Here is a 115,343-nt window from a genome sequence, read left to right on the forward strand (position 1 = left end):
AGCGGGGTGTCTACCGAGGTAATGCGCTCGTTAAGACGAAGCATACGGCTGACGTCATCAACTGGCTTATCCAGTTGCTCTGCGATTTCTTCCGCGCTCGGTTCGTGATCCAGCTTATGGGACAACTCACGTGCGGTTCGCAGGTAAACGTTCAGCTCCTTTACGATGTGGATCGGCAAACGAATCGTACGGGTTTGGTTCATAATCGCCCGTTCGATCGTCTGGCGAATCCACCATGTTGCGTATGTTGAGAAGCGGAAACCACGTTCCGGGTCAAACTTCTCAACCGCGCGGATCAGCCCCAGGTTACCCTCTTCGATAAGATCCAGCAACGCCAGACCACGATTGCCATAACGGCGGGCAATTTTTACCACCAGACGCAAGTTACTCTCGATCATCCGGCGGCGGGAGGCGACATCTCCACGCAGTGCGCGACGCGCAAAATAAACTTCTTCTTCGGCCGTTAACAGTGGCGAATAACCAATCTCACCAAGGTAAAGCTGAGTCGCGTCCAGCACACGCTGTGTGGCACCCTGCGATAACAGCTCCTCTTCGGCCAAATCGTTATCACTGGGTTCCTCTTCAACTAAGGCCTTTTCGTCAAAAACCTCAACTCCGTTCTCATCAAATTCCGCATCTTCATTTAAATCATGAACTTTCAGCGTATTCTGACTCATAAGGTGGCTCCTACCCGTGATCCCTTGACGGAACGCTCAAGCAAAAGCCTGGTTCCGCCGAATTATCGCTGCGGTAAATAACGCAGCGGGTTTACGGATTTCCCCTTGTAACGAATTTCAAAATGCAATCGTGTTGAACTGGTTCCGGTGCTACCCATGGTTGCTATTTTTTGCCCCGCCTTCACTTCTTGTTGTTCCCGGACCAGCATTGTGTCGTTATGGGCGTAGGCACTCAGGTAATCATCATTATGTTTGATGATAATCAGATTACCGTAGCCGCGCAGCGCATTACCGGCATAAACAACGCGGCCATCTGCGGTCGCGATAATTGCCTGTCCTTTGCTACCTGCGATATCAATCCCCTTGTTGCCTCCCTCAGAAGCGCCAAAGGTTTCAATCACTTTGCCCTCAGTTGGCCAGCGCCAGGTGGAAATCGGCGTACTGGTTGATGTACTGCTGACAGTCGGCTCGGTTGTGCTTGCTGTTGGTACAGTTACAGGCGCTGTGACCGTGGTCGCAGTTGGCTTGTTGTTCGGCAACATTTTGTTAGCACTCTGTTCACCCGAAGATTCAGAATACGTAATTGTCGGTTGCGACGCAACAGCAACGGTGGAATTTTGTGCAGGCTTGATCACAACTCCTTGCTCTGCTGCATCCGCCTGGGTAATGGCATTTCCGCCAGTGATTGGCGTGCCAGAAGCATTGCCAACCTGTAAAGTCTGACCTACGTTCAACGCGTATGGTGCCTCAATATTATTACGTTGGGCGAGATCGCGGAAATCGTTACCGGTGATCCAGGCAATATAGAAAAGTGTGTCGCCTTTTTTCACGGTATAAGTACTACCGCTATAACTGCCTTTCGGAATATTCCCGTACTGACGGTTGTAGACGATACGCCCATTTTCCATTTGCACCGGTTGCTGAGTGACAGGCTGCACCGGCTGGATTTGTGGTTGTTGCGTAGATTGAATTTGTGGCTGCTGTACCGGCTGAATTTGCGGTTGCTGCGTTTTAGACGTCGTCCCCATTTTCGGCGGTGGCGTAATCAACATACCTGAATTGGTATTTGCAGGTGCATTGCCGTTAACGGAACTAACTGGTGCCGGTGGATTCGATGTGTCAGAACAGCCAGCCAACCATAGCGAAACCAGTGACAAAGCCGCAATACGGCGAACGGTGAATTTTGGGCTTCCCGCGCTCATTTATCCCCCAGGAAAAATTGATTAATAACCAGTGACATAATTACCGTGCAAGGCACCCTACTGAACACTGGAAAAGATGTTCACGATACGCTGACCTGCTGCAAAATAACCAGGAAAATTCCAGGTATTTCCTCGCACTTTAAGCCAGCTCCCCCTTCACTAAGGGAACAAAGCGCACGGCCTCTACGGTATCGATAATAAATTCGCCCCCGCGACGACGCACCCGCTTCAAATACTGGTGCTCTTCCCCTACCGGCAAGACGAGAATCCCGCCTTCATCCAGTTGCGTCATTAGTGCAGTAGGAATTTCGGGCGGTGCTGCCGTTACAATGATAGCGTCAAACGGCGCACGTGCTTGCCAACCTTGCCATCCATCGCCGTGACGGGTTGAAACATTATGTAAATCAAGATTTTTCAGGCGGCGACGCGCCTGCCACTGCAATCCTTTAATCCGTTCAACCGAACATACATGCTGGACAAGATGTGCCAGGATTGCCGTTTGATAGCCCGAACCGGTGCCGATTTCCAGCACCCGCGACTGCGGCGTCAGTTCGAGTAATTCGGTCATTCGCGCCACCATGTACGGCTGCGAAATTGTCTGCCCCTGACCTATCGGCAACGCGATATTGTCCCAGGCTTTTTGTTCAAACGCTTCATCAATGAATTTTTCACGCGGCACGGCGGCAAGTGCGTTCAACACCTGCTCATCCTGAATACCTTGCGCACGTAATTGATCCAGAAGTGCTTGTACGCGTCTGCTTACCATTGCGTGCCAACTCCCACGCTGTTTAACCAGTCTGAAACCACATCTTGCGCGTTGTGCGCGGTTAAATCTACATGCAGCGGCGTGATGGAGACATAGCCTTCATCTACCGCAGCAAAATCAGTCCCCGGACCGGCATCGCACTTACCGCCCGGCGGGCCAATCCAGTACAGCGTATTACCGCGCGGATCCTGTTGCGGGATAACTTGATCTGCCGGATGTCGTGTACCGCAGCGAGTGACGCGGATACCTTTAATCTGATCCAGCGGTAAATCCGGGACGTTAATATTGAGAATACGCCCGGTGCGCAGCGGCTCTTTGCACAGTGCGCGCAAAATAGAACAGGTTACCGCCGCAGCAGTGTCATAATGCTTATGCCCGTCAAGCGAGACGGCCAGCGCTGGAAAACCTAAATGACGGCCTTCCATCGCGGCTGCCACCGTACCGGAATAGATAACATCATCACCCAGATTCGGCCCGGCGTTAATGCCCGAAACCACAATATCCGGACGCGGACGCATCAGTGCATTCACACCAAGATATACACAATCGGTCGGGGTTCCCATTTGCACGGCGATATCACCATTTTCAAAGGTAAACGTGCGCAGGGAGGATTCCAGTGTCAGAGAATTTGAAGCGCCGCTGCGGTTACGATCGGGGGCAACCACCTGAACGTCAGCAAACTCACGCAAGGCTTTCGCCAGCGTTTGTATACCGGGTGCATGTACCCCGTCATCATTACTCAGCAATATGCGCATAATCACCTGTTGTGTTGATAAGTTCCCTGACAACGCTGGTTGCAAAACTTCCCGCCGGAAGCCAGAAACGGATTTCTACGGTGACGTCATCCCACCAGTTCCAGCTTAATTGTTGTGGATATAACAGCATCGCTCTGCGCGCGGCGTCTACTTTTTCGCGTACCAGTAATGCTTGCAATTCAGTTTCGTCGGCAACCGCCGCTTGTTCGAATGCCAGCGCCTCACGCTGGGTTCCCCACTCGCCGCTACCGGGCAAAGCAGCAGTAATCATCAGCTCTTTATCGTTGACGCGACGCTGTAATTCCGCCATTTCATCGTTAGTAGCAACAAACCAGCTACCACGCCCGGCTAATTGTAGCGCATCGCCGTCAACAACTTGATTAACGTCCGCTTTTTTGAGGCGCTCAGCAACAATCTGATTAAACAACGCACTACGGGCTGCCGACAACCAAAAACTGCGTTTATTGCGATCGCGCACCGGAGTATTCGTTTGCGCCCAGCGCAGCGCCCCCTGCAAGTTACTGCCGCCAATACCAAAACGTTGCGCACCAAAGTAGTTCGGTACACCTTTCACGCAAATATCGATCAGACGCTGTTCAACGTCATCGCGATTGCTCACTTCGCGTAGCACCAGGGTAAAGGCGTTACCTTTCAGCGCCCCTAAACGCAGCTTACGCTTGTGCCGCGCATACTCCAACACCTGGCAACCTTCCAGTTGAAACGCACTCAGATCAGGCATTTCTTTGCCCGGTACACGCGCGCATAACCACTGTTCCGTAACGGCATGTTTGTCTTTCTGCCCCGCGAAGCTGACTTCACGAGCATGAATTTTCAGGAATTTTGCCAGTGCGTCCGCCACAAACCGGGTATTGCAACCGTTTTTAAGCACCCGCACCAGAATATGCTCACCTTCACCATCAGGCTCAAAGCCTAAATCTTCCACCACCACAAAGTCTTCCGGGTTGGCTTTCAGCAGCCCGGTGCCTTGCGGTTTGCCGTGGAGGTAAGTGAGATTATCAAACTCAATCATTTTGTTGCCTTAATGAGTAGCGCCACCGCTTCACAGGCAATCCCTTCCCCACGTCCGGTAAATCCAAGTTTTTCCGTGGTGGTGGCTTTCACGTTAACATCATCCATATGGCAGCCGAGATCTTCGGCAATAAACACGCGCATTTGTGGAATGTGCGGCAACATCTTCGGTGCCTGAGCGATGATAGTGACATCAACGTTGCCGAGGGTATACCCCTTCGCCTGAATGCGTCGCCAGGCTTCGCGTAGCAGCTCGCGGCTATCGGCACCTTTAAATGCCGGATCGGTATCCGGAAACAGCTTGCCGATATCCCCCAGCGCCGCGGCACCAAGTAGTGCATCGGTCAGCGCATGCAGCGCCACGTCGCCATCAGAATGCGCCAACAGCCCTTTTTCGTAAGGAATGCGCACGCCACCAATGATAATTGGGCCTTCGCCACCAAAGGCGTGTACATCAAAACCGTGTCCAATTCGCATTATGTATTCTCCTGATGGATGGTTCGGGTGAGGTAAAATTCAGCAAGCGCCAAATCTTCCGGGCGCGTGACTTTAATGTTATCCGCACGGCCTTCGACAAGCTGCGGATGAAAACCGCAATATTCCAGCGCCGAGGCTTCATCGGTAATGGTTGCGCCTTCATTTAAAGCACGCGTCAGGCAGTCATATAACAGCTCTCGAGGGAAAAATTGCGGCGTCAGCGCGTGCCATAAACCGTTGCGATCAACGGTATGTGCAATGGCATTTTTATCAGGTTCGGCGCGTTTCATGGTATCGCGCACCGGAGCGGCAAGAATCCCCCCCGTGCGGCTGGTTTCGCTCAGAGTTAACAGCCGTGCAAGATCATCCTGATGCAGGCAAGGACGAGCGGCGTCATGCACCAACACCCACTGCGCGTCGCCAGCAGCTTTCAGTCCTGCCAGCACAGAATCGGCACGCTCTTCACCACCATCAACAACAGTGATTTGCGGATGATTCGCCAGAGAAAGTTGTGCAAAACGACTATCGCCCGGGCTTATTGCAATGACGACACGCGTCACCCGGGGATGCGCCAGGAGCGCATACACCGAGTGTTCAAGAATGGTTTGATTACCTATTGAGAGATATTGCTTAGGACATTCCGTTTGCATTCGGCGGCCAAATCCGGCCGCCGGAACCACGGCGCAAACATCCAAATGAGTGGTTGCCATGTTAATTCCTGAGCTGATTTATCGATTGTTTTGCCCCGCAGACTGCGCGCGCTTCGACGCGTCAGGCACCAGACGATAAAAAGTTTCGCCCGGCCTGGTCATGCTGAGTTCATTACGCGCACGCTCTTCGAGCGCCTCCTGGCCGCCATTGAGATCGTCAATTTCGGCAAAAAGCTGATCGTTTCGCGCTTTAAGTTTCGCGTTTGTAGCTTGCTGTGCCGCCACATCGTCATTGACGCGGGTATAGTCATGTATACCGTTCTTACCGAACCACAGCGAATACTGTAGCCAGACCAGAATAGCCAGCAACAGCAGCGTTAGTTTACCCATCCTGCCCCCTGAAAAACGGCATCATCATCCCATGCATCCGAAGACGACTCTACATCCTCTGTTGGGGATACCGCGACAACGCGGGCAAATGTACCACATTTGTCCATTGTTACGTATACCCAGGGCGTGCAGAACATAATCTCATTATTGGTTACGGTTTGAATTATGAACAGACCAGACGGGAAAGAACAAATTAGCCCAGCAACCACATAAACAGTGCGGCAAACATAATGCCGACTGTCACCAGGGTGAAAACAATGCTGTAGCGTAGCTTTCCGTCCATCAATGAATGCAGCGCAATACCCACCACCACCGCGACGGGCATCAGCGCCAGAAAGAAAGGCCAGGTATAGATAAAGAAGAACAGCGTGTTAGAGCCATAAATCAACATCGGTATCGCCAGCGCGCACAGCCAGGAGACAAAACCGACCACGGCCCCTGACAGCGACCATGTGGTTTCTTCATCTTCGGTAAGGCTTTCGCTATTTGTTAGTGTAATGTTATGGCTATTACGCATATCGGATCCTGTTACTTTGACGAACCGGGCATGTAAACCCGGCGGTGTCTCAGGATCTGATAATATCGTTCTGTCTCAGTAGATCTAATAATTGCTGAACCAAATTTGTTACCAATTGTTCACCATTGAGATGAATTTCTGCTGATTCAGGCGCTTCGTAAACGGCATCTATCCCCGTAAAGTTACGCAGTTCACCGGCACGCGCTTTTTTATATAAACCTTTTGGATCGCGAGCTTCACAAATCGCCAACGGCGTATCGACAAACACTTCGATAAACCGCCCTTCTCCTACACGTTCGCGAACCATCTGACGTTCAGCGCGATGTGGTGAGATAAACGCAGTCAGCACTACCAGACCGGCTTCAACCATTAAATTCGCCACTTCGCCAACCCGACGGATATTTTCTTTACGATCGGCATCGCTAAAACCGAGATCGCTGCATAAACCGTGGCGAACGTTGTCGCCATCCAGCAAATACGTGCTGACGCCAAGTTTATGCAGCGCCTCCTCCAGCGCCCCGGCAACTGTCGATTTCCCTGAACCAGAGAGGCCGGTAAACCACAACACAACACCACGATGCCCGTGGTGTTGCTCGCGCTGTTGTGGAGTCACCGGATGGCTATGCCAGACGACGTTTTCGTCATGCAGCGCCATTATTTACCTCCCAGCAAATCGCGCGCGCCCCAGTGTGGGAAGTGGCGACGTACCAACGCATTCAGTTCCAGCTCAAATGCGCTAAATTCTGATGGCGCAACGGCAGCCTCATTTTTCGGCTCATGCACCATACCGGCACCAACGGTCACGTTGCTCAGGCGATCGATAAAAATCAGCCCACCAGTTACCGGATTTTGTTGATAACGATCTAACACTAGCGGCTCATCAAAAGTGAGATCCACCAGACCAATGCCGTTCAGCGGCAGATTTTCAACTTCACGCTGGTTAAGGTTATTAATATCAATCTGATAATGAATGTCATCAACACGAGCACGCGTCTTCTTCCCGGCAATTTTGATGTCGTAACTCTGCCCTGGGGAAAGCGGTTGTTCCGCCATCCATACCACATCCACTGACGCGCTCTGCACCGTCGACAACGCTTCATCTGCTGCCAGCAGCAAATCGCCACGACTGATGTCGATCTCATCCGTCAGCACCAGGGTGATCGCTTCTCCGGCAAAGGCGTCTTCGCGATCGCCATCAAACGTGACGATCCGCGCAATATTTGACTCAACACCAGAGGGGAGCACTTTGACATGTTGCCCGACTTTCACGCTGCCAGAGGCCAGCGTTCCTGCGTAGCCTCGAAAATCAAGATTCGGGCGGTTAACGTACTGCACTGGGAAGCGCATTGGCTGGTCATCAACCACTCGCTGAATCTCAACGGTTTCCAGCACTTCCAGCAGTGTCGGGCCGCTGTACCACGGCATACTTTCACTTTGCGAAGCAACATTATCGCCTTCCAGCGCGGAGAGCGGCACAAAGCGGATATCCAGATTGCCCGGCAGTTGCCCGGCAAAGGTCAGATAATCTTCACGAATGCGGGTGAACGTTTCTTCGCTGTAATCCACCAGATCCATCTTGTTGATCGCCACTACCAGATGTTTGATCCCCAGAAGCGTGGAGATAAAACTGTGACGACGGGTTTGATCAAGCACACCTTTACGGGCATCGATCAATAAGATCGCCAGATCACACGTCGACGCGCCGGTCGCCATATTGCGGGTGTACTGCTCGTGCCCTGGGGTGTCGGCAATAATAAATTTGCGTTTTTCGGTGGAGAAATAACGGTAAGCCACGTCAATGGTGATGCCTTGTTCACGCTCAGCCTGCAGGCCATCCACCAGCAGCGCCAGATCCAGTTTTTCACCCTGGGTGCCGTGGCGTTTACTGTCGTTATGCAGCGATGAGAGCTGATCTTCGTAGATCTGGCGGGTATCGTGCAACAGGCGACCTATCAGGGTACTTTTGCCGTCATCAACGCTGCCACAGGTCAGAAAACGCAGCAGGCTTTTGTGTTGTTGCGCGATCATCCAGGCTTCGACTCCGCCTTCATTGGCGATTTGTTGTGCAAGTGCGGTGTTCATCTTAAAAATACCCCTGACGTTTTTTCAGCTCCATAGAACCGGACTGGTCGCGGTCAATCACACGGCCCTGACGTTCGCTGGTAGTGGAAACCAGCATCTCTTCGATGATCTCGGGCAGTGTTTGCGCGTTTGACTCTACTGCGCCGGTCAGCGGCCAGCAGCCCAGCGTACGGAAACGCACCATCCGTTTTTTAATCACTTCGCCGGGTTGCAGGTCGATACGGTTGTCATCAATCATCATCAACATACCGTCGCGTTCCAGAACCGGACGTTCAGCAGCAAGATACAGCGGAACAATGTCGATATTTTCCAGCCAGATGTATTGCCAGATATCCTGCTCGGTCCAGTTAGAGAGTGGGAAGACGCGGATACTTTCGCCTTTGTTAATCTGCCCGTTGTAGTTATGCCACAGCTCCGGACGCTGGTTTTTCGGATCCCAGCGATGGAAACGGTCACGGAAAGAGTAGATACGTTCTTTAGCGCGGGATTTCTCTTCATCGCGGCGCGCGCCGCCGAAGGCAGCATCAAAACCATATTTGTTCAGCGCCTGTTTCAGGCCTTCGGTTTTCATGATGTCAGTGTGTTTGGCGCTGCCGTGAACGAATGGATTAATCCCCATCGCCACACCTTCTGGATTTTTATGCACCAACAGCTCGCAGCCGTAGGCTTTTGCCGTACGATCGCGAAATTCATACATCTCACGGAATTTCCAGCCGGTATCAACATGCAGCAACGGGAAAGGCAGCGAACCTGGATAAAACGCCTTGCGCGCCAGATGTAGCATGACGCTGGAATCTTTGCCGATGGAGTAGAGCATCACCGGATTTGAGAATTCTGCCGCCACCTCGCGAATGATGTGGATGCTTTCCGCCTCCAGTTGCCGCAGGTGAGTCAGTCGTTTTTGGTTCATAACCGTTCCTTTGCAATACTGCTATTTGCTTGCCATCAGATATTCCGACTATAGGGAGCGTAAGAGTGCGAATGAAATTACCAATTAGAATGAGTAGTTCCTTAACGGAATAACGATTTGGCAAAGCTAATATCAAAAAGTGCTTAAGGCTCCGGATTTCGGGCATTTAGGAAGATTTGAAATTGTTTTAGCGCAGCGGCAGTTTCATACTATGGCGGTAAAAAAATTTGCATGGTATTTAAGGACTCACTATGTTTTCCGCATTGCGCCACCGTACCGCTGCCCTGGCGCTCGGCGTATGCTTTATTCTCCCCGTACACGCCTCGTCACCTAAACCTGGCGATTTTGCTAATACACAGGCGCGACACATTGCCACTTTCTTTCCGGGGCGAATGACCGGAACACCCGCAGAAATGTTATCTGCCGATTATATCCGGCAACAGTTTCAGCAAATGGGTTATCGCAGTGATATCCGGACATTTAATGGCCGATATATTTATACCGCCCGCGATAACCACAAAAACTGGCATAACGTGACAGGAAGTACGGTGATTGCCGCTCATGAAGGCAAAGCACCGCAGCAGATCATTATCATGGCGCATCTGGATACCTACGCCCCACAGAGCGACGCGGATGCCGATGCCAATCTCGGCGGGCTGACATTACAAGGTATGGATGATAACGCCGCAGGTTTGGGGGTCATGCTGGAGCTGGCAGAACGCCTGAAAAATACGCCAACCGAATATGGTATTCGTTTTGTGGCGACCAGTGGTGAAGAGGAAGGGAAATTAGGCGCTGAGAATTTACTCAAACGAATGAGTGACGCCGAAAAGAAAAATACTCTGCTGGTGATTAATCTCGATAACTTAATTGTCGGTGATAAATTGTATTTCAACAGTGGCGTAAAAACCCCCGAAGCAGTAAGGAAATTAACGCGCGATCGGGCGCTGGCAATTGCCCGCAGTCATGGAATTGCCGCGACGACCAATCCTGGTTTGAATAAAAATTATCCAAAAGGCACCGGGTGTTGTAATGACGCTGAAGTTTTTGACAAAGCCGGTATTGCTGTACTTTCGGTAGAAGCAACAAACTGGAATCTGGGAAATAAAGATGGTTATCAGCAACGCGCAAAAACAGCCGCATTCCCCGCAGGAAATAGCTGGCATGACGTAAGACTGGATAATCAACAGCATATTGATAAGGCACTTCCAGGAAGAATAGAACGCCGCTGCCGTGATGTTATGCGGATAATGCTGCCACTGGTGAAGGAACTGGCGAAGGCGTCTTGATGGGTTTGAGCTGATTCCCCATGACTGTGAGGAGTCAATTCTGCCTATAAAAAAATAGGGTGCAGGAGGCCAAACTATAACAATTCAATACGCGGGGTTTCACCCCCGCGTGGTGGCTACTTCTTCGGTTCGTAAGCGAGAACAGCCTTAAACTCCATACCACGTTCTCTGATATTCAACTCACACAACGAGTCGTCTACCATCAGCGTGAATCCCAGTACTGTACAACACAGCACTATGACTGCCACAAGGGCATATTTTGTTAGCATGTCTTGCCTCTCTGCAAAGAAGAGACTAGCATTCGAATTGTTGGGTTCGAACGTAGGCCTCAGGTGGATAGAAATATCGCCTGGGGCTTTTGTCCATCTGGAACCTCGCGAATGCTTAACGCCAGACAGCCTCAAGCACCCGACGCCATTCTATACCTGTTGATTCTCCCTGCGACGTTCTCGTTTAAAGGCCAGAATGCTGCTCGCAAAATAAAAACGCCCCCATCATTTCTGACAGAGGCGTTTAATTTATCCGGAAATATTTACCCTTCGTGTAATCCACATTCCCTTTTTAAGCCAAAGAAGCGCGTTTCTTCTTCGGCCATGCCGGGTTCCCATTTACGGGTTGTATGGGTGTCGCCAACCGATAAATATCCTTCGTCCCATAATGGGTGATATTTCAGGCCATGTTTTTGCAGGTACTGATAAATAGTTCGGTTATCCCAGTCGATAATCGGCAGCACTTTAAATACGCCACGCTGGATAGCCAGCACTGGTAAATTGGCACGGCTGCCAGATTGCTCACGGCGCAGACCAGCAAACCACGTTTGCGCGTTAAGTTCTTTCAGTGCACGGTTCATGGGTTCGACTTTTGTTGATCTCATTGTACTTTTCAATGCCTTCAACCCCCTGCTCCCACAGTTTGCCGTAGCGTGCTTCCTGCCATGCGGCGCTTTCAGTGGCACGGTACACTTTCAGGTTGAGTTTAAGTTTGTCCGTTAACTCGTCAATAAAGCGGTAGGTTTCCGGGAACAGATAACCAGTATCGGTAAGAATCACCGGGATATTCGGGCAGATCTGGTTCACCAGATGCAGGCTGACTGCCGCCTGAATGCCAAAGCTGGAAGAGAGCACGTATTCGCCGGGCAGATTCTCCAACACCCAGGCAACGCGGCCTTCAGCGTCCAGTTTTTCCAGTTGAGCGTTGGTTTGTGCCAGAGCCAGAATGCGCTCTACCTTCGGCAGTTCATTCAGGTCGTTTAGATCAAGTCTGGACATAGATTCCTCACTGTTTGCCTTGCCTGATGCGACGCTTATGCGTCTTATCAGGCCTACAAAACCGAGCAGACGCGGCGATTTATGTTAATCCCACAAATCGCGAGCCGGATCGAGCACCGGGCGAATGATGCCCGCACGCACCGTAAAGTCACCGAAGCCTTCACCCGCTTCGCGCTCTTTCGCCCAGCGCCCTATCAGTTCATCAAGCGACGCCAGGATTTCCGGCTCGGTGATGTTTTCTTTATACATCCGTGGGATACGTGTCCCCATACGGTTGCCGCCAAGATGCAGGTTGTAGCGCCCCGGCGCTTTACCCACCAGACCAACTTCTGCCAGCATCGCCCGGCCACAGCCGTTCGGGCATCCCGTCACACGCATTACGATATGCTCATCGCTGATGCCATGTTTCGCCATTAAGTTATCGATGTTGTCGATAAACGAGGGCAGGAAACGTTCGGCTTCCGCCATCGCCAGCGGACAGGTCGGGAATGACACACATGCCATTGAGTTTTCACGCTGTGGTGTGACGGCATTCATCAACCCGCTCTCTTTGGCGATCTGCTCGATCTTCGCTTTTTCACTTTCCGGTACACCCGCGATAATCAGGTTCTGGTTCGCCGTAATGCGGAAATCGCCTTTGTGGATCTTTGCGATCTCCAGCAGACCGGTTTTCAGCGGACGCCCCGGATAATCGAGAATACGACCATTTTCGATAAACAGCGTCAGGTGCCAGTTATCATCGATACCCTTAACCCAGCCGATGCGATCGCCGCGTCCGGTAAATTCATACGGGCGGATCGGTTCGAACTTGATCCCCGCGCGACGTTCAACTTCCGCCTTAAACGTCTCTACCCCCACGCGTTCCAGCGTGTATTTGGTTTTGGCATTTTTACGGTCAGTACGATTACCCCAGTCACGCTGAGTCGTAACCACAGCTTCCGCCACTGCCAGCGTATGCTCAAGTGGCAGATAACCAAACTCGCTCGCCGTGCGGGCATAGGTTTTTTTATTGCCGTGTTCCATAGAAAGGCCGCCACCCACCAGCAGGTTGAAGCCCACCAGCTTGCCGTTTTCCGCGATAGCCACAAAGTTCATGTCGTTGGCGTGCAGATCGATATCGTTCTGCGGCGGAATAACCACCGTCGTTTTGAACTTACGCGGCAGATAGGTCTGCCCGAGGATCGGTTCTTCATCAGTGGTAGCAACTTTCTCCTGATCGAGCCAGATCTCCGCATAGGCGCGGGTACGCGGCAACAGATGTTCAGAGATCTTCTTCGCCCACTCATAGGCTTCCGCGTGCAACTGTGACTCGTACGGATTCGAGGTGCACAGCACGTTACGGTTCATGTCGTTGGCGGTCGCCAGCGCATCAAGACCGACTGAGTGCAACATTTGGTGTGCAGGTTTGACGTTCTTTTTCAGAATACCGTGGAACTGGAAGGTCTGACGGTTGGTCAGGCGAATGCTACCGTAAATGGTGTTTTCCACTGCAAATTTGTCGATCGCCTGCCACTGTTTGGTGGTGATAACGCCCCCCGGCAGGCGGCAGCGGAGCATCATGGCGTGACGCGGCTCCAGCTTCTGTTCAGCTCGTTCGGCGCGAATGTCGCGGTCATCCTGCTGATACATGCCGTGGAAGCGGATCAGCAGGAAGTTATCGCCCTTAAACCCGCCAGTCAGGCCATCATTCAAATCTTCGGCAATCGTGCCGCGCAGAAAGTTGCTTTCAAGCTTCATGCGCTCGGCGTCTGCCAGTTTACCTTCGACCACTAAAGGCCCTGGATGTTTTTCGCTCATTAGTAGACATCTCGCTGATAACGGCGCTCTACGCGCAGCTCACTTAAAAATTCATCCGCCGCTTCAGTGTCCATGCCACCAAATTCGGCAATCACTTCCAGAAGTGCCTGTTCAACGTCTTTCGCCATGCGATTAGCGTCGCCGCAAACATAAATGTGGGCACCGTCATTGATCCAGCGCCACAGCTCTGCCCCCTGTTCACGCAGTTTGTCTTGTACGTAAATTTTTTCTTTTTGATCGCGTGACCAGGCCAGATCGATACGCGTCAGCACGCCCTCTTTGACATAACGCTGCCATTCCACCTGGTAGAGGAAATCTTCCGTAAAGTGCGGATTGCCGAAGAACAACCAGTTTTTGCCCGGCGCTTCGTCGGCGGCACGCTGCTGCATAAAGGCGCGGAATGGCGCGATACCGGTGCCAGGGCCAATCATAATCACCGGGGTTTCCGGGTTAGCTGGCAGGCGGAAGTTGTCGTTATGTTCGATAAAGACGCGAACTTCGCCCTCTTCTCCCACGCGATCCGCGAGGAAGCTGGAGGCACCACCGGCACGGGCACGGCCTTCCACGTCATAACGCACAACGCCGACAGTAACGTGCACTTCACTCTCGACTTCCGCCTGCGATGAGGCGATGGAATAAAGGCGCGGCGTCAGCGGACGCAAAATACTGATGAACGCATCAGCGTCCAGTTGTGCCGGAGAGAAACGCAACATATCGACAATCGGCGTCGTCGCAGCGTAATGCTGCAACTTCGTTTTATCGCCCACCAGCGGCAGCAGCGTTTCGCTGCGCGTTAAGGTGGCGTAATTTTCAACAATGTTCGCGGTGTTGACGGTCAGTTCAAAATGCCACTGTAAGGCTTCCGCCAGCGGCAGCGTTTTGCCCTCGACAGTGACGGGTTCATCGCCTTTCAGCCACAGCAGTTCGACAATCTCTTTTACCAGTGCCGGATCGTTCTGATACCAGACGCCCAGCGCATCGCCCGGCTGATAGCGCAGGCCTGAGTCACCTAAATCGATCTCAATATGGCGAACGTCTTTTTCAGAGTTACGTCCAGTGATTTTCTGGTTAACAGAGAGGCTCGCCACCAGCGGCGCTTCTTTGCTATACGGACTGGTGTGGATTTCATTCACCGCGCCAGTGGCGACGGATGTCGAAGGTGCTGCGACAGGCGCGCGCGATTTCAGTACATCAACTACATGGGCGCGCCATTCGCTGGCGGCTGCCTGATATTCAACATCGGCATCGACCCGGTCGAGCAGGCGTTCGCCGCCCAGTTCAGCCAGTTTGCTGTCGAAATCTTTACCGGACTGGCAGAAAAACTCATAAGAGGTGTCACCGAGGCTAAACACAGCAAAAGCGGTGTTTTCCAGTTTCGGCGCTTTTTTGGAGAACAGAAACTTGTGCAACGCGACGGCTTCTTCCGGCGGTTCCCCTTCACCTTGTGTTGAAGTCACCACGATAAGCAGTTTTTCGCTGGCGATTTGTTTGAATTTATAGTCGCCTGCATTCACCAGCTTAGCGTTCAGTTTTGCCGCTAATAAGTCGTCACGTAATGCTTCAGCGACCCGGCGAGCATTACCCGTTTGCGAGGCGGATATGATGGTGATACCCGGCATTTCTGCGGCTGGTGTAGCGGCAAGTGTACCTGGCTGCTGGTTAAGCATTCCCCAGAAATAACCAGATACCCACGCAAGCTGGGTCGGTGTCAAATCAGTAGTGGCTGCCTGAAGGCGAGCCAGTTGCTCCGGGTTCAGCGGAAGCAAAGCGGAAGGAGGGACCTGTGTCGTCATGCGTCGTTATGTTCCAGTAAGCAAAGCTGTTTATCGGCCCTGTCAGCGCCCATAAAACAGAAGAGAAGGTAAGGTTAACGGCGCGAAGGGGGTGGATTAAAGACGGGATAGCGATAACTAATAACCAAATCGACTAACCTGTTTTAGCAATAGTCTTTAACAACAAAATAGATTTATTAACTCAATGAAAAATAGATAAATATCGACCGCAATTAAGATAAATCGGTCATTTTGCGCAACAAACCCGTTTTTGGTAATGCGAAAAAACAGGCTTTCCGGTACTCTACGGCGGTTTTATCGTCCAGTAGAGAAATTATGATGTCCACCACGTTATTTAAAGATTTCACCTTCGAAGCCGCTCACCGCTTACCACACGTCCCAGAAGGGCATAAATGTGGTCGCCTGCACGGGCATTCTTTTATGGTGCGCCTGGAAATTACCGGGGAAGTCGATCCGCATACGGGCTGGATTATCGATTTCGCTGAACTGAAAGCGGCGTTTAAACCGACTTACGATCGTCTCGACCACTATTATCTCAATGATATACCCGGCCTGGAAAACCCGACCAGCGAAGTTTTAGCAAAATGGATTTGGGATCAAGTTAAACCCGTTGTACCACTATTAAGCGCTGTGATGGTGAAAGAAACCTGCACCGCAGGCTGCATCTATCGCGGTGAATAATCAGAGTGTGTCGGCGGTCAATTTCCCTTAAGTAACGCTATGTTAGGGTGTTGTGCTCTGGATATCTGGGGCATGACATGGAAGACGACTGCGACATTATTATTATTGGTGCCGGTATTGCGGGCACCGCTTGTGCGTTACGCTGCGCGCGAGCGGGATTATCTGTTCTGTTACTGGAACGCGCTGAAATCCCTGGCAGCAAAAACCTTTCCGGCGGGCGGTTATATACCCATGCGCTCGCGGAACTCCTCCCTCAATTTCACCTGACCGCGCCCCTTGAGCGACGTATCACTCACGAAAGCCTTTCTCTGTTAACGCCCGATGGCGCAACGACGTTTTCCAGCTTACAACCCGGTGGTGAATCCTGGAGCGTATTACGCGCACGATTCGATCCGTGGCTGGTTGCCGAAGCTGAAAAAGCAGGAGTTGAGTGTATTCCCGGCGCAACAGTAGACGCGTTATATGAAGAAAACAGCAGAGTGTGTGGCGTTATCTGTGGTGATGATATTCTCCGCGCCCGTTATGTTGTGCTGGCGGAAGGGGCCAATAGTGTGCTGGCAGAACATCACGGGTTAGTTACCCGTCCTGCTGGCGAATCGATGGCGTTAGGGATCAAAGAAGTGCTGTCGCTGGAAACGCCCATTATTGAAGCGCGTTTTCATCTGGAAAACAACGAAGGTGCAGCGATACTGTTCAGCGGGGAAATCTGTGATGACCTGCCAGGCGGTGCATTTCTTTATACCAATCAGCAAACGCTCTCTTTGGGGATTGTTTGCCCGCTCTCTTCCCTTGCACAAAACCGCGTTCCGGCAAGCGAGTTGCTGGCTCGTTTTAAGACACATCCGGCAGTAAGACCTCTCATTAAAAACAGTGAAACGCTGGAATACGGTGCACATCTGGTGCCGGAAGGCGGTTTACGCAATATGCCCGTGCAGTTCGCCGGTAACGGCTGGCTGCTGGTGGGCGATGCGTTGCGCAGTTGCGTCAATACTGGAATTTCAGTGCGAGGCATGGATATGGCGTTCATTGGCGCACAGGCAGCAGCACAAACACTGATTAGCGCCTGCCAGCAACGCGAGCCGCAAAATCTGTTCCCGATTTATCATCACAACATAGAACACAGTTTGCTGTGGGATGTTCTACAACGTTATCAGCATGTTCCGGCGCTTTTGCAACGCCCTGGCTGGTATCGGACGTGGCCTGCGTTAATGCAGGATATTTCCCGCGACTTATGGGATCAGGGAGATAAACCTGTTCCACCACTTCGCCAGTTGCTCTGGCGTCATTTACGTCGTCACGGCCTGTGGCATCTGGCGGGCGATGTTATCAGGAGTCTGCGATGTCTGTAGCCCGTAATCTCTGGCGTGCTGCTGATGCGCCACACATTGTTCCGGTTGACCCCGTTGAGCGCCAGACAGCAGAACGGTTGATTAATGCCTGCCCGGCAGGTCTTTTTTCGCTCACGCCGGAAGGCGACTTGCGTATTGATTATCGTAGTTGCCTGGAGTGCGGCACCTGCCGTTTGTTATGCGATGAAAAAACACTACAACAGTGGCGCTATCCGCCTTCTGGATTCGGCATCACCTACCGCTTTGGATAAATAATAAGGATAATTTATGCCCCTCTTACACCTGCTCCGTCAGAATCCGGTGATTGCTGCCGTTAAAGATAATGCCAGCCTGCAACTGGCCATTAATTCTGAATGCCAGTTTATTTCCGTGCTGTACGGCAATATCTGCACCATCAGCAATATCGTCAAAAAGATTAAAAACGCCGGGAAATATGCCTTTATTCATGTCGATTTGCTGGAAGGCGCGTCAAATAAAGAGGTGGTGATTCAGTTTTTGAAACTGGTGACCGAAGCAGACGGCATTATCAGCACTAAAGCGTCGATGCTGAAAGCCGCCAGAGCAGAAGGTTTTTTCTGTATTCATCGCCTGTTTATTGTCGATTCGATTTCGTTTCACAATATTGATAAGCAGGTTGCGCAATCGAACCCAGATTGCATTGAGATCCTGCCTGGCTGTATGCCCAAAGTGCTGGGCTGGGTGACGGAGAAAATCCGCCAACCGCTGATTGCTGGCGGGCTGGTGTGCGATGAAGAAGATGCGCGTAATGCAATTGACGCCGGTGTCGTGGCGCTTTCTACTACTAATACCCGCGTCTGGACGTTAGCGAAAAAATTGCTTTAACGGGATAAACGTAACGAATTGAATTTGTGTGATTTGTAGGCCACATCCGGCATTCAACGCCTGATGCGACGCTAACGCGTCTTATCAGGCCTACAAGTCCCTGACCCAGAACCGCATCCGCCAGTACGTTATTGGCAATCTGCGTGAATATTTGTCACCAGTGCCTCCAGCACCGCTTTCCAGTCATCCACCACGCCAACATCTGCCTGTGAAAAAACAGCCGCGCTGGCGTCATGATTCACAGCCACCACAAACTGGCTATTACGCACACCTGCCATTAACGCTGCCGCGCCGGACGCCCCGGCAACAATGCAAATCTCTGGCGCCAGCAAGTGCCCGGAAATTCCAATCACTTTTTCCGCATCAAAACCACCATTCATTACTCGCGCCCGACTGTAGCCCACTTCGGCGCCCAGCTTTTCAGCCAGCGTAGCGATGTCATGGCTATCAGCCTCGCCGCCCTGCCCTACCACCAGCACCCGTCTGGCTTCTACTAATGGGTCACGGGTAGTATTTTTCAGGTTTTCGATGCTAACAAACCAGTCTGGAAGTGCGCCAGGGACAATGTTTAGTTGCTGCATACCAGATGGCAACATTGCGTTTTTCGCAGCTCCAGCCTGGCGCGCCAGAGAAAGGCATAGCGGACGTTTTTCTGTTTGCAGCGTCGCCGTCAGCGCATTTCCCCAGTGGGATTTGCGCACGCTTGCTGTCGGTATATCCAACGAAATGATCTGGCAGATGCTGGTGCCATGTAAACGCCAGGCCAGTCGGGTCGCCAGTTCATCGCCAGACGCCCCCGGAGGGAAGAGCACAAATTCCGCAGGTGTTCGCTGCCACTGTTCCACGAGCGCATCCAGCACCTGTTCCGCCACTACGGGCTGAGGTTCAATCTGCCAGTGCGTCAGTGTACAACCGCTGAAATCCTGTTCTGCCAGCCAGCCTGCGATAGCTGCATTGTCCTGATTTATTGTCACTATTACGACATTCATGGCTGCATCCTCTGGCGCAAATAATCCCGCCACAGTATTTGTGCTTTTTCTTCTGCTGTTTGCCCATCAATCAACGTCGCGCCACGTCGTTGCTCCGGCCTTTCCAGTTGCAGGCACTGTATCGCTGACGATTCGGCGGCGAGAGTTTCGCGTAAAATTTCTGCTTTCCCTGCCACCATACGCTGGCGCATTCCCGGTACAGGCAAAGCGACTTCGCCACACTGGCGCACGGCAATGACCGCAGGCAAGCGTACCCGGCAACAGCGCAGCCCGTTTTCAGTACGCTGTTCGAGAGTGATAAATGGCGCGTCGAGTGTGAAACGCTCCACCAGGGTAAAACAGGGCCAGGCCAGTATTTCCGCCAGCAAAAACGGCGTTTGCCCGTTCTGCCCCTCGCTGCTTTGGCAGCCGGTAATAATCAGCTCCATCGGATTCTGGTGCTGCCATTCGGCAATATGGCGAGCAACAAATTCCGGCGCAAAACGCAGATCTGCCGCAGTCTCCAGCAATACTGCTTCCTCAAACCCAAGAGCCGTGAAATAGCGAAGCCAATGCAACGCCCGTTCATCCCCCATGCTCAACGCGGTTAAAGTCATCGGCGTGCCGCTTTTTCTCTGCGCCAATAGAATTGCGGCGGCGGCCTGTTCATCAGCACCGGGTAAACTTCGCAACAGTGAAACATCCGGCCCATAATTTGCCGTAGCAGCAGCCTGCCACTCTTTTTCCGCCAGCATTCCGGCATCCGGTTCGGCTTTAAACGCTAACAGAATGTTCATTCGCACCTCCGACATTTCCCGCCGCAACCAGCGGGAGAGCTTTAGTTTCTGGAGCCCATAGCCAGGTCACAACAAAACCAACCAATAGCACGATGGCCAGTAACAATAAGGTGGCCTGCATTCCCCACTGCGCCAGAACCCACGGCAACAAACCGGTGCTAATTGCCGCGCCAAGTCTACTCATGGCGGTCGCAAAACCGACGCCCAGAGAGCGGATATCAGTAGGAAAACTTTCGGCAGGTAGAATGCCAACCAGATTGCTGACCGCCGAAATGGTGGTGCTGAAGAGAATAAAAAGCAGCAGCGTTAACGAACTGCCGGAAGGCAAACAGGCCATCACCATCAGCGTGGCCGCCAGCAGCAAAAAGCTCCCCAGTAAAAATTTGCGATGGGCTAACAAGTGGGTCAACACTAACCCTAATAACGCGCCAACAATTAACAAGGCATTGAGCATCAGGCTGGCGGTCAGCGCATCTTCCAGACCAATAGTCTGGGCGATAGTCGGCAGCCAGGTATAAATCACAAACCACGGGATCACGAGGCAGACAAAGAACACGCTGTTAAATACCGTGCGCCGCCAGTAACGCGAAGAGAACAAGGTTTTGATGTGCTTAGTGGTGGCCGTTGCCACTTCATCGCCCAGTAATACATGAGAGCCAAAGTAACGATGCACAATGGCATGAGCTTCTGCAAAACGCCCCTGTCGCAGCAGCCAGCGCGGCGATTCCGGTGTCGCCCCAACGTAACAACGTAATCAACAGCGCGGGCAGAGCTGTTGATGCCAAAAGCCATCGCCAGGCCTCCGGACTTTCTGAAATAAAGTGATGTCCGGCAATACTTGCCAGCACATAACCCACCGTCCACACCACGCTGAACGCGCCCAGCAAAACACCGCAGTGGCGGCGCGGGGAAAATTCTGCCAGCAAGGTATGCCCCACAGAGTAATCACCACCCAGCCCAATGCCGATCAAAATGCGCAAACCAATCAGGTGCTCCGGCGTGGTGGCAAAATATTGTAAAAACGAAGCGAGCGTAATCAGCAAAAAGCTGAAAGTGAAGATTTTTTGCCGCCCGATATGGTCGGAGATCCAGCCCAAAACCAGGCTGCCGATAAACAGGCCAAGTAGCGCTGAGCCACCAATCATTCCCGCCATAAACGGTGTCAGTTGCATGGCTGGAGTAAGCTGAATAATGGCGTAACCAATGACGCCGAGGACATAACCGTCAGTCAGGTGCGCGCCGAAAGTAAGCGCAGCAATGCGACAGTGAAAACGGTTAAGTGGTAAATCATCCATTCGCACCGGTGAAGTGTTCATCTTTACCCCTTCATTGTCCGGTAATAAGAACGGCTTCTCGCTTGAGAAGCCGAAAAGGCAACGCCCCGACATCACAGGACGCTGCCTGACACATTATTTTTCAATCGGATAGATAGTACCCGTGTTCATAATGCCGTTAGGATCGAACTGCTTTTTCAGCCCTTCCAGCAACGCCCACGCGCTGCCGTGTTCCAGTTTGCTCCAGTGAACGCGATGTTTACCAATGCCGTGGTGATGCACCATCGAACCACCGAGGCGAATGGTTTCTTCACAGATGATTTTGTTGAGCGGGTTGTGGTACTTGTCGATTTCCTCTTCCGGTTTGCAGTCAACAACGTTGTAGTCGTAAACGAAGTACATGTTGGTACCGTTTTGGTAGCTGTGAGAAGAGTGACCGCCCAGCATAGTGATGTCGTCGGCGTGCGGGAACTCGGTACGAATACGGTTAATGACGTTTTCATAGATTTCGTGAATACAACTCCAGCAGCCGGACACTTCGGTGGTAAAGCCCATGTTGCCGGTTTTGAGGATCTGCACACGTTCGGCGGCCACTTTATCCGGCCCCCAGTTCAGGTTGTTGAACCAGGTTTCGATCAGTTTGCTGTCCACACGCTGGCACTGCGGGTAACGCGCCACGATTTCGGCAATTCCTTCGCCTGTCGCCTGCGCAATACGTGGGTTACCCTCGGCCATAAAGATCAGCACGCATTTACCATCAGCAAAATGAGTGAAGTGTTGCGTGCCATCTTCAGCATCATACAAACGAGCAATCGACGGGCGATACCCTTCCACCATGATTTCACGCAGGATGTTGAAACCGGTTTTCATGTCTTCCAGCACATAGCCGTAGAAGAGATTGTTTTCCGGGGTGAATTTGAAGATTTTCACTGTAACTTCAGTGATATAGCACAGTGCACCTTCGTTACCAATAATGATGTGACGAATGTCCGGACCAGCCGCGCGACGTGGAACGTTTTTAATGCGCGTCACGGTGCCATCTGCCAGTACCGCTTCCAGGCCAACGACCATATCTTCAATTGCGCCGTAAAGTGTGGAGAACTGCCCAATACTGCGGGTTGCCACCAGGCCACCCATCTGCGCCAGCGGTTTTGACTGCGGAGAATGCCCCGTGGTGTAGCCTTTTTCACGCAACGCGTTTTCCAGCACCTCCAGCGGAACGCCACATTGCGCCGTGGCCTGCATATTCTCAATATCAATATTAATGATTTGATTCATGGCGGAGCCGTCGAGCACCACCGAGTTTTCTACGACAGTTTCCAGCCCACCTTCGGTGGCGGAAGCGCCGGTACGCGGCACACCGTTAATTTTGTGCGCATTCATAAAATTCAGCACGCGGGACACTTGCTCTGTGGAACCGAGTTTTACGACCGCTGCCGGAATAGGCAAAGTATAAATACCATGAATATCCGGAAATTTACGAAAACGGTCAATACTGTTTTTCTTTAATACAGTTTCATCGGTAATTACGCGATCTGCACCAACAATTTCCTTTAGCTGGTCGACAATCGCTGCGCGAGATAAAGACATAATAAATCCTTTCTGATAATAAAAATGGAATAGTCATTAATAAAAGAAAACAGAAACCACCGTTATGGATTAGCGCACTAAATAACCACCATCAACCACCAGCAAATGACCATTCACATAATTCGATGCCGGGCTTGCGAGGAATACGGCTGCGCCCATTAAATCCTGTGTATCGCCCCAACGATTTGCCGGAATATGATCAAGAACGCGCTGATTTGTTTCTGGATTGCTGCGTGTCGCCAGCGTAATATCGGTTGCATAATAACCAGGGGCAATACCATTTACCTGAATATTATATTGACCTAATTCATCGCAATAGGCTTTAGTGAATCCAGCAAGTGCGTGTTTAGTTGCAGAATATGCTGGAGACCATTGCCCGCCCAGGTAAGAAAACAATGAACAGATATTAATGATTTTACCGCTTTTTTGCGGGATCATAATTTTTGCCGCTTCGTAACTCAGCTCAAAAGCGGCTGTCAGGTTCACATCAATCATCGGGTCCCAGTCGGCACGGCCGAAGTCCAGCACCTTATTCAGCTTACAAATACCTGCGTTATTGACCAGAATGTCGACAGTGCCAAAACGCTCACAACAGGCAGCGATTATCTTCTGCGGCGCGCCTTCTGCGGTGATATCCACCTGCATGAAGTCCACTTCAACGCCTTGTTTTTCAATCATTTCCTTCGTTTCGCCATTATCTTTGACGAAGCTTGGAATAAAGATATTTGCACCTGCTTTTGCCAGTGCCATCGCAAATGCCTGGCCTAAACCACTATTCCCGCCGGTAACAATTGCAGTTTTACCTTTCAGGGAGAAAAAATCCATTGAGAACGCATTGAGTGATTCGATTGACATAGTTAGCTCCAATTTCCGTAAGGCAAAAAAAAAGAAAGGTAACTTCCCCCGCGAGAGGGAAGTTACCTTTCTCATTATCTCTGGTAACTGGCGATAATTTTTAGCATAAGGGCATAGTCGCTAATGTGATCATACTCACAGAGTATTACTCGTATAATCAAATAATTTTAAAAAGCAGAAGCGTGATTACTCTCACACAACACCTCTGTTTTCCATGTTATTTCTTATCGCAATTACTAGAGACCTGAGAAAAGTAATCCTCCTGAAAAGGCGGCTTACTTTTCTCTTTTTTTTGTCTATTACAAATGGGAATACGATATGCAACACAGCTCATATCGACGTTGGATAACCCTCGCGATAATTAGTTTTAGCGGCGGAGTTAGTTTTGACCTAGCTTATTTACGTTATATTTATCAAATTCCCATGGCGAAATTTATGGGATTCAGCAATACCGAGATAGGTTTAATTATGAGCACCTTTGGTATTGCCGCCATTATTCTTTATGCGCCCAGCGGGGTTATTGCCGATAAATTTTCACATCGCAAAATGATTACTTCCGCGATGGTAATTACCGGATTATTAGGCCTGATAATGGCAACGTATCCACCATTATGGGTCATGCTCTGTATTCAGGTTGCCTTTGCGATAACGACTATTTTAATGCTGTGGTCGGTGTCGATTAAAGCCGCCTCGTTGCTTGGTGACCATAGCGAACAAGGGAAAATCATGGGCTGGATGGAAGGACTGCGCGGCGTCGGTGTAATGTCGCTGGCAGTGTTTACCATGTGGGTCTTTTCCCGCTTCGCCCCGGATGACAGCGCCAGCCTGAAAACGGTCATTATCATCTACAGCGTGGTTTACATCTTGTTGGGGATTCTGTGCTGGTTTTTTGTTAGCGATAACAACAGCCTGCGTAGTACCCATAACGAAGAAAAACAGTCATTCCAGCTTAGCGACATCCTGGCCGTTTTGCGTATCAGTACAACCTGGTATTGCAGCATGGTGATTTTTGGGGTCTTCACCATCTACGCCATTCTGAGTTACTCCACCAACTATCTGACCGAAATGTATGGCATGTCGCTGGTGGCGGCGAGCTACATGGGGATCGTGATCAACAAAATCTTCCGCGCACTGTGCGGCCCACTTGGCGGCATTATCACCACCTACAGCAAAGTGAAATCCCCTACCCGCGTGATCCAAATTCTTTCCGTGGTCGGCCTGCTGGCACTCACTGCCCTACTCATGACTAACTCTAACCCGCAATCGGTCGCGATGGGGATTGGCCTGATTTTACTACTGGGATTCACCTGCTACGCCTCACGCGGGCTGTACTGGGCCTGCCCCGGCGAAGCGAGAACACCATCTTACATTATGGGCACCACGGTAGGTATTTGTTCGGTGATTGGCTTCCTGCCTGATGTCTTTGTTTACCCGATTATCGGTTACTGGCAGGACACCCTGCCCGCAGCAGAAGCCTACCGCAACATGTGGCTGATGGGCATGGCGGCGCTCGGCATGGTGATCGTCTTTACCTTTTTGCTGTTCCAAAAAATTCGTACTGCTGATAGCGCCCCCGCAACGGCTAACAGCAAGTAAGCCCAGAACATTACAGGAGAAAAATCATGTCGAAGAAATACATCATAGGGATTGATGGCGGAAGTCAGAGTACAAAAGTGGTGATGTACGATCTGCAAGGCAACATAGTTTGCGAAGGCAAAGGTTTATTACAGCCGATGCACACGCCGGATGCCGATACCGCAGAACATCCTGACGACGATTTATGGGCATCATTATGTTTTGCCGGTCACGATTTAATGAGCCAGTTTGCCGGGAATAAAGAAGATATTGTTGGCATCGGCTTGGGATCAATCCGTTGCTGCCGTGCCTTACTGAAAGCTGACGGTACACCCGCCGCACCACTGATTAGCTGGCAGGATGCGCGAGTTACGCGCCCTTACGAACACACGAATCCTGACGTGGCGTATGTCACTTCTTTTTCGGGCTATCTGGCGCACCGCTTAACAGGCGAGTTTAAAGACAATATCGCCAACTATTTTGGCCAGTGGCCGGTGGATTATAAAACCTGGGCCTGGAGTGAAGATGCCGCGGTAATCGAGAAGTTTAATATCCCCCGCCATATGCTTTTTGGCGTACAAATGCCGGGGACCGTTCTCGGGCATATCACACCACAAGCAGCACTGGCGACACATTTCCCGGCAGGACTGCCGGTAGTTTGTACCACCAGTGATAAACCGGTAGAAGCATTAGGAGCCGGATTGCTGGACGATGAAACGGCGGTGATTTCCTTAGGCACCTATATCGCGCTGATGATGAATGGCAAAGCACTGCCGAAAGACCCGGTAGCGTACTGGCCGATTATGTCTTCTATTCCAGAAACATTGCTGTATGAAGGTTACGGTATTCGCAAAGGGATGTGGACGGTAAGTTGGTTGCGCGACATGTTGGGCGAGTCGTTAATTCAGGATGCCAGAGCACAGGATCTTTCGCCGGAAGATTTGCTCAACAAAAAAGCCTCTTGCGTGCCACCTGGCTGTAATGGGTTGATGACGGTGCTGGACTGGCTGACCAACCCGTGGGAACCGTACAAACGCGGAATTATGATCGGCTTTGATTCCAGTATGGATTACGCATGGATTTATCGTTCGATTCTGGAAAGCGTGGCGCTGACGCTGAAGAACAATTACGACAATATGTGTAATGAAATGAATCACTTTGCGAAGCATGTGATCATTACTGGCGGCGGTTCAAACAGCGATCTGTTTATGCAAATTTTTGCCGACGTGTTCAATCTTCCGGCAAGACGTAACGCCATTAACGGGTGCGCTAGTTTGGGAGCGGCTATCAACGCGTCTGTAGGGCTTGGCTTGTACCCGGATTACGCAACGGCTGTTGACAAAATGGTTCGCGTGAAAGACATCTTTATGCCTGTTGAGAGCAACGCCAGACGTTACGACGCGATGAATAAAGGCATTTTCAAAGACCTAACCAAACACACTGATGTGATCCTGAAAAAATCGTATGAAGTGATGCATGGAGAATTGGGCAATGTGGACGCTATTCAAAGCTGGTCTAATGCGTAAGTGAAGAAGACCGGGCGGGAAACCGCCCGCTCTGAGCATACCTGAATGGTTACCTCTAAACATAACCTGTTATTAATTAATGATTTTTCAAGCCAGTTCCAATCTACCAAAATTTGTAGCGATGATTTTTACTCCAGTGAAAAATTAACACTACGGACTTTGTTTTGGTTTGCAATGACGAGTCCGGAAAAACCAGAAGAGAACAATCAGAAGAGGCAAAAATATAAATGGGTGGAATTCTTTACAGGTTCCACCCATTTATAACGCTTATAAATATTTAATCAGGCAATATTCAAATATTTATGCGTTTGCATCGACAAACGCCAGTTCCGCGCAATACAGGTATCGATACATAAACGCGTGGCATCTTCTTTCTGACTAATTGGCTGAAGTGCAATTACTCGCGGTTTATCATCAGTCAGCGTTGCCAGCAATTCATCCAGTGCTTCAATATCCCGTACACGCCCAACCGGATGTTTGATTTCATTGGCGCGTTCCAGCGCCTGCGACAACACTTCATAGCCGCCGCGCATGTTCAGTTTTGGCGACACGGTAACCCAGGTGTTCGGTGTACAACGTACTTCGTGAGTACCGCTGGTTTCTATCTGGCAGCTAAAACCGTTCTTTTCAAGCAAGTCAGTCAATGGCAGCAAATCATGAATGCAAGGTTCACCACCCGTAATCACTACGTGACGCGCGGTATATCCCTGACGACTTATGACCGCTAACAAATCTTCGCTGCTTGCTGCGCCCCACTTATCACTCTCTTTGGTTTTCGCCAAAATACTGAAAAGAGAAACTTCCCGATCCTCAAGTTTTTCCCACGTGTGTTTGGTATCACACCAGGCACAGCCGACCGGGCATCCCTGTAAACGAATAAAAATGGCGGGGACGCCGGTAAAGTAACCCTCACCTTGCAGGGTCTGGAACATCTCGTTAATCGGGTACTGCATAGCATTCTCTGTAAAGTGGATAATTGTTAATTATTGCAGATCCTACCGCAATATTCATGCTTTATTAACATTCTGTTACACGCGGGTTTAAGATAAAAAGGCGAAACAGATCATTAATAAAAAAATGAAACAACGTATTATTCCCCGGGGAATTAAACAAAAGGGATTTAAACATGCTCAGAATATTCATCGTACTTATATTTATTTTCAATTTATCAGGTTGTGGATATAATGATATTCAAACTTATGACGAACAAGTCAATTCATCCTGGTCAGAAGTTCTGAATCAGTATCAACGTCGTGCCGACCTTATTCCTAATCTTGTCGCCAGTATTAAAGGTTATTCCAGCTATGAAAAAGAAGTGTTGGAAGCCGTAACATTAGCGCGTAGCCAGGCTATCAGGGCCAGTAGCGATTTACAGCAAGCGCCAGGCGATGAGCAAAAGCTACAAACCTGGCAACAAGCTCAGGCGCAACTGACTCGTACACTCGGCCAGTTAACGATTATCAGTGAACGTTATCCTGAATTAAAGGCCCAGGAACTCTATCAAAATTTGATAGTACAGCTCGAAGGAAGTGAAAACCGCATTGCCGTTGCGCGAGGAAGATACATTAAAGCTATTGAACAATATAATGTCACTATCCGCAAATTCCCCGCTGTATTAACCGCAAAAATAATGGATTACACCGCAAAGAAAAATTATTTGCCGGATGATGTCGCCGCAGTGAGTAAAGCACCAACAATAGATTTTAGCCAAAATCCTAATATTCATTAAGCGGGCAATCCTTATGCGAATTTTTATCTTTCTTCTGGCTTTCTTCTGTCCATCGGCGTTTGCTACGCAAATTCCAGTACCTGAATTACCTGTGTATGTGAATGACGTAACAGGTACATTGACGAACAGCGAAATAAATGCTCTTGCTGGTCAGATTAAAAACCTGACGCAAAGAAATCTGGCGCAAATGGTGGTGTTAGTAGTTGACACAACAGGCGATGAAACTATCGAGCAGTACGCTACGCGGGTATTCGATAGCTGGAAACCAGGTGATAAAGACCGCGATGATGGTGTTCTACTGTTAGTCGCCTGGCAGGATCATACCGTGCGTATTGAAATCGGTTACGGACTGGAAGGCCTTATTACAGATGCACAGTCCGGACAAATTATTCGCAACAGTATTATTCCAGCATTTAAAAATGGCGACCTTGCTGGCGGCTTACAAAAAGGAATAAACGATATTGAAAGTCGTCTGGCAGAGAATACTTTATCAACTATAACACCGACCGATCACTTCTTACCTTTTAGCGGCTGGTGGGCTTTGTTGGTCTGGGCAATAGTATTGACCTTTATTTCCGCCAGGGGATATATCAAAACGCTGGGAGTAATTTGCTTTGCTGCCATAGTGCTGGCCTTTGTGCTTCCCATTGCTGGATATAGCGGGAGCTGGGGAGCGCTTATCACATTATTATGCTTCTCCACACCGTTCCTTATTATTGTTATTTCTTTTACCCCTTTCGGAAAAAAGGTACGTAATTTAATGCGTAGTGCCAACCGACCATCACGCCATACCAGAAGTAATTATAACTCCAGAGATTCGTCATCATCATCGTCCTCTTCTTTCGACAATGACAATTTCAGCGGCGGTGGCGGTTCATCTGGTGGCGGTGGCGCTTCAGGGCGCTGGTGATCAATATGCGCTTAATCCTTTTTCTACTCATATTGTGGTGCGTTCCTGTGTTTGCCCAGCAAATGGCTGTACCGGAACTACACCAACAGGTGACAGATCTTACTGATACGTTAAGTTCATCTGAGCAACAATCTCTGACACTACAGTTGCAGAAGATTGCACAGAATACGCAGGCGCAGGTCGCTATATTAGTGGTGCCATCCACTGGTGAAGATACCATTGAACAATATGCAACACGCGTTTTTGATAGCTGGAAGTTGGGCGATGCACAGCGCAACGATGGTATTTTACTTCTGGTTGCCTGGGAAGATCATGCTGTCCGTATAGAAGTGGGCTACGGGCTGGAAGGGGTGGTTACCGACCTGCAAGCGGCAAAGATTATCCGTGTTATATTGATCCCCGCGTTCAAAAACGATGATCTTATTGGAGGGTTGACACTGGCCAGCGAAAATATCGGCGCGCTTCTGTTGAATGGTGAATTACCGGAAGGCAGCGGAAATCATTACAGTATCAAAATTCCAATTCCATTATCGGTCGCTGTAATTATTTTACTGGCAGTACTTTCGTATTTTATTATTTTTACCGATCCATCAAATCTACCGTGGATTGCACTCACCGGCGCAATTTACGGGATGGTATTCCTCTATGTTGCCGAGCCCGGAGCATGGACGAATTTAATCGTTGCTTGCAGTATGTTAACGCCTTTTGCGATCGTACCTCTGCTTATCTTCTGGCTTCTGGTGAATAAAAAGTTACGCGCCAAATATAAGAAGCTCAGTAAAGAAAGAGCTTCAAGAAAAGGTTCTTCTTCATCCTCTTCCGGTGGAGGCTCAAGTGGCGGCGGATTTAGCGGCGGGGGTGGTTCTTCTGGCGGCGGCGGCGCGTCCGGCCGCTGGTAACTCAACCATAAAAAATGCCAGCCCGAAGGCTGGCATTTTTAAATCAGATAAAGTCAGACTTATGCCTGGCCTTTGATCTCTTTACGACCGTTGTACGGTGCTTTTTCGCCCAGAGCTTCTTCAATACGAATCAGTTGGTTGTATTTAGCAACACGGTCAGAACGGCTCATAGAACCCGTTTTGATCTGGCCTGCAGCAGTACCAACAGCCAGGTCAGCGATGGTAGCGTCTTCAGTTTCACCAGAACGGTGAGAGATTACTGCAGTGTAGCCAGCGTCTTTCGCCATCTTGATTGCAGCCAGAGTTTCGGTCAGAGAACCGATCTGGTTGAATTTGATCAGGATGGAGTTAGCGATGCCTTTTTCGATACCTTCTTTCAGGATCTTGGTATTGGTTACGAACAGGTCGTCACCAACCAACTGGATTTTGTCGCCCAGAACTTTGGTCTGGTATGCGAAACCGTCCCAGTCAGACTCGTCCAGACCATCTTCGATGGAAACGATCGGGTACTGTTTGGTCAGTTCTTCCAGGAAGTGAGTGAATTCTTCAGAGGTGAAAGCTTTGTTGCCTTCGCCAGCCAGAACGTATTTACCGTCTTTGTAGAATTCAGAAGCTGCGCAGTCCATCGCCAGAGTGATGTCTTTGCCCAGTTCATAGCCAGCAGCTTTAACAGCTTCAGCGATAACAGCCAGAGCTTCAGCGTTGGAACCCAGGTTCGGCGCATAGCCACCTTCGTCACCAACAGCAGTGTTCATACCTTTCGCTTTCAGAACTTTTGCCAGGTGATGGAAAACTTCAGAACCCATGCGGATGGCTTCTTTCACAGTTTTCGCGCCAACCGGCTGAATCATGAATTCCTGAATATCAACGTTGTTGTCAGCGTGCTCACCACCGTTGATGATGTTCATCATCGGAACCGGCATGGAGTATTTGCCCGGAGTACCGTTCAGTTCAGCGATGTGCTCGTACAGCGGCATACCTTTAGCAGCCGCGGCAGCTTTGGCGTTAGCCAGAGATACAGCCAGGATTGCGTTTGCGCCGAATTTGGATTTATTTTCAGTGCCGTCCAGGTCGATCATGATCTTGTCAATGCCAGCCTGATCTTTGGCATCTTTGCCAATCAGCGCCTGAGCGATCGGGCCGTTAACCGCAGCAACAGCTTTGGTTACGCCTTTGCCCAGGAAACGGGATTTGTCACCATCGCGCAGTTCCAGTGCTTCACGGGAACCAGTAGAAGCACCTGACGGAGCAGCCGCCATACCGACGAAACCACCCTCCAGGTGTACTTCGGCTTCAACAGTCGGGTTACCACGGGAGTCGATGATTTCACGACCGATGATTTTTACGATTTTGGACATTAGGGTTTCCTCAAGTCACTAGTTAAACTAAAACTCCAGACAAACAACGCGTACCCTGGGTACGCGTTGCCGTTCTAACTTTTTTACTTACTTCGCCTGACGTTTCTGGAACTCGCTGGCGGCTTTTACAAAGCCAGCAAACAGCGGGTGACCATCACGTGGAGTAGAAGTAAACTCCGGATGGAACTGACAAGCCACGAACCACGGGTGATTCGGAACTTCGATGATCTCGACCAACTGATCATCCCCGGAACGGCCCGCAACGCGCAGACCTGCATCTTCAATCTGTTTCAACAGCATGTTGTTGACTTCGTAACGGTGACGATGACGTTCAACAATTGTCGGCGCATTGTACAGTTGGCGAACCAGGCTATCGTCAACCAACTGGCACTGCTGCGCGCCAAGACGCATGGTGCCACCGAGATCACTATTCTCGCTACGAACTTCAACGTTGCCGTTTTCATCACGCCACTCGGTAATCAGCGCCACAACCGGGTACTTACAGTCTGGCACAAATTCCGTAGAGTTGGCGTTCTCCATGTTGGCAACATGGCGAGCATAATCAATTAACGCCACCTGCATACCCAGGCAAATACCCAGATAAGGAATATTGTTCTCACGCGCAAAGCGCGCGGTAGTAATCATGCCCTCTACGCCACGGTAACCGAAACCACCAGGTACGAGGATCGCATCCAGGCCTTTAAGGATTTCAACACCGCGTGTTTCAACATCTTGTGAATCGATCAGTTTGATGTTGACGCTAACACGATTTTTCAGCCCGCCGTGTTTCAGTGCTTCAATCACGGATTTATAAGCGTCCGGCAGTTCAATGTACTTGCCGACCATACCGATAGTGACTTCACTTACCGGATTCGCTTCTTCAAAGATAACCTGTTCCCATTCGGACAGATTAGCTTCCGGGCAGTTCAAGCTGAATCGTTTACAAATATAATCGTCCAGCCCCTGAGATTTCAACAGGCCTGGAATTTTATAGATAGAATCGACGTCTTTCAGAGAAATAACCGCTTTTTCCGGAACATTACAGAACAATGCAATCTTCGCACGTTCGTTCGCCGGAACGGCGCGATCTGAACGACAAATCAGGATATCAGGCTGGATGCCGATAGAAAGCAGCTCTTTTACAGAGTGCTGAGTCGGCTTGGTTTTGACTTCACCAGACGCAGCCATGTACGGCACCAGGGTCAGGTGCATGAACAGCGCGTGTTCACGACCAATATCAACAGCTAACTGGCGAATCGCTTCAAGGAACGGCAGGGATTCGATGTCACCGACAGTACCGCCGATTTCGACCAGAACCACGTCGTGGCCTTCACCGCCGGCAAGAACGCGTTCTTTAATAGCGTTAGTAATGTGCGGGATAACCTGTACGGTTGCGCCCAGATAGTCGCCACGGCGTTCTTTACGCAGAACGTCAGAATAGATACGACCCGTGGTGAAGTTGTTGCGGCGGCTCATTTTGGTGCGAATGAAACGCTCGTAGTGCCCCAGGTCCAGGTCGGTTTCAGCGCCGTCTTCAGTAACGAACACTTCCCCGTGTTGGATTGGGCTCATAGTACCTGGATCGACGTTGATGTACGGATCCAGTTTCATGATGGTCACATTGAGGCCACGGGCTTCAAGAATGGCTGCGAGGGAGGCTGCGGCAATGCCTTTACCCAGAGAGGATACGACCCCGCCGGTCACAAAAATATAGTTCGTTGTCATGCTGAACCTGAGAAGTTAGGTTGAAAAGACGATGGAATAACCAGGACGGGAAAGCAGTATACCCGAACATGACCTGTGCCACAAACTTTCATTATCCCTCCTCTTCGCCAGCGCACAATTGAAATCAGGAGTGAGAAAATAGCCCCTTTGGGGTAAATGTTTTTGACGCAAATCAAGCGCTTGTCATTTAAAAAATGACACAAATCGCGCTTGACCGTGTAATTTCCTTAGAGATCAATTTCCTGCCGTTTTACCTGCTGCCAGACTTCTTCCATTGTTTCGAGGTCAACACCTGTCATTTCCAGTCCACGCGCGGCAACAATCCGCTCCACTTCGCGAAAACGACGCTCAAATTTTTCGTTAGCTTTTTGTAGCGCAATCTCTGCTTTCGTCCCTAAATGGCGGGCCAGATTGACCGTCGCAAACAGCAGGTCGCCCATTTCCTCCTCCAGTTTAGCCTGGTCCACTACAGCCTGCCGCGCCTCGTACATGACCTCGTCAATCTCTTCGTAAACTTTATCGACCACCGGGCCAAGCGTCGTCCAGTCGAAGCCAACGTTGGCGCAGCGTTTCTGGATTTTTTGCGCACGCATTAAGGCCGGTAAACTGCGAGGAATATCGTCCAGCGCTGAATGTTGCGCCTTCTGCGCGCGCTCTTCGGTTTTGATCTGCTCCCAACGGGCAAGAACTTCACTGCTGTTATCGGCAGAACTGTCAGCAAAAACATGCGGATGGCGGCGCTCTAACTTATCGCTGATCGCCGCGCAAATATCATTAAAGTCAAAGCGCCCTTCTTCCTGGGCCATTTGCGCGTAAAACACCACCTGGAACAGCAAATCGCCCAGTTCACCGCGCAGATCGTCAAAGTCTTCGCGGGCAATGGCATCCAGCACTTCATAAGTTTCTTCAAGGGTATAAGGTGCAATAGAAGCGAATGTCTGCTCTTTGTCCCACGGACAGCCGTTTTCCGGGTCACGAAGACGCTGCATGATAGTGAGCAAACGGTCGATTTGATTCATTGGAATGTCCTGAAAATTGCGGGTCTGTCAGGTGTAACACCTTCGAGTAAAGGATATCGTCGGATACGGCTGACGCCATATCCGGCTATGTAAGATTAATTCCCGTGCAGTCGTCTTGCATCGATAACATCTGGCACCTGATTGAGTTTACCCAGCACGCGCCCCAGCACTTGCAGGTTATAAATCTCAATGGTCATATCGATGGTCGCCAGTTGCTGTTTCGTGTCGCTGCGGCTGGCAACGCCAAGCACATTCACCTTCTCATTGGCGAGAATAGTGGTGATATCACGCAACAATCCACTACGATCATTGGCCTGCACGCGAACCACCAGCGAGTAACCAGCGGAGTAGCTCTCGCCCCATACCGCGTCAACAATTCGTTCCGGCGCATGGGAGCGCAGTTCCGCCAGTTGTTCGCAATCGGCGCGGTGTACGGAGATCCCGCGGCCCTGGGTAATGAAACCGACAATCTCATCGCCAGGAATCGGCTGGCAGCAACGCGCGATGTGGTGCATCAGGTTGCCCACGCCTTCTACCACTACACGACCGTTATCTTTACTGCGGTTTTGTGGTGTATAGCTTTTTTGCTGAAGCTGTTTCAGTGCGGCGGCGTCCTGCTCTTCGGCGCTCGGCTTATTAAATTGCGATTGCAGGAAGTTGACCATCTGATTGAGACGGATATCCCCGCCACCAATCGCCGCCAACAACTCGTCGACGTCATTGAAGTTGTAACGCGGCAGCAGATATTTTTCTGCTTCCTTCAGACTGATCCCCAGATGTTCCAGTTCGTCGTCAAGGATTTGCCGTCCTGCCAGAATATTTTTGTCACGATCCTGTTTACGGAACCAGGCGTGAATTTTCGAACGCCCGCGGCTGGTTGTAACATAACCCAGGTTTGGGTTTAACCAGTCACGGCTGGGATTCGGCTGTTTCTGGGTGATAATTTCAATCTGGTCACCCATCTGCAACTGGTAGGTGAATGGCACAATGCGCCCGCCAATTTTTGCCCCGATGCAGCGGTGCCCGACATCGCTATGGATGTGGTAAGCGAAATCCAGCGGCGTTGATCCCGCAGGCAGATCAACAACATCACCTTTCGGCGTAAACACATATACCCGATCATCAAAGACCTGACTGCGTACTTCGTCGAGCATTTCGCCAGAATCAGCCATCTCTTCCTGCCACGCAATCAGTTTACGCAGCCAGGCAATCCGGTCTTCATGTCCCGAACGTGCGCCGCCAGCAGCCGCGCCTTCTTTGTATTTCCAGTGCGCAGCAACACCCAACTCTGCATCTTCATGCATCTGTTTGGTGCGGATTTGGATCTCAACGGTTTTGCCGCCCGGCCCCAACACTACGGTATGAATAGACTGATAACCGTTCGGTTTCGGGTTCGCAACGTAATCATCGAACTCATCCGGCAAGTGGCGATAGTGGGTGTGCACTATGCCCAGCGCGGCGTAACAATCCTGCAAACGTTCCGCGACGATACGCACCGCACGAACATCAAACAGCTCATCAAAGGCGAGGTTCTTTTTCTGCATTTTGCGCCAGATGCTGTAGATGTGTTTTGGGCGGCCATACACTTCAGCTTTAACGCCTTCAGCTTTCATCTCTGCACGCAGATGCCCCACAAACTCTTCAATGTAGTGTTCGCGGTCGAGGCGGCGCTCATGCAGCAGTTTTGCAATACGTTTGTACTCGGTCGGGTGGAGGTAACGGAAGCAGTAATCTTCCAGTTCCCATTTCAGTTGCCCAATCCCAAGACGGTTCGCCAGCGGCGCGTAGATATTGGTGCACTCTTTTGCCGCCAGCACGCGTTCATCTTCCGGCGCATCTTTTACTTCGCGCAGATGGGCAATTCGCTCCGCCAGTTTGATGACCACGCAACGGAAGTCATCGACCATCGCCAGCAACATCCGGCGAACGTTATCGACCTGTTCGGAGGAAACAGAATCGGTGTGCGTTGCTTTCAGTTGGCGGATTGCCGCCATATCGCGCACACCGTGAATAAGATTAACGACCGACTTACCGACACTCTCGCGCAGTACGTCTTCGCTGACGACGTTTGCATCGGCCAGAGGGAACAGCAGCGCAGCCCGCAGCGTGTCAATGTCCATACTTAATGTCGAGAGGATCTCCACCATCTCGACACCACGCCACAACAGCAAACTGGCATCCGGATGCCCCTGCGTCTGCTGCAGACAATACGCCCAGGTTTCGGCTAAGCACTCACACGACTTCTGGCTGGCAATGCCCAGACTTGCGATCCATTTTTCCGGATCAAATTCACCAGCCTTATTGATATGTGCACTTCTTACCGCAACCATCGTCCTCTCCTTTAGGGACCTGACCTGCTGAAATCAGCAAATCGTAACTATTTAACGCGCGAGAAAAGTACCATCGATTCCAGATGCCCCGTGTGTGGGAACATATCCAGCATCGCCAACCGCGCAATGGTATATCCTGCTTTTAATAACGCCTCGCTATCCCGAGCCAGCGTCGCAGGGTTACAGGATACATAAACTATACGAATAGGTTCCAGTTTTATAATTTGTTGCATAACGCCTGCTGCACCAGCACGCGCCGGGTCCAGCAACACTTTATCAAAGCCGTTTTTTGCCCACGGCTGCTTTGTGACATCATCTTCAAGATTTTCGTGATAAAACGTCACATTATGTAAGCGATTAAGACTCGCGTTCTGCTGGCCTTTTTCCACCAGCGCCGGAACCCCTTCCACACCAACAACACTTGCCGCACGGGTCGCTAACGGCAGCGTAAAATTGCCCATACCACAGAACAGATCCAGCACACGATCATCAGGCTGAACATCCAGCCACTCCAGCGCTCGCGCCACCATTTTCTGGTTCACACCCGCATTGATCTGAATAAAATCACGCGGACTAAAGGTTAAGCGCAACCCGTTTGAGTCATACCAGGGCATCTCGCCAGAGACGGTTTCGAGTATCTCACTATCGGGGGCGAGATACAGATCCAGGCCTTCAGAATGCGAAAAGCGTTCCAGTTTTTCGCGATCTGCCAAACTTAGCGGTGCGGTATGGCGTAAAATCATCAGCAGGCCGCTGGTTGCCTGCACCAGTTCAACATGACCAAGATGGCGCATAGCTTGTAAGCTGTCCAGGCATGCCCTGACTTTGGGCAACAACGCTTCAAGTTGGGGCACTAAAATAGGGCATTGTTTAACGTCGACAATGTCACTGGAACCCGCTTTGCGAAATCCCATCTGGAGTTGTTGTTTTTTCGGTAGATAGTTCAGACTTAAACGCGCGCGACGGCGATAACCCCAGGGGACATCGTCGATCACTTCAGAGACGTCGTGTTTCATTAACCGGGCGAGTGCTGCGCTTTTGCTACGCTGCTGGAGTTCGACGCTGGCGTGTTGTTGCTGACAGCCGCCGCATACGCCAAAATGAGGGCAGCGTGGCGTTTTGCGTTCCGGGCTGTCGCTTAACCTGCGCACGACCTTAGCGCGGGCGTACTGTTTTTTATCTTCAGTAACAGTAACTTCCGCGTTTTCCGGCGGTAGTAATCCAGGAATAAATAACGCTTTGCCGTTATGTCGCGCCACGCCCTGACCAAAAGAGTCGAGGTCGTTGACTGAAACGGTTATGATCTGACGCGTCGTCGCGCGTCGTTTTGCAGAGTAGAATTGCGCCATTGGCGAGACTTTCTCAATTTAACAGTGTGACCTTAATTGTCCCATAACGGAACTCCATGACCAACTACAGCCTGCGCGCACGCATGATGATTCTGATCCTGGCACCGACCGTCCTTATTGGTTTATTGCTTAGCATCTTTTTCGTCGTGCATCGCTATAACGACTTGCAGCGTCAACTGGAAGATGCCGGTGCCAGCATTATTGAGCCGCTTGCGGTTTCAACGGAATATGGCATGAGCCTGCAAAATCGCGAATCTATTGGTCAATTGATCAGCGTTTTGCATCGTCGCCATTCCGATATTGTTCGTGCCATTTCGGTTTATGATGAAAATAACCGACTTTTTGTCACCTCCAATTTTCATCTTGATCCTTCATCAATGCAGCTCGGCAGCAACGTGCCATTTCCGCGCCAACTTACTGTCACACGTGATGGCGATATTATGATCCTGCGCACGCCGATTATTTCTGAGAGTTATTCTCCCGACGAATCACCCAGCAGCGATGCCAAAAATAGTCAAAATATGTTGGGATATATTGCTCTTGAGCTGGATCTTAAATCAGTGCGCTTGCAGCAATATAAAGAGATCTTTATTTCTAGCGTGATGATGCTGTTTTGTATTGGTATCGCGCTTATTTTTGGCTGGCGCTTAATGCGCGATGTAACCGGCCCAATTCGCAACATGGTGAATACCGTCGACCGCATCCGCCGAGGGCAACTCGACAGTCGGGTGGAAGGATTTATGCTCGGAGAGTTGGATATGCTGAAAAATGGCATCAACTCGATGGCAATGTCGCTGGCGGCTTATCACGAAGAGATGCAGCACAATATCGACCAGGCGACGTCCGATCTGCGTGAAACGCTGGAACAGATGGAAATTCAGAACGTTGAACTGGATCTGGCGAAAAAACGCGCCCAGGAAGCGGCGCGTATTAAGTCAGAGTTTCTGGCAAACATGTCGCATGAGCTGCGTACACCGTTGAATGGCGTTATTGGTTTTACCCGCCTGACGTTGAAAACAGAATTAACACCAACGCAGCGCGATCACCTCAATACTATTGAACGCTCGGCAAATAATTTGCTGGCAATTATTAATGATGTTCTCGATTTCTCAAAACTGGAAGCAGGCAAGCTGATTCTGGAAAGTATTCCATTCCCACTACGCAGCACGCTGGATGAAGTGGTAACGCTACTGGCGCATTCTTCTCACGATAAAGGACTGGAATTGACGCTCAATATTAAGAGCGACGTGCCCGATAACGTCATTGGCGACCCGCTGCGTTTACAGCAAATAATCACTAACCTGGTGGGGAATGCGATTAAATTCACCGAGAATGGCAACATCGACATTCTGGTAGAAAAACGTGCGCTGAGTAATACCAAAGTACAGATTGAAGTGCAGATCCGTGATACCGGCATTGGTATTCCTGAACGTGATCAATCGCGTTTGTTCCAGGCCTTCAGACAGGCAGATGCCAGTATTTCACGCCGTCATGGCGGCACCGGGCTGGGGCTGGTGATTACGCAAAAACTGGTCAATGAAATGGGCGGCGATATCTCGTTCCATAGCCAGCCGAATCGTGGTTCAACCTTCTGGTTCCATATTAATCTCGATCTGAACCCGAATATTATTATCGAAGGGCCATCCACTCAGTGCCTCGCGGGTAAACGCCTGGCTTATGTCGAACCGAACTCTGCAGCCGCCCAGTGTACGCTGGATATTTTAAGCGAAACACCTCTGGAAGTGGTTTATAGCCCAACGTTCTCCGCGCTGCCTCCTGCACATTACGACATGATTTTGTTAGGGATTGCGGTAACCTTCCGCGAACCGCTGACGATGCAGCATGAGCGGTTGGCGCAAGCGGTGTCAATGACCGATTTTCTGATGCTGGCACTTCCGTGCCATGCACAGGTCAATGCCGAAAAGCTCAAGCAAGATGGTATCGGCGCGTGTCTGCTGAAACCCCTGACGCCTACACGTTTGTTGCCTGTACTGACGGAATTTTGTCATCAAAAGCAAAACACACTTTTGCCTGTTACCGATGAAAGTAAGCTGGCAATGACGGTTATGGCTGTTGATGATAATCCGGCAAACCTGAAACTTATCGGCGCATTGCTGGAAGATATGGTGCAGCATGTTGAGCTGTGCGATAGCGGACATCAGGCGGTTGAACGGGCGAAACAGATGCCGTTCGATTTAATCTTAATGGATATTCAAATGCCGGATATGGACGGCATTCGGGCATGTGAACTCATTCACCAGCTCCCGCATCAGCAGCAAACACCAGTTATCGCGGTAACGGCGCACGCGATGGCCGGGCAAAAAGAGAAACTGCTTGGCGCAGGAATGAGCGATTATCTGGCGAAACCGATTGAAGAAGAGCGGTTGCATAATTTGCTGTTACGTTACAAGCCCGGCAGTGGCATTTCTTCTCGCGTCGTGACGCCAGAAGTGAACGAAATTGTGGTGAATCAGAATGCGACTCTCGACTGGCAACTGGCACTGCGCCAGGCTGCAGGAAAAAACGATCTGGCGCGCGATATGCTGCAAATGTTGCTCGATTTCCTGCCAGAAGTTCGCAACAAAGTTGAAGAACAATTGGTTGGAGAAAACCCGGAAGGCCTGGTTGATTTGATCCATAAACTGCATGGCAGTTGCGGTTATAGCGGCGTACCGCGAATGAAGAATCTCTGCCAACTAATCGAACAACAGCTACGCAACGGTACTAAAGAAGAAGATTTGGAGCCGGAGCTACTGGAACTGTTGGACGAGATGGATAATGTGGCGCGCGAAGCCAGTAAAATTCTCGGTTAATAAACCTCTTGTCGAGTAAAAACCGGCTTCTTTATGAAGCCGGTTTCAGATTGGTGGCAAGTACCTGTGTTTATGCCGAATGCGGCGAGAACGCCTTGCCATGTCTACAACATCATATGAAGTGGTTCACTTGACTCCAGGCAAACGCTAGTAAAAATGCCCCTTAAGAAGGCACATTTACTGGCATTTGCCTGAAAAAATTCGATTCAGCATCGCTGAAACAATATTTTGCCGACCATTAGGTATATCAGCAAAAATAGCGAGGACTCAGGACAACAGCGTGCCCCAATGTTCAACCCACGGGTTTGATTCCGTTTCTGGTTCCGGGGTCTCGCTGGCATCAATCAGCAGCATTTCCCCTACCCGCTGCGCGCTTTGTTCCTGCAACAAAGCATCGAACTGTTTGCCACCATTGCAGAAATTCACATAACTGCTGTCGCCAAGGGCAATCACGCCATAACGCAGGTTCGGCTGGAAACCGAGGTTATCCTTTATTCCCAGAAAGAGCGGCACAATGCTGTCAGGAAGGTCGCCCTGCCCGGTGGTCGAGGTGACTACCAGTACGTACTTGTCCTGATAGGGTAGCCAGTCACTTAACTCTGGATCTTCAAATACCGTTGCTTTGTGTCCTTGCCCGGACAAAATGGCTTCCGCTTCTTCTGCAACTAACAATGCGTTGCCGTACATGGTGCCAACAAAAATACCAATTTCCGCCATACCGTTTTCTCCCTGGATTAGGAACTCATCTCACCATCCTGACCGGATGCCGCGCTGAACTCAACCCTTTCATTTTCAGGAAGTAGACCGCGCCAACCAAACTGTGATAACGCCTGCATCCAGGTGTCGTCCAGACCCGCGTAAATAGTGAGCGGCTCGCCAGTAAAAGGATGCGTCAATGACAACTGGCTGGCATGTAGCATTAACCTCTGCAGGCCGAAATGTTCAGCCCCGCTGCGGTTCTGGCGCAAATCGCCGTGTTTGCTGTCCCCAATGATGGGATGACGCAAATGGGCCAGATGGCGGCGTAGTTGGTGTTTACGTCCAGTTTTCGGCTCCAGTTCCACCAGGCCATAGCGCGTGGTCGGGTAACGTCCAGTCGCCACAGGCATTTCCACCGTCGCCAGACCGCGATAATGCGTTACCGCTGGCTGTGGACCTTTATCTTCGCGGGCATATTTATCAGCGATTTTGTCCAGTTCTTCTACCAGCGGATAATCCAGCTCCGCCTCATCCATCAGCCAGCCACGCACAATCGCATGGTAACGTTTCTGGATTTGGTGCTGTTCAAACTGTTGCGCCAACAGTCGCCCTGCCTCACTGGATAACCCCATCAGCAATACGCCAGAAGTCGGGCGATCCAGACGATGCGCGGTAAAAACATGCTGACCAATCTGGTCACGCACAGTTTGCATCACCACAACTTTCTCGTCGCGATCCAGCCAGCTACGGTGGACCAGCCAGCCGGACGGTTTATTTACCGCCACCAACCATTCATCCTGGTAGAGTATTTCCAACATCAGTTAGCATCATCCGCAAAAAGGGCATCCAGCTTTTCCAGCTCCGCCAGAATAAGCGCTCGTTGCGGGTGATCCGTCGCCAGCGCCATTTCATAGTACGGCGCCACAGCAAATGCCCCTGGTAATGGCTGATTGTTATCTAATAAATCGTGCATCCGCGGGATAAGCACCCACTGCAACCACTCCAACGGTTCCATGGTGTCCATAAAAAACGGTTGGGTACTGTTGAATAGATGCGGCTGGGGTTCATCATTGCGCCAGTGCTGATGTTCACGCAGCAGCGCTTCAAGCGCCTGCAACTGGAAACGAACGCGGTCATGAGTAGTCATAAAGCAGCCTCAAGTAAAAAACTGCCGCGAAGAATAGCAGGAATAAAAAAAGGGAGCACTGTATTCACAGTGCTCCCGATTCGTTTCGCAGCATTCCAGCTACTTTTGTTGCTCCCTGCTCATCCTTGACAACTTTTCCTTTAGCCTTACGGCCAATCGTTCATCCTGAACTATTGCTCCCTGCTCACACCACCCCGATGTGATACTTCATCCTGAAGTGTCCCTGGCCTTCCTGACCCACCGAATCATCCTGACCGGTTCTCATTCTCCATCCTGGAGGTGTCCTTTAACGCGTCCTGCGTTATCCTCTTCGCTTCATCCGGAAGCCTTTCCCTGAAACACCATCCTGGCGTGTCCTTCAGAAGTGTCATCATCCTGATGTTCACTTCATTGTCTGACTCCCTGTCGACGAAGATAGAATCGTCTTTTTCACTGCGTCTTACAAGGAGCTTACAGACAATGCCTTAAGGATAATTTCATATGAAAGTCGAAAAAACAACAATAAGCAATTGATTTCAAATCAAAATATCAAATCTCATCTTATTAAGTATTCGCTTATTTCCTGGCGATCTCCTACAGGGTCTGTAAGAGATCTCTCACAACAAGACGGGGTATTTGGATTACAGAAGAGGCTTAAGTTGGTTGAGGAATTCCGCAAGATTTGAGGCTAAATGCGCCCGTTTACGCGTTCCCAGTGTTTCTTTGCATACTTCGCCTGAGAGATTACACACCGAGATTACCTCCAGCTCTTCTTCCAGCGTCGCGATAAATAGCGTAGGCGGCAGTTTTAGACGTTTCTGAGTAACCAAATGGCCAATCAGATTTTCCTGCACTCGACGGAAGTCATCTTCGCTCCAGGTTTGCAGTAATGTCAGTTTGATATCACCAAACTGCGCATGCATATCCCCGGCAAACTGGGTCGTATAGAAGGTATGAATTGTGGGTTGTATCACAATATCAAACGCCCGTTCAACCGCGTTTACATTTTGCTCACCGGTAAACGGTTGAGGTTGCCAGTATACGGCGTCTTCGGTGGTTGAAATAATGCATGGCGAAGGAACGCCATACAGCTCCTCACTTAACGGCCAGCTTTTATACTGTTCATGCCAGGCATCGCAGTAGCGCGCAGTAAAATCCTTCAGGGCTTGTGCGGTCAAATCGTCCACTAATTTCTCTCTTCACTTAAACCAGATACACTTGTTGTTTAGTTTATCTGGTTTATGACGGTGAAACATGTCTTCTTATGCAAACCATCAGGCACTTGCAGGCCTGACTCTCGGAAAATCAACCGATTACAGGGATACCTATGACGCCAGCCTGCTGCAAGGCGTTCCGCGTAGTCTGAATCGCGATCCACTGGGTCTGAAAGCGGATAACCTGCCTTTTCACGGCGCGGATATCTGGACGCTATATGAGCTTTCCTGGCTAAATGCGAAAGGTTTACCGCAGGTCGCTGTGGGTCATGTTGAACTTGATTACACCAGCGTGAATCTCATTGAGTCGAAGAGTTTTAAGCTCTATCTCAATAGCTTTAATCAGACTCGATTTAACAATTGGGAAGAGGTGCGCCAGACGCTGGAGCGCGATTTAAGTACCTGCGCCCAGGGTAAGGTCAGCGTGGCGTTATATCGACTCGATGAATTGGAAGGCCAGCCAATGGGTCATTTCAATGGCACCTGCATTGATGAGCAGGATATCGCTATCGATAACTATGAATTCACCACTGACTACCTTGAGAATGCCGCCAGCGGTGAAAAAGTGGTGGAAGAGACGCTGGTTAGCCATCTGCTGAAATCAAACTGTCTGATCACCCATCAGCCAGACTGGGGTTCCATTCAAATTCAGTACCGTGGACACAAGATTGATCGGGAAAAACTGCTGCGTTATCTGGTTTCTTTCCGTCATCACAACGAGTTCCATGAGCAATGCGTAGAGCGTATTTTTAATGATCTGCTGCGCTTCTGCCAGCCAGAAAAATTAAGCGTTTACGCTCGTTATACCCGTCGTGGCGGTCTGGACATTAACCCCTGGCGTAGCAATAGTGACTTTGTCCCATCGACTACCCGACTGGTACGACAATAAATTTTTTTTCAGTTTTGCGTGCTGGATTCAAGCATAGAGTTGTGAAAGGCCATCAGGCAGGGCTATTGTAATCAAAGGGAATGACAATAATTGTCCCATAAGGAGTTTTTCTTGATTACACATATTAGCCCACTTGGCTCCATGGATATGTTGTCGCAGTTGGAGGTGGACATGCTTAAACGCACCGCCAGCAGCGACCTCTATCAACTGTTTCGCAACTGTTCACTTGCCGTTCTGAACTCCGGTAGCCTCACCGATAACAGCAAAGAATTGCTATCCCGTTTTGAAAATTTCGACATTAACGTGTTGCGCCGTGAACGCGGTGTTAAGCTGGAACTGATCAACCCTCCGGAAGAAGCTTTCGTCGATGGGCGCATTATCCGCGCCTTACAGGCCAACTTGTTTGCGGTTCTGCGCGACATTCTCTTCGTCTACGGGCAAATCCATAACACCGTTCGTTTTCCCAATCTGAATCTCGACAACTCTGTCCACATTACTAATCTGGTCTTTTCTATATTGCGCAACGCGCGCGCGCTGCATGTAGGCGAAGCACCGAATATGGTGGTGTGCTGGGGCGGTCACTCCATCAATGAAAACGAATATCTGTATGCACGGCGCGTTGGTAATCAACTGGGGCTTCGCGAGCTGAATATCTGCACCGGCTGCGGTCCAGGAGCGATGGAAGCGCCGATGAAAGGTGCAGCAGTAGGTCACGCTCAGCAGCGTTACAAAGACAGTCGTTTTATTGGCATGACAGAACCGTCGATTATCGCCGCTGAACCGCCTAACCCACTGGTCAACGAACTGATCATCATGCCGGATATCGAAAAACGTCTTGAAGCGTTTGTGCGTATCGCTCACGGCATCATTATTTTCCCGGGTGGTGTGGGTACGGCAGAAGAGTTGCTGTACTTGCTGGGAATTTTAATGAATCCGGCCAACAAAGATCAGGTTTTACCGTTGATCCTCACCGGGCCGAAAGAAAGCGCCGACTACTTCCGCGTACTGGACGAATTTGTCGTACATACGCTGGGAGAAAACGCGCGCCGCCATTATCGCATCATTATTGATGACGCTGCCGAAGTAGCACGTCAGATGAAAAAAGCGATGCCGCTGGTGAAAGAAAACCGTCGCGATACCGGCGATGCGTACAGCTTTAACTGGTCAATGCGCATTGCGCCAGATCTGCAAATGCCGTTTGAGCCGTCTCACGAGAACATGGCCAATCTGAAGCTTTACCCGGATCAACCCGTTGAAGTGCTGGCCGCCGATCTGCGTCGAGCATTCTCCGGTATTGTTGCGGGTAACGTGAAAGAAGTCGGTATTCGCGCCATTGAAGAGTTTGGCCCTTACAAAATCAACGGCGATAAAGAGATTATGCGTCGTATGGACGACCTGCTTCAGGGGTTTGTCGCCCAGCATCGTATGAAGTTGCCTGGCTCTGCCTATATCCCTTGCTACGAAATTTGCACTTAATCTCCCTTCTCCCGGTAACGATCGTTGCCGGGTTTTGTTCTCCCTGGTCACTCACTAAGCAATCTATTTCATTTTCCATCTGAATATTTCAGCACGTCATCATGCAATTAATATCACCAACATCAATATGTCATACAATTTATATTGTAACGCAAACGTTTACCTGCTTTTATAAACCGCATTTTATCGCTGATAAAAATAAAATCTCATCATGATTAACTAAAAGTATTGATTTTTTCAGTTCAACCTACATATATTGCGCGCCCCGGAAGAAAACAGATGTCGTTTAGTGGGCAAATATCGCCCTTAAATTCTCTTTTACTTTTGATTTACAGAGTAAAGCGTTGGGATTATCTATCTTCCAAGTAGATTATTGTATTTGAGATCAAGATCACTGATAGAGACATAAGTTGTGTGTATCTTTCCGCCCTCAAATTATTACGGCGGAAAATGATTGAGCCATCGCCGATAGACAGATTTCATTTTTACGGCCAGGCACCTTCCCGGGCTGAACTGGCTAAAAGCTGAATTATTTGCATTCCTCCAGGAGAAATAGATGGAAACAACTCAAACCAGCACGATTGCGTCGAAAGACTCTCGCAGTGCCTGGCGCAAGACAGACACCATGTGGATGCTGGGCCTTTATGGTACAGCAATCGGCGCGGGTGTACTGTTCCTGCCAATCAACGCCGGTGTTGGCGGTATGATCCCGCTGATCATCATGGCCATCCTTGCGTTTCCGATGACGTTTTTTGCTCACCGCGGCCTGACTCGCTTCGTACTGTCTGGTAAAAATCCGGGCGAAGACATCACCGAGGTAGTAGAAGAACACTTTGGTGTTGGCGCAGGTAAACTGATTACCCTGCTGTACTTCTTTGCTATTTACCCGATCCTGCTGGTGTACAGCGTGGCAATCACTAACACGGTAGAAAGCTTCATGGCCCACCAACTGGGCATGACACCGCCGCCACGTGCGATTCTGTCCCTGATCCTGATCGTGGGTATGATGACCATCGTTCGCTTCGGTGAGCAGATGATCGTTAAAGCAATGAGCATCCTGGTATTCCCGTTCGTTGCAGTTCTGATGCTGCTGGCTCTGTACCTGATCCCACAGTGGAACGGCGCGGCGCTGGAAACTCTGTCTCTGGATACTGCAGCTTCTACCGGTAACGGTCTGTGGATGACTCTGTGGCTGGCGATTCCGGTCATGGTGTTCTCGTTCAACCACTCTCCGATCATCTCTTCTTTCGCCGTTGCGAAGCGTGAAGAGTACGGCGATATGGCAGAACAGAAATGCTCTAAGATCCTGGCATTCGCACACATCATGATGGTGCTGACCGTTATGTTCTTCGTCTTTAGCTGCGTACTGAGCCTGTCTCCGGCAGACCTGGCTGCGGCAAAAGAACAGAACATCTCGATTCTGTCTTACCTGGCTAACCACTTTAATGCGCCGATTATCGCGTGGATGGCACCGATTATCGCGATGATTGCCATCACCAAATCCTTCCTCGGCCACTACCTGGGCGCGCGTGAAGGCTTCAACGGTATGGTGATTAAATCACTGCGTGGTAAAGGTAAGTCTATTGAAATCAACAAGCTGAACCGTATCACTGCACTGTTCATGCTGGTAACAACCTGGATTGTTGCCACCCTGAACCCGAGTATCCTGGGTATGATTGAAACCCTGGGCGGCCCAATCATCGCGATGATCCTGTTCCTGATGCCGATGTACGCAATCCAGAAAGTACCGGCAATGCGTAAGTACAGCGGTCACATCAGCAACGTATTCGTTGTCGTGATGGGTCTGATTGCTATCTCCGCAATCTTCTACTCTCTGTTCAGCTAAGTCCTTTCGCGCCGCTTTCGGGCGGCGCTTCCTCCGTTTTAACGCGATGTATTTCCTATGATTAGCGTATTCGATATTTTCAAAATCGGCATTGGCCCTTCCAGCTCTCATACCGTTGGACCGATGAAAGCGGGTAAACAATTTACCGACGATCTGATTGCCCGTAATCTGCTGAAAGACGTAACCCGCGTGGTGGTTGACGTCTACGGCTCACTCTCTCTGACCGGTAAAGGCCACCACACGGATATCGCCATTATTATGGGTCTGGCGGGTAATCTGCCAGATACCGTGGATATCGACTCTATCCCTGGTTTTATTCAGGATGTGAATACTCACGGTCGTCTGATGCTGGCAAACGGTCAGCACGAAGTGGAGTTCCCGGTTGATCAGTGCATGAACTTCCATGCAGACAACCTTTCTCTGCATGAGAATGGTATGCGCATCACCGCTCTGGCAGGCGACAAAGTTGTTTACAGTCAGACTTACTACTCCATCGGCGGTGGCTTTATCGTTGATGAAGAACATTTTGGTCAGCAGGATAGCACACCGGTTGAAGTTCCCTATCCTTACAGTTCAGCAGCCGACCTGCAAAAACATTGCCAGGAAACTGGTCTGTCACTCTCTGGCTTGATGATGAAAAACGAGCTGGCGCTGCACAGCAAAGAAGAGCTGGAACAGCATCTGGCGAACGTCTGGGAAGTGATGCGCGGCGGTATTGAGCGCGGTATTTCCACCGAAGGCGTGTTGCCAGGCAAACTGCGCGTTCCACGTCGTGCGGCGGCGCTGCGTCGAATGCTGGTTAGCCAGGATAAGACCACAACTGACCCAATGGCGGTTGTCGACTGGATCAACATGTTCGCACTGGCGGTAAACGAAGAAAACGCAGCAGGTGGTCGAGTGGTTACTGCGCCGACTAACGGCGCGTGCGGAATTATCCCGGCGGTGCTGGCATACTACGACAAGTTTATCCGCGAAGTGAACGCTAACTCACTGGCTCGTTATCTGCTGGTTGCCAGCGCGATTGGTTCTCTTTATAAGATGAACGCCTCGATTTCTGGTGCCGAAGTGGGTTGCCAGGGTGAAGTTGGTGTGGCGTGCTCTATGGCTGCGGCTGGCCTGGCTGAACTGTTAGGCGCAAGCCCGGCGCAGGTGTGCATCGCGGCGGAAATCGCTATGGAGCATAACCTCGGCCTGACTTGTGATCCGGTCGCCGGACAGGTACAGGTGCCGTGCATCGAGCGTAATGCTATTGCAGCAGTGAAAGCAGTGAACGCTGCACGTATGGCACTGCGCCGTACCAGCGAGCCACGCGTATGCCTCGATAAAGTTATCGAAACCATGTACGAAACAGGTAAAGACATGAATGCCAAGTACCGCGAAACATCTCGCGGCGGCCTGGCGATGAAAATCGTTGCCTGCGATTAATCTCTCTCCAGAGGCCTCGTTTTGCGAGGCCTCTTCCTGTTTTCTCATCCAGCCGTAGCCTGTTCCGGTATCGAATGTTACCCTTATCGCCTGATCTTTAAGGGGGTTATCGTGGCTGTTCATTTGCTTATCGTCGATGCACTGAATCTTATCCGTCGCATTCATGCCGTTCAGGGTTCGCCCTGCGTGGAGACCTGCCAGCACGCGCTCGATCAGCTCATTATGCACAGCCAGCCAACCCACGCGGTCGCCGTTTTTGATGATGAAAACCGCAGTAGCGGCTGGCGTCATCAACGTTTACCGGATTACAAAGCGGGTCGCCCACCAATGCCGGAAGAGTTGCACAACGAAATGCCTGCATTACGCGCCACCTTTGAGCAACGCGGCGTCCCGTGCTGGTCAGCCAGCGGCAACGAAGCCGATGACTTAGCCGCTACGCTGGCGGTCAAAGTGACGCAGGCCGGGCATCAGGCAACCATTGTTTCGACAGATAAAGGCTACTGCCAGCTACTTTCGCCAACGTTGCGCATTCGCGATTACTTCCAGAAACGCTGGCTGGATGCGCCCTTTATCGATAAAGAATTTGGCGTTCAACCGCAACAGTTGCCCGATTACTGGGGGCTGGCGGGGATCAGCAGTTCAAAGGTGCCGGGTGTTGCAGGGATTGGCCCGAAAAGCGCCACGCAGTTGCTGGTCGAGTTTCAGAGTCTGGAAGGAATTTATGAGAATCTCGACACGGTTGCCGAAAAGTGGCGCAAAAAATTAGAAGTACATAAAGAGATGGCGTTTCTGTGCCGCGATATTGCCCGCTTACAAACTGATTTGCATATCGACGGCAATTTACAGCAATTACGGTTGGTACGGTAAAGAGATACCGGATGCTACCGATTAACACCCCATTGAATTTCATGACCGTGTAGGCCGGATAAGACGCGCCAGCGTCGCATCCGGCATTATCACATCAGCGCAATTACCAGGCGGTATGGTAAAGCTCTACAATATCCTCAAGCGTTGCTTCACGCGGGTTGCCACCGGTACAAACATCGTCCAGAGCCGCCTGCGCCAGTGCCGGAATGTCTTCCTTGCGTACACCAACATCACGCAAATGTGGCGGAATACCTACATCGCGATTGAGAGCAAACACCGCGTCAACAGCAGCATTACGCGCCTCTTCCAGGCTCATGCCTTCCACTTTCACGCCCATTACGCGCGCAATATCGCGGTACTTCTCGCCGGTAAATTCGGCGTTATAGCGCATAACATGCGGTAACAGAATGGCGTTCGCAACACCGTGCGGGGTGTTATAAAACGCGCCCAGCGGGTGCGCCATACCATGCACCAGCCCCAACCCAACGTTCGAGAAGCCCATGCCCGCGACATACTGTCCGAGCGCCATCTGTTCTCCGGCATCCTTATCACCGGCAACCGATCCCCGCAGCGCACCGGCAATAATTTCAATGGCTTTAATATGCAACGCATCGGTCAGCGCCCACGCACCACGCGTAATATACCCCTCGATGGCATGAGTCAGCGCATCGACACCGGTCGCGGCTTTCAGCGCCGGTGGCATACCATCCATCATGTCAGCATCAATAAACGCCACCTGCGGGATATCATGCGGATCAACGCAAACAAACTTGCGCCGTTTTTCTTCGTCAGTGATGACATAGTTAATGGTCACTTCCGCCGCAGTGCCCGCCGTGGTGGGGATCGCCAGAATCGGTACGCTGGGTTTATTGGTCGGTGAAAGCCCTTCCAGACTACGCACATCGGCAAACTCCGGGTTGTTGCTGATGATGCCAATCGCTTTACAGGTATCCTGCGGAGAACCACCACCAATAGCGATCAGGTAATCCGCACCGCTGTTCTGGAATACACCCAGCCCTTCTTTGACTACGGTGATTGTCGGATTCGGCACTACGCCGTCGTAAATCGCCCATGCCAGCCCGGCGGCATCCATCTTATCGGTCACTTTCGCCACCACGCCGCACTGCACCAGCGTTTTATCAGTCACGATCAGCGCCTTCTGATAACCACGGCGTTTCACCTCATCGGTTAAAGCGCCAATTGCGCCCCGCCCAAACCATGCCGTTTCGTTCAGAATCATTCTGTTAGCCATCATCCTTCTCCTTGTTGCTTTACGAAATTACTCTTCAATCCGTAATCCATAGGTTTTGAATTTCTCCAGCACCACGGCAATCTCTTCATCGCTCAGTACTGGAACCGGGTCAGTAATCGCCAGGGTCGCCAGATAAAGCTGCGCCAGCACTTCAACTTCATGCGCCAGCCATAACGCTTTTTCCAGATTAGCCTCACAAGCGATAAGCCCATGATGTTGTAGCAGAATTGCTTTACGATTTTTGAGAGCCAGCGCAACATGTTCGGAAAGTTCGCGTGTCCCAAAGGTCGCATAAGGTGCGCAAGGAATGGAATTTCCGCCAGCCGCCGCGATCATGTAGTGAATGGCGGGGATCGGCCGGTTAAGAATGGAAACTGCCGTGCAATGAACGGCATGGTTGTGAACAACCGCGTTGGCATCCGGTCTGCTTTGGTAGGCCGCCATATGGAAACGCCATTCGCTGGAAGGAAGCTTTCCTTCCTCATGTTTACCGTTGCCATCAATAAAGACAATATGCGACTCCGTCAGTTTTTCATACGGAATGCCTGTAGGCGTAATCAGCATCCCATCCTGATAACGTACACTGACGTTACCCGCTGTTCCCTGATTCAGTCCCAGGCGGGTCATTTCCAGGCAAGTGTCAATAATCTGACGAGCAAGTTTATTTCGTTCCATTAGCTACCTCTCTCTGATTCAAAACAGGACAATAATGTTGTTCCTTTCACACTATTGAATTAGCCGTTTAATTACCCACCATCTTCTTCCTGATTAACCGGAAAGAAATTCACAAGCTTATATTTTGTGACCTAGCTCAACTAATCACAGTAAATAACTACGAGGTCTCTTTTTATAACCTCGTTAAAAATGACCGCTCTTAAAAATATTTATCAAAACGGTCATTTTTCTATTTCCCCTAGCCAGAAATGCCCGTTTTCGGCACAAACAATTAATACGGTCATCTGGTTTGTGTTTTTTATGATTTATTTTCTGAAACGGGCATGAAATTTCGATTATTAAAGTGATGGTAGTCACATAAAGTCACCTCCCAGCTAATAAGTGTGACCATCGTCATATTACAGAGCGTTTTTTATTTGAAAATGAATCCATGAGTTCATTTCTGACAGGCAAATATTCACTGGCATGAAGCCCGGACTCGCTGGTTTTGCACTTTTGAAAACATAACCGATTACGTGCTTAAGCTTCTGAACCTAAGAGGATGCTATGGGAAACACATCAATACAAACGCAGAGTTACCGTGCGGTAGATAAAGATGCAGGGCAAAGCAGAAGTTACATTATTCCATTCGCGCTGCTGTGCTCACTGTTTTTTCTTTGGGCGGTAGCCAATAACCTTAACGACATTTTATTGCCTCAATTTCAGCAGGCTTTTACGCTGACAAACTTCCAGGCAGGCCTGATCCAATCGGCCTTTTATTTTGGTTATTTCATTATCCCAATCCCTGCCGGGATATTGATGAAAAAACTCAGTTATAAAGCAGGGATTATTACCGGGTTGTTTTTATATGCCTTCGGCGCTGCATTATTCTGGCCCGCTGCAGAAATAATGAACTACACCTTATTTTTAGTTGGCCTATTTATTATTGCAGCCGGATTAGGCTGTCTGGAAACTGCCGCAAACCCTTTTGTTACGGTATTAGGGCCAGAAAGCAGCGGTCACTTTCGCTTAAATCTTGCGCAAACATTTAACTCGTTTGGCGCAATTATCGCGGTTGTCTTTGGGCAAAGACTTATTTTGTCTAACGTGCCACATCAATCGCAAGACGTCCTCGATAAAATGTCACCAGAGCAATTGAGTGCGTATAAACACAGCCTGGTATTATCGGTACAGACACCTTATATGATCATCGTGGCTATCGTGTTACTGGTCGCCCTGCTGATCATGCTGACGAAATTCCCAGCATTGCAGAGTGATAATCACAGTGACGCCAAACAAGGATCGTTCTCCGCATCGCTTTCTCGCCTGGCGCGTATTCGCCACTGGCGCTGGGCAGTATTAGCGCAATTCTGCTACGTCGGCGCGCAAACGGCCTGCTGGAGCTATTTGATTCGCTACGCTGTAGAAGAAATTCCAGGTATGACCGCAGGCTTTGCCGCTAACTATTTAACCGGAACCATGGTGTGCTTCTTTATTGGTCGTTTCACCGGCACCTGGCTCATCAGTCGCTTTGCACCACACAAAGTCCTGGCAGCCTACGCATTAATCGCTATGGCACTGTGCCTGATCTCAGCCTTCGCTGGCGGTCATGTGGGTTTAATAGCCCTGACTTTATGCAGCGCCTTTATGTCGATTCAGTACCCAACAATCTTCTCGCTGGGTATTAAGAATCTCGGCCAGGACACCAAATACGGCTCGTCCTTCATCGTTATGACCATTATTGGCGGCGGTATTGTCACTCCAGTCATGGGTTTTGTCAGTGACGCGGCGGGCAACATCCCCACTGCCGAACTGATCCCCGCACTCTGCTTCGCGGTCATCTTTATCTTTGCCCGTTTCCGTTCTCAAACGGCAATTAACTGAACATATTTCCGAATAAAGTGAGGAATCTGTAATGAAAAAAATCAGCTTACCGAAAATTGGTATCCGCCCGGTTATTGACGGTCGTCGCATGGGTGTTCGTGAGTCGCTTGAAGAACAAACAATGAATATGGCGAAAGCCACGGCCGCACTGCTAACCGAGAAACTGCGCCATGCCTGCGGTGCTGCCGTCGAGTGCATCATTTCCGATACCTGTATCGCGGGGATGGCTGAAGCCGCCGCCTGCGAAGAAAAATTCAGCAGCCAGAATGTAGGCCTCACCATTACGGTAACGCCTTGCTGGTGCTATGGCAGTGAAACCATCGACATGGACCCTACCCGTCCGAAAGCCATTTGGGGCTTTAACGGCACTGAACGCCCGGGCGCTGTTTACCTCGCCGCAGCCCTGGCAGCTCACAGTCAGAAAGGTATCCCGGCATTCTCCATTTACGGCCATGACGTTCAGGATGCCGATGACACATCGATTCCTGCCGACGTTGAAGAAAAACTGCTGCGCTTTGCCCGTGCCGGTTTGGCAGTCGCCAGTATGAAAGGTAAAAGCTATCTGTCACTGGGCGGCGTTTCGATGGGGATCGCCGGTTCCATCGTTGACCACAACTTCTTTGAATCCTGGCTGGGAATGAAAGTCCAGGCGGTGGATATGACCGAACTGCGTCGCCGTATTGATCAGAAGATTTACGACGAAGCAGAACTGGAAATGGCGCTGGCCTGGGCTGATAAAAACTTCCGCTATGGCGAAGATGAAAATAACAAACAATATCAACGTAATGCCGAACAAAGCCGCGCAGTTCTGCGCGAAAGTTTGCTGATGGCAATGTGTATCCGCGACATGATGCAAGGCAACAGCAAACTGGCTGATATCGGTCGCGTGGAAGAATCTCTTGGCTACAACGCCATTGCGGCGGGCTTCCAGGGACAACGTCACTGGACCGATCAATATCCAAATGGCGACACCGCCGAAGCGATCCTCAACAGTTCATTTGACTGGAATGGCGTGCGCAAACCCTTTGTCGTGGCTACCGAAAACGACAGTCTTAACGGCGTGGCAATGCTAATGGGTCACCAGCTCACCGGCACCGCTCAGGTATTTGCCGATGTGCGTACCTACTGGTCACCTGAAGCAATTGAGCGCGTAACGGGGCATAAACTGGACGGGCTGGCAGAACACGGCATCATCCATTTGATCAACTCCGGTTCTGCTGCGCTGGACGGTTCCTGTAAACAACGCGACAGCGAAGGAAAACCGACGATGAAGCCGCACTGGGAAATCTCCCAGCAAGAGGCTGACGCTTGCCTCGCCGCTACCGAATGGTGCCCGGCGATCCACGAATATTTCCGTGGCGGCGGTTACTCTTCCCGCTTCCTCACTGAAGGCGGCGTCCCGTTCACCATGACTCGAGTCAACATTATTAAAGGCCTGGGACCGGTACTGCAAATCGCGGAAGGCTGGAGTGTGGAGTTGCCAAAGGATGTGCATGACATCCTCAACAAACGCACCAACTCAACCTGGCCAACCACCTGGTTTGCACCGCGCCTCACCGGCAAAGGGCCGTTTACGGATGTGTACTCGGTAATGGCGAACTGGGGCGCTAACCACGGCGTTCTGACCATCGGCCACGTCGGCGCAGACTTTATCACTCTCGCCTCAATGCTGCGGATCCCGGTATGTATGCACAACGTTGAAGAGACAAAAGTGTATCGTCCTTCTGCCTGGGCCGCGCACGGCATGGATATTGAAGGCCAGGATTACCGCGCTTGCCAGAACTACGGTCCGTTGTACAAGCGTTAATACATTACTCCCTGATGTGATGCCCGGTCGCTCCGGCTACCGGGCCTGAACAAGCAAGAGTGGTTAGCCGGATAAGCAATGTTATCCGGCTATATTGCAGGAGCGATTATGAAACAAGAAGTTATCCTGGTACTCGACTGTGGCGCGACCAATGTCAGGGCCATCGCGGTTAATCGGCAGGGAAAAATTGTTGCCCGCGCCTCAACGCCTAATGCCAGCGATATCGCGATGGAAAACAACACCTGGCACCAGTGGTCTTTAGACGCTATTTTGCAACGCTTCGCTGATTGCTGTCGGCAAATCAACAGTGAACTGGCTGAATGCCACATCCGCGGTATCGCCGTAACGACCTTTGGTGTGGACGGCGCTCTGGTTGATAAGCAAGGAAATCTGCTCTATCCGGTCATTAGCTGGAAATGTCCGCGAACAGCAGCGGTAATGGACAATATTGAATGGTTGATCTCCGCACAGCAGTTGCAGGCCATTTCTGGTGTCGGAGCCTTTAGTTTCAACACGTTATATAAGCTGGTATGGTTGAAAGAAAACCATCCACAACTGCTGGAACGCGCGCACGCCTGGCTCTTTATTTCGTCGCTGATTAACCACCGTTTAACCGGCGAATTCACTACTGATATCACCATGGCCGGAACCAGCCAGATGCTGGATATCCAGCAACGCGATTTCAGTCCGCAAATTTTACAAGCCACCGGTATTCCACGCCGACTCTTCCCTCGTCTGGTGGAAGCGGGTGAACAGATTGGCACACTACAGAACAGCGCCGCAGCAATGCTCGGCTTATCCGTTGGCATACCGGTGATCTCCGCGGGTCACGATACTCAGTTCGCCCTTTTTGGCGCGGGTGCCGAACAAAATGAACCCGTGCTCTCTTCCGGTACATGGGAAATTTTAATGGTTCGCAGCGCGCAGGTTGATACTTCACTGCTTAGTCAGTACGCCGGTTCTACCTGTGAACTGGACAGCCAGGCAGGTTTGTATAACCCGGGTATGCAATGGCTGGCATCCGGTGTGCTGGAATGGGTGAGAAAACTGTTATGGACTACTGAAACTCCGTGGCAAATGCTGATTGAAGAAGCTCGTCTGATCCCACCGGGCGCGGACGGCGTGAAAATGCAGTGTGATTTATTGTCATGTCAGGACGCAGGCTGGCAAGGAGTGACGCTCAATACCACGCGGGGGCATTTCTATCGCGCGGCGCTGGAAGGGTTAACCGCGCAGTTACAGCGCAATCTACAGATGCTGGAAAAAATCGGCCGCTTTAAAGCCTCTGAATTGTTGTTAGTCGGTGGCGGAAGTCGCAACACATTGTGGAATCAGATTAAAGCCAATGTGCTTGATATTCCGGTAAAAGTTCTCGACGATGCCGAAACGACCGTCGCAGGAGCTGCGCTGTTTGGCTGGTATGGCGTAGGGGAATTTAACAGCCCGGAAGAAGCCCGCGCGCAAATTCATTATCAGTACCGTTATTTCTACCCACAAACTGAACCCGAATTTACAGAGGAAGTGTGAAATGCTGAAAACAATTTCGCCGTTAATTTCTCCCGAACTATTGAAAGTGCTGGCAGAGATGGGGCATGGAGATGAAATTATTTTTTCCGATGCTCACTTTCCCGCCCATGCGATGGGACCACAGGTGATCCGCGCTGATGGCCTGTTAGTGAGCGACTTGCTCCAGGCAATTATCCCGTTATTTGAACTGGACAGCTATGCGCCGCCGCTGGTGATGATGGCGGCAGTAGAAGGTGACACCCTCGATCCTGAAGTGGAACAACGCTATCGTGATGCGCTTTCACTACAGACCCCGTGCCCTGAAATCACCCGCATCGACCGTTTTGCGTTTTATGAACGGGCACAAAAAGCCTTTGCGATCGTTATCACAGGCGAACGAGCGAAGTACGGGAATATTCTTTTAAAAAAAGGGGTAACACCGTAATCTCATACCGGTACGCCCGCATGACGCGGGCGGTTATCGAATGATGGGGTGAAAAATATGAAAGCGGCACGCCAGCAAGCGATAGTCGACCTGCTGCTGAACCATACCAGCCTGACCACGGAAGCTCTCTCTGAACAGCTAAAGGTCAGTAAAGAAACCATTCGTCGCGATCTCAATGAATTACAGACGCAGGGTAAAATTCTGCGCAATCATGGGCGCGCTAAATATATCCACCGTCAAAATCAAGACAGCGGCGATCCCTTTCATATCCGGCTGAAAAGCCATTATGCGCATAAAGCAGATATTGCCCGCGAAGCGCTCGCGTGGATTGAAGAAGGGATGGTGATCGCCTTAGACGCCAGTTCAACTTGCTGGTATCTGGCACGCCAGTTGCCTGACATCGACATTCAGGTCTTCACCAATAGCCATCCAATTTGTCATGAACTCGGTAAGCGCGAACGCATTCAACTGATCAGTTCCGGCGGCACACTTGAGCGCAAATATGGTTGTTACGTCAATCCCTCGCTGATTTCCCAGCTTAAATCGCTGGAAATCGATCTGTTTATTTTTTCTTGCGAAGGGATCGACAGCAGCGGCGCACTGTGGGACTCCAATGCGATCAACGCTGACTACAAATCGATGCTATTAAAACGTGCCGCGCAATCGTTGTTATTGATTGATAAAAGTAAATTTAATCGTTCTGGAGAAGCCCGCATCGGGCATCTGGATGAGGTCACGCACATTATTTCTGATGAGCGCCAGGTTGCGGCTTCTTTGGTGACAGCCTGATGGCAATGGTAGCAGGCCGGAGACGACGCCCCGGCCTTGCCCGTTATCGCTCGTCGCGACGACCACCTACCGCAGCCCAGATACGACGGACATGCACCGTCACTTCTTCGCGATCGTGATATAACTGCCGCGCCTGAATCTGAGCATTTATGCCATGTTCATCAAGCTGTGCCTGAATATACGCCAGATTGTGTGACACTTCTTCGTAGCGTTTTTTCATCGGCAGTTTGAGGTTGAAGATTGTTTCACGGCACCAGCCATTAACCAGCCACTGCGCCATCAATGCCGCAACTTTCGCTGGTTTTTCAACCATATCGCATACCATCCATGAGATATTGCTGCGTGTCGGACGGAATTTGAAACCGTCTTCCCGCAGCCATGTCACCTGCCCGGTATCCATCAGACTTTGCGCCATCGGGCCGTTGTCGACGGAATAAACCCACATGTTGCGCTTCACCAGTTGGTAGGTCCAGCCACCCGGGCAAGCACCTAAATCCACCGCCCACATCCCGTTCGCCAGGCGTTCATCCCACTCATCTGCCGGAATAAACACATGAAATGCCTCTTCCAGTTTGAGCGTGGAACGACTCGGCGCATCTGCCGGAAACTTCAGACGCGGAATGCCCATATAGAACGGCGAATTATTGTGGCTGTAAGAGTAACCGGTATAGCAGCAACCTGGGGCAATGAAGAATACATGCACCACCGGACGCTTCGGTGTTTCATAGTTCACCAGCACGCCCGCATCGCGCAAGGCAGCCCGTAGCGGAACCGTGAATTTACGGCAGAATTTCAGTAACTCTTTGCTTTCGTTGGTGTCCGCGACTTCAACACGCAGTTCACCGCCCTTCTCCACCACGCCCTGCAACATGCCAACAATAGGCGTAATGCGGTCTTCTGGCGGCAAATGTTGGAGGAGTTCTCCTACCAAAAACCACTGGCGGGCAAAAATTAATGAACTGAACGGCAGCTCACGAATTAGCTTATCGCCATCATCCGGTTGATAACATTCATAAATGACATAACCCGCATTCTCTTTCACGCGGGCAAAACCGAAGATTTCCCGCTGACCGGCTTTATCGGTAATTTCTGCGGCGCACTCTTTTTCAAAGCCCGGACGACACAACAATACAACCTTATTCATGACTTACGCCCTTGCGCTTTAAACGGATAGCACCGACTAACATTAACGCCCAACCCGCGAGGAAGCTCACACCACCGACCGGAGTGACAAACGCCCACAAACGCAGATGAGACAGCGCCAGGCAATAAAGGCTGCCGCTGAACAGCACCGTGCCTAACGCGAGGAAAACACTACTCCAGTAAAACCAGATACTGATGCGACGCTGCATCGCCACTGCCAGCCCCAAAATCGCCAGTGTATGGAACGCCTGGTATTCAAGGCCGGTCTGGATCCAGCCCATCTCAACGGCTCCCATTGTTTTACTTAAAACATGTGCACCAAAAGCGCCCAGAGCCACAAAAATGAAACCGCTAATGGCGGCAAAAATCAGCATAAAACGGCTGGTCATGGTCGTACCCTACGTAAATTATTGTTCATAACGAAAGCGGAATTTTTCTTGTTCAGCAGCGGCTTTCGCCAGGATCCATTGGCGAAAGGCGGCTATTTTACCCAGTTCTGCCTGACTGTCATGACATACCAGATAAAAAGCATTTTTACTGACCAGAACATCATTAAACGGGCAGACAAGACGTCCAGCCTCGATTTCAGATTGCGCCATCACGTTATTTGCCAGCGCCACACCCTGCCCATGAATGGCAGCTTGTAGCACCATGGCGCTATGGCTGAATATCGGTCCTTGCTGAACGTTAATATGATTTAACCCCAACTGGCGGGTATATGTCTGCCAGTCACGACGGGACGCATCGTGTAATAACGTATGTTTAGCCAGATCTTCCGGGGTCTTCAAGGGTTTTTCACCGGTTAATAGCAAAGGCGAACATACTGGCAACAGGTATTCGGCGTAAAGCTTTTCCACCCGCAGCCCTGGCCAGTTGCCACGGCCATAAAATATAGCGACATCAACATCGTCCGCCAGTTTATCTTCCTGACGATCGACCGCCTGGATTCGAACATCGATTCCCGGATAAGCTGAATTAAAGCTGGAAAGTCGCGGCACCAGCCAGTGGATGGCAAAACTGGGGAGTAAGCTGACCGTCAACGCCCCCTTGGCGCTACGGGCCTGGAGTTTACGCGTTGCTTCAGTTAATTGCGAAAATATCTCTTTGATATCGAGGAAATAGCTTTGCCCTTCCTCGGTCAACAGAAGTGAACGATTACGACGACGGAACAGTTTTAGTCCCAAAAAGTCCTCAAGTGACTTGATTTGATGACTTACTGCGGCCTGAGTCACAAAAAGCTCTTCTGCTGCACGTGTGAAGCTTAAATGGCGTGCGGCGGCATCAAAAACTCGTAAGGCATTTAGCGGTGGTAATCGTTTTGACATGGCTTTTAAACTTTGATGTTAAATGAATTTAACAATTAGATCACAGTATGTAACCTATTAGTTTTTTTTATCTGAGCCATTATAATTTGTCCGTTGAGCTTCTACCAGCAAATACCTATAGTGGCGGCACTTCCTGAGCCGGAACGAAAAGTTTTATCGGAATGCGTGTTCTGGTGAACTTTTGGCTTACGGTTGTGATGTTGTGTTGTTGTGTTTGCAATTGGTCTGCGATTCAGACCATGGTAGCAAAGCTACCTTTTTTCACTTCCTGTACATTTACCCTGTCTGTCCATAGTGATTAATGTAGCACCGCCTAATTGCGGTGCTTTTTTTTACCTTGCGATCGTGAATTACTGATCCAGCTCGACCATCTCTTTCACGTCAGTGCGGTTGATCTGCTGTTTGTTGCCATTAGCGTCTTTATAAGAAATCATACCGGTTTCATCATCCGTCATCGGTTTGCCATCGGCAACAATGGTGCGTCCATCGTTGGTGTGCATGACATAGTTTGAACCGGAACAGGCACTAAGGGCAAAAGTCAGCATACAGGCAGAGATAATTGCGGCAGTCTTTTTCATCTTCTTCTCCTTAAAGCGATTATTCACTCGCAATAAAAATTCATTAACAGGCTAAAATTAACGCCTAACACTATTAAGCATAAGCGACCGAGTCGCTTTCGCCTGGATATCCAGATGAATCCGAAGGTTAGGGCTATCCTTGTGTCGAAGTGAATTTTGCGCCACGATCGGTTTATCAAGCCGAGGAGTACCATGAACGTTTTTAATCCCGCGCCGTTTCGCGCGCACTTTCCCGCATTACAGGATGCGGGCGTCTATCTCGACAGCGCCGCTACTGCGCTCAAACCCGAAGCCGTTATTGAGGCAACCCGACAGTTCTATAGCCTGAGTGCTGGAAACGTGCATCGCAGCCAGTACGCCGAAGCCCAACGGTTAACCGCACGTTATGAGGCCGCGCGGGAGAAAGTCGCCCAACTGCTGAATGCATCGGATGACAAAACTATTGTCTGGACACGTGGCACCACCGAATCTATTAACATGGTGGCGCAATGTTATGCCCGTCCACGCCTGCAACCAGGCGATGAAATTATTGTCAGTGTGGCAGAACATCACGCCAATCTTGTTCCCTGGCTGATGGTCGCCCAACAAACTGGAGCCAAAGTGGTGAAACTGCCGCTTAATGCGCAGCGGTTGCCGGATGTCGATTTATTGCCAGCGCTAATGACTCCTCGTAGCCGGATTCTGGCGCTGGGCCAGATGTCGAACGTCACCGGTGGTTGCCCGGATTTGGCGAGAGCGATTACGTTTGCCCACGCCGCCGGAATGGTGGTGATGGTTGATGGAGCTCAGGGGGCGGTGCATTTCCCTGCCGATGTTCAGCAACTGGATATCGATTTCTACGCTTTTTCAGGTCACAAACTTTATGGCCCGACAGGTATCGGCGTGCTGTATGGCAAACCAGAACTGCTGGAAGCAATGTCGCCCTGGCTGGGCGGCGGCAAAATGATCCACGAAGTCAGTTTTGACGGCTTCACCACTCAATCTGCGCCGTGGAAACTGGAAGCCGGAACGCCCAACGTCGCAGGCGTCATTGGGTTAAGCGCGGCGCTGGAATGGCTGGCAGATTATGATATCAACCAGGCAGAAAGCTGGTGTCGCAGTCTGGCGACGCTCGCAGAAGAGGCGCTGGCAAAACGTCCTGGCTTTCGTTCATTCCGCTGTCAGGACTCCAGCCTGCTGGCCTTTGATTTCGCCGGTGTTCATCATAGCGATATGGTAACGCTGCTGGCGGAGTATGGCATTGCCCTACGCGCCGGGCAGCATTGCGCTCAGCCACTGTTGGCAGAATTAGGCGTAACCGGCACTCTGCGCGCCTCTTTTGCGCCATATAATACAAAGAGTGATGTGGATGCGCTGGTGAACGCCGTTGACCGCGCACTGGAATTATTGGTGGATTAATGACGAACCCGCAATTCGCCGGACATCCGTTCGGTACAACCGTAACGGCAGAGTCGTTACACAACACTTTCGCGCCGCTGACGCAATGGGAAGATAAATATCGCCAGTTGATTATGCTGGGGAAACAGCTTCCTGCTTTGCCAGACGAGTTAAAAGCGCAGGCCAAAGAGATTGCCGGATGCGAAAACCGCGTCTGGTTGGGGTATAGCGTCGCTGAAAACGGCAAGATGCATTTCTTTGGTGATAGCGAAGGACGCATTGTGCGCGGTCTGCTGGCCGTGTTGTTGACCGCAGTGGAGGGGAAAACCGCTGCCGAGTTACAGGCACAGTCGCCGCTGGCATTGTTTGATGAGCTGGGATTGCGTGCGCAACTTAGCGCCTCACGCAGTCAAGGGCTGAATGCGTTAAGCGAGGCGATTATCGCGGCGGCGAAGCAAGCTTGATGTTGCACGTTCAAGGTCGGATAAGACGCACCAGACGTCGCCTCCGACCTAATGTTTACCCCTGACGCGCCGCTTTCGCCATCATCTTCTTCAGCGCATGAGAAACCGCAACAAAACCAAAGGTGGCGGTTACCATCGTTGCTGCGCCAAATCCTGACGCGCAATCCATCCGCTTCGGCCCTTCTGCCGTGGCTTTCATCGCACACACCGTACCGTCTGACTGCGGGTACACCAGTGCTTCGGTAGAGAAAACGCAGTCCACGCCGAGCTTACCTTTACTGTTTTTCACCACGCCAAAATCACTTTTCAGGCGCTCGCGCAGTTTCGCCGCCAGCGGATCCTGAATTGTCTTTGCCAGATCAGTAACCTGAATCTGCGTCGGATCAATCTGCCCGCCTGCGCCACCGGTCGTGACCAATGGGATTTTATTGCGACGGCAATAAGCGATCAGCGCCGCTTTAGGTCGCACGCTATCAATGGCATCAATCACATACGAATAACCGGCACTCATATATTGCGCTACGTTATCCGGCGTCACAAAATCATCCACCACCGTTACCCGGCACTCCGGGTTAATCTGGCGAATACGTTCCGCCATCACTTCAGCTTTTGCCAGCCCGACGTTATCGCGCAGCGCGTGAATTTGCCGATTAGTATTGGTGACGCACACATCATCCATATCAATAAGTGTGATTGCGCCAATCCCCGTTCGCGCCAGAGCTTCCGCCGCCCAGGAACCGACACCACCGATACCGACGACACAAATATGCGCATCAGCAAACAGTTGCAACGCTTTTTCACCATACAGACGCGCTGTGCCGCCAAAACGCTGACGCCAGGCATCACTTATTACAACAGACATAGCACCTCAGAATTAAAAAGGGTGAGGTTATCCCTCACCCTAAACGCATAAATGCCTGATGCGCTACGCTTATCAGTCCTACATAACTCCTGCAAAACATTGAATTTGCATAATTTGTAGGCCAGATAAGGCGTTCACGCCGCATCTGGCATGAACAACGCGCAGTTAGTCAACAATCAAAAGGTGAGGTTATCCCTCACCTGGCTTATCCGTAAAAACGGCGTACAGAATATCACATCAGCCGCTAAAAACGTTACCTGCGCCCGGGGCCGTTTTCAGCACCCAGACACGACCATAGTGATTGTACCAACCGGCGCGGTGGCCAGCTTCAGGGCCAATCCCCTGATAGATATCGAAGTGTTGGCCTTTGATTGCGCCACCGACATCCAGAGCCACCATTAGACGCAGTTCGTACTGACCATTGAATTTGCCGTTATTATCCAGCAGCGGCACTTCTGCCAGCAAGGTAGTACCTGGTGGGATAAGCGAACGATCAGAGGCAACCGACGCACGGCCAACCAGCGGCACTGCACTTGCCCCTTTCACCGGCGCGAAAGATTGCGGTTTAAAGAAGACGAAAGATGGATTCTGTTCCAGCAGTTCGCGAACTTCGGCTTCACTGTGCGTTTCACCCCAGTGACGAATCGCCTGCATCGACATATCTTCTTTTTTCACTTCGCCACGATCGATCAAAACCTTACCAATACTGCGATAGGCATGACCGTTCTTTCCGGCATAGCTGAAGAAGTTAAGCGGGCTGCCATCGCCAAAATCGATATATCCACTCCCCTGCACATCCATAATGAAGTTATCCATCAGAGAGTTGCTGTAAGCAAGGATATATTTATCGCTCAGTGCCCCCGCGTAGATCTCCGCACGAGACGGCAGACGACCGCGTTTTGGCGGCATACGGTAAATAGGGTACTGAAACTCGCCCTGGCGAGTATGGCGCGCCTGAATTACCGGTGTGTAGTAACCCGTAAACTGCACGTTGCCGTAGTTATCCGCCCCTTCCATCTGCCAGGCGTCAATGCCAAACTGACGCATATTGCGGGTATCACCACCTGCGCGCAGCCACTCCTGCACCGCGTTATAAACATTACTCTGGTTGCCATACAGACGCGGCGACGCGTTACGGATATGGTTAATTTGCTCGGCAAAATCACCGGCGTTAATTGGCGCGCCAACGGCATCTGGCTGGTTCACCAGAGAGAAAGGCTGGGTAAATTTCCCGTCTTTATATTGCTGTCCGCGATCGGTTGGTTTGGAGGAGCAGGCGGCAAGTATCGTTACGACTGCGCCCATAAGAAGGTACTTTACCCAACGTCCTTTCATTGTTCTCTTCTTCAGGTTAAAAAATAAGGCGCAACGAAGATAACAAACCGTTGGGTTTAATGAAATGCGTAGCCGCTCCCTGACGCAAATTTTGCACAAAAAATAGGCTTTAGTGGTTTGTTTTTGTTCAAAAACATCCCAATTCCGTGATCCGGGTAAAAAAAAGGTTGCATGAAAACGCGAGCGGAGTATAGTGCGCATCCACGGACGCGGGGTGGAGCAGCCTGGTAGCTCGTCGGGCTCATAACCCGAAGGTCGTCGGTTCAAATCCGGCCCCCGCAACCAATCAAAATTTGACGAAGTAAAAGCAGTACGGTGACGCGGGGTGGAGCAGCCTGGTAGCTCGTCGGGCTCATAACCCGAAGGTCGTCGGTTCAAATCCGGCCCCCGCAACCAATTATTAAGCACCCTTATGGGTGTTTTTTTATTTCTGCTCTTCCATAAAAAAAGCGCTATTCAGCGCTTTTTTACTATCCCCTTCTCGCCAGCGTCGCCCCATCAGAAAAATACGCTTTAATCCCCGCGAGGATAGACTCTGCAACTTCCTGCTGGAAAGTCGCCGTTTTCAGTTTGCGCTCTTCCTCAACGTTACTGATAAACGCCGTTTCGACGAGAATAGATGGAATATCTGGCGCTTTCAGTACAGCAAACCCGGCCTGCTCGACCTGATTTTTATGCAGCTTGTTGATTTTTCCAAGTTTATTCAGGACTGCCCTACCAAACTTCAGGCTGTCGGCAATGGTCAGCGACTGCACCATATCGAACATGGTGTGGTCGACATAGCGGTCACCGCTTTTGCTCACGCCACCAATCAAATCCGAGGCGTTCTGAGTTTGTGCCAGATATTTTGCCGCAGTACTGGTCGCGCCTTTGGTCGAAAGCGCAAACACGGAAGAACCGCTCGGCTGGCGGCTGGTAAAGGCATCTGCATGGATAGAAACAAAAAGGTCAGCACGTTGTTTCTGTGCTTTTGCTACACGCACTTGCAACGGAATGAAGATGTCTTCATTACGCGTCATGTACACCTTCATATTGCCCTCTTTCTCGATCAGAGAGCGCAGACGGCGGGCAATTTGCAATACCACATCTTTTTCACGCGTTTTGTATTTCCCCACCGCGCCGGAGTCTTCGCCGCCATGGCCCGGATCAAGCATGATGACAATAGGACGATCGCGCCCAGCCTTGCCAGGCTGTGGGCCACTCTGCGCAGGCGGCACCTGCTTTTCGAGATCGCCTTTGTTGTAATCCTCCAGCAGTGCCAACAGTGGATCCTGCATATCCTGGGCATTGACCGGGTAGAGATCCATCACCAGACGCTCTTTAAACCCGGCAACTGGCGCGAGGGCAAACATCTGCGGTTTTACGTTTTGCTTTAACTCAAAAACCATCCGCACGGTTTGCGGATCAAATTGCCCGACGCGTGCAGACTTGATGAACGGGTCGTCAGCACGAATTTGCGCAGCCATCCCCTTAAGCACCGAGTTCAGGTTTACATCTTCGATATCCACTACCACGCGTTCAGGGTTACTCAACGCAAACTGCTTATATTTCAGTTGACGATTTGATTCTACCGTTACACGGGTATAGCTGGACGCAGGCCAGACGCGCACCGCCACGACCTGACTGACCGCAGCCAGACTCACCTGACTTACGCTCAATAGCCACATGGCACCCGCGCCTTGCAGTAAACGACGACGGCTGATTGCAGTGTTGGATCCCGACATGCCTCTCCCGAGCAAATAAATCTAAGCTGTGTAACAAGTAAACGACCAATTTGACCGGAAACTTTAGCGAAAGACGCATATTCTGTCATCTATAAAACGGTAAACATTCTTTTTATATTCACGGCATTACTGATAAAAAAAATGTTCACGCATAAAATTTGCACTTGCACACGGCAAAAAAACAGAATAAAAATACATTAATTTCGAATAATCATGCAAAGAGGTGTGCCGTGGTGAAGGAACGTAAAACCGAGCTGGTCGAGGGATTCCGCCATTCGGTTCCCTATATCAACACCCACCGGGGGAAAACGTTTGTCATCATGCTCGGCGGTGAAGCCATTGAGCATGAAAATTTCTCCAGTATCGTTAATGATATCGGGTTGCTGCACAGCCTCGGCATCCGTCTGGTCGTGGTCTATGGCGCGCGTCCACAAATAGATGCGAATCTGGCAGCGCATCGCCACGAACCGCTGTATCACAAAAATATACGTGTGACCGACGGCAAAACACTGGAACTGGTGAAGCAGGCTGCGGGGACATTACAACTGGACATCACTGCACGCCTGTCGATGAGCCTTAATAACACGCCATTGCAGGGAGCGCATATCAACGTCGTCAGTGGCAATTTTATTATTGCCCAGCCGCTGGGCGTCGATGACGGCGTGGATTACTGTCATAGTGGGCGCATCCGGCGGATTGACGAAGAAGCGATTCATCGCCAACTGGACAGCGGTGCAATTGTGCTGATGGGGCCGGTGGCGGTTTCGGTCACTGGCGAGAGTTTTAACCTGACCTCGGAAGAGATTGCCACTCAACTCGCCATCAAGCTGAAAGCCGAGAAGATGATTGGTTTTTGCTCTTCACAGGGGGTCACCAATGACGACGGTGACATCGTCTCCGAGCTTTTCCCCAACGAGGCGCAATCGCGGGTAGAAGCTCAGGAAGAGAAAGGCGATTACAACTCCGGTACGGTGCGCTTTTTACGTGGTGCAGTGAAGGCTTGCCGCAGCGGTGTTCGTCGCTGTCATTTAATCAGTTATCAGGAAGATGGCGCGCTGCTACAAGAGCTGTTCTCACGTGACGGTATCGGTACGCAAATTGTGATGGAAAGCGCCGAGCAGATTCGTCGCGCAACAATCAATGATATCGGCGGTATTCTGGAGTTGATCCGCCCGCTGGAGCAGCAAGGTATTCTGGTGCGTCGTTCTCGTGAACAACTGGAGATGGAAATCGACAAATTCACCATTATTCAGCGCGATAACACAACTATTGCCTGCGCTGCGCTCTATCCGTTCCCGGAAGAGAAAATTGGCGAAATGGCCTGCGTGGCGGTACACCCGGATTACCGCAGTTCTTCCCGTGGTGAAGTCCTGCTGGAGCGTATCGCAGCCCAGGCCAGGCAAAGCGGCTTAAGCAAATTATTTGTGCTGACCACGCGCAGTATTCACTGGTTCCAGGAGCGTGGTTTTACCCCGGTGGATATTGATTCACTGCCAGAGAGCAAAAAGCAGATGTACAACTATCAGCGTAAATCCAAAGTGCTGATGGCGGATTTAGGGTAAGTGGTTGAAATCGCCAGATGCGATATGCGCAATGCCCGGGGGCATAATAAACACGCTAGCATCGCATCAGGCATTGACGCTCATCGTCGGATGCGGCGTGAACGCCTTATCCGACCTACGTCAAATCGAAGACGTTGATGGCGGATTTAGGGTAAGTGGTTGAAATCGCCAGATGCGATATGTGCAATGCCCGGGGGCATAATAAGACGCGTATGCGTCGCATCAGGCATTCGCGTTTATCCCCGCGAACTAAATAACGCTGCCAGTCCGCTACGCCGCTCGGTACGTGTGGCGATTGCCGCACTTAATATGCGCTCATCGGCATACAACGATAAACGGCGACGCGCACGGGTCACTGCGGTGTAAACCAGCTCTCGCGTCACGACCGGCGTGCGCTGGCTCGGCAAAATCAACGCCGCATGGTCGAACTCAGACCCCTGCGATTTATGTACCGTCATCGCCCACGTGGTTTCGTGTTCCGGTAAACGACTTGGTTGCACTGACTTGATATTACCGTCCGGCATTGCAAACCAGACGCGCGTTCCTTGCCCGCGATCCAGTGCAATACCAATATCACCATTAAACAACCCAAGGGCGCTGTCATTGCGGGCAATCATCACCGGCCTGCCTTCGTACCAACGCGAGTGCGGATGGCGATGGATTTTGCGCTTCTGTTGCATAAACTGCTCAATTCGCTCATTCAGCCCGGCTACGCCAAACGGCCCTTCCCGCAGGGCGCACAAAAGCTGGTATTCATTGAATGCCTGAATAATTAAATCCGGCTCGGCACGCGCTTGCAGCAGATCCAGATAGCGTCCGTAACCCGCAAGAGCTTCCTCAAGCATCGCAATATAATCTTCGCCACTCTGTAAAATCCGTTTTTCGATATCAGTAAAATCCTGCTGAAAAACGGTTTTTACTGCCGTTTTATCGCCGCGATTGATAGCCGCCGCGAGCTGACCAATGCCAGAATCGCTGCCGAAACGGTAACTTTTTTGCAAAAGGCAGAGACTATCGCGCAAAGATGCCGCCTCTGTGCCACTGCCCGCAGGAACGTAGCTCCCCGTCAGGCGACTTAGCTGCTCCGCTCGTTCTGCGGTAAAGCCCGCATTGGCATAAGCGCAAATATCGCCAAGAACAGCCCCAGCCTCAACAGAGGCCAGTTGATCACGGTCGCCAAGAAAGATCACTCTGGCATGATCGGGCAATGCGTCGATCAATCGTGACATCATGGGCAGATCGATCATTGACGCTTCATCGACCACCAACACATCAAGATGCAATGGGTTACCCGCATGATGGCGTAAACGCTGACTGCCCGGCTGCGCGCCCAGCAAGCGGTGCAGAGTGCTGGCATCTTCCGGAATACGTTTCTTTTGTTCATCCGTCAGCGGTAACTGGCGCAAAGCTTTGCCAAGTGATTCGGTTAAGCGCGCGGCGGCTTTCCCCGTCGGCGCAGCCAAACGGATGCGACAACGTTCACCGTCGGCCATCTGAATTAACGCTGCCAGCAACTTCGCCACGGTGGTCGTTTTACCGGTGCCGGGGCCACCGGAAATCACCGAGATCCGCCTCGTCAGCGCCACCGCTGCCGCCACTTTTTGCCAGTTAATGTCATCGCTTACTGGAAAAAGTTGGTCCAGGGTTTGCGCCAGTAGAGCTTCATCAACCTCAATGGCATGATTCACTTCATTGAAAAAGCGCGCCACCGTGCGCTCGTTACACCACATGCGGTTGAGATAGAGACGATCGCCACAAAGGATCATTGGTGTAGGTTCATCTCCCCGGCTGACCGCATGTGAAGCCAGCAGACACTCTTCCCAGTTTTGTAGCTCACCGATTTCACTGACGCAGGTCGCCAGGAGCGGGTGCGAGGCTTCGTTGTTCTCCAGCCGTGAAAGCGGCAAACAGACATGTCCTTCCCCGGCATCATAACTTAACAGTGCCGCCGCAAGGGTGACGGCGGGATGTTCATCACCCGCCACGGTCAGGGCAAACTGCACGTCCAGCGGGCGTAGCTGTTTGTGCTCCACAGCTTCCAGTAATTGCTTTTGCAATTTCATTACGCCTCCTCCAGGGTCATACCAGCAAACATCTCATCCATCAGGGCAATCAACCCGGCATCGGGGCGGGTCGCGTAAATCCCTTGTTGCGGATGCTCTTTATCAACGCCGCGCAGGAACAGATAGATAACGCCGCCAAAGTGGCGCTCATAGTCGTAATCAGCAATGCGATGGCGCAGATAACGATGCAATGCCAGGGTATAAAGCTGATATTGCAGATCATAGCGGTGTGCTTGCATCGCCGCTGCCATAGCCTGTTGGGTGTATGCTGAGCTGTTTTCACCCAGCCAGTTGGATTTATAGTCGAGCAGGTAATAACGCCCTTCGTGGCGAAACACCAGGTCGATAAAGCCTTTTAACATGCCACGCACCTGCATGAACTCCAGCGACGGGCAGCCAGCAGAAAGCGGGTCAAACTGGCGGATTAGCGCATCAAGTTGGCTGGCGACGAGCGGTTCACTAATTGGCAGATAAAATTCCATCTCCACCTGTTTATCGCGGGCGGAAAGCTGACTCAGGCTGACTCCCGTTTCATTGAGCGGTGCCTGGAGAACAGCCATGATCCACTCGGTCAACACCGGTTCCCAATGCGCTTCAAAACCGCCAAGTTCCAGTTTTTCCCGCACCCAGTCAGGCTCAACCGGCTGGGTAAAATCCAGATCCTCAAACAAACTGTGCAAGAACGTCCCCGGTGACGCTCCGCGCGGAAACTGATGCGGTGTTAACGTCGGTTCTTCAACGACGCTGACCACACCTGCAGCGTCAACATCCAGCCGTGGCATCAAATCCTGAGCGATACCGTGACCACGCTGCTGCAAACCAGAGTAGCTGGTGACCCGCCAGTTATCCCCAGGTAAACGTTGTAACGTCTTCGCATTCAGTTCTGCTGTAGAAACATCATTAACCTGCCAGGGCTGATTATCACCGGTTTGTGCCGTTTGCCAGGCAATATCCTCATCGCACAATGCTTCAATACAGGCGCGAAGTCCTGCCGCATCCTTTGGTTCCCCTTTTTGCAGCAAGCGTCCGAGCGCACTTTGATGGACGTCGGTGTCACCTTTTTTATCGCCTCGACGGCGCACCAGTGGCGCGACGCCAAGACTGCAATGCCAGACCGAACGCGTCAGCGCCACATAAAGCAAACGCAGATCTTCCGCCAGACGTTCGGCCTCAGCGAGATCGACGCTTTCTGGCGCAGCGTTAAGATCCAGAACAGCCTCAAATGAGTGACGATCGTGATAGAACGCCTGATCCTGGACGCGGAAATTGGTAATAAATGGCAACCAGACTAGCGGATACTCCAGTCCTTTCGACTTGTGGATCGTAACAATCTGCACCAGATGTTTGTCACTTTCGAGGCGCATTTGCTGGCTGGACGCGTTACTGTCTGGCTCGAGGATATGCTGTGATAACCAGCGTACCAGCGCATGTTCACTTTCAAGCTGCGTTCCCGCTTCCTGAAGTAATTCACTGATATGTAAAATATCTGTAAGACGCCGCTCACCACCCGCCGTTGCCAGCAGGTTTTCTGCAATGTTGCGCGCCGACATCAGCGCCCGCAGCATTGGCATAACGCCGCGTTTTCGCCAGATTTGTCGATAACCATCGAACTCTTCAACGACTGCATCCCAGGCATGTTCGTCATTATTCAGCATTTCGATATCCAGCGCGTTCAGCCCCATCATTGACGTTGCCAGCGCGCTACGCAGAGTATTTTCACGTTCAGGCGCCATCACTGCCTGCAACAGCCAAAGCATCTCCTGCGCTTCCAGAGTTTCAAAAACACTGTCGCGGTTCGAAAGGTAAACGGAAGGGATTTCCAGCAGCGTTAAGGCATCACGTATCTGGGCGGCCTCCTGGCGGCTGCGCACCAACACACTGATGTCTGAAGCACGCACCGGACGCGCGTCATCGCCATTCATCAACAACGCGTCTCCGCGCTGCCCGGCCTGCAGCCAGTCGCGGATTTGCGCGGCGCATACCTGCGCCATGGTACTTTGATAATCGCCAACGCCGCAGCTTTCGCCTTCCATCAGCCACATTTTCATCGAAGGCTGCGTTTCACCTTTAAATACGAAACGCAGCGCCTGATTTTTCCCGGCTGATTTCACAGGAATAAACGGTATTTCGCGAAACATAAAAGCGTCATCAGTCTGGCTAAAAAGCGTGTTCACACTGTTCACCATTCCTGGTGCGGAACGCCAGTTGGTATCCAACGTGTAATGAGCGTGAACTTCGCTACGCGCCTTCATGTAGGTGAAGATATCCGCACCACGGAACGCATAAATAGCCTGTTTCGGATCACCAATCAGTAACAATGCGGTTTCCGGCTGATGGTGCCAGATGTGGCGGAAAATCCGGTACTGCTGAGGGTCGGTATCCTGAAACTCGTCGATCATTGCCACCGGGAATCGCGTGCGGATCGCCGTCGCCAGCGCCTCTCCGCTTTCGCTACACAACGCGGAATCCAGCCGACTTAACATGTCGTCAAAACCCAGTTCGCCACGGCGGCGTTTTTCACGCGCTACCGTTTCACGGATCTCAGCTAATGCGCGAGTGATCACCAGATCGCGGATCGATAATGGTTCAGCAAGTAATTGATCGATCGCCTCAAACAGCGGATGGCGCGGTGTCTCGCCCCCTGCTTTTGTGCGATCTTCTAAGAAACGCTGAGAGAATTTTTCCAGCGACTCCGGCAACTGATAACTGTTGGTCTCTTCTTCTGCCCAGGCGCTAATCTTGTCAATCCATTTAGCCTGATTGCTACGGTTAAACTTGCGTCGATCAATACCTGAAGATTCGATTAGCGCATCCAGTTCACCTACCGCATCACGCCACTGCTGTTTTACGGTATCGATACGCGCCACAATTTGCGCGTGGCGGGAAGCCAGCGTTTCATCATCGGGCGGCGGCGCTTTAATAACTGGCGCTTCCCCTTGCAGATATCGATTAATATCGCGCAGCAACGCCTGCGGCCCTTTCCATGTTTCAAAGACCACCTGAGCAATTTCACGCGGCAGAGGATAGCAGTGGCGACGCCAGAAATCGGCGCAGGCCTGGTAGCGCAGTAGCGATTCATCTTCAATCAGTTGCTGCTCAAACAACATACCGGATTCAAAAGCATTCAGGTTGAGCATTCGCTGACAAAAACCGTGAATGGTAAAAACTGCCGCTTCATCCATCTGTCGTTCGGCTAACAGCAGCCACTGCGCGGCCTGCGCTTTATCGTCAATCTCTTCCAGCAGGCGCGCATACAGAGGGTTGTCGGTGGTTTCACGTAGACAGGCGATGCGCAACTCATGAATATTGCTACGGATACGACCGCGCAACTCTGCGGTGGCAGCCTCGGTAAAGGTCACCACCAGCAGTTCTTCAACGGTCAACGGGCGGGGAAAGGCAGCAGAACCACCTAGTCCAAGTAACAGGCGCAAATAGAGCGCTGCTATCGTAAAGGTTTTGCCTGTGCCGGCAGAGGCTTCAATCAGGCGCTCACCCAGTAAGGGCAAGCGCAAAGGATCTAGTGTCTCAGCGACATCACTCATTCTTTTCACTCATCAGGGGCATTGTTTGCTGCAACGCGCTGACGTTCTCCCACACTTTCCAGCCTTCAGGATGCACATATTCAGCTTTCCCATTCTGGCTGCCGGAAATCTGCGACAGGATAGCCATGCCTTGCGGCTCGACCACTGCCTGATGGAAGAAATCGGCAAGTTTTTGCGGCGTCAGCAGTTTTATCTGTGCCACGATTTTATCACGCGAATCAAAGCGCATATTGCCGCGATCGAAATCTTTACTTAACTTCGATGCTTCTTCGCCCAGCGTTTGCGGTGCCTGTAGCATCTGGCTGATAACCGCCTGCTGGATTTGCGCGAACTCTTCTGGCTTCATCGCGCGCAGTTTCGCCTCAGCCGTTGGGAAAAAGGCCTTGTAACGATCCCACAGGTACGAAGGCTGTTTATCATTACTTTGCAGTAAGAAGCCCATGCCCCACTGACGTCCCACGCTCATTGGGAACGCGAACACGGCGTACCCCAACTGCTCTTCAGTACGCAACTGATTGTAGAACCACGGTTGTACAATCTGCGCCAACAGAGAACTGTAGGCTGAACTGGTGTATTCATCGTAGCCAGTCGGTACAAATACTGCTGCCAGTGCGGAGTCGGTACTGTTACCGGCTTTTTCAAAAATGACGGACTGTTTTTTATCGACCAGGACATCTTTGTTACGACACCACTCTGAGCCATCAGCCCCTAACTGTTTTTGCACATCGCGCGCCAGCGTTGTTGCCTGGGCTTCGGTCATGTTGCCGATAACCATGAACTCTGGTCGTGCCCCGGATTTTAAGGCGTCGCGATAGGCCATCACCTCTTTCAGGGTGATAGTGGGCAAAATTTTACGTCGCTCATCTCGCGAGAAGTACGGCACCTGCGAGAGCATCTGCGCGGGCATAATCGCCTGCTCAAACGCTTTGCCTTTTTCTGCGGAATCCATCATCTGGTTATACCAGGATTTCGCCTGTTCAAGCTGCTCTGGTGTAGCGGTATAGCTAAAGTAGCCCTCCAGCAGAGCCTGAAAAAGTTGCGGCAGACGCTGAGTGTAACCATTAGCATTAACCATAAGGCCGTTGTTAGCATTGGTGGAAAAACTAATGCCGCCAACCGACGCCTGGTTGCTTAACTGATCAAGCGCCAACCCTGCGAGATAATCATTGAGCGCAAACATCACCTGGTTACGGGCGCTGTCCATCGCTTTCGGGTTACGCAAAATCAGGCTGACATCGGCTTTTGGTTCGCTGGCAAAATAGCGACTCGGCGCATACACCACACGCAAATTGGATTCATCAACAATCAGCTCTGGATGGTCGTATTTCTTCTCTGATTTAATCAGCGAGAAATCGTCAGGAATATAGGGATTAAGCTCCGGCAGGGAGAGCGCTATGTCGGCAGCTTTTTTCTGCCAGTCAGCGAAAGTTTGCTCGCTGATTTTATCGACCTGATACGGCGCATCGACAAAGTAAGCCATTTTATTGTGTGGCTCTTTCGGGCTGATATACCAGATACGCGCGTTTTGCGGCGTCATCATCGCCAGACGTTCTTTTACTGCTTTAGCATCATACTGATCGGCTATATTGACCGCGTCCAGCGTATGCTCAACGGGAACGCGAATCATGGTATCTGCCAGCCACTCGACGTAATCCATATCACGAGTGATTGACGGATAACGGAAATCGATATCCAGCACATTCGCCAGTTCATCGAAATACTGTTTATCAATCCCTTTTTCGCGTAACAGATTGAGGTAGCTGAAAATAGCCGCTACAACCTGATCGCGATTAGCCAGACCTTTATCGGTTAAGGACGCAGAGATCGCTAACACGCCACTGTTGCCATTGACGATAGGATCGGAGTTGGCGCTAATGCCCTCAACTAATCCCTGTTTTTGCAACCAGTCAGAAAGCGTTCCTGGGCTGCGATTGCCAATCAGATAGGTAATTAACTCATCAGTTTTACTACGGAACTCCGCCGAATTGTTATCAATGCGAAACTCGACACGCAGCACTTTACGCGGCAACGCCGGGACGTAATGAATGATAATGCCCTTTTGTGCATCGGTGACTACCGGCACGGTGATTTCCGGTTTTTTGCTCTCTTTGTTCGGCACTCGACCGAAGGTGTCCACCGCCATCTTCGCCAGCTCCTGCAGCGGTTTGTTACTGTAGATAACAGCCTTCATCAGATTGGCGGAGTAATATTTCTCATGGAAATTTTTCAGCGCCTGCTGCACCGGATTACCGGGTTTGTCGCTTAAGGTTTCCAGGTTGCCACCAGAAAACTTTGCACCAGGGTGGGCCGGGTTAATGGTTTCTGCGCTGACCTGCGCCATACGCATCCCGTCACGCGTGCGCGCCATAGTTAATTCGGCGTTCACTGCATTACGCTCACGTTCGGCATATTTCTTGTCGAGTAAAGGTTCCGCAATGGCGTCCGCCAGGCGGTCTACCGCCCCTGGTAAGGCGTCATTTTCCACTTCCAGATAGAAAGCGGTGCGATACGGTGCCGTGCTGGCGTTATGACTGCCACCGTGCATTTTGAGGTATTCGGCCAGACTGTCAGCCTGCGGGTACTTTTTCGACCCCATCAGGCTCATATGTTCAAGATAATGTGCCAGCCCCTGATAAGCCTCGGGATCTTCCAGCGATCCAACGGGCACCACCAGTGCAGAAAGGGATTTTACCGCCTGCGGGTCAGAAACCAACAATACCACCATGCCGTTATCCAGACGCACAGCCTGATACTGACGGTTATCTTTATCACTTTTACGGATGGTTTCCTGAATCGGCTGCCATCCCGTTTCTGCCTGACTTAAGGGTGCCCAAAGGGCAACAAACAACAGTACTGCTTTGAACCAGGTGCTGCGGGGCATTCACGGACCTCATTATCAACTTTATTTTTCAGCCAGATTCAACATGTTAACGTAAATCATCCGGCAGAATTTAATCTCGCGCTGAACAAGTCAGCCTATGTCTATATAACCATCAGTCCGTGACTGGTGCGCATCATAAAGTAAGCAAATTGATTGCGCAATTTTTATACAACACTCATGACTGATTAAAACGAAACAGCGGTAACAGGAAACGTTGCGACTGCTCAACGATGGCTTCCATTGTCTCTGGCGTTAATTGCCGCCAGAGCCTCTGATACCAGATATCGTCACCTTCTCCACGCACCATCATGTTGCCTTCGTAAGCCTGAAGGAATTTCGTACGGGCTTTTTGCACAGTGGACTCGTCATCCAGCATGACATCGTGTTCAGCGTCATAACAGGTTTTTAGCCACGCGCCGCCACTTTCAGGTAACACCAGTAACGGCGCGGACATTCCTTCACGATACCCTTCAACCAGTTGTGAGAGGTAATGTAAAGCCTGTTCGGCTGCAAGCGGCGGAAAACGCCACTCACCGTCTTTACGCAGGAAAAGGCGACTCTCACCGTTACCACCGCTGGCACAGTAGACAAGGTGTTCCAGCCAAAGTTGCATTCCCTGTGCCACACTGAGCAAAGAGGGACGCCAGCGCAACAGACCATCCGGCTGGACCTGCGGCAACCAGCCCGTAATTTGCACGCCATTGCAGGTGAGATCGATTTCTAAACTCTGCCCCGGTTGCCGACAGGCAATGACTCTGTCGGCAAGTTGCTGCATCTCCTGGCACTGCGTTTCCCAGAAAATTTCACCAAATGCGCCATACGGCAAATCACCTGCCGCCCGGAACCGGCGGAACAAACGTTCGGCATCATCCTGCTCGACCAATGCATTTAATAGCTGCTGGTTGATCTGATAACGGCTAAGTCCCTCCAGAATAAATGGCTCGGTGTCGGGGATTTCGCTGTCTTCGGTGCGGAAGTTCACCTGCAAGCGCATCTGGAAAAATGCTCGCACCGGATGTGACCAGAATCGTTGTAGCGTCTCCAGCGGCACAGTTTCCGGCAAGGTAAACGGCAGTGGCTGAACAAATTCAGAGTGCGCCTTGCCTGCCTGGCTGGCTGCCGGTAGCCACTCGCGCGCATAGCTTTGTCGCTCACCGGGTTGGTAGTTTTGCGGATCAAACGGCATCCGGGTATGGAGGCAAGTAAGATGCGCTTTCACCCTCGCCTCACTTTCATCGCAGTTAAGCGCTTCATCGCCCGGCAGATAATGGCTTTGCCCGATGTAGTCGATCAGTTCCTGCACCAAAACCGACGGGAAACGTTCGCTGTTATCCTGAATGGAGCGCCCAATATAGCTGATATAGAGTTTTTGCTGCGCGGAAATTAACGCCTCCAGGAACAGATAGCGGTCGTCATCGCGACGACTGCGGTCGCCACGCTTTGGTTTCTGGCTCATTAAATCAAAACCCAGCGGCGCGAGCTGGCGCGGGTAAACACCATCGTTCATTCCCAGCAGGCAAACTACTTTGAACGGGATGGAGCGCATTGGCATCAGGGTACAAATATTGACCGGACCGGCAAGAAAACGCTGGCTGATACGTTCTTGATCCAGACGTTGTGCCAGTTCATCACGTAACAGTGACAGCGGCACCACGTCGCCATACTGCGCTCCCAGCCCTTCTGCGATGATAGCCAGCCACTGTTGTTCAATAAGCGTCATCGCCGCTTCGGTTTCCGCATCCGGCAGGAAGAAAGCATTGAGCATGTCGCGGCATACCGGCAGCCACTCTTCCAGCGGTCGCTCCTGTGCCAACCCGCGACGCCAGATGTTGAGCTGCATCAGCAGTGACGCCAGATGCCCCACCAGCTCTGCAATTAAGCCGCTCGACTCATCATAAGGAAGAACAGATTGCCATTCTCCCTGAGCACTCTCCATCGCGTAGCCCAGCAACATACGCGTCAGGCCAAATTGCCAGGTGTGTTGCCCGGTGGCGGGAAGTTCCAGCTCGCGAACGTTGTCGTCATCAATCCCCCAGCGAATGCCGGATTCATTGACCCACTGGCGTAAATAACGCAGCCCTTCTTCGGTGATATCAAACCGCGCCGCCAGCACCGGTACGTCCAGCAGCGCCAAAACGTCCTCCGATACAAAGCGGCTGTCAGGCAACGATAACAGGCTGATAAATGCTTCCAGTACCGGATGCGACTGTCGCGCCCGACGGTCGGAAATGGCGTAAGGCAGATAACGATCCGCCGGAGCACTACCAAACACCGCCTGAATAAACGGACTGTAGCTATCGATGTCAGCCACCATCACGATGATATCGCGCGGAGTGAGTGTCGGATCTTCTTCCAGCATCGCCAGCAATCGATCGTGCAAGACTTCAACTTCGCGCTGCGGGCTATGGCAAACATGGAAGGTGACGCTGTTATCCTGCGGATCGAGCTGCCGTTTGTTATCGCTGCGGGAAAACTCTTCAAGGTTCACGCCTGCGACGGCGCGGTTTTCCAGTTCCAGAATGTCGGACTGAATGTTATGCAGCAGGCTGTCTGGAGTAACATCGACAAAGGCATCCAGTTCCTGACTGCTCTGGAGATCAGCAAGCAGATAGATGTAGTCTCGCCCCAGCTTGCCCCATGAGGCCAGCAGAGGGTTGCCAATATCCTGTTCGCCGTCGCTGTTAAACAACTGCCCGGCATTTTCGCTATCGCGAAATAGCGGCAATTCGCGATCTTCAAAGCTGTGCCGACGCTGGCGGGTTAGCAGTTTCGCCAGATACGCAGGATCTTTAATATCGCCCCAGTAATAACGGCAAGGGTTGGTAAACAGAAGATGGATTTCAATATGTTTACCCAGCGCCTGTAACGCCTGTAGATAAACTGGCGGTAATGCGGAAATACCGCAGATAAATACGCGCGAAGGTAGCCCTGGCGGGCAGGTCGTTGCAGACTCCAGCGTTTCGATAAAGCGTTGATAGAGATTGGCACGATGCCAACGAGGTTGCCCCAGCTCGTCAGTATATTCTACCAGCGCCTTCCACAATGGAGCTTGCCAGGCCTGCGCTTCTCCCAGCCCTTCAACCAGATGTCCCGCTTCCCACTGAGCCAGCCAGTCCGGGCGATAGACCAGATACTGGTCAAACAGGTCCGCCGCTTTTGAGGAAAGCTGAAACAGTTTCCGCTTGTCACTATCGTCAGTCAGGTAATGGCGCAACAGGGTAAAATCTTCGCAATCCAACAGTTGCGGCAGCAGAGTCATCAGTTTCCAGCTCATGCTCTGCTTGTTAAAGGCACTCTCTTTGGGGATCTCCGGCAATACGCGGACGAACATATCCCAGATAAAACTCGCAGGGAGCGGGAAATCAATGTTTGCCGCAATACCGAACTTCTGCGACAGGGTCATTTGCAGCCACTGTGCCATACCGGTACTTTGCACCAGAATCATCTCTGGCTCGAAAGGATCGTCCAGCCGCTCGCGTTCGACGATAAACTCCATCAACGCTTCCAGCACGTCCAGACGATTGGAATGGTAGACCCTTAACATAGCGGCTCCTGACTACTGACGATTCGGGCAATGCAGGCGGGTCATCTCGCCTTCTCTGCCCCCGGGTGAAACTAACGTAACGCTGATGCTGACACATCCCGCCTGCGATGTCTGCATTCGGTTGACCTGCCAGTTGGCAGGTGGCGAAATCGCGCGCAGTTGCGTTTGCTGCCAGCCATGCCGCCAGAGCTGTTGGTACTGGCCTCTGCTGGTAAGACTGTTCATTAATGTTCGCTGGAAACCGGATAACGCAGTGACAATCATCACCATCAGCACCATCGCCAGCATCACTTCCGGTAGACTAAAGCCCTGTTGATTCTTCAGGGAAGCTGACATAACGCCACCTCTTTCTGCGGACAAAAATCACTCCAGCCGTGTGGCGAAAAAGCAATATTTCCATCGTTCACTTCGCCTGTTCGCCATAATGAAACACCTTCATAACTGGCAATCAGCAAGATTTCACTATCAGCCAGTAAACGCAGACAAACTCGGGCACCGGTTGCAGCGAACTGTGAGCACTGAACTACGGGTTGCGTCTGCCAGGTGTGCATTTTTCCCCATTCCAGCGCCGACTGTACAATTGCCTGACGACGCAATGACTGGCTTTCCATAGTCACCCGAGAAGCAAAACTGCGCTCCTGTTGGCTCATTCCTTGTAGCAGCAAGCTGCCCAATACCAGCAACATCAGGGCCAGTGCCAGCGATGAAACGCCCCGTTCACGGTTCACAGGTTGAATCCTGTTACGCTATAGCTGGCATCCACCACGGTTTGTGGTTCAGCCTTACTGGCACCGCGCATACTAACCGTTAATACCGGCGAGAATCCGCTGACATCCTGACGCAGGACCTGAAAAGTGTCGATAATGACGGCGTCCGGGTTGGTGACTTTATCCCAGCCTTTACCTTCACAGGATGCGGCACCACGTAACGTTTCCAGCACATGCTCTTTCAAACGAAATCCAATCTGGTCGGACTCTTTTACCGGCTCACGATCCCAGATACCGTTACTGTTCGCGTCCCACTGCACAATAATGCAGTCACCCTGCCCGACAATTTCCAGCCCTTCACCAGTGCAGTTACCATGACAATAACCAGCCCTTTGAAGATGCTTCGCAACGGTGTAGACCCGCAGCCAGATCTCATCTTCCAGTGCCAGCTTGCGCGTTGTAATCAAGCTTTCCCGCTGTAATGCTGGCAGAAACCGCGCAGCCCCCAGCAGCAATACGCTACTGATAGCCATAGCAATCAGCACTTCCAGCAGCGAAAATCCTTGCTCTTTTACAGACATCCTTGTGTTTCTCCTTGCTGACAAAGCCGGAGTCTTCCCCACGGCGAAATCACCAGCCACCACTCGCCCGCTGAGTTTTTGAAGTGAATATGCCCGGCCCATGCGGTATTGCGCAGGCCAAAGAACGTAAGCGAAGGGGTCAGGTCACTCATTTCGACTTCGGGCCAGCGTGGCACAAAGACCAACGGTGAATGGCCATGACAGGTATTCGTCCCTGCGGCGGCACTTACAAGACACCATGACGTTCCCTCCCTGATGACGCTGATACTGTGGTCGCGGTTATGCCAGTTGGCATCCTCACGTAAATAGAGCAAATAATCCCGCGCCTGGCTGGCGGTTTGCCATAGCCGTTGCGACTGCTGCCAGTATTGCCAGCCATAGAGTCCAGTTGCGCTTAACATGACTAAAATCAGCATCGCAACCAGTGTTTCAATCAGCGTATAACCACGTTGTGTTTTCATGTCGGCAGTATGCGACGAGGAGAAAAAAAGGCGAGGCCCTGTTTCTATTTTCTCGGCGCGTCTTCCGCACTATTTACGTTGTTGCAGGGCGTTGCAAAATTTCGGGAAGGCGTCTCGAAGAATTTAACAGAGGGTAAAAAAAACCGACGCACACTGGCGTCGGCTCTGGCAGGATGTTTCGTAAATCAGATAGCAACCGGAGCCTTAATGCCCGGATGCGGATCGTAGCCTTCAATCTCAAAATCTTCGAAACGGTAGTCGAAGATGGATTCTGGTTTACGTTTGATAATCAGCTTCGGCAGCGGACGCGGCTCGCGGCTTAATTGTAGATGGGTTTGATCCATATGGTTGCTGTACAGGTGCGTGTCGCCACCGGTCCAGACAAAATCACCCACTTCCAGATCGCACTGCTGCGCCATCATATGCACCAGTAGTGCGTAGCTGGCGATGTTAAACGGCAGGCCGAGGAAGACGTCACAGGAGCGTTGATAAAGCTGGCAAGAAAGCTTGCCGTCTGCCACATAAAACTGGAAGAACGCATGGCACGGAGCCAGCGCCATTTTATCCAGTTCGCCCACGTTCCACGCCGAAACAATAATGCGGCGGGAGTCCGGGTCGTTTTTCAATTGATTCAATACCGTGGTGATTTGATCAATATGACGACCATCTGGCGTTGGCCATGCGCGCCACTGTTTGCCATACACCGGGCCGAGATCGCCATTTTCATCGGCCCATTCGTCCCAGATAGTGACATTGTTTTCATGCAGATAAGCAATGTTGGTATCGCCCTGCAGGAACCATAGCAGCTCATGGATGATGGAACGCAGGTGGCAACGCTTGGTTGTCACCAGTGGGAATCCATCCTGCAGGTTAAAACGCATCTGATGACCAAAAATGGAAAGCGTTCCGGTTCCGGTACGGTCGTTTTTCTGTGTGCCTTCGTCGAGCACTTTTTGCATCAGTTCTAAATACTGTTTCATGGTTCCTCAGGAAACGTGTTGCTGTGGGCTGCGACGATATGCCCAGACCATCATGATCACACCCGCGACAATCATCGGGATGGAAAGAATTTGCCCCATGCTGATGTACTGCACCCAGGCACCGGTAAACTGCGCGTCGGGCTGGCGGAAAAACTCAACAATGATGCGAAACGCGCCATAGCCAATCAGGAACAAGCCTGAGACAGCCCCCATTGGGCGCGGTTTACGAATGTAGAGGTTAAGGATGATAAACAGCACCACACCTTCCAGCAGCAGTTCGTACAACTGTGACGGGTGGCGCGGCAGCACACCGTAAGTGTCGAAAATGGATTGCCACTGTGGGTTGTTTTGCAGCAGCAGAATGTCTTCGGTACGGGAGCCAGGGAACAGCATGGCAAACGGGAAGTTCGGGTCAACGCGGCCCCACAGTTCACCGTTAATAAAGTTGCCCAGACGCCCGGCACCAAGACCAAACGGAATGAGCGGTGCAATAAAATCAGAGACCTGGAAGAAGGAGCGTTTGGTACGGCGGGCGAAGATAATCATCACCACGATAACGCCAATCAGGCCGCCGTGGAAGGACATGCCGCCGTCCCAGACGCGGAACAGATACAGCGGATCGGCCATAAACTGCGGGAAGTTGTAGAACAGAACATAACCAATACGTCCGCCCAGGAAGACACCGAGGAAGCCCGCATAGAGTAAGTTTTCAACTTCATTTTTGGTCCAGCCACTGCCCGGACGATTCGCCCGACGCCCCGCCAGCCACATTGCAAAAATGAACCCCACCAGATACATCAGGCCGTACCAGTGAAGCGCAACGGGTCCTATTGAGAAAATGACCGGATCAAATTCCGGAAAATGCAGATAGCTACTGGTCATCTGTCACCACAAGTTCTTGTTATTTCGCTGAAAGAGAACAGCGATTGAAATGCGCGCCGCAGGTTTCAGGCGCTCCAAAGGTGCGAATAATAGCACAAGGGGACCAGGCTGGTTGCCGGATACCGTTAAAAGATATGTATAGGAACCGCGCTATAATCCTCCGCGAATCAGCCCACCCATGCCGCGACGCTCCATAAATGCCGCAACCTGATGACGAACTTCAGTCGCCAGTTGCGCTTCCAGACTGCGCTGAGCAAGATTTTCTGCTTCGGCAAAATCAATGCGCCGCAGCAAGTATTTTACGCGCGCGACAGAGCGTCCGTTCATAGATAGATGGCGATACCCAAGCCCAATGAGGATCGCCACACACATGGGATCGCCCGCCATTTCACCGCACAAACGTAAGTCGATCCCCTGCGCTTCCGCTTCCCGGGCGATCATCGCCAGGGCTCGAAGCATTGCAGGATGAAGACTGTCATAAATGTTTGCCACCCGCGTGTTGTTGCGATCGACAGCCAGAATGTACTGGGTCAGATCATTGGTACCTACCGAGATAAAATCGACCCGGTTTGCCAGATGCGGCAACATAAATACCATCGATGGCACTTCCAGCATGATACCGATACGCGGTTTAGGAATTGCGTAACCAATCATTTCTTCGACTTCACGTCCGGCACGCTCGATCAGGCGGCGTGCTTCGTCAACTTCATCGAGACTTGTGACCATCGGCAACAGGATGTTCAGGTTGCCCGTGGCGGCGTTAGCACGCAACATCGCCCGTACCTGAATCAAAAAGATCTCCGGCTGATCGAGCGTAATGCGGATCCCACGCCAACCAAGACATGGATTCTCTTCGCTGATAGGCATGTAAGGCAGTTGCTTATCAGCACCGACATCCAGCGTGCGCAGCGTGACGGGCTTATCATTAAACATTTGCAACATGCCCTGATACTGCGCCACCTGTTCTTCTTCCGACGGGAAGCCGCTTTGCAGCATAAAGGGAATTTCAGTGCGATAGAGTCCGATGCCATCAATGCGGCTGCCTAATTTTTCTTCATGTTCCGGACTTAACCCCGCATTGAGCATAACTTTTATGCGCTCGCCGCTTTTTAGCTGCGCGGGTAAATTGACATCATCTTCTGCCAGACGGCTAAGCTCAATCTCTTCGCTAATCAGCCGCTGATATTCATGTAGCAGCACCGGCTCCGGGTCGACCAGCAATTCCCCACGATAACCGTCAACGATCAACGTCCGACGATGCAGCACCGAAGGCTGAATGTCCGCGCCCATCACGGTGGGGATCCCCAGTGCACGCACCATGATCGCGGCGTGGGAGTTGGCAGCACCATCGCGCACGACAACGCCGACTAAGCGATCCTGAGGCAGTTCCGCAAGGGTAGTCGCTGACAGTTCATCTGCCACCAGAATGAAACGTTCCGGCCAGGCGTTCGCCCCCTGATTGGCATCATCAAGATGAAACAGTAATCGCTGACCCAGCGCGCGTAGATCGCCCGCTCGTTCTTTGAGATAGCTATCGCTTAGTGTGGCGAACTGTTCGGCAAATTTTTCAATGACCGTTTTCACCGCCCACTCTGCGACCGAACCTTTATCCACTTCAGCAAACAGTTCGCGACGCAGACGCGTATCGGAAAGCAAGTGTGAGTAAAGATCGAAAATAGCCGCCGTTTCTTTTTGCGCCCCGGCGGCAAAGCGTTTGCTGTAACGGCGAAACTCATTGGCCGCCTCTTCCAGCGCCCCGGTCAGTCGCTCACGTTCCAGCGCCGGATCCAGCGTTGATGCCTGATACACCTGTTCCATTAAGGGTAACGTTGCATCCTGCCAACCTTCGGCAATCGCTACACCGGGCGCGGCCGGTAATGCGCGGATTCTCGTCTGGCGATATTGCCCGAACAACGCAGTCAACTGCGACTGGGATAGAATGGCGGCCATCTGGGTGGCGAGCGTCACCAGGAAGGATTCTTCGCTTTCGTTGTACTGCCGCAGTTCGCGTTGCTGCACCACCAGTACACCAAGCAACTGGCGACGTTGAATAATCGGCACGCCTAAAAACGCACGGAAACGCTCTTCTTTTACGGAGGGGATATATTTGAAGCTGGGGTGTTTTTGCGCATCCGCAAGGTTTATCGGTTCCGCCAGCCTGCCAACCAGACCGACGATCCCTTCATCAAACGCAAGCGTTACAGTGCGACCACGTGGTTTTTTTAATCCCCGGGTCGCCATCAGGTAGTAACAACGTCGGTCGTGATCGGCCAGGTAGACCGAACAGACCTCAGTATCCATCGCAAGACAGATGTCGGTAACCAGAATATTTAACGCCTCGTTCAGGCGTGGTGCGCTGGCTACCTTTTCGACTATTTCGCGCAGGCGAGTGAGCATAATTGGCGTGACTTAACCTCTTTTACGTCGATAAGCTGATGCGTTTTGTGGTTTAGGCGTATTTTCCTGAAGCGCCATCACAACACTCGCGAACTCTTTCATTACCCTACGGTAGACATCACGTTTAAATGACACCACCTGTCTGACCGGATACCAGTAACTTACCCATCGCCAGCCGTCAAACTCTGGTGTACTGCTGGTTTGCATATTGATTTCCGCATCGCCGCTCACCAACTGCAAGAGAAACCATTTTTGTTTTTGGCCGATACAAACCGGCTTCGTGTCCCAACGCACCAAACGTTTCGGTAATTTGTAGCGCAACCAGTTACGTGTTGAAGCAAGGATTCGAACGTCTTTACGGCTTAATCCTACTTCTTCAAACAATTCACGGTACATCGCCTGTTCTGCGGATTCTCCGGGATTAATTCCGCCTTGCGGAAACTGCCAGGAGTGCTGACCAAATCGCCGGGCCCACATTACTTGCCCCTGACGATTACAAATCACGATACCTACGTTTGGGCGGTAGCCATCGTCATCAATCACCGGACTACCTCAAAATAAAGCTTTATATACGAATGATTGTTTCATACTCCAGGAAGACGGTAAACCACTCTCTGCAGGGCATTACACACTAATAACAATTGAATAACTCACAGTTAAGTGCAGAGTTATAAACAGAGGAAGGGGCGGATAACCGTTTTTATTCACCTTTTCTGTGGATAGAGTTGTGAAGAAGTACGGAATTACCACGGGAAAACCCAGAACACTCTGAATCAGCCGGATAAACGCGCTTTAAAATATTTTTTATTAATCAGTATATTATATACATAAAGAGTGATGAAACAGAGATATTTGTGACCATGGTCACACCACTCATTTACGCGTTGGCGAAAGATCAACCAACGTCGTATTTATCCACAGAATGTGCCACTAAGTTAAGCACCGTACCACTAAAAATTAGAGTTTCGTCGCACGTCAAGGCTGTAAATGGAAACAGTAGTGAGGGTTTTTCACAGTTATCCCAGCTTTCTGTGGATAACATGGTGTAAGATCCTGTTTATTTTCAGTGACCAGAATTGGAAAACCCACCTGGACGTTGCGCAACACAGTAGCCTGTAGATTAAAAAACAAGATAAATCATAGAATTGAACAACGCATGTGGAAAAAGTTACACTCTGAGTATTCGGCACAGAATAGCTGCTTGTTTTTTAACCAAGGTGTTAAGCCATGTCCCAACCTCGCCCATTGCTCTCTCCCCCCGAAACTGAAGCGCAGTTACTGGCGCAAGCACAGCAACTTTCTGGTTACACACTAGGTGAACTGGCGGCGCTTGCCGGGTTGGTTACACCGGAGAATTTAAAACGCGATAAGGGTTGGATCGGTGTGTTACTGGAGATCTGGCTCGGAGCCAGCGCTGGCAGTAAACCTGAACAAGATTTTGCTGCTTTAGGCGTGGAACTCAAAACGATTCCTGTGGATAGTCTGGGACGTCCGCTGGAAACGACATTTGTTTGTGTTGCACCGTTAACCGGCAATAGCGGCGTGACCTGGGAAACCAGCCACGTGCGCCACAAACTCAAACGGGTGCTGTGGATACCGGTTGAAGGCGAGCGCAGCATCCCGCTGGCGCTACGTCGCGTAGGGTCACCGTTGTTGTGGAGCCCGAATGAAGAGGAAGACCAGCAGTTGCGCGAGGACTGGGAAGAATTGATGGATATGATTGTCCTCGGTCAGGTTGAGCGAATCACCGCTCGTCATGGGGAATATTTACAAATACGGCCGAAAGCAGCGAATGCGAAAGCTCTGACCGAAGCCATTGGCACCCGGGGCGAACGGATTCTGACGCTGCCACGCGGTTTTTATTTGAAGAAGAATTTCACCAGTGCGCTACTGGCGCGTCATTTTTTGATCCAGTAGCCATCGCTTTGACCTGCCGCATTCCGGGCATATAATTACCGCTTCATTTTTTTTGGCAGGGCTTTTTAGATGTTATTTGCATGGATAACCGATCCTAACGCCTGGCTTGCGCTCGGTACGCTGACGCTGCTGGAGATCGTTCTTGGGATCGATAATATTATTTTCCTTTCTCTGGTGGTCGCAAAGTTGCCCACTGCACAGCGTGGTCATGCGCGGCGTCTGGGGCTGGCTGGAGCCATGGTTATGCGTCTGGCGCTGCTGGCATCGATTGCCTGGGTTACTCGCCTGACGAATCCGCTTTTTACAATCTTCAGTCAGGAAATTTCCGCTCGTGATTTGATTCTGCTGCTGGGCGGTCTGTTCCTTATCTGGAAAGCCAGTAAGGAGATCCACGAGTCTATCGAAGGCGAAGAAGAAGGGCTGAAAACACGCGTTTCTTCATTCCTCGGTGCTATCGTGCAGATTATGCTGCTGGATATTATTTTCAGCCTCGACTCGGTCATTACCGCCGTGGGTCTGTCGGATCATCTGTTTATTATGATGGCGGCCGTAGTGATTGCCGTAGGCGTGATGATGTTCGCCGCACGTTCAATTGGTGATTTTGTTGAACGCCATCCATCAGTGAAAATGTTGGCGCTCTCTTTCCTGATTCTGGTGGGCTTTACCCTGATTCTGGAAAGTTTCGATATCCACGTACCGAAAGGTTACATCTACTTCGCAATGTTCTTCTCCATTGCAGTAGAAAGCCTCAACCTGATTCGCAATAAAAAGAATCCACTCTGATGTTCCGTTCGCTCTTCTGCGGGAGAGCGAATGCCTTCCCTTTATCCTCACAGTTTAAGACTTTCCTGCTTTCAAGATGTATAACGTCAGATTATAAACAGACTATTATCATTGATGGGCTTAATGAGGATAACCGGATGAAAAAATGGGCAGTATTAATCTCTGCAGTCGGACTGGCATTTGCTGTTTCCGGTTGTAGCAGTGATTATGTGATGGCAACTAAAGATGGTCGAATGATCCTGACGGATGGAAAACCGGAAATTGACGATGATACCGGGCTTGTGAGTTATCACGATCAGCAAGGTAACGCTATGCAAATTAACCGTGATGATGTCTCGCAAATTATTGAACGTTAAAAAATAAGGTCAGCATCCGGCTGGCCTTAAGATTTTTCGCTTTCCCTTTTCCCTTCCCTCTGCCATTTTTATATTCCTTATGTCGTGATTATAAAAAGGAAACGGCTATGCAATATCACCGTATACCCCACAGCTCGCTGGAAGTCAGCACGCTGGGGCTTGGCACGATGACGTTTGGTGAACAGAACAGCGAAGCCGACGCCCACGCACAACTCGACTATGCCGTCGCTCAGGGCATTAATCTTATTGACGTTGCCGAAATGTACCCCGTACCGCCGCGCCCCGAAACTCAGGGTTTAACCGAAACCTATGTCGGTAACTGGTTGGCAAAACATGGCAACCGCGAAAAGTTAATTATCGCCTCCAAAGTGAGCGGACCGTCGCGCAATAATGACAAGGGCATTCGCCCGGATCAGGCGCTGGACAGAAAAAATATCCGCGAAGCCCTGCATGACAGCCTCAAACGTTTGCAGACGGATTATCTCGATCTTTATCAGGTGCACTGGCCACAGCGCCCGACTAACTGCTTCGGCAAGCTCGGTTATAGCTGGACGGATTCTGCCCCTGCGATTTCTCTGCTCGACACGCTGGATGCACTGGCGGAGTACCAACGCGCGGGAAAAATTCGTTATATCGGCGTGTCGAATGAAACCGCATTTGGCGTAATGCGTTATCTGCATCTGGCAGACAAACACGATCTGCCGCGCATCGTCACTATTCAGAACCCCTATAGTCTGTTAAACCGCAGCTTTGAAGTGGGTCTGGCGGAAGTCAGTCAGTATGAAGGCGTCGAGTTACTGGCCTATTCGTGTCTGGGTTTCGGTACGCTGACCGGGAAATATCTCAATGGTGCAAAACCGGCTGGCGCACGCAATACACTCTTTAGTCGCTTCACCCGCTACAGCAGCGAGCAGACGCAAAAAGCCGTCGCGGCGTATGTTGATATCGCCAGACGTCATGGTCTCGATCCTGCGCAGATGGCGCTGGCCTTTGTACGCCGTCAACCGTTTGTTGCCAGCACTCTGCTGGGCGCAACGACGATGGAACAGTTAAAAACCAACGTCGAAAGTTTGCATCTGGAGTTAAGCGAAGACGTATTGGCTGAAATTGAAGCGGTACATCAGGTTTATACTTATCCGGCACCGTGATCCTTTCGCCTGGTGTTATGCGCCAGGCGTCTCTTTTCTCCACTTTTCAGAATATATTCACTACTTTTCGCCGCATCTTTCCTGACAAAGCGCAATAGACTCTTTTGGTCAACGCCAGAGCGCGTTTCAATGTCTGTACCCATTGTTAAGGATAACCATGTTGATTTTCAAACCTCTTCCCCTCGCCATGTTACTTACCGGGTGTATGTCCTCCGCCTGGAGGGCGCAGTTAACCCAGCGCTAACACTTAAAGACGTCACTGTTTATCTGCATGGTGCCAGCCTGCAAGGTGAAGAGACACTCAACTTACCGGCAGGTGAAAGCGAAATCATCTTCACCCATATTGCCAATTCGGTAACTGACGACAGCATCGCCATCTCTATCGATAACGGAGTGACGGTGCTTTCCTCACGTATCGAGCTACAGGAAACACAACCGAATGCGTTGCCGTCAGAGATTCAGCAACAGTTAAAAGCAGCAAAGGTGGAACAGGCAAAACTAACCGCCGAGAAAAACAATATTGCGGCTCAAATTAAGGTATTAGAGGCAAATAGCACATTAACCAATAAAAGTGCCGCCGGAAGATGGCAAGTCGCTGGATATTCAGCTTAACCGCGATCCTAAGTTGATTATTCAGCGTAAAGCCGCTCTCAAAAAAGAGAATGCGTTATCTATCTTTAACGACAGCGCAATACGTAACTTCAGTTACACCCTTAATGTGAAGAACAGCTACGGCGAAGCGGTGGATATCACTCTGCTCGACCAGATCCCAGTCAGTACTAATAGTGATATTACGGTAGAAAAAATGCAGTACGGGCAGGCGCAGTTTGATGCGAAAACGGGTGAACTGACCTGGACGCTGAAACTGTCGGGCAAAGAGAACGTGAGTCTGCCATTCTCTTACAGCGTGAAGTATCCGAAAGGTATGCCCCCTTCGGGAATGTGACCTTCACCAGATGGCTGAATGTGTCATCTGGCAAAAGATTAATGACGGCGTTGCCAGATCCACAGCGCCGTTATTGCCAGCGCAAACAGCGCACCAAAACCAATGCCAATGGGCACAACCGGAATTCCCACCATTACCGCCAGTGAATAAATCCCCAGCATCAGCAACATAGCACTGTTTTCGCCCAGGTTCTGTACCGCAATGGCATTCCCCGCCCCGACGCTTTTTTTGCCTCGCTCCTGTAATAACGCATTGAGCGGTACAACAAAAAAACCACCCAACATGCCAATCAACATCAGCAAGGCATAGGCAGGCAGCAGATCGTGTTGCAGGGAGAAAATCAGCACCACCACGCCAATCAAAATTCCAGCAGGCATACAGCGTGAAACGGTTTCCAGCGTGACCAGCTTCGCTGCCGCGCCTGCGCCAACCACAATACCGATCGCCACCATCGCGTTGAGGTAGGTTGGTGTGGCGTTATCAGTAATGCCCAGCGCCACCGGCACCCACAGCACTAAAAGGAAACGCAGCGTGACGCCGGCTCCCCAGAACAAACTAGTGCCTACCAGCGAGAATCGCGTTTCGCCATTGCACCACAGTGAAGTGCAGGCCAGTAGGAAACTACGGGTCATGTTGATGAGATTCCACGACTGTCCCGGACGCGCCGCCGCCAGCTTCGGAATGTACAGATTTGCCGCGACCGCGCCAGCATAAGCCAGAGCACAAGCAGCCAGAGCAGCAAGAACATGCCAGTCAGCCAGCACACCACCAGCTACGGAACCGAGCAAAATTGCCGCAATGGTGGAAGCTTCCATTAAACCGTTAGCTTTCACTAACTTGCTGCCGGTGGTTAATTCACCAAGAATGCCGTATTTTGCTGGTGAATAGGCTGCCGCACCAACGCCCACCAGCGTATAACCGAGAAAGGGGTTGAGGCCAAAGCAGATACTGGCAGCACCCAGCAGCTTAAGACCGTTGGCAAACATCATCACCCGACCTTTGGCAAAACTATCGGCAACCTGACCGACAAACGGTGCAAAAAGAATGTAAGCACCTACAAACACCATTTGCAGGATGGGCTGGCTCCACTCCGGATAGAACTGCGCTTTCAGTAACGCCAGAGTGGCAAACAGCAGCGCGTTATCGCCAAACGCAGAGAGAAACTGCGCGACGATAACCGCTTTCATCCCTTTCGACCATAGCGAAGTGTTAGTTTGCACTGACTCACTCATCGTGTTTTTCCGCTTCGTCTACCCAGCTTTTCAACGTGACAAAGTCAGGTTTGCCGCTGCCCAGTAATGGCATCTGCTTCAGATAGCGAATGTCGCGCGGTACGGCAAGTTCCGGCACACCGTGCTCGCGGGCATATTGTTGCAGCTTATCGCGAGTCAATTCATTGTCTGTGGTAAAGAGCACCAACGCCTCGCCTTTGCTGGCATCACTCTTAATGGCGGTGGCATGCATCTTGTCTGGTGAAACACCAATAGCCAGTTGCTCAACCATTTCCAGCGACACCATCTCCCCGGCAATTTTGGCAAAGCGTTTCGCTCGCCCCTGAATCTGCACAAATCCCTGCTCGTCGAAACGCACAATATCGCCAGTGTCATACCAGCCGCGCTCCATCTCGCCGTGGATATTCTCGGCCGCAGGTACTTCCAGCACGCCCGGCTTCTCCACTCGCAGGTAGCCGTTCATAATGTTCGGCCCCTTCAGTTGCAGGCGACCGCCGTCTTCGATACCCGGAACCGCCAGCAGTCGCGCATCCATACCTGGCAAAATACGCCCTACCGTACCGGGTTTCGCCGCCATCGGTACGTTGATGGACACCACCGGAGCACATTCCGTCACGCCGTAACCTTCAAGAATGCGCAGGCCAAATTTATCCTGCCAAAGCTGTTTGGTGCTTTCTTGCAGTTTTTCTGCGCCTGCCACCACATAGCGTAGACGATAGAAATCATACGGGTTGGCAAAGCGCGCGTAGTGACCGAGGAAGGTCGAGGTGCCGAAAAGCACGGTGCAACTGCGGTCGTACACCAGTTCCGGCACAATTCGATAGTGCAACGGGCTTGGATAAAGGAACACTTCCGCCCCAGTCAGCAGTGGCGTAAACAGGCCAACAGTCAGACCAAAAGAGTGGAACAGTGGCAATGCCGACATAAAGCGATCATTGGTGGTGAAGTCGGCAATAGTTTTAATCTGCTCGACATTCGCCAGAATGCTTTTATGGCTATGAACCACGCCTTTCGGATGGCCTTCTGAACCGGAGGTGAACAGGATCAGCGCCTCTTCTTCCGGCTGCTGTTTTACCTGTGCCAGGCGCGGCATCAGCAAATGCGCGAAGATCCACACTTTGTCGGCGGTAGTGACATCCGCTTTTAAATCTTCCAGATAGACCCAGCGTACCTGGGTAAGCTGTTCCGGCAAATGCCAGAGTTTGCCTTTATCGAGAAACTGACGGGAAGTGAAAATGGTTTTGATTTCAGCCGCGGTAATGGCGCTGGTCAGCCCTTTTACCCCGGCGGTGTAGTTCATCATTGCCGGGATACGGCGACGGGCGATAGCACCGAAAATTACTGCTGCGCTAATACCTGCGTTAGGCAGCATTAAGCCGATTCTTTCCCCTTCAGCAGTGTATTTTTCGAGTATACGCCCAACAAACAGTGTCTTAGTGAGTAATTTGCGATAGGTATCCGGGGTGAAGTTGACGTCTTCAACACACTTTTTTCCGGCCCCGAAACGGTACATCGCGCTCAGCAGCGATTCGTACAGCGTTTCACGTGGACGCACGGCCATACGCGCTTCCATCATAATTTGATGCAGCATTTCGCCTGCAATTTTGCGACGATCATGCGCGCGCGGCGCATCTGGCATCTGCACTTGTGTTGGCGGCAAAATATGCAGATGAATTGTCGGGAACAAGCGGCGTTTAACCAGCCCTTTCAGGCGGCTGAAGTGCGTAAGCTCCGCCCCTTCAATACGCAGCGGAACAACCGTCGCGCCTGACTTCGCCGCGACAAACCCCGCACCATCGTAGATTTTCATCAACGAACCGGTTGTCGTGATTCGCCCTTCAGGGAAAATCACCACCGGGCGGCCCTGTTCCACCAGACGCACCAGATGTTTAATCGCCATGGGTTGCGTCGGATCGAGGGGAACGAAGTCGATAAATGATTTCAGCCAACGCATATACCACTGCTGGCTAATGGAAGTATAAACGGCAAAAACAGGGCGAACGGGTAAAAACAGCGCCAGCAATATGCCATCAATAAATGAGACGTGATTGGGCGTGATAAGAACGCGCTCGCCCTTCAGTGCCTGGGTATCGCCTGTCACGCGAACGCGGTACAGAACACGGCACAAATTACGAAAAAAGCTAAAAAGCATTCCAACTCCCTTTGCTCATTCTTCAGTAATAATGAATGGTGCGAGATTACACCAGAAGGAGAACTCGAGCGACAGTAAAATAGGTATGAAAAAAAACCTGCGCATCCGCGCAGGTTGGTGCAAGAGACAGGGTACGAAGAGCGTACCGAATAATCTCACCAATCAATACCTCTGGGATCTTGATTGTGGTCTGCGCAAAGCATGTTCGCCAGCGAGAAAACGCAAAGGAATGAAGGGAAATGCAACGAGGTGTGTAAATTATCGGTTACTGTTACAGATTGATGTCAGGCGAAAAAAAACCTGCGCATCTGCGCAGGCTGGTGTAATTCATGTGCTCAACCCGAAGTTGACTTCACCTATCAATACCTCTGGGATCACCACTTTAGCAACCTGAAGCCAAACGCCACCAGCGGTCAATCGCAACAGCGTTTCGCAAAGTGTAACCAAAGGTTTGTAATCTCTTTTTTTGTCTTACTTATTCGCGTTTCGCTCAAATTCCCCGCGCAGAAAACACCACACCCCTTGAACCAACGGGCGTTTTCCGTAACACTGACAGAATGTAAGCGTTTACCCACAAAGGTATTTTCATGGCGACCATAAAGGATGTAGCCCGACTGGCAGGCGTTTCAGTCGCCACAGTTTCCCGCGTCATTAATAACTCTCCAAAAGCCAGTGAAGCTTCTCGTCTGGCTGTGCATAGCGCGATGGAATCTCTTAGCTATCACCCAAACGCCAACGCCCGGGCGCTGGCACAACAGACAACTGAAACCGTTGGCCTGATCGTTGGCGATGTTTCCGATCCCTTTTTCGGCGCAATGGTGAAAGCGGTCGAACAGGTGGCTTATCACACCGGTAATTTCTTATTGATTGGCAATGGTTACCACAACGAGCAAAAAGAGCGTCAGGCCATTGAGCAGTTGATCCGTCATCGCTGCGCCGCACTGGTTGTCCATGCCAAAATGATCCCGGATGCCGATTTAGCCGCATTGATGAAACAAATGCCAGGCATGGTGCTGATCAACCGGATACTCCCTGGTTTTGAGAACCGTTGTATCGCTCTGGACGATCGTTACGGTGCCTGGCTGGCGACACGTCATTTAATTCAGCAAGGTCATACCCGTATTGGTTACCTTTGCTCTAACCACTCTATTTCTGACGCCGAAGATCGCCTCCAGGGGTATTACGATGCCCTTACTGAAAGCGGTATTCCAGTTAATGACCGGTTAGTAACTTTTGGTGAACCGGATGAAAGTGGCGGCGAACAGGCAATGACTGAACTGCTGGGAAGAGGCCGGAATTTCACCGCGGTGGCCAGTTATAACGACTCAATGGCGGCGGGCGCGATGGGCGTACTCAATGACAATGGGATCGATGTACCGGGCGAGATTTCGTTGATTGGTTTTGATGATGTGCTGGTATCACGCTATGTGCGCCCACGGCTGACCACCGTACGTTACCCCATTGTGACGATGGCAACCCAGGCTGCCGAACTGGCATTAGCGCTGGCGGATAATCGCCCCCTCCCCGAAATCACCAATGTCTTTAGTCCTACGCTGGTACGCCGCCATTCAGTTTCAACGCCGTCGCTGGAGGCAACGCATAACACCGCCAGCGACTAGCGGTGATTAAAGCAACTCTAGCGCCAGTAATTCTTCAATGGTCTGGCGGCGGCGAATCAACCGCGCCTGACCATTATCAAACAGAACTTCTGGCAACAGTGGGCGGCTATTGTAGTTTGATGACATTGACGCGCCATATGCCCCCGTATCATGCAGCACCAGATAATCACCCGTCTTCACTTCCGGCAAAGCGCGGGTTTCGACATTTCCCCCCTCCTGCTGGGTAAAAACATCGCCCGATTCACATAACGGCCCGGCGACAACGGTTTCCACCGTTGGTGCCTGTTCAAGAGAACGACCATCAGCCGCCAGGGCGCTAATATGGTGGTAACTGCCGTACATTGCCGGACGCATCAGGTCGTTAAATCCGGCATCAACCAGCACAAAGCGGCGACTGCCCATTTGTTTGACGCTCCGCACCTGAGTAATCAACACGCCAGACTGCGCCACCAGGAAGCGACCCGGTTCAATTTCCAGTTTCACGTGATGCCCCAAATGGCAAGCGATCTGCTCACGCGCGGCATTCCACAGACCATAATAATGTTCAGTATCAACCGACTCCTCTCCCTGCTGATAAGGAACAGAAAGCCCACCACCTGCAGAAATAGCCTGTAAATCCTGACCAAATTCGATGACCTGACGCACCATCGCCCCACACACCTGCTCCAGATGCGCGTAATCAACACCGGAACCAATGTGCATGTGAATGCCGACCAGTTGCAGATGATGACGTCGTATCACTTCCAGTGCGGCGGGAAGATCGGCATACCAGATGCCGTGCTTACTGTTTTCGCCACCAGTATTGGTTTTTTGGCTATGACCGTGACCAAACCCCGGGTTAACGCGCAGCCATACCCGATGCCCTGGCGAAACCTTCCCCAGTTGGTCGAGCATATCGACAGAGCCAGCATTCACTGGAATTTGCAATTCACTGACGCGCTCAAGCGTTGCCTGATCGATAACATCCGCGGTAAAGACGATGTCATCGGGATGCGTTTGCGGATTGTATCCCGCCGCCAGCGCACGCTCGATTTCACCCAACGAGACGGAATCTACTTTCACGCCCTGCTCACGCATTAAGCGCAAAATATGAATATTGGAACAAGCTTTCTGTGCGAAGCGCACCACATCAAACTGTTTCAACGCCGCAATCTGCCGACGAATAATTTGTGCATCGTAGACCCACACCGGGCAGCCAAATTCTGCGGGCAAGCGCAGCAGATTTTCGGCGCTGAGATCGGTATCAGTACTGAACAGTGAATGTGGCATAACAAACTCCGAATAAGTGCTTTTTTATGATTACGCCACATCATAAAAAGAATAAAAAAATATCGATTTATGCCGAGTCTATGCAAAAATGATATGGATTACCGGATTGCGAGAGAAAGTAGATGGCCGCCGTTAACTTACGTCATATTGAAATTTTTCATGCGGTTATGACCGCCGGAAGCCTGACTGAAGCCGCACAACTGCTGCACACCTCACAGCCAACTGTCAGCCGCGAACTGGCACGTTTTGAAAAGGTGATTGGGCTGAAACTGTTTGAGCGCATACGCGGAAGATTACATCCTACCGTGCAAGGACTGCGGCTATTTGAAGAGGTGCAGCGCTCCTGGTACGGGCTGGATCGCATCGTCAGCGCCGCTAAAAGTCTGCGCGAGTTTCGCCAGGGAGAACTTTCAATTGCCTGCCTGCCGGTCTTTTCGCAGTCTTTTTTGCCCCCGCTGCTACAACCTTTTCTGGCCCGTTATCCTGAAGTCAGTTTAAATATCGTGCCGCAGGAATCGCCGCTACTTGAAGAGTGGCTTTCGGCCCAGCGCCATGATTTAGGACTCACCGAAACGCTGCATACGCCTGCGGGTACGGAACGTACCGAATTACTGTCTTTAGATGAAGTCTGTGTTTTACCGCGGGCACATCCGCTGGCGACAAAAGAGGTATTAACGCCGGAAGATTTTCAGGGTGAGAATTACATCAGCCTTTCCCGTACTGACAGCTATCGCCAGTTGCTGGATCAACTGTTTAATGAACATCAGGTTAAACGCCGCATGATTGTGGAGACCCATAGTGCCGCGTCAGTCTGCGCGATGGTACGGGCGGGAGCGGGCGTTTCGATAGTTAACCCACTCACCGCTCTGGATTATGCAGCAAGCGGATTAGTCGTGCGGCGATTCAGTATTGCGGTTCCCTTCACCGTTAGCCTGATTCGCCCCCTGCACCGCCCGTCTTCAGCATTGGTGCAGGCATTTACAGAGCATTTACAAGTCGGTTTACCGAAACTGGTTGCCTCGCTTGACGCTATTTTGTAGTCAGTTACGACAGCATAAAGGCAACCGCATCCTCGGCATGGATCGCTGCAGTATCAAATACGGGAAGAACGCTGCGTTCTTCAGGCACCAGTAAACCAATTTCTGTGCAGCCGAAAATCACACCCTGCGCGCCCTGTTCTGCGAGGCGAGCAATCACTTGCGCATAATAAGCGCGCGATGCTTCGGTAAATTGCCCCAGACACAGCTCTTCAAAAATAATCTGATTAATTTTCACCCGTTCATCTGCTTCAGGCACCAGACAATCGATAGAAAATTGCTCCGCCAACCGCCCACGATAAAAATCCTGCTCCATAGTGTAGCGCGTGCCCAGTAGCGCTACGCGCGTCATTCCGGCGCGGCTGATTGCTCGTCCGGTGGCATCCGCAATATGTAAAAAAGGCAGCGAGCAACGGGATTCGATGACATCTGCCACTTTGTGCATCGTATTGGTACATAACACAATGCCCTCTGCACCCGCCCGCTGTAAGCCAATCGCCGCCTCTGCCAGAATCTCCCCGGTTTTATCCCATTCACCACGACGTTGACACTCTTCTATTTCATGAAAATCGACGCTATGTAGCAGCACTTGCGCAGAATGAAGTCCACCAAGCCGCTGTTTAATGCCTTCATTTATCAGGCGATAGTAAGGGATGGTGGATTCCCAACTCATTCCCCCCAGCAAACCAATTGTTTTCATTCCTCTCTCCTGTCTTGTGAGTTACCGCAGCGAGGCAGAATAAAGGACGTAACGAACGCCTCAACGGCCAGGTGCCCGATCTCTATTAGCGAAAAAAAGGCCGGATGTACAGCACATCCGGCCAGTGAAATCAGACGCCGATATTTCTCAACTTCTCGCCAGACATCAGTTTACGTTCGATATGTTCCAGCGTGACATTCTTGGTTTCAGGAATGAGCCAGAAAGTGATGCCCACAAACGCAATGTTCAATGCGGTGTAGAGCCAGAACGTACCGGCAGCGCCAATGCTGTCGAGCAACGTCAGGAAGGTCGCGCCGATAATCATGTTCGACACCCAGTTGGTGGTGGTCGAGCAAGTAATACCGAAATCGCGACATTTCAGCGGCTGAATTTCGGAGCACAGGATCCACACCACAGGCGCGGCACTCATCGCATAACCGGCAATACACATCATCGTCATGCCAACAGAGAGCCAGGACAAACCACTGGAAGCCGTTCCGTTATCAAACTGCATCAGGCAATAACCCAACACCAGAGTTCCCAACGCCATCACGCTGAAACCAATTTTCAGCGCCGGTTTACGCCCCGCTTTATCGACCGTAAAGACGGCAATAAAGGTGGCGAACATAAAGGTCAACCCCACCACCAGAGTCGCAATCATCTGCTGTTCGGTAGTCGTAAAGCCCGCCATTTTGAAGATACGCGGCGCGTAGTACATGATGATGTTCATACCAGTAAACTGCTGCATCGCCTGCAACAACATACCGAGGAACACGGCACGACGGACGTTACGGTTGATCTTAAACAGCGCCCAACCGCCCTGTTTTAATTTCAGGCTTTCACGTATTTCGTTGAGTTCTTCTCGCGCTTTTTCCGATGTATCGCGCAGCATACGCAGCACTTCTTCCGCCTCAATATGACGCCCTTTCTCCGCCAGCCAGCGCGGACTATTCGGCAGGAAGACCACCAGAATAATCAACAGGACTGCAGGTAAGGCAAGAACACCTAACATTGCGCGCCAGTTACCGCTATAGCTGAAGGCTGTATCGGATAAAAACGCCAGCACAATGCCGAGTGTGACCATCAACTGGTACATACTGATCATCTTGCCACGAACGTTTTCACTCGCCATTTCTGAGAGATAGAGAGGTGCAGTATAAGAGGCGATTCCGACAGCAATCCCCAGCACCACACGGGCGGCAATCAGCATTTCAACGCTGGTCGCAAAAGCCGACCCTATCGAACCGAGCACAAAGAGGATAGCCCCCGCCATCAGACTGTATTTACGCCCCAGGCGGAACGACAGCCAACCGTTAAACAGCGCACCGATTGCTGCGCCAAGCATCATGCTGCTGACCACCCACTCCTGCAAACGACTGGTCAGCACAAAGTGATCGGTGATGAACGGCAACGCTCCGGCAATAACTCCGATATCAAGACCGAATAACAATCCCGCGACCGCAGCAGCTACCGAAACAAACATATTCATACGCCGCGTATCGCGCAGAGGGCGCGGCGTTAAAGCAGATTCCGTATTGATAGTAACCATTTTTTCCTGCCAGCACAGAGTAAGACATAGTGAAAAAATACGTGAACAATTAACTCAGGTGTCAGGTCGGAAATATCATAAATATGGATTAAACTGCTGCTACATACTGTTATGTGATGGACATTACACTTTTAAAATTAAGTGAAATTAATGACATTATAATTAAGCACCTAATTTTAAAGCAGATAAAACTCATAAAGTTTATTAATTGATAATTCATATGGATTATTTCATAACCATGATATGGATTATGCTGATTATCAGAAATAAAAAACCCCGCCGTCAGGTAGGGTCTTAATAGAAAACTGAATAAATTAACGTGCCAGCCAGCCGCCATCCACAGCAACGGTATAACCATTCACATAGTCTGAAGCACTGGAGGCAAGGAATACCACCGGCCCCATCAGATCGCTCGGTAGCCCCCAGCGTCCGGCAGGAATGCGCTCAAGAATTTCCGCACTACGTTGTTCATCAGCCCGCAATTGCTGAGTATTGTTGGTCGCCATGTAACCCGGAGCAATCGCATTAACGTTGATGTTATGTTTTGCCCATTCGTTCGCCATCAGGCGCGTCACGCCCATCACGCCGCTTTTTGATGCGGTATACGAAGGCACACGGATCCCGCCCTGAAATGAAAGCATTGACGCAATATTGATAATCTTGCCGCCGTTGCCCTGAGCGATAAAGTGTTTCGCCGCAGCCTGAGACATGAAGAACACGCTTTTGATATTCAGGTTCATCACATCATCCCAGTCTTTTTCGCTGAACTCGAGGGCATCTTCACGGCGAATCAATCCGGCGTTATTCACCAGGATATCAATATGACCGAACTCTGCTACCGCACGATCCAGCAGTGCTGGGATGCCATCAATCTTACGCAGATCGGCAGTCAGACTTAAAAAGCGACGCCCCAGCGCAGTAACCTGTTCAATAGTCTCTGTTGGCTCAACAATGTTGATGCCGACAATGTCACAACCCGCCTGTGCCAGCCCCAGTGCCATTCCCTGTCCCAGCCCGGTGTCACAACCGGTGACTACCGCAACTTTACCTTCAAGAGAAAATGCATTTAAAATCATAATAATACCTTATTCATTTATACTCGCGACTAGCGCAGATCTTTAACGGCAACGTGGTCCATATCATCAAAGACCTGGTTTTCACCGACCATGCCCCAGATAAAGGTATAAGCTTTGGTTCCTACGCCAGAATGGATAGACCAACTTGGGGAGATCACTGCCTGTTCGTTATGTATCACAATATGACGCGTTTCTTGCGGCTGCCCCATCATGTGGAAAACGCAGGCGTCATCGTCCATGTTGAAATAGAAATAAACTTCCATCCGACGTTCGTGGGTGTGGCACGGCATCGTGTTCCACAGGTTACCCGGTGCCAGCTCCGTCAGCCCCATACTCAACTGGCAGGTTTCCAGCACATCCGGCACAAAATATTTGTTAATCGTGCGGCGGTTGCTGGTGAGGTTATCGCCCAGCGTAACCGGAGACACTTCGGACGGAGTCACTTTTTTGGTGGGATACGTTGTGTGAGCAGGCGCACAGTTGTAGTAAAACTTCGCTGGAGTGGCACTATCGATGCTGGCAAAGACAACCTCTTTTGCACCTTTACCTACATACAAGGCATCGCGGTGACCGATTTCATAGCATTGACCATCGACAGTAATCGTTCCGGCACCGCCAATATTGATAACACCCAGCTCGCGACGCTCAAGGAAGTAGCTCACGCCCAGTTGTTTTCCGACTTCCCCGCCAACGGAAACCGTTTTTGCTACCGGCATAATACCGCCAACAATAATACGGTCAATGTGGCTGTAAACCATGGTGTACTCATCCGCGACGAATACCTTTTCAACCAAAAATTCATTGCGCAGCCCCTGGGTATCCAGCGTTTTCGCGTGCGCACTGTGGATGCTCTGTCTTACGTCCACATCAACCTCCGATAATCAGTGAAGCATGAAATTACAAACGATAGTGAAACATCGTTTCGTTTTCTCTTTAAAGGGATGATATGCCCATGGGATATGGTTTTCAATTAAAAATAAAATATTGTTTCATTTTCTGGAAAAGGATTGAAAAAAGTGTAGTACCGATCACGAATCAGCCAGGTAGAAGGAGAAAAGTCAGGTTTTATATGAAATGTGCATAGCGGTGCCAGCCATCATCATAAAGCAGATTGATGGCGGCAGATGTTTAACGGATAAGGAAGAAATACAGATCTAATCGTCACGCTCAATAGTTAATGCCACCCCCTGACCACCACCAATGCAGAGTGTAGCCAATCCTTTACGAGCGTTGCGTTTCACCATTTCATGAACCAAAGAAACTAAAATGCGGCACCCGGAGGCACCAATCGGGTGGCCCAACGCAATCGCGCCCCCATTGACATTGACCCGGCGTTCATCCCACTCGAGCATCTTGCCAACAGAAAGCGCCTGCGCGGCAAATGCTTCATTAGCCTCAATAAGATCGATATCGGCCAGTTGCCAGCCAACACGCTCCAGGCAACGGCGGGTTGCATACACCGGGGCAATGCCCATCAGTGCAGGATCGACACCAACGCTGGCAAAGGCGCGAATACGTGCGAGCACGGGTAAATTCAACGCTCGCGCTTTGGCTTCGCTCATCATCATTACCGCAGCAGCACCATCATTGATGGATGAGGCATTTCCCGCAGTAACAGAGCCGTGGCTATCAAATGACGGATTTAAACTGGCTAGCCCTTCTGCACTGGCATCAGTACGCGGCTGTTCATCGGTATCAACGATCAATAACTGCCCGTTGCTTTGCGTTCTGACCGGGACGATCTCATCTTTGAATCGTCCGGCGTCAATGGCCGCCCGCGCTTTTTGCTGCGAACTAAGTGCGTAGGCATCTTGTAACTGGCGGCTGATACCGTATTCGCGCGCCAGATTTTCGGCGGTGACACCAATATGGTAATCATTGAATGCATCCCACAAGCCGTCATGCACCAGGCTATCAACCAATTGGCTATCGCCAAGCTGTGCTCCGGTGCGGCTATCAGTCAAAACATGCGGCGCGCGACTCATATTTTCCTGGCCACCGGCAATAACAATATCAGCCTCACCACACTGGATCGCCTGAGTGGCGAGATGCAAAGCTTTTAGTCCGGAACCACAAACATCATTAATGGTAATTGCCGAAACGCTGTTGGGAAGACCACCTTTAATCGCTGATTGCCGTGCTGGATTCTGCCCTGCCCCGGCGGTCAGAACCTGTCCCAGAATCACCTCATCTACCGCATGTGCTGCAACACCAGTGCGATCTAATAATGCTTTCACGACCAGGCTGCCTAATTCCACGGCGGAATGGCCTGCCAATGCTCCACGAAAGCAACCGATAGGTGTTCGTAACGCCCCGACAATCACAACGTCTTTCATCACAACCTCGCACCAATTAACCGCGTAATAGTAAATGATTGTTAACAACAATTATCTTAAATGTTTAAAAATAGTGATTTTTATCACAAAGGAAATTCGTCGGAATGAGGGATGGAGATACCAGGCTGGCACGCAAGGTTTGCATCTACTAACACACCAATCCACGGTTGATATAGCGTTAATCTCCCATGTCTGGCCTGGTTTATGGTAAATTGCCCTCCATTTTGTTTAATTTGTAGATGATACGTTCAAATAATGTCTAAGATTTGGTCAAAAGAAGAAACTCTCTGGAGCTTCGCACTCTACGGCACTGCCGTTGGCGCAGGCACACTCTTCCTTCCTATTCAGTTAGGTTCAGCGGGAGCGGTGGTCCTGTTTATTACTGCACTGGTCGCCTGGCCTTTAACATATTGGCCACATAAGGCCTTGTGCCAGTTCATCCTTTCTTCAAAAACATCAGCAGGCGAAGGGATCACTGGCGCGGTAACTCACTACTATGGCAAGAAGATTGGTAATCTGATTACCACTCTGTACTTCATTGCTTTTTTTGTCGTCGTGTTGATATATGCAGTGGCAATCACCAACTCACTCACTGAACAACTGGCGAAGCATATGGCCATTGATCTACGCATCCGTATGCTGGTGAGTCTTGGTGTTGTGTTGATCCTGAATCTCATTTTTCTGATGGGACGCCATGCCACAATTCGGGTAATGGGATTTTTGGTTTTCCCGCTGATTGCCTACTTTTTATTTCTTTCCATCTACCTGGTCGGTAGCTGGCAGCCTTCTTTATTAACAACCCAGGTAGAGTTCAATCAGAATACCCTTCACCAGATATGGATATCGATTCCCGTGATGGTTTTCGCCTTTAGCCATACACCGATTATTTCTACGTTTGCCATCGACAGACGTGAAAAATACGGCGAACACGCTATGGATAAATGCAAAAAAATTATGAAGGTCGCTTATCTCATCATCTGCGTGAGCGTGCTATTCTTTGTCTTTAGCTGCCTGTTATCAATTCCACCTTCATATATTGAAACGGCAAAAGAGGAAGGCGTCACCATTTTATCGGCACTGTCTATGTTGCCAAATGCCCCTGCATGGTTGTCAATTTCTGGGATTATTGTCGCGGTAGTTGCAATGTCTAAATCATTTTTAGGCACCTACTTTGGCGTTATTGAAGGTGCGACGGAATTAGTCAAAACAACGTTACAGCAGGTAGGGGTTAAAAAAAGCCGTGCATTTAACCGCGCACTGTCAATTATGTTGGTATCACTGATTACTTTCATCGTCTGCTGCATCAACCCTAACGCAATTTCGATGATCTACGCAATCAGCGGTCCGCTCATTGCCATGATTCTTTTTATCATGCCTACACTGTCTACGTACCTCATCCCTGCGCTTAAACCCTGGCGTTCCATCGGAAATCTAATTACGTTGATCGTGGGTATTTTGTGCGTTTCGGTAATGTTCTTTAGTTAATCTCTGAGGTGAATGGTTCAAAATAGTCATAATTTTGAACCATTCCAATTCTTACAATGCCTGCCCACCATTAATCCTCCCTCTGACTATTCATAGCATAAACAAGCATTATCAAGCTGTTATCATCAGTAAAAATCTGAACATCTTAAATAAGACTATTTAAGATGCTTCACTTAGATTTACAAGATATCTTCTGGTTATTCGAAAACAATTTGCAGTATAGATATTCCTAATGCATTAGGTAGTTATCTGATTTGCAATAAAGCCAATATGGTTAACCAAGTGAAATCAAACCATATTTAAAACTTAACGACGTATTCTTAAATAGTTTATTGAGAATAATATCAAATACAGATTAAACGCAAATTTCTATTAAAAGCTTATTAAATCAGAGTGTATTGACATCATCAATAACCAATGAAATTATGCGATTATCTATGAATAGGGAGGTTATTAACATGAGACTTTGTAGTAGATATAAAAGTCTTACATGCAATAGTTGCTCAATGCATTGTCAAATAATGCCAGAAAAGTCACCACGTTTGCAGTATTGTGCAAACGCATGCTTTTGTATGTGGCCCGAAGATAGTTCGTATTTTAATCGTGGTGTGGTTGAAGGCATATTAAGTAAAAACCATAACGCACGATTAAGCGGATACATTTTTGTAGATTTTTCAGTAAGTTTTTTACGTCTTTTTTTAGATAAAGACTGGATTGACTATCTTACGAGTACTGATATGGGAATTGTATTGGTAAGCGACAGGAATATGCAATCTCTTGCTAATTACTGGAGAAAACATAACCCAGCAATATCAGCCATTATATATAATGATGATGGACTGGATGTTGCTAACGAAAAGATCAGACAGTTGTTTATCGGTCGTTATCTGTCGTTTACCAGAGGCAATACGTTAACTCAAATGGAGTTCACCATAATGGGGCATATGGTCTCTGGCTATAATCCATATCAGATTGCAGAAACACTCAACATGGATATCCGTAGCATCTACGCCTACAAGCAAAGAATTGAAAAATGGATGGGTGGTAAAATTAACGAATTGTTTATACGTTCAAACTCAGTTCAGCATTGAAACGTAACTATCAATAATCATAATTATTGTATATACGGGCATTTATAAAGATGCCCGTATTTTATATCACGCACTTTTAACGCCATTTGTTAAATATTTAGTTTAATCATGTAAGTTTTGTGTGTTATCTCAAAAGATGAAGAGACGTCATGAGAGAAAAATCATAAGAACGTCGTTACAACCGTTAAATTTGTTAATATATATAGAATTTTAAGTTACATTAACATATTGCAATCATGATTATCGGAATGAATATAAAATTAATATATATTTATTAGATAAATACTAATATACTTATCAAACTATTTAATTTCAATTTTCTTGATGCCGTATTTTATTGACGTATGTACTGGATTATTAACAATAATATTGAGTTCTGGCCGGAACACAGGAAATTAATTTCGGTACATGACGCCGAGCTGAACGTCGTTCTGACAACGCCAGCAAGCAGGTGTTTATCGTTGCTACTTGAAGCTTTTCCAGATGTGGTCGCCCAACAAGATTTTTTCTCCAGAGTCTGGGAAGAAGAAGGTATGCGTGTACCGGTCAACACGTTATACCAAAACATATCGATTATCAGACGCGGATTTCGTGCGGTTGGTGAGACTACGCATTCGCTTATTGCAACCGTGCCGAGAAAAGGGTTCAAGATCAATAATGATATAAACATAGGAAGTCATACCCTCCCCTCTTCAGTAGATGTTCAAAAGAACAATTCTCCTCACAGCCTGAACGTTACAGATGAGCTTAGAGACATAAATGTTGCTCCAGATAATCATGTCAGGAACATACTCTGGCGCTCTAAATTTTATTTACCAATGTTAAGTGCGTTTGGTGTAGGTTTGCTTACCGCATTTTTACTATGGAATAATAGTCAACCCAGATCATTTTTCAAAGATTACAGAACTGTTGCACAAATAAATGGTTGTCATTTTAATGTTGCAGAAGATAGCATCGATGGTTTGAAAGATTTCGATAAATATAAGAACCGTATATTAGGGTCAGGAATTGACTGTAAAAAATATCCGTGGCTATATTTTTCACTCTCCAGGTCGTCTCCGGGTTTGATTGTTATGGCATGCAAAAAAAACTACAGTAATAACGAAGTTGCCGGCTGTTTAACTCTGTCTTATCGTGAGGTTAATCGTGACTCGCTGTAAAAAAGTCCTGCTTATTGTTTTATGCTTTATCAGTGGGTTTATTTTATTCATTGCCTATCATTATTCTAAAGAACAAATCTCATATAATGAAAAATGTACGGCTAATTGGGTGATTTTTAATGACCAGGGGCAAGCCAATCTTACTCTTGATTTTATGTATAATAAAAACCAAAAGACTGGAACAGTTGCACTGAGTGGCACATGGAAACAAAACACAAAGGTTTATAAAGCAATTCGACGAGATATTGAATATACATGGAGTGAAAATTATAATACTTTGCATCTCATCTCCAACAAAATAAACAAATTTGATATTATTGATCAAGTTGAGGATGATAAACTTGCACTACTCCTTCCTGATTTTTATGTCTTTTCAGGAAAAAGAATAAGCTATAATATACAAAAACAACGTAATCATGGATTTCTTTTTAATATTAGTAATAGAGCAATTATGTACTGTGCAAGATAATATCTTATCACTATAGAAACAAAAATGTTAAAAATAACCATTTGAATATTATTGGTACTGAAACACGCCATAATTTTTCGAACTTTATAATTCTGTACATCTAAACTCTTATACATAACTCCCTCGCGCTATAAAAACACCAATAGTACATCCCTCCCCCGCATGACAATTACTTTACATAATATTTTTGTCAGAAAACATCAAAAACACTCTTTGGCGAAGATGCTACATTATAAAAACAGATGATTTAACGGTGCAAAAAGCAAGCGCATATGATTATCTTAAACTATTATATCAAAAACAATAGTTAGCTAATGAATAGAAGTGTTACTCATATTGTTTCTACAAACAGATTGTATCTCGATATATAGATTACCTTTTAGTATTTTATCTTTCTTAAATGAAATTAATGCTCAGTTAAGAAATGAAACACCCACTTTTTATCTATGTATTTCAATTAGTTATACACATACATGATTAACATGCATTACTTAAGAATATTTCAGATTACATTCAAAGCAATTCTGGATAAATTAATGCCAACAGTCATGGGAATTTTGTATATACAAAGTCATATACAGTTTAATGAAATATATATGAGTATCAGTCATATCTATTACTCATGCAGGACGCAAATAGCCATAAAATTCACAGAGGTTAGCTAATGGATTTAGAAATTAAATTTTCATATCATTTCCCTGATGGGATAATACTGACAGAAGATGGTATTCTTACTAAAGGGAATGAGCAATCTTACATTCCCCCCAAAGAGCTAGGTGTATTATTTGTATTGCTTGAATCTGCTGGCAATGTTGTATCAAAAGATATGATCATCGAATCCGTGTGGAAAAATGTAATTGTAAGTGATGAGTCCCTTACACGTTGTATATATTCATTAAGATGTATTTTTGAACAAATTGGTTATACCCGTTGTATAGAAACCATATATAGAAAAGGTTACCGGTTCAGTGGGCAAGTATTCAAAATAAAAGGAAATCAATATAATGAAGCAGGAAGCACTATTGCTTTATTCCCATTTACAACGTCTCACAGCCACCAGGATCCATTAACACTTAATCAAGAGCTTATACAGTTCATTTCAAATAAAAAAAACGATAACCTATATATATACCCAATGGCTGCAACCCAGTATTGTATAGATAATAAATCCCAAACAGCTTTTCTGGCCAGATTCAAACCAGATTATTTTATAACAGGAAGGATTAACCAACATGACACATCAAACAGCTTATATGTTGAGGTGATCGATGCAAAAAGTTTTTATCTTGTTGCCAGCACTCATCTTCAGGCTGATGATATACAAAAAATATCACAATTTATAATAAGTAACCTGTATATGGTCATGAAGGATCCTGAAACTGTACCAGGATTGATTAGCCAAAACGAATCATCTAATGAGCATGTTTTATCCAAAGAAATGTCTGCTGGGAAAAATGCACTAAATGAGTTCACACCAGAAAGCATTGTCAAAGCAATAACTATATTTGAAAACCTGATAAAAAAATACAATACTCAGTTACTAATAAATGAATGCTATTGTCTGTTAGCTGAATGCCATATGTCTCTGGCTCTTCATGGTATATATGAACATAAACATGCTACTCAAAAGGCATTAGAATTTATAGATAAGGTATCAGATAAAGCTATTTTTGATGGTAAGATATTAGGAATTATGGGGTTGATAACTGGTCTTTCTGGACAAGCAACAACATCACGTATTTTTTTTGATCATGCACAAATAAAAATATTAGATGTCGCTTCCCTATACTACTATAAGTCACTGGTAAACATATATAATGAAAGAATTGAGGATGCAATCTCTTGTATAGAACAATCACTGTTACTTGAACCAAAAACACATAAAACTGCGATAATAAAAAAATCCATTGATGCATATGTCTCTACAATGCAGAATAAAAAAAGCGTACTCTCTTATCACGGCACTGAGAAAGAACACCATTTAGCTATTATTAACAACATCCAAAAACTAAGGCAATTGACAAATTATAACAATACTATCGATTTTAATAATCAATATGCGGTAGCTTGATGCGTTATAAAGAAATAGTATATGAGGGCGTAAAAAAACTGGAGCGGGCGAAGGGAATCGAACCCTCGTATAGAGCTTGGGAAGCTCTCGTTCTACCATTGAACTACGCCCGCTTTGAGATGCGTAAGGCATTATAAACCTTACGCTCTTCTTAGCAAGTGTCTTGCTACTGACTGCTGATTAATTCACCATCAACACTTTGGTTTGCTGCCCTGTGGCGGCAAGTAGCGCAAAGGATCAATTGCCGTAGCACGGTAACGAATCTGGAAATGTAACCGCACGGATTCTGCATCAGTACTGCCCATCGTCGCTATCTTTTGCCCAGCCTTAACGCTTTGCCCATTGTTTACCAGCATCGTGTCGTTATGAGCGTAGGCTGTGATGTAATCTTCACTGTGTTTAATCATGATGAGATTACCGTAGCCGCGTAATTGGTTACCGACATACACCACCTTACCGGCACCGGCTGCGTATATTGGCGTCCCGCGCGCTGCAGCAATATCAATCCCTTTATTGCCGCCATCTGCCATTGAGTAAGGCATGATAACTTTTCCACTCGTTGGCCATAACCAGCAACGTTGTCCAACAGGTGGCCATGAAGATTTCGGAACCACTGGCGGCGGCGTTACTGACGCTGTTTTCGTCGTTGATTTGGCGGTATATTTCCGCGAACTGCGGTTGCTTTTTGCCCCACCAAGTTTCAACTTTTGGCCTACTTCGATGGTATAGGGGGGAGAAATGCCGTTGAGCCGGGCAAGTTCTTTTACGCTTGTTCCCGTGGTGCGTGAAATACGATAAAGCGTATCCCCCCGTTTCACGGTGTAAACGGAGCCGGAATACGTTCCTGTGTCTGATGATTTGCTACCCGAACAGCCCGCCAGAAGCAGTCCAGCCGATAACAGCATCACGATACCCAGCATTTTTTTATTCGGGCGTCCTGCGCTCAAAATCTTTCCTCGCTCAAAAAACAAGACGCTATATCATAGCAGTCACCTGTCAGATACCCAATCCATTGCTCGGAAAATGGATGTACAAATCAAGAATTGTTAATGAATCTATTAGGATAGGATAACCACCATTAGTACATCATAACGAAAAAGAAAGCATCCTGACTGCCTCCTAATATTCATTTATCACAATGATTTTTATCACACTCATATTGATACACAGCCCTCTCTTGCTTTGCTGATAAAAACCACATCATCCCTGGCGTTTTATTAACAACATCACACTTCCCCCCTCCCCTCATGCTTATAGTCGTTTCTGGCGTAATTCTTGCCTTCAAAGACTAAATCATTGCCATAAGAACCAAATGTTCAAATCAAGGGGATTTCTATGGAAGCGCGGGAAGCAACCGCTACAGGTGAATCATGTATGCGCGTAGATGCCATTGCTAAGGTTACCGGGCGGGCACGATATACTGACGATTATGTTATGGCGGGCATGTGTTACGCGAAATATGTACGTAGTCCTATCGCACATGGTTATGCCGTAAGTATTAATGATGAACAAGCCAGAAGTCTGCCTGGCGTACTGGCTATTTTTACCTGGGAAGATGTACCGGATATCCCATTCGCCACGGCAGGGCATGCCTGGACACTTGACGAAAATAAACGCGATACCGCCGATCGCGCACTGTTAACTCGCCATGTTCGCCATCATGGTGATGCCGTTGCCATCGTCGTGGCCCGAGATGAACTCACAGCAGAAAAAGCAGCGCAATTAGTCAGTATTGAGTGGCAAGAATTACCCGTTATCACCACACCAGAAGCGGCACTTGCAGAAGACGCCGCTAAAATTCACAGCCGCGGTAATTTGCTTAAGCAAAGCACGATGTCTACGGGCAATGTCCAGCAAACAATCGATGCCGCCGATTACCAGGTGCAGGGACACTATCAGACCCCCGTCATTCAACATTGCCACATGGAAAGTGTGACATCGCTGGCGTGGATGGAGGATGACGCGCGAATTACCATCGTCTCCAGTACGCAGATCCCGCACATTGTTCGCCGCGTTGTCGGTCAGGCGTTGGATATTCCCTGGTCATGCGTGCGGGTAATCAAACCGTTTGTCGGTGGAGGTTTTGGTAATAAACAGGATGTGCTGGAGGAGCCAATGGCGGCATTCCTGACCAGCAAGCTCGGCGGTATTCCGGTGAAAGTTTCCCTTAGTCGTGAAGAGTGTTTCCTGGCGACCCGTACCCGCCACGCTTTTACCATTGACGGGAAAATGGGGGTTAACCACGATGGTACGCTGAAAGGCTATAGTCTGGATGTTCTGTCCAACACGGGTGCTTATGCCTCTCACGGCCATTCCATTGCTTCCGCAGGTGGTAACAAAGTCGCGTATCTTTATCCTCGTTGCGCCTACGCTTACAGCTCAAAGACCTGCTATACCAATCTACCCTCGGCTGGCGCAATGCGTGGTTATGGCGCACCGCAAGTCGTTTTTGCCGTCGAATCAATGCTGGATGACGCCGCTACCGCGTTAGATCTTGACCCGGTAGAAATTCGTTTACGTAATGCCGCCCGTGAAGGCGATGCAAATCCACTCACTGGAAAACGCATTTACAGTGCCGGATTACCTGAGTGTCTGGAAAAAGGGCGGGAAATCTTTGAATGGGAAAAACGACGTGCAGAGTGCCAGAACCTGCAAGGCAATTTGCGCCGCGGCGTTGGCGTTGCCTGTTTTAGCTACACCTCTAACACCTGGCCTGTTGGTGTAGAAATCGCGGGCGCACGCTTGTTGATGAATCAGGATGGAACTATCAACGTGCAAAGCGGCGCTACGGAAATCGGTCAGGGTGCCGACACTGTGTTCTCGCAAATGGTGGCTGAAACCGTGGGTGTTCCGGTCAGCGATGTCCGCGTGATTTCGACACAAGATACCGATATTACGCCATTCGATCCAGGTGCGTTTGCTTCACGCCAGAGCTATGTTGCCGCGCCTGCGTTACGCAGTGCTGCATTGCTATTGAAAGAGAAAATCATCGCTCATGCCGCTGTAATGCTACATCAGTCAGCGATGAATCTGACACTGATAAAAGGCCATATCGCGCTGGTTAAAAGGCCGGAAGAGCCATTGCTGTCGTTAAAAGATCTGGCGATGGATGCTTTTTATCATCCTGAGCGCGGCGGGCAACTTTCTGCTGAAAGCTCGATCAAAACCACCACTAACCCACCGGCATTTGGCTGTACTTTTGTTGATCTGACGGTTGATATTGCGCTGTGTAAAGTGACCATCAATCGCATCCTCAACGTCCATGATTCGGGCCATATTCTTAACCCGCTGCTGGCTGAAGGTCAGGTACACGGCGGAATGGGAATGGGCATTGGCTGGGCGTTATTTGAAGAGATGATTATCGATGCGAAAAGTGGTGTGGTACGTAACCCCAATCTGCTGGATTACAAAATGCCGACCATGCCGGATCTGCCACAACTGGAAAGCGCGTTTGTCGAAATCAATGAA

General features: G+C 50.2%; 97 protein-coding genes, 3 tRNA genes and 3 pseudogenes (2 of these 103 cut by a window edge). 40 read left to right on the forward strand and 63 right to left on the reverse strand.

Annotation, left to right across the window (positions count from 1 at the left end; all coding sequences use genetic code 11):
* The 12 genes from rpoS to cysD all read right to left on the reverse strand — a co-directional run.
* On the reverse strand, window positions 1–677 hold the 5' portion of the coding sequence (gene rpoS / locus ESM_RS0112365) for an RNA polymerase sigma factor RpoS (protein WP_000081550.1). 316 nt of this gene lie to the left of the window's left edge; 677 of the gene's 993 nt are visible here — the first part of the coding sequence; it begins with the start codon at window positions 675–677; the stop codon falls past the left edge of the window.
* Window positions 678–739: 62 nt separating this feature from the next.
* Entirely contained in the window at window positions 740–1,879 is a 1,140-nt protein-coding gene (gene nlpD, locus ESM_RS0112370; RefSeq protein ID WP_001272575.1) for a murein hydrolase activator NlpD, read from the reverse strand.
* 139 nt (window positions 1,880–2,018) lie between these two features.
* Window positions 2,019–2,645, reverse strand: a complete 627-nt coding sequence (gene pcm / locus ESM_RS0112375) for a protein-L-isoaspartate O-methyltransferase (RefSeq protein WP_000254703.1) — start codon at window positions 2,643–2,645, stop codon at window positions 2,019–2,021.
* On the reverse strand, window positions 2,639–3,400 hold the full coding sequence (gene surE / locus ESM_RS0112380; protein ID WP_001516955.1) for a 5'/3'-nucleotidase SurE: 762 nt from the start codon (window positions 3,398–3,400) through the stop codon (window positions 2,639–2,641). Before surE ends, pcm begins: the two co-directional genes overlap by 7 nt.
* The gene (truD, locus tag ESM_RS0112385) at window positions 3,381–4,430 is read right to left on the reverse strand and encodes a tRNA pseudouridine(13) synthase TruD (RefSeq protein WP_000568971.1); all 1,050 of its coding nucleotides are present in this window, start codon (window positions 4,428–4,430) and stop codon (window positions 3,381–3,383) included. Before truD ends, surE begins: the two co-directional genes overlap by 20 nt.
* Entirely contained in the window at window positions 4,427–4,906 is a 480-nt protein-coding gene (gene ispF, locus ESM_RS0112390; RefSeq protein WP_001219242.1) for a 2-C-methyl-D-erythritol 2,4-cyclodiphosphate synthase, read from the reverse strand. The genes truD and ispF overlap by 4 nt, the downstream gene beginning before the upstream one ends.
* Entirely contained in the window at window positions 4,906–5,616 is a 711-nt protein-coding gene (ispD, locus tag ESM_RS0112395) for a 2-C-methyl-D-erythritol 4-phosphate cytidylyltransferase (RefSeq protein ID WP_000246161.1), read from the reverse strand. Before ispD ends, ispF begins: the two co-directional genes overlap by 1 nt.
* Before the next feature lie 18 nt (window positions 5,617–5,634).
* Window positions 5,635–5,946 (reverse strand): cell division protein FtsB, encoded by a 312-nt coding sequence (ftsB, locus tag ESM_RS0112400; protein WP_000517476.1) that lies wholly within the window; start codon window positions 5,944–5,946, stop codon window positions 5,635–5,637.
* A gap of 193 nt (window positions 5,947–6,139) precedes the next feature.
* Window positions 6,140–6,463 carry a DUF3561 family protein gene (locus tag ESM_RS0112405; RefSeq protein ID WP_001246116.1) on the reverse strand — a complete coding sequence of 108 codons (324 nt, stop codon included), beginning with the start codon at window positions 6,461–6,463 and terminating at the stop codon, window positions 6,140–6,142.
* 49 nt (window positions 6,464–6,512) lie between these two features.
* Window positions 6,513–7,118 carry an adenylyl-sulfate kinase gene (cysC, locus tag ESM_RS0112410; RefSeq protein ID WP_001173652.1) on the reverse strand — a complete coding sequence of 202 codons (606 nt, stop codon included), beginning with the start codon at window positions 7,116–7,118 and terminating at the stop codon, window positions 6,513–6,515.
* A complete protein-coding gene (gene cysN, locus ESM_RS0112415) occupies window positions 7,118–8,545 on the reverse strand; it encodes a sulfate adenylyltransferase subunit CysN (RefSeq protein ID WP_001090336.1) in 1,428 nt (475 codons plus the stop codon). The genes cysC and cysN overlap by 1 nt, the downstream gene beginning before the upstream one ends.
* A gap of 1 nt (window position 8,546) precedes the next feature.
* A complete protein-coding gene (cysD, locus tag ESM_RS0112420; RefSeq protein ID WP_001072281.1) occupies window positions 8,547–9,455 on the reverse strand; it encodes a sulfate adenylyltransferase subunit CysD in 909 nt (302 codons plus the stop codon).
* Window positions 9,456–9,706: 251 nt separating this feature from the next.
* Between cysD and iap the strand changes: the two genes are divergently transcribed.
* Window positions 9,707–10,744 (forward strand): alkaline phosphatase isozyme conversion aminopeptidase, encoded by a 1,038-nt coding sequence (gene iap / locus ESM_RS0112425; protein WP_000490394.1) that lies wholly within the window; start codon window positions 9,707–9,709, stop codon window positions 10,742–10,744.
* 116 nt (window positions 10,745–10,860) lie between these two features.
* Here iap and ESM_RS0112430 read toward each other — a convergent pair whose 3' ends face one another.
* The 4 genes and pseudogenes from ESM_RS0112430 to cysJ form a co-directional block, all read right to left on the reverse strand.
* Complete coding sequence (locus tag ESM_RS0112430) at window positions 10,861–11,013, reverse strand: Hok/Gef family protein (RefSeq protein WP_000956462.1); 153 nt, start codon at window positions 11,011–11,013, stop codon at window positions 10,861–10,863.
* Between the two features lie 263 nt (window positions 11,014–11,276).
* A pseudogene (gene cysH, locus ESM_RS01000000124810) lies at window positions 11,277–12,012 on the reverse strand (phosphoadenosine phosphosulfate reductase).
* Between the two features lie 84 nt (window positions 12,013–12,096).
* Window positions 12,097–13,809 carry an assimilatory sulfite reductase (NADPH) hemoprotein subunit gene (cysI, locus tag ESM_RS0112440; protein WP_001290640.1) on the reverse strand — a complete coding sequence of 571 codons (1,713 nt, stop codon included), beginning with the start codon at window positions 13,807–13,809 and terminating at the stop codon, window positions 12,097–12,099.
* The gene (gene cysJ, locus ESM_RS0112445; RefSeq protein ID WP_000211885.1) at window positions 13,809–15,602 is read right to left on the reverse strand and encodes an NADPH-dependent assimilatory sulfite reductase flavoprotein subunit; all 1,794 of its coding nucleotides are present in this window, start codon (window positions 15,600–15,602) and stop codon (window positions 13,809–13,811) included. The genes cysI and cysJ overlap by 1 nt, the downstream gene beginning before the upstream one ends.
* A gap of 315 nt (window positions 15,603–15,917) precedes the next feature.
* Between cysJ and queD the strand changes: the two genes are divergently transcribed.
* From queD to ESM_RS0112465, 4 genes are all read left to right on the forward strand, one after another.
* Complete coding sequence (gene queD / locus ESM_RS0112450) at window positions 15,918–16,283, forward strand: 6-carboxytetrahydropterin synthase QueD (protein WP_001329795.1); 366 nt, start codon at window positions 15,918–15,920, stop codon at window positions 16,281–16,283.
* A 77-nt stretch (window positions 16,284–16,360) separates the two neighbouring features.
* Complete coding sequence (locus ESM_RS0112455) at window positions 16,361–17,632, forward strand: FAD-dependent oxidoreductase (protein ID WP_010378490.1); 1,272 nt, start codon at window positions 16,361–16,363, stop codon at window positions 17,630–17,632.
* Window positions 17,623–17,883: a ferredoxin family protein gene (locus ESM_RS0112460; protein ID WP_000109517.1), complete on the forward strand. Its 261-nt coding sequence runs from the start codon at window positions 17,623–17,625 to the stop codon at window positions 17,881–17,883. Before ESM_RS0112455 ends, ESM_RS0112460 begins: the two co-directional genes overlap by 10 nt.
* Before the next feature lie 16 nt (window positions 17,884–17,899).
* Window positions 17,900–18,475 carry a glycerol-3-phosphate responsive antiterminator gene (locus ESM_RS0112465; protein WP_001130283.1) on the forward strand — a complete coding sequence of 192 codons (576 nt, stop codon included), beginning with the start codon at window positions 17,900–17,902 and terminating at the stop codon, window positions 18,473–18,475.
* Window positions 18,476–18,603: 128 nt separating this feature from the next.
* Here the strand turns inward: ESM_RS0112465 and ESM_RS0112470 are convergent, their stop codons facing one another.
* From ESM_RS0112470 to ESM_RS0112490, 5 genes and pseudogenes are all read right to left on the reverse strand, one after another.
* Window positions 18,604–19,464 carry an electron transfer flavoprotein subunit alpha/FixB family protein gene (locus ESM_RS0112470; RefSeq protein ID WP_001103599.1) on the reverse strand — a complete coding sequence of 287 codons (861 nt, stop codon included), beginning with the start codon at window positions 19,462–19,464 and terminating at the stop codon, window positions 18,604–18,606.
* Window positions 19,461–20,240: an electron transfer flavoprotein subunit beta/FixA family protein gene (locus ESM_RS0112475; protein WP_010378495.1), complete on the reverse strand. Its 780-nt coding sequence runs from the start codon at window positions 20,238–20,240 to the stop codon at window positions 19,461–19,463. Before ESM_RS0112475 ends, ESM_RS0112470 begins: the two co-directional genes overlap by 4 nt.
* Window positions 20,218–21,628 (reverse strand): annotated as a pseudogene (locus tag ESM_RS01000000124815) (MFS transporter). Before ESM_RS01000000124815 ends, ESM_RS0112475 begins: the two are co-directional and overlap by 23 nt.
* Before the next feature lie 21 nt (window positions 21,629–21,649).
* Window positions 21,650–23,104, reverse strand: coding sequence for an FAD-binding oxidoreductase (locus ESM_RS0112485; protein WP_000059317.1), 1,455 nt, complete (start codon window positions 23,102–23,104; stop codon window positions 21,650–21,652).
* Window positions 23,105–23,173: 69 nt separating this feature from the next.
* Window positions 23,174–23,959: an SDR family oxidoreductase gene (locus ESM_RS0112490; protein ID WP_000021321.1), complete on the reverse strand. Its 786-nt coding sequence runs from the start codon at window positions 23,957–23,959 to the stop codon at window positions 23,174–23,176.
* Between the two features lie 318 nt (window positions 23,960–24,277).
* Between ESM_RS0112490 and ESM_RS0112495 the strand changes: the two genes are divergently transcribed.
* On the forward strand, window positions 24,278–25,555 hold the full coding sequence (locus ESM_RS0112495; protein WP_001164860.1) for an MFS transporter: 1,278 nt from the start codon (window positions 24,278–24,280) through the stop codon (window positions 25,553–25,555).
* A 26-nt stretch (window positions 25,556–25,581) separates the two neighbouring features.
* The gene (locus tag ESM_RS0112500; protein ID WP_000039760.1) at window positions 25,582–27,060 is read left to right on the forward strand and encodes an FGGY-family carbohydrate kinase; all 1,479 of its coding nucleotides are present in this window, start codon (window positions 25,582–25,584) and stop codon (window positions 27,058–27,060) included.
* Window positions 27,061–27,341: 281 nt separating this feature from the next.
* Here the strand turns inward: ESM_RS0112500 and queE are convergent, their stop codons facing one another.
* Window positions 27,342–28,013, reverse strand: coding sequence for a 7-carboxy-7-deazaguanine synthase QueE (gene queE / locus ESM_RS0112505; RefSeq protein ID WP_001199980.1), 672 nt, complete (start codon window positions 28,011–28,013; stop codon window positions 27,342–27,344).
* Between the two features lie 173 nt (window positions 28,014–28,186).
* On the opposite strand from queE, the gene ESM_RS0112510 reads away from it, so the two are divergent.
* From ESM_RS0112510 to ESM_RS0112520, 3 genes and pseudogenes are all read left to right on the forward strand, one after another.
* Window positions 28,187–28,789 (forward strand): LemA family protein, encoded by a 603-nt coding sequence (locus tag ESM_RS0112510; RefSeq protein ID WP_000944229.1) that lies wholly within the window; start codon window positions 28,187–28,189, stop codon window positions 28,787–28,789.
* 13 nt (window positions 28,790–28,802) lie between these two features.
* Window positions 28,803–29,474: pseudogene (locus ESM_RS0112515) on the forward strand (TPM domain-containing protein); the annotation flags it as partial.
* 221 nt (window positions 29,475–29,695) lie between these two features.
* Complete coding sequence (locus ESM_RS0112520) at window positions 29,696–30,598, forward strand: TPM domain-containing protein (RefSeq protein ID WP_000609317.1); 903 nt, start codon at window positions 29,696–29,698, stop codon at window positions 30,596–30,598.
* A 59-nt stretch (window positions 30,599–30,657) separates the two neighbouring features.
* Here the strand turns inward: ESM_RS0112520 and eno are convergent, their stop codons facing one another.
* The 5 genes from eno to rlmD form a co-directional block, all read right to left on the reverse strand.
* The gene (gene eno / locus ESM_RS0112525) at window positions 30,658–31,956 is read right to left on the reverse strand and encodes a phosphopyruvate hydratase (protein WP_000036723.1); all 1,299 of its coding nucleotides are present in this window, start codon (window positions 31,954–31,956) and stop codon (window positions 30,658–30,660) included.
* A gap of 87 nt (window positions 31,957–32,043) precedes the next feature.
* The gene (gene pyrG / locus ESM_RS0112530) at window positions 32,044–33,681 is read right to left on the reverse strand and encodes a glutamine hydrolyzing CTP synthase (RefSeq protein ID WP_000210856.1); all 1,638 of its coding nucleotides are present in this window, start codon (window positions 33,679–33,681) and stop codon (window positions 32,044–32,046) included.
* Window positions 33,682–33,908: 227 nt separating this feature from the next.
* Window positions 33,909–34,700 carry a nucleoside triphosphate pyrophosphohydrolase gene (gene mazG, locus ESM_RS0112535; RefSeq protein WP_001071626.1) on the reverse strand — a complete coding sequence of 264 codons (792 nt, stop codon included), beginning with the start codon at window positions 34,698–34,700 and terminating at the stop codon, window positions 33,909–33,911.
* A gap of 95 nt (window positions 34,701–34,795) precedes the next feature.
* The gene (gene relA, locus ESM_RS0112540; protein ID WP_000226792.1) at window positions 34,796–37,030 is read right to left on the reverse strand and encodes a GTP diphosphokinase; all 2,235 of its coding nucleotides are present in this window, start codon (window positions 37,028–37,030) and stop codon (window positions 34,796–34,798) included.
* A gap of 47 nt (window positions 37,031–37,077) precedes the next feature.
* Window positions 37,078–38,379: a 23S rRNA (uracil(1939)-C(5))-methyltransferase RlmD gene (gene rlmD / locus ESM_RS0112545; RefSeq protein WP_000046776.1), complete on the reverse strand. Its 1,302-nt coding sequence runs from the start codon at window positions 38,377–38,379 to the stop codon at window positions 37,078–37,080.
* A gap of 56 nt (window positions 38,380–38,435) precedes the next feature.
* Here rlmD and barA point away from each other — a divergent pair, with 56 nt between their 5' ends.
* Window positions 38,436–41,192 (forward strand): two-component sensor histidine kinase BarA, encoded by a 2,757-nt coding sequence (gene barA / locus ESM_RS0112550; protein ID WP_000186435.1) that lies wholly within the window; start codon window positions 38,436–38,438, stop codon window positions 41,190–41,192.
* Between the two features lie 267 nt (window positions 41,193–41,459).
* Here barA and ESM_RS0112555 read toward each other — a convergent pair whose 3' ends face one another.
* From ESM_RS0112555 to syd, 4 genes are all read right to left on the reverse strand, one after another.
* Window positions 41,460–41,909, reverse strand: coding sequence for a flavodoxin (locus tag ESM_RS0112555; RefSeq protein ID WP_000807727.1), 450 nt, complete (start codon window positions 41,907–41,909; stop codon window positions 41,460–41,462).
* A 17-nt stretch (window positions 41,910–41,926) separates the two neighbouring features.
* The gene (gene truC, locus ESM_RS0112560) at window positions 41,927–42,709 is read right to left on the reverse strand and encodes a tRNA pseudouridine(65) synthase TruC (protein WP_000889990.1); all 783 of its coding nucleotides are present in this window, start codon (window positions 42,707–42,709) and stop codon (window positions 41,927–41,929) included.
* A complete protein-coding gene (locus ESM_RS0112565; RefSeq protein ID WP_000206974.1) occupies window positions 42,709–43,038 on the reverse strand; it encodes a YqcC family protein in 330 nt (109 codons plus the stop codon). Before ESM_RS0112565 ends, truC begins: the two co-directional genes overlap by 1 nt.
* A 620-nt stretch (window positions 43,039–43,658) precedes the next feature.
* Entirely contained in the window at window positions 43,659–44,204 is a 546-nt protein-coding gene (gene syd, locus ESM_RS0112575; protein ID WP_000342441.1) for a SecY-interacting protein, read from the reverse strand.
* Window positions 44,205–44,271: 67 nt separating this feature from the next.
* Between syd and queF the strand changes: the two genes are divergently transcribed.
* From queF to xni, 5 genes are all read left to right on the forward strand, one after another.
* Window positions 44,272–45,120, forward strand: coding sequence for an NADPH-dependent 7-cyano-7-deazaguanine reductase QueF (queF, locus tag ESM_RS0112580; protein WP_000100401.1), 849 nt, complete (start codon window positions 44,272–44,274; stop codon window positions 45,118–45,120).
* Between the two features lie 111 nt (window positions 45,121–45,231).
* Window positions 45,232–46,596: a nucleotide 5'-monophosphate nucleosidase PpnN gene (gene ppnN, locus ESM_RS0112585; protein ID WP_000627991.1), complete on the forward strand. Its 1,365-nt coding sequence runs from the start codon at window positions 45,232–45,234 to the stop codon at window positions 46,594–46,596.
* Window positions 46,597–47,152: 556 nt separating this feature from the next.
* The gene (sdaC, locus tag ESM_RS0112590) at window positions 47,153–48,442 is read left to right on the forward strand and encodes an HAAAP family serine/threonine permease SdaC (RefSeq protein WP_000450483.1); all 1,290 of its coding nucleotides are present in this window, start codon (window positions 47,153–47,155) and stop codon (window positions 48,440–48,442) included.
* Window positions 48,443–48,499: 57 nt separating this feature from the next.
* Complete coding sequence (gene sdaB / locus ESM_RS0112595; protein ID WP_000626406.1) at window positions 48,500–49,867, forward strand: L-serine ammonia-lyase II; 1,368 nt, start codon at window positions 48,500–48,502, stop codon at window positions 49,865–49,867.
* A 111-nt stretch (window positions 49,868–49,978) separates the two neighbouring features.
* A complete protein-coding gene (gene xni / locus ESM_RS0112600; protein WP_024257683.1) occupies window positions 49,979–50,734 on the forward strand; it encodes a flap endonuclease Xni in 756 nt (251 codons plus the stop codon).
* 103 nt (window positions 50,735–50,837) lie between these two features.
* On the opposite strand, the gene fucO is transcribed toward xni, so the two are convergent.
* Window positions 50,838–51,986 carry a lactaldehyde reductase gene (fucO, locus tag ESM_RS0112605; RefSeq protein WP_000013549.1) on the reverse strand — a complete coding sequence of 383 codons (1,149 nt, stop codon included), beginning with the start codon at window positions 51,984–51,986 and terminating at the stop codon, window positions 50,838–50,840.
* Between the two features lie 27 nt (window positions 51,987–52,013).
* Window positions 52,014–52,661: an L-fuculose-phosphate aldolase gene (gene fucA / locus ESM_RS0112610; protein WP_000440771.1), complete on the reverse strand. Its 648-nt coding sequence runs from the start codon at window positions 52,659–52,661 to the stop codon at window positions 52,014–52,016.
* A 546-nt stretch (window positions 52,662–53,207) separates the two neighbouring features.
* On the opposite strand from fucA, the gene fucP reads away from it, so the two are divergent.
* From fucP to fucR, 5 genes are all read left to right on the forward strand, one after another.
* Window positions 53,208–54,524 carry an L-fucose:H+ symporter permease gene (gene fucP, locus ESM_RS0112615; RefSeq protein WP_000528583.1) on the forward strand — a complete coding sequence of 439 codons (1,317 nt, stop codon included), beginning with the start codon at window positions 53,208–53,210 and terminating at the stop codon, window positions 54,522–54,524.
* Window positions 54,525–54,555: 31 nt separating this feature from the next.
* Window positions 54,556–56,331, forward strand: coding sequence for an L-fucose isomerase (fucI, locus tag ESM_RS0112620; protein WP_000724136.1), 1,776 nt, complete (start codon window positions 54,556–54,558; stop codon window positions 56,329–56,331).
* A 108-nt stretch (window positions 56,332–56,439) separates the two neighbouring features.
* Entirely contained in the window at window positions 56,440–57,858 is a 1,419-nt protein-coding gene (fucK, locus tag ESM_RS0112625; RefSeq protein WP_000808348.1) for an L-fuculokinase, read from the forward strand.
* A gap of 1 nt (window position 57,859) precedes the next feature.
* On the forward strand, window positions 57,860–58,282 hold the full coding sequence (fucU, locus tag ESM_RS0112630) for an L-fucose mutarotase (protein ID WP_000920827.1): 423 nt from the start codon (window positions 57,860–57,862) through the stop codon (window positions 58,280–58,282).
* 57 nt (window positions 58,283–58,339) lie between these two features.
* On the forward strand, window positions 58,340–59,071 hold the full coding sequence (gene fucR / locus ESM_RS0112635) for an L-fucose operon activator (protein ID WP_010378533.1): 732 nt from the start codon (window positions 58,340–58,342) through the stop codon (window positions 59,069–59,071).
* Window positions 59,072–59,114: 43 nt separating this feature from the next.
* Here the strand turns inward: fucR and rlmM are convergent, their stop codons facing one another.
* From rlmM to ESM_RS0112655, 4 genes are all read right to left on the reverse strand, one after another.
* The gene (rlmM, locus tag ESM_RS0112640; RefSeq protein WP_001045507.1) at window positions 59,115–60,215 is read right to left on the reverse strand and encodes a 23S rRNA (cytidine(2498)-2'-O)-methyltransferase RlmM; all 1,101 of its coding nucleotides are present in this window, start codon (window positions 60,213–60,215) and stop codon (window positions 59,115–59,117) included.
* Window positions 60,208–60,603 carry a DUF423 domain-containing protein gene (locus ESM_RS0112645; protein ID WP_000203905.1) on the reverse strand — a complete coding sequence of 132 codons (396 nt, stop codon included), beginning with the start codon at window positions 60,601–60,603 and terminating at the stop codon, window positions 60,208–60,210. The genes rlmM and ESM_RS0112645 overlap by 8 nt, the downstream gene beginning before the upstream one ends.
* Before the next feature lie 18 nt (window positions 60,604–60,621).
* Window positions 60,622–61,539 (reverse strand): glycine cleavage system transcriptional regulator GcvA, encoded by a 918-nt coding sequence (gene gcvA / locus ESM_RS0112650; RefSeq protein WP_000044401.1) that lies wholly within the window; start codon window positions 61,537–61,539, stop codon window positions 60,622–60,624.
* Between the two features lie 350 nt (window positions 61,540–61,889).
* Complete coding sequence (locus ESM_RS0112655; protein ID WP_000750396.1) at window positions 61,890–62,117, reverse strand: YgdI/YgdR family lipoprotein; 228 nt, start codon at window positions 62,115–62,117, stop codon at window positions 61,890–61,892.
* Window positions 62,118–62,309: 192 nt separating this feature from the next.
* On the opposite strand from ESM_RS0112655, the gene csdA reads away from it, so the two are divergent.
* Window positions 62,310–63,515, forward strand: a complete 1,206-nt coding sequence (gene csdA / locus ESM_RS0112660; RefSeq protein WP_010378541.1) for a cysteine desulfurase CsdA — start codon at window positions 62,310–62,312, stop codon at window positions 63,513–63,515.
* A complete protein-coding gene (csdE, locus tag ESM_RS0112665) occupies window positions 63,515–63,958 on the forward strand; it encodes a cysteine desulfurase sulfur acceptor subunit CsdE (RefSeq protein WP_000184239.1) in 444 nt (147 codons plus the stop codon). Before csdA ends, csdE begins: the two co-directional genes overlap by 1 nt.
* 55 nt (window positions 63,959–64,013) lie before the next feature.
* On the opposite strand, the gene tcdA is transcribed toward csdE, so the two are convergent.
* Together tcdA and mltA are read right to left on the reverse strand one after the other, a co-directional pair.
* Window positions 64,014–64,820, reverse strand: a complete 807-nt coding sequence (gene tcdA, locus ESM_RS0112670; protein WP_000117724.1) for a tRNA cyclic N6-threonylcarbamoyladenosine(37) synthase TcdA — start codon at window positions 64,818–64,820, stop codon at window positions 64,014–64,016.
* 237 nt (window positions 64,821–65,057) lie between these two features.
* Window positions 65,058–66,155 (reverse strand): murein transglycosylase A, encoded by a 1,098-nt coding sequence (gene mltA, locus ESM_RS0112675; protein WP_000678632.1) that lies wholly within the window; start codon window positions 66,153–66,155, stop codon window positions 65,058–65,060.
* A gap of 208 nt (window positions 66,156–66,363) precedes the next feature.
* Here mltA and ESM_RS0112680 point away from each other — a divergent pair.
* Window positions 66,364–66,440, forward strand: a tRNA-Met gene (locus tag ESM_RS0112680).
* Window positions 66,441–66,474: 34 nt separating this feature from the next.
* A tRNA-Met gene (locus ESM_RS0112685) sits at window positions 66,475–66,551 on the forward strand.
* A 74-nt stretch (window positions 66,552–66,625) separates the two neighbouring features.
* On the opposite strand, the gene amiC is transcribed toward ESM_RS0112685, so the two are convergent.
* Complete coding sequence (gene amiC / locus ESM_RS0112690) at window positions 66,626–67,879, reverse strand: N-acetylmuramoyl-L-alanine amidase AmiC (RefSeq protein WP_000016909.1); 1,254 nt, start codon at window positions 67,877–67,879, stop codon at window positions 66,626–66,628.
* A gap of 230 nt (window positions 67,880–68,109) precedes the next feature.
* Here amiC and argA point away from each other — a divergent pair, with 230 nt between their 5' ends.
* Window positions 68,110–69,441: an amino-acid N-acetyltransferase gene (gene argA / locus ESM_RS0112695; protein WP_000237970.1), complete on the forward strand. Its 1,332-nt coding sequence runs from the start codon at window positions 68,110–68,112 to the stop codon at window positions 69,439–69,441.
* 236 nt (window positions 69,442–69,677) lie between these two features.
* Here argA and recD read toward each other — a convergent pair whose 3' ends face one another.
* The 13 genes from recD to ESM_RS1000000129385 all read right to left on the reverse strand — a co-directional run bounded on the left by recD (window position 69,678) and on the right by ESM_RS1000000129385 (window position 88,521).
* Complete coding sequence (gene recD / locus ESM_RS0112700) at window positions 69,678–71,504, reverse strand: exodeoxyribonuclease V subunit alpha (protein WP_000775997.1); 1,827 nt, start codon at window positions 71,502–71,504, stop codon at window positions 69,678–69,680.
* The gene (recB, locus tag ESM_RS0112705; protein ID WP_010378549.1) at window positions 71,504–75,046 is read right to left on the reverse strand and encodes an exodeoxyribonuclease V subunit beta; all 3,543 of its coding nucleotides are present in this window, start codon (window positions 75,044–75,046) and stop codon (window positions 71,504–71,506) included. Before recB ends, recD begins: the two co-directional genes overlap by 1 nt.
* Window positions 75,039–77,927, reverse strand: a complete 2,889-nt coding sequence (ptrA, locus tag ESM_RS0112710) for a pitrilysin (protein WP_001138272.1) — start codon at window positions 77,925–77,927, stop codon at window positions 75,039–75,041. The genes recB and ptrA overlap by 8 nt, the downstream gene beginning before the upstream one ends.
* Window positions 77,928–78,102: 175 nt before the next feature.
* A complete protein-coding gene (recC, locus tag ESM_RS0112715) occupies window positions 78,103–81,471 on the reverse strand; it encodes an exodeoxyribonuclease V subunit gamma (RefSeq protein WP_000946844.1) in 3,369 nt (1,122 codons plus the stop codon).
* A 12-nt stretch (window positions 81,472–81,483) separates the two neighbouring features.
* Complete coding sequence (locus ESM_RS0112720; RefSeq protein ID WP_001276464.1) at window positions 81,484–81,807, reverse strand: prepilin-type N-terminal cleavage/methylation domain-containing protein; 324 nt, start codon at window positions 81,805–81,807, stop codon at window positions 81,484–81,486.
* Window positions 81,792–82,199, reverse strand: a complete 408-nt coding sequence (locus ESM_RS0112725; RefSeq protein WP_001078543.1) for a DUF2509 family protein — start codon at window positions 82,197–82,199, stop codon at window positions 81,792–81,794. The genes ESM_RS0112720 and ESM_RS0112725 overlap by 16 nt, the downstream gene beginning before the upstream one ends.
* Window positions 82,196–82,759, reverse strand: a complete 564-nt coding sequence (locus ESM_RS0112730) for a prepilin peptidase-dependent protein (RefSeq protein ID WP_000111600.1) — start codon at window positions 82,757–82,759, stop codon at window positions 82,196–82,198. The genes ESM_RS0112725 and ESM_RS0112730 overlap by 4 nt, the downstream gene beginning before the upstream one ends.
* Window positions 82,750–83,220, reverse strand: a complete 471-nt coding sequence (locus tag ESM_RS0112735) for a prepilin peptidase-dependent protein (protein ID WP_000857060.1) — start codon at window positions 83,218–83,220, stop codon at window positions 82,750–82,752. The genes ESM_RS0112730 and ESM_RS0112735 overlap by 10 nt, the downstream gene beginning before the upstream one ends.
* A 185-nt stretch (window positions 83,221–83,405) precedes the next feature.
* Window positions 83,406–84,200 (reverse strand): thymidylate synthase, encoded by a 795-nt coding sequence (gene thyA / locus ESM_RS0112740; protein WP_000816232.1) that lies wholly within the window; start codon window positions 84,198–84,200, stop codon window positions 83,406–83,408.
* Window positions 84,201–84,206: 6 nt separating this feature from the next.
* On the reverse strand, window positions 84,207–85,082 hold the full coding sequence (gene lgt, locus ESM_RS0112745; RefSeq protein ID WP_000204650.1) for a prolipoprotein diacylglyceryl transferase: 876 nt from the start codon (window positions 85,080–85,082) through the stop codon (window positions 84,207–84,209).
* A 150-nt stretch (window positions 85,083–85,232) separates the two neighbouring features.
* Window positions 85,233–87,479 carry a phosphoenolpyruvate--protein phosphotransferase gene (gene ptsP / locus ESM_RS0112750; RefSeq protein ID WP_000957931.1) on the reverse strand — a complete coding sequence of 749 codons (2,247 nt, stop codon included), beginning with the start codon at window positions 87,477–87,479 and terminating at the stop codon, window positions 85,233–85,235.
* A gap of 12 nt (window positions 87,480–87,491) precedes the next feature.
* Window positions 87,492–88,022 (reverse strand): RNA pyrophosphohydrolase, encoded by a 531-nt coding sequence (rppH, locus tag ESM_RS0112755; protein WP_000564487.1) that lies wholly within the window; start codon window positions 88,020–88,022, stop codon window positions 87,492–87,494.
* 352 nt (window positions 88,023–88,374) lie between these two features.
* Window positions 88,375–88,521: a hypothetical protein gene (locus ESM_RS1000000129385; protein WP_001516990.1), complete on the reverse strand. Its 147-nt coding sequence runs from the start codon at window positions 88,519–88,521 to the stop codon at window positions 88,375–88,377.
* Window positions 88,522–88,706: 185 nt separating this feature from the next.
* On the opposite strand from ESM_RS1000000129385, the gene mutH reads away from it, so the two are divergent.
* The 6 genes from mutH (at window position 88,707) to ESM_RS1000000129125 (ending at window position 92,629) form a co-directional block, all read left to right on the forward strand.
* Window positions 88,707–89,396, forward strand: coding sequence for a DNA mismatch repair endonuclease MutH (mutH, locus tag ESM_RS0112760; RefSeq protein WP_000082178.1), 690 nt, complete (start codon window positions 88,707–88,709; stop codon window positions 89,394–89,396).
* A gap of 69 nt (window positions 89,397–89,465) precedes the next feature.
* Window positions 89,466–90,179: a TerC family protein gene (locus ESM_RS0112765; protein WP_000895631.1), complete on the forward strand. Its 714-nt coding sequence runs from the start codon at window positions 89,466–89,468 to the stop codon at window positions 90,177–90,179.
* 137 nt (window positions 90,180–90,316) lie between these two features.
* A complete protein-coding gene (ygdR, locus tag ESM_RS0112770; RefSeq protein WP_000758660.1) occupies window positions 90,317–90,535 on the forward strand; it encodes a lipoprotein YgdR in 219 nt (72 codons plus the stop codon).
* Window positions 90,536–90,642: 107 nt separating this feature from the next.
* On the forward strand, window positions 90,643–91,683 hold the full coding sequence (locus tag ESM_RS0112775) for an NADP(H)-dependent aldo-keto reductase (RefSeq protein ID WP_001199280.1): 1,041 nt from the start codon (window positions 90,643–90,645) through the stop codon (window positions 91,681–91,683).
* A 129-nt stretch (window positions 91,684–91,812) separates the two neighbouring features.
* On the forward strand, window positions 91,813–92,295 hold the full coding sequence (locus ESM_RS1000000129120; RefSeq protein ID WP_225996897.1) for a DUF4140 domain-containing protein: 483 nt from the start codon (window positions 91,813–91,815) through the stop codon (window positions 92,293–92,295).
* Window positions 92,255–92,629, forward strand: a complete 375-nt coding sequence (locus ESM_RS1000000129125) for a DUF4139 domain-containing protein (RefSeq protein WP_001516993.1) — start codon at window positions 92,255–92,257, stop codon at window positions 92,627–92,629. Before ESM_RS1000000129120 ends, ESM_RS1000000129125 begins: the two co-directional genes overlap by 41 nt.
* Window positions 92,630–92,667: 38 nt before the next feature.
* Here the strand turns inward: ESM_RS1000000129125 and lplT are convergent, their stop codons facing one another.
* Together lplT and aas are read right to left on the reverse strand one after the other, a co-directional pair.
* Complete coding sequence (lplT, locus tag ESM_RS0112790; RefSeq protein WP_000004668.1) at window positions 92,668–93,861, reverse strand: lysophospholipid transporter LplT; 1,194 nt, start codon at window positions 93,859–93,861, stop codon at window positions 92,668–92,670.
* On the reverse strand, window positions 93,854–96,013 hold the full coding sequence (aas, locus tag ESM_RS0112795; protein WP_000899044.1) for a bifunctional acyl-ACP--phospholipid O-acyltransferase/long-chain-fatty-acid--ACP ligase: 2,160 nt from the start codon (window positions 96,011–96,013) through the stop codon (window positions 93,854–93,856). Before aas ends, lplT begins: the two co-directional genes overlap by 8 nt.
* Window positions 96,014–96,600: 587 nt before the next feature.
* On the opposite strand from aas, the gene galR reads away from it, so the two are divergent.
* Window positions 96,601–97,632, forward strand: coding sequence for an HTH-type transcriptional regulator GalR (galR, locus tag ESM_RS0112800; protein WP_000201044.1), 1,032 nt, complete (start codon window positions 96,601–96,603; stop codon window positions 97,630–97,632).
* Between the two features lie 6 nt (window positions 97,633–97,638).
* On the opposite strand, the gene lysA is transcribed toward galR, so the two are convergent.
* A complete protein-coding gene (gene lysA, locus ESM_RS0112805) occupies window positions 97,639–98,901 on the reverse strand; it encodes a diaminopimelate decarboxylase (RefSeq protein WP_001120693.1) in 1,263 nt (420 codons plus the stop codon).
* A gap of 122 nt (window positions 98,902–99,023) precedes the next feature.
* Here lysA and lysR point away from each other — a divergent pair, with 122 nt between their 5' ends.
* Window positions 99,024–99,941: a DNA-binding transcriptional regulator LysR gene (lysR, locus tag ESM_RS0112810; protein ID WP_000741841.1), complete on the forward strand. Its 918-nt coding sequence runs from the start codon at window positions 99,024–99,026 to the stop codon at window positions 99,939–99,941.
* A 4-nt stretch (window positions 99,942–99,945) separates the two neighbouring features.
* On the opposite strand, the gene ygeA is transcribed toward lysR, so the two are convergent.
* From ygeA to ESM_RS0112840, 5 genes are all read right to left on the reverse strand, one after another.
* Window positions 99,946–100,638, reverse strand: a complete 693-nt coding sequence (gene ygeA / locus ESM_RS0112815) for an amino acid racemase (RefSeq protein ID WP_000848675.1) — start codon at window positions 100,636–100,638, stop codon at window positions 99,946–99,948.
* A 130-nt stretch (window positions 100,639–100,768) separates the two neighbouring features.
* Window positions 100,769–102,187: an arabinose-proton symporter AraE gene (gene araE / locus ESM_RS0112820; RefSeq protein ID WP_000256427.1), complete on the reverse strand. Its 1,419-nt coding sequence runs from the start codon at window positions 102,185–102,187 to the stop codon at window positions 100,769–100,771.
* 314 nt (window positions 102,188–102,501) lie between these two features.
* A complete protein-coding gene (kduD, locus tag ESM_RS0112825; RefSeq protein ID WP_000602501.1) occupies window positions 102,502–103,263 on the reverse strand; it encodes a 2-dehydro-3-deoxy-D-gluconate 5-dehydrogenase KduD in 762 nt (253 codons plus the stop codon).
* Window positions 103,264–103,292: 29 nt separating this feature from the next.
* Window positions 103,293–104,129 carry a 5-dehydro-4-deoxy-D-glucuronate isomerase gene (gene kduI, locus ESM_RS0112830; RefSeq protein ID WP_000383241.1) on the reverse strand — a complete coding sequence of 279 codons (837 nt, stop codon included), beginning with the start codon at window positions 104,127–104,129 and terminating at the stop codon, window positions 103,293–103,295.
* A 288-nt stretch (window positions 104,130–104,417) separates the two neighbouring features.
* Window positions 104,418–105,599, reverse strand: coding sequence for an acetyl-CoA C-acetyltransferase (locus ESM_RS0112840; protein WP_000656046.1), 1,182 nt, complete (start codon window positions 105,597–105,599; stop codon window positions 104,418–104,420).
* A 255-nt stretch (window positions 105,600–105,854) separates the two neighbouring features.
* Between ESM_RS0112840 and ESM_RS0112845 the strand changes: the two genes are divergently transcribed.
* The 5 genes from ESM_RS0112845 (at window position 105,855) to ESM_RS0112865 (ending at window position 111,875) form a co-directional block, all read left to right on the forward strand.
* On the forward strand, window positions 105,855–107,084 hold the full coding sequence (locus ESM_RS0112845; protein WP_000036848.1) for an amino acid permease: 1,230 nt from the start codon (window positions 105,855–105,857) through the stop codon (window positions 107,082–107,084).
* A 458-nt stretch (window positions 107,085–107,542) separates the two neighbouring features.
* Window positions 107,543–108,175 (forward strand): helix-turn-helix transcriptional regulator, encoded by a 633-nt coding sequence (locus ESM_RS0112850; protein ID WP_010378570.1) that lies wholly within the window; start codon window positions 107,543–107,545, stop codon window positions 108,173–108,175.
* Window positions 108,176–108,519: 344 nt separating this feature from the next.
* Entirely contained in the window at window positions 108,520–109,335 is an 816-nt protein-coding gene (locus tag ESM_RS0112855; RefSeq protein WP_010378573.1) for a winged helix-turn-helix domain-containing protein, read from the forward strand.
* Complete coding sequence (locus tag ESM_RS0112860) at window positions 109,322–109,804, forward strand: hypothetical protein (RefSeq protein WP_000196281.1); 483 nt, start codon at window positions 109,322–109,324, stop codon at window positions 109,802–109,804. The genes ESM_RS0112855 and ESM_RS0112860 overlap by 14 nt, the downstream gene beginning before the upstream one ends.
* Before the next feature lie 664 nt (window positions 109,805–110,468).
* Window positions 110,469–111,875, forward strand: a complete 1,407-nt coding sequence (locus ESM_RS0112865) for a winged helix-turn-helix domain-containing protein (RefSeq protein ID WP_000362636.1) — start codon at window positions 110,469–110,471, stop codon at window positions 111,873–111,875.
* Window positions 111,876–111,914: 39 nt separating this feature from the next.
* Here the strand turns inward: ESM_RS0112865 and ESM_RS0112870 are convergent.
* Both ESM_RS0112870 and actS read right to left on the reverse strand, forming a co-directional pair.
* Window positions 111,915–111,988: transfer RNA gene (locus tag ESM_RS0112870), tRNA-Gly, on the reverse strand.
* Window positions 111,989–112,066: 78 nt separating this feature from the next.
* Window positions 112,067–112,822 carry an amidase activator ActS gene (gene actS, locus ESM_RS0112875; RefSeq protein WP_001517011.1) on the reverse strand — a complete coding sequence of 252 codons (756 nt, stop codon included), beginning with the start codon at window positions 112,820–112,822 and terminating at the stop codon, window positions 112,067–112,069.
* Window positions 112,823–113,210: 388 nt separating this feature from the next.
* Between actS and xdhA the strand changes: the two genes are divergently transcribed.
* Window positions 113,211–115,343: the 5' portion of a xanthine dehydrogenase molybdenum-binding subunit XdhA gene (xdhA, locus tag ESM_RS0112880; RefSeq protein WP_000388122.1), read on the forward strand. 165 nt of this gene lie beyond the right edge of the window; 2,133 of the gene's 2,298 nt are visible here — the first part of the coding sequence; it begins with the start codon at window positions 113,211–113,213; its stop codon lies off the right edge, out of view.

The sequence above is a fragment of the Escherichia sp. TW09308 genome (assembly GCF_000208565.1).
Taxonomy (GTDB): Bacteria; Pseudomonadota; Gammaproteobacteria; order Enterobacterales; family Enterobacteriaceae; genus Escherichia; species Escherichia marmotae.

What these genes read in the sequence shown, in the direction of transcription:
- ESM_RS0112405 (WP_001246116.1), bottom strand. Translation starts at nt 6,463, where the DNA reads ATGCGTAATAGCCATAACATTACACTAACAAATAGCGAAAGCCTTACC.
- nlpD (WP_001272575.1), bottom strand. Translation starts at nt 1,879, where the DNA reads ATGAGCGCGGGAAGCCCAAAATTCACCGTTCGCCGTATTGCGGCTTTG.
- csdA (WP_010378541.1), top strand. Translation starts at nt 62,310, where the DNA reads ATGAACGTTTTTAATCCCGCGCCGTTTCGCGCGCACTTTCCCGCATTA.
- ESM_RS0112470 (WP_001103599.1), bottom strand. Translation starts at nt 19,464, where the DNA reads ATGAATGTCGTAATAGTGACAATAAATCAGGACAATGCAGCTATCGCA.
- lysA (WP_001120693.1), bottom strand. Translation starts at nt 98,901, where the DNA reads ATGCCACATTCACTGTTCAGTACTGATACCGATCTCAGCGCCGAAAAT.
- ptrA (WP_001138272.1), bottom strand. Translation starts at nt 77,927, where the DNA reads ATGCCCCGCAGCACCTGGTTCAAAGCAGTACTGTTGTTTGTTGCCCTT.
- rlmM (WP_001045507.1), bottom strand. Translation starts at nt 60,215, where the DNA reads ATGAATAAGGTTGTATTGTTGTGTCGTCCGGGCTTTGAAAAAGAGTGC.
- cysD (WP_001072281.1), bottom strand. Translation starts at nt 9,455, where the DNA reads ATGAACCAAAAACGACTGACTCACCTGCGGCAACTGGAGGCGGAAAGC.
- ESM_RS0112500 (WP_000039760.1), top strand. Translation starts at nt 25,582, where the DNA reads ATGTCGAAGAAATACATCATAGGGATTGATGGCGGAAGTCAGAGTACA.
- fucO (WP_000013549.1), bottom strand. Translation starts at nt 51,986, where the DNA reads ATGGCTAACAGAATGATTCTGAACGAAACGGCATGGTTTGGGCGGGGC.
- surE (WP_001516955.1), bottom strand. Translation starts at nt 3,400, where the DNA reads ATGCGCATATTGCTGAGTAATGATGACGGGGTACATGCACCCGGTATA.
- ESM_RS0112455 (WP_010378490.1), top strand. Translation starts at nt 16,361, where the DNA reads ATGGAAGACGACTGCGACATTATTATTATTGGTGCCGGTATTGCGGGC.
- ygeA (WP_000848675.1), bottom strand. Translation starts at nt 100,638, where the DNA reads ATGAAAACAATTGGTTTGCTGGGGGGAATGAGTTGGGAATCCACCATC.
- ispF (WP_001219242.1), bottom strand. Translation starts at nt 4,906, where the DNA reads ATGCGAATTGGACACGGTTTTGATGTACACGCCTTTGGTGGCGAAGGC.
- fucR (WP_010378533.1), top strand. Translation starts at nt 58,340, where the DNA reads ATGAAAGCGGCACGCCAGCAAGCGATAGTCGACCTGCTGCTGAACCAT.
- sdaB (WP_000626406.1), top strand. Translation starts at nt 48,500, where the DNA reads ATGATTAGCGTATTCGATATTTTCAAAATCGGCATTGGCCCTTCCAGC.
- aas (WP_000899044.1), bottom strand. Translation starts at nt 96,013, where the DNA reads ATGCTTTTTAGCTTTTTTCGTAATTTGTGCCGTGTTCTGTACCGCGTT.
- fucI (WP_000724136.1), top strand. Translation starts at nt 54,556, where the DNA reads ATGAAAAAAATCAGCTTACCGAAAATTGGTATCCGCCCGGTTATTGAC.
- lysR (WP_000741841.1), top strand. Translation starts at nt 99,024, where the DNA reads ATGGCCGCCGTTAACTTACGTCATATTGAAATTTTTCATGCGGTTATG.
- ftsB (WP_000517476.1), bottom strand. Translation starts at nt 5,946, where the DNA reads ATGGGTAAACTAACGCTGCTGTTGCTGGCTATTCTGGTCTGGCTACAG.
- ESM_RS0112430 (WP_000956462.1), bottom strand. Translation starts at nt 11,013, where the DNA reads ATGCTAACAAAATATGCCCTTGTGGCAGTCATAGTGCTGTGTTGTACA.
- gcvA (WP_000044401.1), bottom strand. Translation starts at nt 61,539, where the DNA reads ATGTCAAAACGATTACCACCGCTAAATGCCTTACGAGTTTTTGATGCC.
- ESM_RS0112840 (WP_000656046.1), bottom strand. Translation starts at nt 105,599, where the DNA reads ATGAAAGACGTTGTGATTGTCGGGGCGTTACGAACACCTATCGGTTGC.
- rlmD (WP_000046776.1), bottom strand. Translation starts at nt 38,379, where the DNA reads ATGGCGCAATTCTACTCTGCAAAACGACGCGCGACGACGCGTCAGATC.
- ESM_RS0112485 (WP_000059317.1), bottom strand. Translation starts at nt 23,104, where the DNA reads ATGTCTTTATCTCGCGCAGCGATTGTCGACCAGCTAAAGGAAATTGTT.
- ESM_RS0112850 (WP_010378570.1), top strand. Translation starts at nt 107,543, where the DNA reads ATGAGACTTTGTAGTAGATATAAAAGTCTTACATGCAATAGTTGCTCA.
- lplT (WP_000004668.1), bottom strand. Translation starts at nt 93,861, where the DNA reads ATGAGTGAGTCAGTGCAAACTAACACTTCGCTATGGTCGAAAGGGATG.
- ESM_RS1000000129120 (WP_225996897.1), top strand. Translation starts at nt 91,813, where the DNA reads ATGTCTGTACCCATTGTTAAGGATAACCATGTTGATTTTCAAACCTCT.
- ESM_RS0112490 (WP_000021321.1), bottom strand. Translation starts at nt 23,959, where the DNA reads ATGTCAATCGAATCACTCAATGCGTTCTCAATGGATTTTTTCTCCCTG.
- recC (WP_000946844.1), bottom strand. Translation starts at nt 81,471, where the DNA reads ATGTTAAGGGTCTACCATTCCAATCGTCTGGACGTGCTGGAAGCGTTG.
- csdE (WP_000184239.1), top strand. Translation starts at nt 63,515, where the DNA reads ATGACGAACCCGCAATTCGCCGGACATCCGTTCGGTACAACCGTAACG.
- queE (WP_001199980.1), bottom strand. Translation starts at nt 28,013, where the DNA reads ATGCAGTACCCGATTAACGAGATGTTCCAGACCCTGCAAGGTGAGGGT.
- kduD (WP_000602501.1), bottom strand. Translation starts at nt 103,263, where the DNA reads ATGATTTTAAATGCATTTTCTCTTGAAGGTAAAGTTGCGGTAGTCACC.
- ESM_RS0112775 (WP_001199280.1), top strand. Translation starts at nt 90,643, where the DNA reads ATGCAATATCACCGTATACCCCACAGCTCGCTGGAAGTCAGCACGCTG.
- cysJ (WP_000211885.1), bottom strand. Translation starts at nt 15,602, where the DNA reads ATGACGACACAGGTCCCTCCTTCCGCTTTGCTTCCGCTGAACCCGGAG.
- eno (WP_000036723.1), bottom strand. Translation starts at nt 31,956, where the DNA reads ATGTCCAAAATCGTAAAAATCATCGGTCGTGAAATCATCGACTCCCGT.
- ESM_RS0112845 (WP_000036848.1), top strand. Translation starts at nt 105,855, where the DNA reads ATGTCTAAGATTTGGTCAAAAGAAGAAACTCTCTGGAGCTTCGCACTC.
- ispD (WP_000246161.1), bottom strand. Translation starts at nt 5,616, where the DNA reads ATGGCAACCACTCATTTGGATGTTTGCGCCGTGGTTCCGGCGGCCGGA.
- ESM_RS0112495 (WP_001164860.1), top strand. Translation starts at nt 24,278, where the DNA reads ATGCAACACAGCTCATATCGACGTTGGATAACCCTCGCGATAATTAGT.
- pcm (WP_000254703.1), bottom strand. Translation starts at nt 2,645, where the DNA reads ATGGTAAGCAGACGCGTACAAGCACTTCTGGATCAATTACGTGCGCAA.
- cysN (WP_001090336.1), bottom strand. Translation starts at nt 8,545, where the DNA reads ATGAACACCGCACTTGCACAACAAATCGCCAATGAAGGCGGAGTCGAA.
- lgt (WP_000204650.1), bottom strand. Translation starts at nt 85,082, where the DNA reads ATGACCAGTAGCTATCTGCATTTTCCGGAATTTGATCCGGTCATTTTC.
- mutH (WP_000082178.1), top strand. Translation starts at nt 88,707, where the DNA reads ATGTCCCAACCTCGCCCATTGCTCTCTCCCCCCGAAACTGAAGCGCAG.
- fucU (WP_000920827.1), top strand. Translation starts at nt 57,860, where the DNA reads ATGCTGAAAACAATTTCGCCGTTAATTTCTCCCGAACTATTGAAAGTG.
- ESM_RS0112510 (WP_000944229.1), top strand. Translation starts at nt 28,187, where the DNA reads ATGCTCAGAATATTCATCGTACTTATATTTATTTTCAATTTATCAGGT.
- ESM_RS0112765 (WP_000895631.1), top strand. Translation starts at nt 89,466, where the DNA reads ATGTTATTTGCATGGATAACCGATCCTAACGCCTGGCTTGCGCTCGGT.
- ESM_RS0112475 (WP_010378495.1), bottom strand. Translation starts at nt 20,240, where the DNA reads ATGAACATTCTGTTAGCGTTTAAAGCCGAACCGGATGCCGGAATGCTG.
- ESM_RS0112645 (WP_000203905.1), bottom strand. Translation starts at nt 60,603, where the DNA reads ATGACCAGCCGTTTTATGCTGATTTTTGCCGCCATTAGCGGTTTCATT.
- fucK (WP_000808348.1), top strand. Translation starts at nt 56,440, where the DNA reads ATGAAACAAGAAGTTATCCTGGTACTCGACTGTGGCGCGACCAATGTC.
- galR (WP_000201044.1), top strand. Translation starts at nt 96,601, where the DNA reads ATGGCGACCATAAAGGATGTAGCCCGACTGGCAGGCGTTTCAGTCGCC.
- ESM_RS0112720 (WP_001276464.1), bottom strand. Translation starts at nt 81,807, where the DNA reads ATGTCAGCTTCCCTGAAGAATCAACAGGGCTTTAGTCTACCGGAAGTG.
- ESM_RS0112855 (WP_010378573.1), top strand. Translation starts at nt 108,520, where the DNA reads ATGTACTGGATTATTAACAATAATATTGAGTTCTGGCCGGAACACAGG.
- ESM_RS0112865 (WP_000362636.1), top strand. Translation starts at nt 110,469, where the DNA reads ATGGATTTAGAAATTAAATTTTCATATCATTTCCCTGATGGGATAATA.
- ESM_RS0112555 (WP_000807727.1), bottom strand. Translation starts at nt 41,909, where the DNA reads ATGGCGGAAATTGGTATTTTTGTTGGCACCATGTACGGCAACGCATTG.
- iap (WP_000490394.1), top strand. Translation starts at nt 9,707, where the DNA reads ATGTTTTCCGCATTGCGCCACCGTACCGCTGCCCTGGCGCTCGGCGTA.
- queD (WP_001329795.1), top strand. Translation starts at nt 15,918, where the DNA reads ATGATGTCCACCACGTTATTTAAAGATTTCACCTTCGAAGCCGCTCAC.
- fucA (WP_000440771.1), bottom strand. Translation starts at nt 52,661, where the DNA reads ATGGAACGAAATAAACTTGCTCGTCAGATTATTGACACTTGCCTGGAA.
- ESM_RS0112735 (WP_000857060.1), bottom strand. Translation starts at nt 83,220, where the DNA reads ATGAAAACACAACGTGGTTATACGCTGATTGAAACACTGGTTGCGATG.
- cysI (WP_001290640.1), bottom strand. Translation starts at nt 13,809, where the DNA reads ATGAGCGAAAAACATCCAGGGCCTTTAGTGGTCGAAGGTAAACTGGCA.
- truC (WP_000889990.1), bottom strand. Translation starts at nt 42,709, where the DNA reads ATGTTGGAAATACTCTACCAGGATGAATGGTTGGTGGCGGTAAATAAA.
- sdaC (WP_000450483.1), top strand. Translation starts at nt 47,153, where the DNA reads ATGGAAACAACTCAAACCAGCACGATTGCGTCGAAAGACTCTCGCAGT.
- mazG (WP_001071626.1), bottom strand. Translation starts at nt 34,700, where the DNA reads ATGAATCAAATCGACCGTTTGCTCACTATCATGCAGCGTCTTCGTGAC.
- ESM_RS0112730 (WP_000111600.1), bottom strand. Translation starts at nt 82,759, where the DNA reads ATGTCTGTAAAAGAGCAAGGATTTTCGCTGCTGGAAGTGCTGATTGCT.
- barA (WP_000186435.1), top strand. Translation starts at nt 38,436, where the DNA reads ATGACCAACTACAGCCTGCGCGCACGCATGATGATTCTGATCCTGGCA.
- mltA (WP_000678632.1), bottom strand. Translation starts at nt 66,155, where the DNA reads ATGAAAGGACGTTGGGTAAAGTACCTTCTTATGGGCGCAGTCGTAACG.
- truD (WP_000568971.1), bottom strand. Translation starts at nt 4,430, where the DNA reads ATGATTGAGTTTGATAATCTCACTTACCTCCACGGCAAACCGCAAGGC.
- ESM_RS0112460 (WP_000109517.1), top strand. Translation starts at nt 17,623, where the DNA reads ATGTCTGTAGCCCGTAATCTCTGGCGTGCTGCTGATGCGCCACACATT.
- ESM_RS0112655 (WP_000750396.1), bottom strand. Translation starts at nt 62,117, where the DNA reads ATGAAAAAGACTGCCGCAATTATCTCTGCCTGTATGCTGACTTTTGCC.
- araE (WP_000256427.1), bottom strand. Translation starts at nt 102,187, where the DNA reads ATGGTTACTATCAATACGGAATCTGCTTTAACGCCGCGCCCTCTGCGC.
- ESM_RS0112465 (WP_001130283.1), top strand. Translation starts at nt 17,900, where the DNA reads ATGCCCCTCTTACACCTGCTCCGTCAGAATCCGGTGATTGCTGCCGTT.
- pyrG (WP_000210856.1), bottom strand. Translation starts at nt 33,681, where the DNA reads ATGACAACGAACTATATTTTTGTGACCGGCGGGGTCGTATCCTCTCTG.
- cysC (WP_001173652.1), bottom strand. Translation starts at nt 7,118, where the DNA reads ATGGCGCTGCATGACGAAAACGTCGTCTGGCATAGCCATCCGGTGACT.
- tcdA (WP_000117724.1), bottom strand. Translation starts at nt 64,820, where the DNA reads ATGTCTGTTGTAATAAGTGATGCCTGGCGTCAGCGTTTTGGCGGCACA.
- amiC (WP_000016909.1), bottom strand. Translation starts at nt 67,879, where the DNA reads ATGTCGGGATCCAACACTGCAATCAGCCGTCGTCGTTTACTGCAAGGC.
- recD (WP_000775997.1), bottom strand. Translation starts at nt 71,504, where the DNA reads ATGAAATTGCAAAAGCAATTACTGGAAGCTGTGGAGCACAAACAGCTA.
- relA (WP_000226792.1), bottom strand. Translation starts at nt 37,030, where the DNA reads ATGGTTGCGGTAAGAAGTGCACATATCAATAAGGCTGGTGAATTTGAT.
- ptsP (WP_000957931.1), bottom strand. Translation starts at nt 87,479, where the DNA reads ATGCTCACTCGCCTGCGCGAAATAGTCGAAAAGGTAGCCAGCGCACCA.
- recB (WP_010378549.1), bottom strand. Translation starts at nt 75,046, where the DNA reads ATGAGTGATGTCGCTGAGACACTAGATCCTTTGCGCTTGCCCTTACTG.
- queF (WP_000100401.1), top strand. Translation starts at nt 44,272, where the DNA reads ATGTCTTCTTATGCAAACCATCAGGCACTTGCAGGCCTGACTCTCGGA.
- fucP (WP_000528583.1), top strand. Translation starts at nt 53,208, where the DNA reads ATGGGAAACACATCAATACAAACGCAGAGTTACCGTGCGGTAGATAAA.
- ESM_RS1000000129385 (WP_001516990.1), bottom strand. Translation starts at nt 88,521, where the DNA reads ATGTTATCCACAGAAAGCTGGGATAACTGTGAAAAACCCTCACTACTG.
- ESM_RS0112565 (WP_000206974.1), bottom strand. Translation starts at nt 43,038, where the DNA reads ATGACTACTCATGACCGCGTTCGTTTCCAGTTGCAGGCGCTTGAAGCG.
- thyA (WP_000816232.1), bottom strand. Translation starts at nt 84,200, where the DNA reads ATGAAACAGTATTTAGAACTGATGCAAAAAGTGCTCGACGAAGGCACA.
- ygdR (WP_000758660.1), top strand. Translation starts at nt 90,317, where the DNA reads ATGAAAAAATGGGCAGTATTAATCTCTGCAGTCGGACTGGCATTTGCT.